The sequence below is a fragment of the Clostridium sp. MSTE9 genome (assembly GCF_000277625.1).
In the GTDB taxonomy this organism is placed as follows: domain Bacteria; phylum Bacillota; class Clostridia; order Oscillospirales; family Acutalibacteraceae; genus Faecalispora; species Faecalispora jeddahensis.
Genome location: NZ_AKFU01000035.1, coordinates 285,705 through 400,250 on the forward strand (window position 1 = coordinate 285,705; position 114,546 = coordinate 400,250).

A 114,546-nucleotide genomic window follows, 5' to 3' on the forward strand; every position below is an offset into this window, starting at 1 on the left:
GCCAAGCCCGCCCGCGTTCGAAACCGCTGCTGCAAATTCGCCGGTGGCGATGTTGGCCATACCGCCCTGTATAAACGGAAATTCAATTCCGAGCCAGTTGTTCAGTCTCATGTTGATTCCTCCTTTTACCATTCCAGAACTGCGCCGCCCCAGGTGAGGCCCGCTCCGAATCCGACACAAAGCGTGTGTGTTCCGGGCGAAAGCATGCCCTGCTCCGCCATTTCGTCCAGAGCGATCGGGATGCTTGCGGCAGAAGTGTTGCCGTAATTCTGTACGTTCATGTAGAATTTTTCTTCGGGAAGATGTGTTTTGCGGATCACACTGGAAATGATGCGCTGATTTGCCTGATGGCATACAAAATAATCGATTTGATCTGCGGAAAGCTGCGCTTTCTGCAGGGTTTCTTCAATGCAGCGGGGCACCGTTTCCACCGCAAAGCGGAATACGTCGCTCCCGTTCATGAAAATGCGGTGGCGTTCCGTTCCCGATTCGTTGGTGCAGCCCAGCAGCGTATCGTCGCCGCGGCAGCCCAGCACGCTGGTAAAGGCGTAATCGTCCGAAAGTTCGATGACTGCCGCGCCCGCGCCGTCACCGAACAAAACACAGGTGCTCCGGTCATCAAAATCCAGCACTTTAGAAATAACTTCGCTGCCGATCAGCAGCGCGCGGGAATAACCGCTTTGCAGCAAAAGCCCCCGAACGACAGTCAGGCCGTACAGAAAGCCTGTGCAGCCGACGCTGATATCGAAGGAGGGGCAGTCCTCCGGCAGGGAAAGACGGTGCTGCACCTGTGTGGCAACGGCAGGGGACATGTGGTCGGGCGTAAAGGTGGCTACCACGCAGGCGCCGATTTCCTCCGGCTTCGCTCCCGCGCGTTCCATCGCCTTTTGCGCGGCGGCGGTCGCCAGGTCCGCATTGCTTTCTCCCTGCACAAAATGTCTTTGACGGATTCCAGTGCGGGTAGAAATCCACTCGTCATTGGTATCTGTCAGCTTGCTGATGTCATCATTTGTGACGATTTTCTCCGGAACGCAGCGCCCGGTTCCTAAAATATGAATTCCGGTCATATGGCCTCCTTTGACGTGCCGATTTTTCTGAATTTATCGTATCGCTGATTGGCCAGCCGTTCTCCGCTGAGGGGCAGCAGCTCCTTCAGGTTTCGCAGCAAAGCCTCATCCAGCGCGGTGTAAACCGCATCGGGGGTCCGGTGAGCGCCGCCGCGCGGCTCCGGCACAATTTCATCCGCTACGCCGAAACGGAGCAAATCCTGAGCTGTCAGCTTCATCATGCCGCTGGCTTCGGCGCTGCGGGAGGAATCCTTCCACAAAATAGAGGCGAAGCCCTCGGGTGACAGGACGGAATACACAGCGTTTTCCAGCATCAGCAGGCGGTTTGCAACGCCGAGCGCCAGAGCGCCGCCGCTGCCGCCTTCCCCGGTAACCACGGCAATCACAGGCACCGAAAGCTGGCTCATCGCGGCCAGATTGCGCGCAATCGCTTCGCTTTGGCCGTTCGTTTCCGCTTCCAGACCCGGGAACGCGCCGGGCGTATCAATAAAGGTGATGATGGGGCGCCCGAATTTTTCCGCCTGTTTCATCAGGCGCAGGGCTTTGCGGTATCCCTCGGGGCCGGGCATTCCAAAATTATAGTACAGGTTTTCATCCAGGTTTTTTCCTTTGCAGTGACCGATCACCGTTACGGGAATCCCGTGGTAAAACGCTACGCCGCCCAGAATGCTCTTGTCGTCTTTATTCAGGCGGTCGCCCCGCAGTTCAAAGAAATCCTGAAACAGCGCCGCGGTGTAATCGCGTACGCCGGGGCGCTTCGGCCGGCGGGCCAGATAGACCTTATCGGCCGGGGTAAGCTCGGGGTAGGCTTCGAGCAGCTTTCTGCGTTCTCCCTCCAGCTGCCAGATGCGCAGCTGGGGAACTTTGGATTTTTCCCGCAGGGCGGCAAGCTCTTGATCCAGCTGGTCCAGCTGAAGCTCTGTCTCTTTGATCATGCGGGCATCCCTCCTTTTTGATGAATCAGCAGCAGAAAGCCCAGGGTGGACTTCATTTCGCCGCGCGGCACAATGCGGTCCACAAAACCGTGTTCCTCCTGAAATTCCGCGCGCTGAAAGCCCTCGGGCAGCTTCTGGCGGATGGTCTGCTCAATGACGCGGGGGCCGGCAAAACCGATCAGCGCGCCGGGCTCCGCGAGTGTGATATCGCCAAGACCCGCAAAGCTGGCGCTGACTCCTCCGGTTGTCGGGTGCGTCAGGTAAGAGATATACAGGCCGCCCTCCTTTGCAAAACGGGCCAGCGCCGCGCTGGTTTTTGCCATCTGCATCAAAGAGAGGATTCCCTCCTGCATTCTTGCGCCGCCGCTGGCACTGAAAATAATCAGGGGAAGCTGTTTTTCCAGGGCGTATTCCACGGCACTGGTGACGATTTCGCCTACCTGAACGCCCATGCTGCCCATAAAAAAGCGGCTGTCCAGCACCGCCACAACGGCGGGCTGGTTGTAAATCTTCAGAGAAGCGAACAAAGCAGCCTCAGGCAGCCCTGTTTTCTGCCGGCTTTCTTCCAGCTTTTCCGGGTACCCGGGGAAATCCAGCGGGTTTTCCGGGCAGGCAGGCAGATCGAGAATCCGCAGGCTTCCCGGGTCCGCCAGCATATTCAGGCGCTCCTTCGCAGAAATCGGAAGATGATGCCCGCACTGGGGGCAGACCATCTGCCGATCGGACAAGTGTGCCCGTAAGATTTCTTTTTTGCAGCCCGGGCAGGTGGTGTAGCCCAGAATTTCTTTTTCGCTCGATTCTTTGCGGGCCTTTTGGGTAGGCAGGCGAAGCATCGAGAATAAGGTCATTTTAGGATGTGGGGAATGTTGATTCATGGCCTGTTCCTTTCTTTCGGTAAAAACAAAATCAACCCTGTTCGTTTTATTCTTTGTTGTTTTCCATAAATGTAACAATATCTCTTACGGTATGAAAGGCGATCAGCTCTTCGTCGGATATTGTGACGGTAAAGGCGTCCTCCAATTCCATCCCCAGCTCTGCAAGGTCGAACGAATCCAGGCCAAGATCATCCTTCAGGCTGGCCTGCATAGTCACAACACTTTCGCTGAGGTTGGTTCTGCTCACGATTAAATCTCTGATTTTTTCAAAAATCATGATTGTAACCTCTTCTCCGAAAACTGTGAAATAGTTAAAAATATTTAATTAAAAAAATTTAATGTTATGGTATTCCAATTGCCGTAAAAAGTCAAGAAAAATTTCTGTAAAAGAATGGGACAGCCCCGAAAAAAGCATGCTCTGCTTGACTTTTCGCATGGTATCCGGTAAAATCAGGAACAAGATGATCCGTACCATAAATTGGATTTTAATGCTGGCCTGCAGAAGCATCGGAAAGCGGTTGGATTTGGAAAAGGCGAAAACAGACAGCATATTTTAAATGATTCGCTCGCGGGCCGGAATCCCAGCGGGTGTTTTTTGACTTTTTCCTGTGATAAAAAAGATGCGCACCATTTTGAGGGTGGATTTTGTCTGATGCACAGTGATATGGATACTGAACCGGACAGACGGGAATAGACTGCAATGATCGGAGGTTGCAGATGGAAAGAATACGGATTGGCTGCCGTGACAACGCGCTTGCGGTGATCCATGCGAAACGAATCCTGCAGAAAATAAAAAGAGCGGACTCTTCCTGCCAGTTGGATATGGTGACTGTTGCACAGGCAGAGGAACAGGTGCTGGACCTGACAGAGGAAACGGCCCACAAGGAGACACCGGTTGGGGAACTGGATCGGGCGCTGCTGGACGGAAGAATCGATCTGGCCGTGTGCGATCTGGGAGAGCTTCCCCCGCAGCTTACGCCCGGGCTTTCCATTGCGGCGTATTCTGCGCGTTCAGATGCAAAAGACACTCTGGTTCTGCCCAGCGGGACAGAGCACCCGGATACGGAGAGGCCGATCGGCGCGTCTGGCGCACATCGCCGCATGCAGGCAGGGGTATTGTATCCCCGTTTTGACATCGCCCCAATCCGCGGGGATGTTCAAAGCAGGCTCAAACGCTTGGACCGCGGGGATTATTCTGCACTGATTCTGCCTTGTGATGCGTTGGCCCGTTTGGGAATCCGCAACCGCAGCAGCCGGGTTTTTTCGGAGCAGGAGATCGTTCCGGTGGCAGGGCAGGGGATTCTGGCCGTCATGACCAGAGAGGATGAGGTTCACGACTGCCTTTCAGGCGTAGATGATTTTCTCAGCCGGTGCTGTGCAAAGGCGGAGCGTACGTTCATTGAATTGTTTGAAGATACCTGCAATAACCCGATCGCTGCGTTTGCGCAAATACAGGATAACGAATTGCAGCTGACCGGCTTTTACAGTGACGGTGAGCGAAGCTGCAAGCGGCAACTGACCGGTCCGCTCTCTGAAGCGCGAAAGCTTGGGGAACGCCTGGCGGAGGAAGTCAAGCAATGGTATGAAAATGGGTGACGGACAGGCGGCAATGATTGCTTCTTACATAAGAAAGGTGTTTGCATTGACTGTGAAATTTTAATATCTATCTGGAACCAACCGAAGGGAGAAATCAATCTATGACTCGTTCTGAGCAGTTGTTTGAGGAAGCGGCCCGGTATATCCCCGGCGGGGTAAACAACCCTCTGCGTTCATTTGCAGAAATAGGGCAGACGCCCCGCTTTATCCGCCGTGCGGATGAATCCCGTGTTTACGATGTGGACGGTCATGTTTATATTGATTTTGTGTGTTCCGGGGGCGCCGCGCTGCTGGGGCATAATCCGCCTTTGGTGAGAAAGGCTGTGCTCGAGGCAGTCCAGAACGGCCTGAATTACGAGGCTTGCGCCGAAACCGAGCTGAAGCTGGCAAAGCTGATCGTTCAGCTGGTTCCGTCCGTCCAGATGGTGCGAATGGTCAGCTCCGTCACCGAAGCGATTTTGAGTGCGGTTTGCGTGGCACGCAGCGTAACAGGCAGAAAACGCCTGATCAAATTTTCCGGGTGCCGCCACGGCAGCTTTGACGCGGTGGAGGGGGAAGGGGATTCCTCTGGATTTTCTTTGCCCTGCGGCAGCGATGAGGACGCGCTTGTGGCGCAATATAATGATCTGAGCAGTGTGGAACGTTTATTTGAAAAGAATAAGGGGCAGATTGCCGCAGTGGTCATAGAGCCGCTGGCGGCTCACATGGGAATCGTTGAACCGGAACCGGAATTTTTACAGGACCTGCGAAAGCTTTGCAGCCAAAACAAAACCATTCTGATTTTTGACGAAACAGTCACCGGATTTCGGCTGGCCCTTGGCGGCGCACAGGAATACTATGGGGTAAAGCCGGATATGACTATCTTCGGAGAGATCATCGGGGCAGGGCTGCCGGCGGGCGCCTTTGGCGGGAGCAGAGCGATCATGGAGCAGCTGGCTCCCGTAGGGCCCGTGTACCAGACGGATGCCTGCAACGGGAATCCGGTGGCAATGGCGGCTGGCTTTGCGCAGCTGAGTTCGGTATTGAACCAGCCTCTTTTATATGAAAAACTGGCAAGAGAAGGGGAAAAGCTGCGGGCAGGCCTGCGCCGACTGTTCCCGCAGTGCACAGTCGGCGGCGTTGGCTCTGTCAGCAGCCTGCTCTTTACGCCTGGCCCTGTCAAAAATGACAAGGATGCCCAAAGCAGTGACAAAGGGGAGTTTGTCCGCTATTTTTCCCATATGCTGGAAAACGGTATCTTTATGATGCCGTCTCAGTTTGAACCCATCTTTCTCTCCGGCGCTCACACAGAGCGCGATGTAGAAATGTTTTTGGAGGCTTCGGCCGAGTTTCTGGCATAAGTTGGAAAAATATTTTTAAAAATAATAATTATTCTTAAAAATCTATTGAAATTCAAATCATCTTCCTGTATAATGTGTGTTAGTAAAGGATAACTGCGAAAGCAGTTTCAAAAATTTATGATACGTATAGGAGGTAAATTTGATATGACAAACTTAATTGGACGTGAACTCCCGGATTTTAAACTGCAGGCGTATCATCAGGGTGAGCTCAAGGAGATCTCCCGCGAGGATTTGGAAGGCCAGTGGAGCATCCTGTTTTTCTACCCGGCTGATTTTTCCTTCGTTTGCCCGACAGAGCTCGGCGATCTGGCAGATCATTACAGCGATTTCAAGAAGATTGGCGTAGAGGTGTATTCCGTATCGACCGACAGCCAGTATGTTCATAAGGCCTGGGCGGATGCCTCCGACACCATCAAGAAAATTCAGTATCCCATGCTGGCCGACCGGGCCGGGGCGCTCTCGAAAGAGCTTGGGATTTATGTGGAATCCGGCGGTTTGGCGCTGCGCGGTACTTTTATCGTAAATCCGCAGGGCAAGATTGTCGCCTACGAGGTGAATGATCTGGGAATCGGCCGAAATGCAGAAGAGGTTCTGCGTAAGGTGCAGGCCGCTCAGTTTGTCGACAAACACGGCGACCAGGTTTGCCCCGCTAAGTGGAAGCCCGGCGAAGAGACCCTTTCTCCCAGCCTGAATCTGGTTGGTAAGCTGTAATAACGAAATAACGTCAGTTTGCTTTATCAAGTGAACTGATAAGAAAACGGAGATATCTTCCCCTTCCAAAAGAAGGGGAAGATATCAAGGGTTTTGAATGAGTGGAATAATGATAATGAAAAGGCCGCTGCCGGAATGGCGGCGGCTATTTTTAAAGGGGAGTATTACAACATGAATCCGATTTATGATCTGATTATCATCGGGGCCGGCAGTGCGGGACTGGCTGCCGGTGTTTATGCGGGGCGTGCAAAGCTTAAGACGCTGATTCTGGAAAAAAGCAATCCGGGCGGTCAGGTGGGGAATACCGCAGAGGTCGTGAACTACCCCGGCATCCGCAGGACGAGCGGCCCGGAGCTTGTGGAAGAGATGAAAAATCACGTCCGGGATTTTGGCGTAAAGATTGAAACAGCTGAGATCGAGCGGGTGGAACTGTCTGGAGAGATCAAAAAGCTCTATTCCACCTCCGGAACGTATCAAAGCCGCGCGGTGATCATTGCAACCGGGGCATCGCCCCGTCACGGCGGATTTAAAGGGGAAGAGCTTTACAGCGGGCACGGAGTTGCGTACTGTGCCACCTGCGACGGCGAATTTTTCAGTGGGCTCGATATCTTCGTGATCGGGGGAGGCTATGCCGCGGCAGAGGAGGCTATTTACCTGACCCGCTTTGCCAAATCGGTTACGATTGTCATCCGCGGCAAAGACTTCAGCTGTGCAAGAACAGTAGCGGAGAAGGCAATTGCGCATCCGAAGATCACTGTAAAGTATAACACCTTGCTTGAAAAGGTAGAAGGAGACAGTTTGCCTCGCCGGGCATACTTTCAGGATAAGCTGACCGGAGAAACGAGCGTGTATGACGCCGGGGAAAATGGAACATTCGGCGTGTTCGTTTTTGTGGGGTACGACCCCGCGACCGAGCTGTTCCGCGAACAGGTGGATATGGATGAGGATGGATATATTCTGACCGACGATGCCATGCACACCAATGTACCGGGCGTTTTTGCCGCCGGCGACCTGCGTCCGAAGCTGCTGCGCCAGATCGTTACCGCGGTGGCTGACGGTGCGGTGGCGGCCACCTCGGCTGAAAAGTATATCACCAGCGAAAAGGAACGTCTGGGCCTTCCGATGTTTGAGGAAGATGCTGCAACAGCTGAACCTGAGCCGGAACAAAAGGAGGACAAAGCAGAGAATCCTGCTTTTGTTTCAGACGGAACCTATTTGGGCGGTGAGCTGAAGGAACAGCTGGCACAGGTATTCCAGCGCCTGAAAAAAGAAATGACGATCGTTACGGTAGTCGATCCTTCAAATCAGAAGTCTTTGGAGCTGGAGGGCTTCCTTCGCGAAATAGAGCCGCTGAGCGATCTGATCCATCTGCGTGTGCTGCAGAAGGGTGAAGACCCTGAGCTGGAGCAGTCGCTTGGAATTGAGCGTTATCCCCTCGCTGCTTTTCTGGACGAGAACGGCCGTTTCAGCGGAGTGAAGTTCAGCGGGGTTCCCGGCGGCCACGAAATTAATTCGTTTGTACTGGGCATTCTCCATCTGGCTGCGGAGGATAAGCTGACTGAGGAGCAGCTGGAGAAAATCCGTCAGCTTCCGCCTAACACCACGCTGAAGATAGGGGTAACGCTTGCGTGCCCGTATTGCCCCGACGTCGTTGCGGCGGCGCATTCCATTGCGATCGTCAGCGGAGGAAACGTCACGGCGGAAATGATGGATGTGGCTTTGTTCCCGGATATTCGGGAGAAGTATCACATCATGAGTGTCCCCGCTCTCATCGTCAACAGCAATGAGCAGGCCACCTTTGGGGCGCAGTCATTCGATCAGGTTCTCCAGAAAGCGATGGAGGGCTGATTTCACTTTCACATTTTGCAGGGCTTTCGGCCAATCAGGCTGGGGGCTCTGTTTTTTTATTCTTTCGTCCCAGAGACTCCTTTCCGTCAACCTGAATTTTTCAAATTGTAAACTAAATAATCATAAATATGGTTGACAATATAAAATGAGCCTGCTACAATAAGGCAAACATGTTTTTTCAGCGGGCCTGCCAGATCGTCAGACAACTGAATCAGCGCAACATCAAACCCTGCGGGATCATTTTCCTTACCGAAGACGGGTGGGGAAAGGAATGTTGTTTTCCAAGTTGTATGGCTATCAAGAACAGTGAATGGCAATTGATTAGGAGGATGTCACGAAATGAGTATCGTGCAGATTTGGAAAGAAAAAATTCTGTCCGGCGGGGAGATTGACCGCCCCGGAGCAGAAGAATTGCTGAAAGCACCGCTTGAGGAATTGTGTGAAGCGGCGAATGAAATCCGCGAAAAGCTGAACGGCAATACACTGGATACCTGTTCGATTCTAAACGGAAAAAGCGGTTTGTGTACCGAAAACTGTAAGTATTGCGCACAGGCCCGCGGACATAAAACCGGGGTAGAGGAATATCCGCTGCTCACAGTAGACCGCATTGTAGAAGAGGGCCTGCAAACCGCTGAGGCAGGAGTGGACCGTTTTTCGGTCGTTACCTCCGGGGTACGGGTATCCGACGCAGAGGTCGACGTTTTGTGCCGTGCCTACGCCAAAATTCATGAGCAGTCCGATATTCAGCTGTGCGCTTCTCATGGCCTCATTAATTACGAGCAGTTTCTGCGCCTGAAAGAGGCCGGCATTACCCGCATTCATAATAACCTCGAAACCTCCCGCAGGTTTTTTCCGCGGGTCTGCACCACTCATACGTACGATGATAAGATCGAAACCATCCGGGCGGCCCAAAAAGCAGGGCTTGAGATTTGCAGCGGCGGCATTATCGGAATGGGCGAGGAAATGAGCGATCGTCTGGATATGGCTTTTGAGCTGCGCGATCTGGGTGTTGAATCGATCCCTGTCAATGTGCTGATGGCAATTCCGGGTACTCCCCTGCAGGATCAGCCCTTGCTGCCCGAGCCTGAAATTCTGCGTACGATTGCGCTGTTCCGGTTGATCAACCCCACAGCCAACATCCGTCTGGCCGGCGGACGCAATTCCATGACAGACTGCGGCCGACTGGCTTTGCACACCGGTGCAAATGCTTCGATTACAGGCAACATGCTGACTACTTCCGGCAATACGGTGGAAGAGGATTTCGAAATGTTCACCAAGGCCGGCTTTCAGCTGCGCCGTCAGGTTCGGGTCTGATTCATATTGTTTTTGCGAACAAGATTACCCATCATAACATAAAAGAGCACCGGGGATGGCTTCGACCATTCCCGGTGCTCTTTTTCGCTTGCATATGTAGTAAGGATCATTTGCTTTCTTCCGTATTCGGCAGTGATTCCGCAATTTCCTCTGCTGCGGTCTGCTTATTTTTTCGGTTCAGGAGCAGCTCCATCCCGAAGCTGAAAATGGGGAGCAGGGACAGATAAAACGCGAACCAAATGCTCATGGTCGGCGCTCCAACAGTTGTCAGGGGCATGCCGCCCGCAATGCTCCAGGGAATCAGCGGCGCGATCACGATCACGGTATCTTCCAGTACGATCGCCAGTTTTTTTCTGTCGGGCAGAATGGAATCGCACATCTGAAAAGTCAGCATCGTGGCCAGCGTCTGATTGCAGCTGATCGCACTCATCACCACAGAGGTAAACAGCACAGAGCCGAATGGGGTGATTTTTGAGGCAGAGGCTTCCACGAGCCTGCGAACCTCCGTCAGGAGCTCCGTCTGCTTGAAGATGCCAAAATAAGAGGTGGAAATCAGGATGATCCCGGCCACCTTTGCCATGGAAAGAATCCCCCCGCCGTTCAGCAGAGCCGCAAGCTCGGCATTCGGTGACTCATAGCCCAGCAGCAGTCTGGGGAGCAGCTGAGTCAGAGGGATTTTCTGTACGGTAAGGCAGATCACGCCCGCAACGAGAATGCTCAGCAGCATGGTTCGCTTTACCGGCACACGGAACAGCGACAGGATGATGATCAGCAGCGCAGGCAGCACCACAACAAAAGAGAGGTTAAAATGCTCGCGAAACATGTCTAAAGACGCCACGCTGCCGGTTTGGGAAGAAGCCCCCCGCGCCACCAGATACAACAGACACGAAAGAGCAAAAGGGATGGCCGCCGTTTTCAGCATACGCCGGATGTTATCGTAAATATTGGTATCGGTCAGCTCGCTGACCAGCAGCGCGCTGGAGGACATCGGCGAACAGCGGTCACCGAAATAAGAGCCTGCCAGTATTGCTCCGCCCGAAAGAACCGGATCGATTCCAAGCGAGCGTGAGATCATCATACACACAACGCCCATGGTGGCCGCCGTTCCGAACGAGGTTCCCATCAGGAAGGACATCATGCAGCACAAAAGGAATGTGTACAGCACAAAGAAGCTGGGATTCAGCACCTGAACGGCATGATAAATCAAAAATGGAATGGTTCCCGACGACCGCCACACAGAGGTCAGGATGCCAATCAACAAAAAGATGATCAGAATGTTTTTTGCACCACGAATACCGTCCAGCATCATGGTGACCATCTGACGAGGCGTATGTTTCTTCAAAAGACCATAGACGACAAAACAGACCAGACCAAATGCCAGCGCGTACAGGATTTGAAATCCACCTAAAATACAAGCAACGAGTCCCAATAAAAACAAAGATAGCGTGATTCGTTCTGCCAAATCCAATTCCCCCACCAATTTAAATTGTATTTCATTATAGCACAAACTCAGACGTGATTTATGAAAACCCCCTGGAGAATAAAAATGAACTGGCCGGTGCTTCAATGTTCTCTCAGCCGCCAAAAGCTTCGCTTTTGTATGCGGCGTGAGGTTATTATAGCGAAATCGTCGGGAGTTTCCAACCTTTTTCCATAATAAAATATGGAGGAAAGAATGGAAGGGAACACTCCTGCTTGATTTTTCATAAGTAAAATAGTATCATCAAAACGATTTAGTTTCTATTTTCTTATCGATGAGAATGCCCTTTCAATGAAAATGAAGGAGAACAAACCGTATGACTTTGCGGCATTATAAAATTTTTCTGGCAGTCTGTGACTGTATGAATATGACGGCTGCCGCGGAAAATCTGTTTCTCTCCCAGTCAGCCGTAAGCCAGGCAATTGCAGAGATGGAGAAGCACTACGGTGTGCGCCTGTTCGAGCGGATGTCCCGCAAGCTTTACCTGACTACCGCCGGGAAAAAGCTGATGCGCTACGCGAACCAGATCGTCCGGATGGACCTTGAGGCAGAAGACAATATGAAAGCCCTGCAAAAGGACGGTTCGATCCGGGTAGGGGCCAGCGTAACCATCGGAGCCTATGTGCTGCCGAAGCTGGTGTCGCGCTTTCAGCAAAACCGGCCGGGAACAGAAGTGTTCGTTGTGGAGGACAACACGGCGAATATTGAGGCGATGCTGCTGGGAGGCCAGCTTGATCTGGCGCTTGTGGAGGGAGATACGGTATCCTCCGATCTTGTGACACTTCCTTTTCTCAGCGATGAGCTGGTGCTGATCTGCGGTACGCAGCATCGTTTTACCGGGCGCAGGCAGATCGCCCCTGAGGAACTGGAGCAGGAAACCTTTATCATCCGCGAAAAGGGCAGCGGAACCCGTAAAACCTTTGAAGATGAAATGGCGGCGAAATCACTCACCTGGCGGGAAGGCTGGATCTGCAATAACGCAGATACCATTAAACTGGCCGTGCAGGAGGGGCTGGGGGTTTCTGTAATTTCACACCTCGCGGTAAAAGAGGAATGCGAAGCAGGGAAGCTCTGCATGGTCGATGTCAGCCACATGCAGTTCCGCAGATGGTTCAAGGCAGTCTATCATAAAGGAAAATATCTGACGGACGCCATGACAGAGATGATCGACCTCTGTCGGGATGAGGAAAATGGATCGTGAAAAAACACACGAAAGGGATAGACATTCTGAATTTGCTGCGTTAAACTGATTGAGGCATACTTTTTCAAGCAGATAAAAAGCTGATGCAAAGGGGTTTCCACCAGCGAAAATCAGGCGGCCTGAGTAAGCTGCAATAAAAGTGCGGCCAGGATAAAACTCACAGATTTGCAATGAGGGAAGAACATGCAAAGGTCTAAACAGGTTTCAGAATCAATTGAGCTTGGTATCCTTTTGATACTTGCGGGCGGCTTTATGGACGCCTATTCTTTTGTGTGCCGCGGGGGCGTTTTTGCTAGTATCCTACAGAAAGCGGGAGACAATAATAGGGATATTCTACTATTTTTTATTCAATAGTGCAATGCTCACTAAAATAACGAGAGCAAACAGCGCCCACTCAACTCCAACTTCCTACACCTAATATTTCATAGGGGGTCGCAATTTGTCTTTTGTAGCGTCTAAAATAAAATCCCTGCGAAAAAACCAATTTTTTAAAAATGTGGCAGTCCTGAGCAGCGGCACGGCCGCGGCACAGTTGATTCCGATTGCCGCCATGTACATTTTGGGCCGGCTCTATGGGCCGGAGCTGCAAGGAGTTTACGGCATCTATGTTTCGATAACGGGCATCACGCAGCAAATCGCCTGTTTTCGCTACGATTACGCCATTGTGGTGGTAGACAGTGACGAGGAGGCGGGCGGTGCTTTTGTACTCAGTGCGTCGCTGTCTGCTTTGTTTTCGGCGGTGATTGGCCTTGCGATGTGGCCCTTTATCTCCAATGTTGGTGCCGCGCTAAAGCTCACGGGCGGTGCGGAGTATACACTCTGGATGGTGCCACTCACGACGTTTATCTGTGGACTTACTAACGCACTCAACTATTTCAATGTGCGGTTTGAGAAATACAAGGTGATTTCCATCTCCAACATTATCCGCGTTTCGGTGATGGTCGTCGCTCAGATAGGGCTTGCCTTCCTTGGCTTCGGCTACTGGGGGTTGATTATCGGGCAGTTCTTGTCGTTTTTGTTTGGTAATTTACGCATGCTGATGACATTAAAAGGCCGCATTCATCGCTCGATGTTCCACCTCTCCTTTTTAAAACAAGTAGCGCGTAAAAATATGGTGTACCCCAAATACATGCTGCCGAGCGCCATCGCCAACAGCTTTGCCATGAATATGATGGGGGTGTTTACTCAGATGAATTACGGTGCAGTGATGAATGGGTATTACAGCCTAATCAACCGGATATTGGGACAGCCGCTTCAACTGATTTCCAATGCGGTTTCTCAGGTGTTTTTGCAAGGCGCGTCCGCAGATAAACACAACGGCAAAAAGCTCAGTAAAACATTTTCGACTGTGACAAAATGGCTGATTATCATTTCTGTGTTCCCATTTGGTATTTTGCTGTTGTGGGGCGAACCCATCATTTCCAGATTTTTAGGAGAGCAATGGCGGCCTATGGCGGAATATCTCAGATATTTGATTCCATTATTTATGGTGCGCTTTGTGGTAATGCCGCTCACGAACACTGCCATTGCGCTTGGGCGCCAAAAGGCAACGATGGTATGGCAGTTCTTTTTGCTCGCCGTGGTTTTGATTCCGTCGCTATTGACGATGGTTATCCCGATGACTTATGCGCAGTATCTACTTGCGGCCAGTCTGCCGATGGCAGCGGCGTATCTGATCTTCTACCGCTTCTGCCAAAAGATTGTTAAGAGCATCGCGTGACATTTTCTGGGTTCCCCAGCGTTGAAAATCATTTTAAAAGCTGGTATAAATTCTGTCATGCCCTTAGCGTCTCTAGGGTGTGTCTGAAAACTCACGTTTCCTATACTATTTGCACAAAGTGAATATGGAAGCACAATAAACAAAGGCAAGAAAGGATGTTGCCAGCTTATCATACCGAGTTGCAACTCTGCAAAAATGTTTGATTTTATTAAAAAAGCATATTACTAAATGACGTTCCTTTTTTAATGCTTACGATCGGAATTGCTCTGGTTGCGCTGATTCAGTATCCGCTGTGCAATTTCCGGAAAATTCATTGGCGGCAGATTGGGATTTTATTTGAGGCTTTGATTTTGCTGTTGGTGGCTTTTATTCCGCAAAGCAACAATCTGCTGGCAAATAATCTGATTTCTTTTGCCTGCGGCGTTCAGGCGGAAAGCTTTCGGAAGATCGACGGCACTCCGGTAGCCACGATCATGTGTACTGGGAATCTTCGTTCGGCGGCACAGTTGATCTGCGATTCTGTTTATACAAAAGAAAGATCGATGATGAAAAGGGGCCTTATGTTCTATTTCATGATCGCGATTTTTACGCTTGGGGCAGTGCTTGGCAATCTCTGCGTTGGTCTGTGGCGTGAGTCTGCGATTCTGGCAGGCGCGGCGCTGCTGGCTGCTGCGTTTGTTTTGCTGTTGGTCCGCCATGATGCAGAATAGCGGCCCGGCATGCCATGGGCCTGAAAAGATGTGAATGTTCAGAACTGCGGGACAAAAGTATCCGGCAGAAAACATAAAATAGGGGTTGGGAGAGGTCACATATGAAAAAGGGATATTTGTACATTCTGATTACGACTATTTTTTTCAGTACGATGGAGATCATGCTGAAAATCACGGCAGGCGGGTTCCATCCGCTGCAAATTACCGTGCTGCGTTTTTCCATCGGCGCGCTGGTGCTGCTGCCGTTTGCACTCCGGCATCTAAAGAAGAAAAATTGCCGACTGAGCTCTAAGGATTTGCTGTATTTAGCCCTTACCGGCTTTTGCTGTGTCGTCATCAGCATGGTTGTATACCAGATGGCTGTTCTTTATTCGGATGCGTCGATCGTTGCGATTTTGTTCAGCTGCAACCCTGTGTTTGTCATGATACTGGCCGCGCTGGTTCTGAAAGAAAAGGTTTATAAATATTCGATCGTTTCTATCCTCGTCAGCCTTACCGGCATGATGGTGACAATCGATCCTTTCCATGCCAAAGGCTCCGCAACGGGGACCATTCTTTCGGTTCTGGCGGCGATTACCTTTGCGCTGTACAGTGTGATGGGCAAAAAGCACAGCGCCCGTTACGGCAGCGTCGTCACGACCTGCTTCAGTTTTATTTTTGGTGCGGCAGAGCTGTTTGTCCTTGTTCTGCTGACAAAAACAGCGTGGTTTGGCGGCTTCTTAACCGATATTGGGTTAGGCGTGTTTGCCAATACTCCCATTTTTGCTGGTATCACTGCTGATCTGCTGCCCAGCCTTTTGTATATCGGCGTCGGTGTTACCGGCCTGGGCTTTGCATTTTACTTTATGGCGATGGAAGCAACCTCGGCAATCACTACCTCGCTCGTGTTTTTTATCAAACCGGCTCTCGCACCGGTTCTGGCTTTCCTGATTCTTCAGGAACCGCTCACCTCTACAAAGATTGCCGGTATCGTACTGATCTTGATCGGTTCGATGATCACTTTCATTCCCGGCTGGAAGCGCCAGAAGGCCGCCGCTGTACTGGAGGTTGTACCGAGAGAAGCCGCAGCGCAGGAAATCGCTTCTGAGGAGACCGCCGAAAAAGTGCTCCCGGAATAATCTGAATTACGCAAATCCTCTGTCGCAAGCGGCAGGGGATTTTTATGTTTTTCAGGGATATGCAGGGTTTGTCGAATGATTTCACTGGCTTTTTCTTTGGAATCACATTGAAGAAGCGTGTGTAAAATGCTATAATAACTTCACAGCGCAAGCCAAAGCAAATTTTTAAATTTATGATATCTCGTTGGAATCATGTTGTTTTTTCGTTTGGCTGCTTTGTTTTTTCACTTTGCGGTTTCCCACAGGTTTCAGAAAAGGGAAATTCGCACTATCCTGTGAATGAGAAGCCGCTCCTTACGGCACACTAGTACGTAGGAGGTGGCTGAACAAATGGGTAAACACCGCAATCAGCAGATCGATAATCCATCCCCGCGCGAGAACGATAATGAAAGAGAAGAGATCGAGCCCGCACAGGTTGGCAGTGAAAAACAAACAGATCAAATTACAGAGAATGGTTCTATTTTGGCAGGGGACCCCGATCACATGATTCACTGCCTGACGATTATCGGTCAGGTGGAGGGTCATTATATTTTGCCGTCGCAGAACAAGACAACAAAATATGAGCATGTGATCCCGCAGCTGGTCGCCATTGAAGAGGAGCCGAAGGTTCACGGGCTCCTGATTATTCTGAACACGGTAGGCGGCGACGTAGAGGCCGGTCTGGCCATTGCGGAGCTGATGGCCGGGATGAAAAAGCCGACGGTTTCGCTGGTTTTGGGCGGAGGACACTCTATTGGAGTTCCTCTGGCGGTTGCCGCAAAGCATTCTTTTATCGCACAGTCCGCGTCTATGACGATTCACCCGGTTCGCATGAGCGGCCTGGTGCTGGGCGTTCCTCAAACGCTGGAGTATTTTCAGCGGATGCAGGAAAGGATCACGCGGTTTGTCACGCAGAATTCCAAAATGTCGCCGGAGCGCTTTTACGAGCTTTCGATGAACACGCAGGAGCTTGTGATGGATGTTGGAACAGTGCTTACCGGTTCCGATGCCGTAGAGGAAGGTTTGATCGATTCAGTGGGTACGCTTTCAGACGCGCTGGACTGCCTGCGCAATATGATCGATGAAAACCGCGCAAAAGAAAAAAAGATAAAACCACGTTCTACCAGAAAAAGTCCGAAATCGGCAAAGGACACAAAATAATGGGTCCCTGCCGTAAATACGGGCGGCTCCGCTCTGCGGCTGCCGCCGAATTACATATGACGGAGGTTCACGTTGAGTATTCTGCAAGCAATTATTCAGGGAATCGTTCAAGGTGCCACGGAGTTTTTGCCGGTTTCCAGCAGCGGGCATCTTTCGCTGGCACAGCATTTTATGGGGGTAAAGGTCGACAGCCTTTTGTTTGATGTGATGCTTCACATCGGTACATTGCTGGCCGTTTTGATTGTCTACCGCGAGCTGATTCTTCGTCTGATCGTGGCGTTGATCCGCTTGGTGCGGGACGTTTTCACCGGAAAATTCCGCTGGTCTCACATGAGCGCCGACCGCCGGCTGCTTATCATGCTGATGATCGGTCTTTTGCCTCTGTTTTTGCTGTTTGTGCCTGTGCCGGGCACAGGGTACCAGGTAAAGGATTTTGCCGACCTGTGGGCAACGGATTCGGATATTGTGGTGGAGGGCTGCGCGCTGGTCGCGACTTCCATTTTGCTGACGCTGGGCATTCTTGCAACGAAGCGCCAGCGGGGCAGGGGAAGAGCCGGGGCGATATCGGGAAGAAGAAGCTTTGGTGTGCCGGATGCGCTTGCGGTTGGTTTTGCACAATGCGTGGCGGCGGTGTTCCCGGGGCTTTCCCGTTCCGGTTCCACACTTTCTGCCGGATTGATGCGCGGCATCAGCCGCCAAACAGCACTGGATTATTCCTTTGTCATTGGAATTCCTGCGATTGTGGCTGCGGCGGCACTGGAACTGAAGGATGCCTTACATGAGCCGGTTACTGTCGGAATCGCTCCGATTCTTGCGGGAGTTATCACTGCCGCGATCGTTGGCTTTTTGGCGATCAAGCTGCTTCGCTGGATGGTGGCCTCCGACAAGCTGATGATTTTTGTATGGTACACATTGATTTTGGGAATTGTGACCATCGCGATCGGTGTATTTGAGCACCAGACCGGGTGGATTGTTACCTTTCCTTCCTGATTTTGAATGAACATAAAACGAAATAGAATGACATGTTACAATCAGATGTTTTCCTTCTCCGTTTACGGTGAGGCAGAGAATAAGACGTTGTATAGTTATATTACTTTAAAAAGCTGATTTCTTCCCCGCCTTTGGCGGAAAAGAAATCACTGTATTTGCATTAGGCCATTTTGAAGTGAAGAGCTATAACGCGAATGAATTTTATAACAAGGTGAGAATGCTGTGGCAAAACAAAAAACAGTTCAAAAAGAACCCTCTCAGACGAAAAAGAAAGCCAAACGCCCGCCTGCGGCCAATCGACGCCAAAGTACCTCTGCGGCGAAACGCCCTGAATCCAAGCCCAGAACGGAACGGGAGCTGGAGGCTCTGCGCCACCGCAATCAGATGACAGCGGTGGTGATGTTTGCCGTGGCGGCGCTGATGGCGTTTCTGGTACTTGTAAAAGGCGATCATGTATGGAATTGGGCACATAATGTGCTGCTTGGGCTGTTCGGCAACTGCGCGATTCTGTGGCCGATCCTGCTTCTGTACATAGCGATTATTACGGCAGTTGAGCGCATCAGCGATAATATGCGCTTTAAGGTGTGGATGATTTCCGGCATTATTATTATGGTCTGCGCGACCGTGTATATTTTTGGGCCGGAAACAGCCGCGATTCAGCGGGAAACCTATTTTACCCATCTGAAGGAATTGTATGTGCAGGGCGTTGGTCAGCGCGGGGCCGGACTGGTCAGCGGTATGATCGGCGTGCTGTTTGTTTCGGTTCTGGGCTCTGTTGGCTCGAAAATCGTCATCATTCTGCTGTTGTTTGTGATGATTATGCTGCTGACGGGTACCAGCCTGATACAGCTGTTCAGGACTGTTACAAAGCCGATGGATATGGTAGCGGAAAATATCGATGCCGTTCGCGAGCGCCGCGCGCAGGAAAAAGAAAGATCACGCGATCCGAATATCGATATTGCTCTGGATGCGGACGAGCTGCCCGCACACCCGGTAAAATCGGACCGCACACCGGCAGACCCTCAGGAAAAGAGCGAAAAACTGGAGCAGCTGGAGAAAATCTTTAATTTTACCGGCGGTGCTCCTCAGGAAAAAGCGGAAGAGAAGCCTCAGGCGGTACAGGCCTCGGTTCCGGCTTCCACTCCCGTTCCCAGCGTTATCCCCACACCAGTTCAGGTGGTACCTGCTGTTCCCACTTCTTCAGCAGTGCAGGATCCTTCGGGTTCCGCGGCAGCCGCGGCTGCTGCTTTCGTTCAGAAAACCGCCATGCTGCAAAGCGCGGCGCGAGAGACAGCGGTCCGGGCGGCAGAGCCTGTTCAGCAGCCGGAAGGATATCATTTTCCGCCGCTTTCCATGCTCGAATATTCCACCGGAGTCAATCAGGAGGATATTACCGCGGAGCTGCAGAGCAACGGAAATATGCTCGTCGGCACACTGAAAAGCTTTGGGGTGCAGACCAAAATAGTCGACATCAGCCGCGGCCCTGCCGTAACACGGTATGAGCTGCAGCCGGCACCCGGTGTGAAGATCAGCAAGATCACCAACCTCAGCGACGACATCGCTATGAACCTTGCGGCGGCGGGCGTGCGCATTGAAGCGCCGATTCCCGGCAAGGCAGCTGTGGGTATTGAGGTGCCCAATAAAAATATCAATGTGGTTCGCATGCGCGATCTGGTGGAATCGAATCCCTTTGTGTCGGCGAAAAGCAAGCTGACAGTCGCCTTAGGGCGCGATATTGCCGGTGCGGTAGCGGTTACCGATCTGGCAAAGATGCCACATCTGCTGATCGCCGGTTCCACGGGTTCCGGTAAATCGGTGTGCATCAACTCGCTGATTGTCAGCCTTCTGTATAAGTCCACCCCGGATGAGGTGCGTTTTCTGATGGTCGACCCCAAGGTGGTGGAGCTTGGAATTTATAACGGAATTCCGCATCTGCTGGTGCCTGTGGTGACCGATCCCCGCAAGGCGGCCGGTGCGCTGGGCTGGGCCGTAACGGAAATGCTCAAACGCTATAAAATCTTTGCGGAAAATAATGTACGCGACCTTGCTTCTTATAATAAGCTCGCAAAGAGCAAGAATAATCAGGACGAGGACGGCAATCCCATGCCGCATCTGCCGCAGATCGTCATTATTATCGACGAACTGGCGGATTTGATGATGGCCGCGCCGAACGAGGTGGAGGATTCCATCTGCCGTCTGGCGCAGATGGCCCGCGCGGCGGGAATGCATTTGGTCATCGCGACGCAGCGTCCTTCCGTAGACGTTATTACGGGTATCATCAAGGCCAACATCCCAAGCCGAATCGCCTTTGCGGTTTCGTCTCAGATCGATTCCCGCACTATTTTGGATATGGGCGGCGCCGAAAAGCTGCTGGGGCGCGGCGATATGCTCTTTTCGCCCGTCGGATCACAGAAGCCGATCCGCATTCAGGGCTGCTTCGTTAGCGACAGTGAAATCGAATCTGTCGTTACCTATGTGAAAAAGGTGCAGGATTCCGGCTATGATCAGTCGGTCATTGAAGAGATCGAGCGCAACGCAGTGGCAGAGAAGGGCGCTTCTGACGGAGACGGCCCGGATTCAGAAATGACGGACCCCATGATGAACGAAGCGATTAAATGCGTCATCGAGGCGGGACAGGCCTCTACCTCTTTGCTCCAGCGGCGGCTGCGCCTTGGCTATGCCCGCGCAGGGCGTTTGATCGATGAAATGGAGCAACTGGGAGTGGTAGGCCCTCACGAGGGCTCGAAACCGCGTCAGGTGCTTCTGACCCGCCAGCAATACCTTGAAATGACCATGCAGCAGGCGGACCGCGGCGAGCAGGCCTAAGAGACTGCTGGTACTGGTTTTCAGTGTCCTTCGGACAGAAACAGGAAACAGGCTGCGGCTGCATAAAAACTCTGGGATAATCCCTGTACCTTCTGTACGCTTACCCTTAGAGGATTCCTGCGGCACAACTTTAATTTTGTTGTTCCTCAAAATATCCTTTATTTTTCATTTGTATACCAGCCCTAAACCCGCTCAAAGGAGAAATCCTGGGATGAAGCCACAAACGACCCAAGCGGAATTCCGAAAAAAGCGAGCATTTTTGACCGCCCTTGCGGCAGTTCTGCTTTGCCTTGGTATTTTACCCGTTTTGTTTCCAGGAGGGTATTCTGCCTGGTGGCGACAGGCGTTTTCCGCCGTCGGATTGTCCGACTTCTCGAGCGTAGCAGATGGTTATCCCATGTCGATGCATGTGCTTGAGGTTGGGAAAGCCGATTCCATTCTGGTGGAATGCCAGGGGAAATATCTTCTGGTAGATGGCGGAACGCCGGATCAGGCTGAGAACGTGAGCCGCTACCTGGCCAGGCGTGGGGTGACGACCCTCGATTATGTCATTAACACGCATCCGGACAGCGACCATGTCGGCGGGCTTGGCGGGGTGATCGAAGAATTTTCAGTAGACCGCTACTTTATGCCGCAGCTGCCGGAAAAGCTGATTCCGTCTGATTTTGCCTACACCAATACGATGGAAGCTCTGAAGAAAAAGCAGATACCGGTAGAGTATCTGCGCGGCGGCGACGCCCTGAATCTGGGGGAGCTTTCCGTCCAGGTGCTGGCGCCGCTGTCGGTGCTGGACATAACAAATAACAATTCCATTGTACTGATGCTTACATTCGGGCGGACCCGGTTTTTGCTGATGGGCGACGCGGAAACCGAGGAGGAGTCGGCGCTTTTGTCTTCCAAACAGAGTCTTCGCGCGGATGTGCTGAAAGTAGGGCACCACGGCAGTAAAACCTCCAGCACGGCTGCTTTTTTGGCTGCGGTGCGCCCCCAATATGCTGCGGTTTCTGTGGCGGATAGTCATTATGAGCTGCCGAGCCGCGAGGTGATGGATCGTCTGAACCGTTTTTCCGCCACGATTGGGCGTACCGATGTCAGTGGTACGCTGCTATACTGCAGTGACGGAATAAGCGTTACCTATCAAACAGAAAGGTGATTCTATGAAAAATCTGATTGTCGACCGTTTCGAGGGTGTATATGCCATCTGCGAGGACGGAGAGAAAAAATTCTTTGCCATTGAGCTGTCGGAGCTCCCGAAGGATGTACACGAGGGGGACGTGCTGGAAATCGGTGATGACGGAACCCTTTCAGTCAATGCGGAAAAAACTGCGGAACGCCGCAGTCTGATCCGCCGAAAACAGAACTCTCTGTGGGAATCGTGATTTTTTGCAATAAGCAATCCAAAAATGATTCGGAAAATGAAATGCTGCGCAATAAAAAGGGATGGTTTTGGCTCTGGCTGGAACCATCTTTTTTACCGCTGAAAGTGTATATTTTCATTTTTTCTGTTCAAGCTGTTTTGGGAAAGAAAAATCCATTTTAATGAAAAACCAAAGGAATTTTCAGTTTGAAAATTTAATAAAATTTTATCTGAAACCAATTGACAAACCGAATCATTAGGATTAATATAATTATAACATCTAGTTTTTAAAACTACATTACACAGGACGGAGGTGCCTCAAATTGGCAGAACAATCAGAACGGGCGCTGCACTTAAACGGGTATGCGCTCAAAGAAAAAACAAGAGAAGAGAAAAACGAGTGGCGTAAAACCAGGCGCTGCGAATTGGGATTGCCGTCGTACAGTGTAGGAGAAGAGGTTGCGAATGCGGTTACACACGGCATCGGGGTCGTTTTGGCGCTGGTAGCCTTATTTCTTCTGCAGGCGGCGGCTCCAAAAGAGATTTTTCCGCAGGCGGTTGTCAGCATTTATGCAGTAACTCTCTTTTTGCTGTATTTTGTTTCTACCATGTACCATGCCTTTGGCGTGTGCAAGGCCAAGCGCGTGTTTCAGGTGCTGGATCATTGCACCATCTTTCTGCTGATTGCCGGTTCCTATACGCCGATCACATTGATCGCGTTAGCGGGGAAAACGGGCTTTGTCCTTTTTTCTATTGTATGGGCCGCCGCTATTGCCGGCATCCTTTTGAATATAGTGGATATGGAGCGTTTCCGCAAGCTATCGATGATCTGCTACATTGCGATGGGCTGGATTGTCGTGTTTGCATTCGGGCCTTTGATTCAGGCGCTTCAGCTGCGCGATTTGATTTTATTGATTGCAGGCGGCGTTGCTTATACTGTGGGCGCTTTGATTTATCAGAAAGGGAAGAAGACCCCTTACCTGCACTGCGTGTGGCACCTGTTTGTGCTGGCCGGCAGCATCCTGCATTTCTTTATGATTTATCATGTGGTGGAACTGTTGTAAAGAAAGATTTCAAATAATAAAGGGGCCTCCAGAGACGGATTGTTCAGTCTCCGAAGGCCCTTTTGAATCAGGTATTATTTTGCCGAGCGCAAAACCCGATCATTGAAAAGCTCCTGTTCCGAAGAATCTGGAACAGGAGCTTTCTCTTTTGGGAAAATATGTGTTTCTGGTTGTGCTGACAGAAAATCACATAGACAGCTTTTTATTCATCAATTCCACATTGGTGCAGTAAGTGAGCGCGTTTTCCTTGGAAATGATCCCTTCCCGATAAAGGCGCAGCAGGTCGCTGTCCATTGAGAGCATTCCGATTTCCGCGTTTGCAGAAATGGTATTGTCGATCTGATGGGTTTTCGCCTCACGGATCATGTGGCGGATCGCGCTGTTAACAAGCAGGATTTCAAATGCGGGAACAAGGGTACCGTCGATTGAGGGAATCAGCTGCTGGGAAACGACGGCCTGCAGCACCATCGAAAGCTGAACGCGGATTTGATACTGCTGATTCTGTGGAAACACATCGACAATGCGGTCAATCGCATTGGAAGCACCCAGAGTGTGAAGCGTAGAGAAGATCAGCTGGCCGGTTTCAGCCGCCGTTACAGCTGTGGAAATTGTTTCGTAGTCGCGCATTTCACCGATTAAAATCACATCGGGTGCCTGCCGCAGCGCAGCACGAAGCGCCGGAATATATCCCCGGGTATCATTGTCGATTTCGCGCTGGCTGACAATGCTTTTTTTATGTGCATGCAAAAACTCGATCGGGTCTTCAATCGTAATAATATGGCTGTTCCGCGTTTGATTGATCTGTTCGATCAGGCACGCGAGAGTGGTGGTTTTGCCGCTGCCGGCCGGGCCGGTAATCAGAACCAGCCCCCGCTCTTTATTGGCAAGATCCATCACGGCTTGGGGGATGTGGAGTGCGTGAGGCTCGGGGAGTTCAAATCCCAGAATGCGAAGAACGGCCGCACAGGAATTCCGCTGCAGATATGCGTTGCAGCGAAACCGCCCCAGCTTGGGAATGGAAAAGGAGAAATCGTCGTCGCCCTTCTGCAAAAAGGACTGAAAATCACGCTGGCTCGCAATTTCAAATATGCGCGAGATCATCTGCTTTGCGTTGTCCGGCATCAGCTTTTCCTCGTTCATCGGCTGAATCACGTCGTTGATTTTATAGGAAGCCGGGCAGCCAGAGATAATGAAAATATCGGATGCACCTTTTGATACGGCTGTTTGAAGCATTTCCATCATTTCCATGGGGTGAGATTCCTTTCATTTCAGTTAAGGCTGAGAGCCCTGCCAGAGCTCCAGCGGCTGATCGGCTCCGTTCCATTCATTGGAGGCAGCCAGCCGGTAGCTAAGAACCCGGTAGCGCTCCGGCCCGGTTATGGGCTGTATCTCCACCTGGATTTCCTGAACAGAACCCGCAGGTACTGAAAAAGCAATTTTACTGCCGGAAGAATCCGCTGTAAGAGATAAGGAAACATCGTCGATCACCGTACCGTTCAGGTGCCGGGCCAGCTCCGTTTCGTTCACCACGGGATTTTCCTGAAGAAGGCGATAGAGCCTTGCGTCAATACCGCTCAGCACCTGCTGTGCCTTGGAGTCGGCGGCATAATAGGCCTGAACGCTTTGCACGTGCTTTTGTGTGAGATCCCAGTCCGATTTCGCGGCGGAAAAGGACAGGATGCCAAAGGCGGTCAGGCACAAAATGACAAACACCATAAAGAGGGAAGAAAGGCCTACGCCCGGGAACGGCAGTCTTCTGCTCTGCTTCATCTACGCACCCTCCTGTTCTGAGCCGGAAGAGGGGAAATAGCGCTGAGAGGTCAGAGAGAAAAGCTCTTTTTTATCATCGTTTTTCTCGGAATAAACTGAAATCCGCAATGTCATAATGGTACCGGCTTCCACCGGGGTAGACTGAAGCTGCTTTTCCGCGTAGTAAATGCCGCCTGAAGAAACCGGGGCCCAGTTCTCGTCATATTGGGTGAGAAAAATCTCCCCCTGCTCTGTCGTTTTCTTTTCTCCAAAAGCCTGCTCTGCGTCAGCGGGGCTTTTCACAGAGTGCAGTGTTTCTGCAGCCGTTTGCGCGGCTGCCATAGCAAACTGGGTATCTGTGTTCTTTTTTGCGGCGGTGTTCGTTGCAACATAAATCTGCAATACGGCGACGGAAGAAACTGCGAGAAAAAAGATCACAAATAGAATTTCTATAAAAAAAGGATGAATCCGCACGGCGTATTTCATCAGGCTTCACCTCATTCTGTTAAGAGGCTCTTGGGCAGACAGAAACTGAAAATTGCCTGCCGTTCAGAGCAGTTGCGGAGACAACAAATAAATTGCCGCTTTTGGTTACGGCAAACTGTTTGATTTCCGTTATTTTCTCTCCATATTCCGGCTCAAAAGGGTCCTGATCGCCGGCAAAAAGCTCCATTAAATATCCGTCGCGGAAATACAGATAGGTGTTTCCGTTCCGCTCGGCTTCCTCAGAACGAATCAACAGCACCTGTTGACCGTCAAGCGATTCAATCGAAATATTCTCCGCGTTGTCTGCGGAACGAATCTGGTTGGCCGTATAAGAAAGTGCGGCACGAATCTGGTGATTGACAGTGATCGAGTGCAGACTGTTCCGGTAGGAATCGGCTCCCAATATCACCAGAAAAAGCGAAGCGGCGGTAAAAACACAGGCAATCAGCAGAGCGAAGAGGGTTTGCGTAGACTGGTGTGCTTTTGGGTTCACGGCTTGGCCTCCTCGGAATGTCCCCGCTCCACAAGGCGAATTTCGGGCTTAATGTTCGAAGCGAAAATCTGATAGTCGACGTAGTATTTTTTGTCGTCAATATGGATTCCGTAGTTTTCTTCCAGGTATGCAAAGCTGGGAGGGTAGGTTCCCTCAATCGCATAGCAGTTGATGACAGCCCGGTCGATTTTTTGAAGCAGCAGATTACTGGCATTCTGGTGATTGACCCGCTCCAGATGGGTAAAACCGATCGAAAGGACGGCAAGAAGCACTGCAAACAGGGCCACAGATAAAAAACGGCGCATGTTCATGAAAATCCCTCTCTAAATCATGCTGGTCATAATCCCAATCAGCGGAAGCATCACGGAAAGCAGGAGCGCACCGATCACCACAGAAACCAGACCGACCAAAACCGGTTCAATCAGGGCGATTTTCTGGTTCATCAGCTCCAACGCTTCCTCGGTATCGATGTCTGCAATTTTCGACAGAACTTTTTCTATGCTGCCAGCGCTTTCTCCCACGCGGATCATACTGTAGCGCGGCCCGGAGAAGAGCTCGGTCTGCCGCAGGGCGGCTGAAAGGGAGGCTCCATCCTCCACGGCATGAGCCGCTTTCTTCGCGTTTTCAAGGTTGCGCGGGTTCTGCAGAAGTTCCGGCATCAGGTTTAAAGATTCCGAAACGTCGTAACCGCTGCTGAGCAGGATGGACAGCGCAGAAGCAAACTGAGCGGAATCGATCCGGTTGATGATCCTGGCGAGGAAAGGGATTCGGTAGCAGACAGAAAGAAAAGCGGCGTGGCCGCGCTGGGTTCCGGCGAACAGGAGCGCAAGAAGGATGGAAAGCCCAACCAGCAGCATAATGATCACAGTGACCCGGCCGGCGGCGATCCCCATATTGACCGCACGAAACGAAACGGTGGGGTAATCCTCGCCCAGTCCATCGAATACCTGCTGGAATACCGGCAGAATCTTGGCGGAAAGCACACCAAGGATTGCCGCGACCATAAAAATCAGTACCAGGGGATAGGTGACGGCCCCCTTGATCTGGCGCCAGATCTGATCCTCCCGTTCATAGTAAACGGCCAGGACGGCCATCACGTCGTCCAGTCTGCCGGTCTTTTTCCCGATCTCTACCATAGAAACCATATAGGAAGGGAAGAAACCGGATTCGCGCATGGCATGACTGAATGAGCCGCTCTGGGTAACTGCGTCGCACACGCTTTGAAGCATCTTTTTCTGCCTGGGATTTTCAGTGTTTTCACAAATTACGGCAATTCCTTCTTCCAAAGGAATTGCCGATTCTAACATCCAGGAAATTTGTGAGCAGATCAACGAAAGCTCACCTGCTGTAAAAACGGTACGTTCTTTTTGTTGCATGTTGTTTCCTCCGGCTTTCGTCGGTTAATAGATACGGGCCGCCGTGTATCCGGCTCCGATGGTATTGGACGCACCCAGTGTGGAATCCATCAGATTCCAGCCTGTTTTGGATACCTCGATCTTGATGGTGATCCATCCGGTTCCCTGTAAATAAACCTCATTCCAGGCATGTGTGACGGCAAGTGTATCAACAGATCCAACCACCACTTTAGAGGGAATCCCCTGAGAACGGAGCATCGCCGCCATGAGGGAAGAGTAATCAAAGCAGATTCCCTTCTGAGCAGTCAGAACCGCGTCCACATTCGGTACATAGTTGGAGGTTACCTTGGCAGCCTTATCGTAATCATATTTAATGTTTTGAATCATATAGTTGTAAATGGCTTTGAGTTTTTCCACGTCGGTGCCGGAAGCTGCACATAGTTCAGCAGCCTTTTGTGCCGCCAGAGAGGAAGCACTGTAATTGACATACTGATTTGCATGCAGAAACGGGGCCGTTTCGCTCGAGAGCGTCACCGCCAGAGGAACATTATATAATTCTTTATAGTAATTCCCGGATACGTTTTCCAGAACGCGGACGGAATATTGTCCGCTTCCCATTTGCAGGGAGTATGTTTCCGGAACGCCTTTGCTGTTCAAATCGTAATTGTAGGCCGCACTGTCCTTTCTGATCTGAACCTTCAGCCGCTTTTCGACACCCGCATACTTGATCTGAATATAGCCGTTGGAAGCGGTGCTGGCATCAATGATAACGCCATTACGGGAGTATACGGTTGATGCGGCCGTTTGGAACGGAACAGATTCATAGGCCATCTGCTTTACAACACCGTTATTCGATGCAGAGATGCGATTTTCCGTATTTGCGGCGGCGGGACGGTTCAAAAGAGCCGCTGCGGATAAAACACTGTTGCGGGCCGTAACCTCAGCAGAAGTGACCGGCGCGCATGCGCCGAGCAGCGAGGTACTGGCAAGCAGCAAACAAAGCGCAGTTATTTTTTTAGGGCACGGTAGTCTTAACTTTTTCATGGAGGAGCCTCCGAAAAAACGAATTGCGCAAATTTAGAACAGATGGATAAATCTATATAATATGGATTTATCGTCCTATTTTGCTGAGAAAAGTGTCTAGTTCAAAGAAATATTTGGATATTTCAGGAAAAGTTATTGTTTATTTTTAGTATATCATGGGTCATAAAAAAATACAAGAAAATAATCGAAAAGCTTACTTTCTATTTGAGTAGGCTTTTATTACGCTCAAAAATGTGAAGCAACAGATTGTTATGATGTTTCATTCTTTTTTAAGGTTGCAAGTAAATTGACTTCATTATAAAAAGAAAAGGGGCCTATGCTCATGTTTTTCACTGTCAGTCTTCGAAATAAAAAAAATCTGGCCGCTCTGATGATGGTTATGATTCTGCTGGTCACCGGTGTGACAGGGGCCACCGTGGGTGCGCTGGGCATCAACCGGAAATTTGAAGGGGTGCCGCTCACGATTGTAATGTACCACGGGATAGTAAAGGACAGCCGGCACCAGGGAACCTATATGATCTCCCCACAGCTGCTGGAAAGCGACATGAAATATTTAAAAGAGAAGGGCTATACCGCGGTAGTGGTTCAGGATCTCATCGATTATGTCGACAATGATAAGCCTTTGCCGGAAAAGCCCGTGATGCTCACCTTTGACGACGGATACTATAACAACTATTTGTATGCCTACCCCTTGTCCTTAAAATATAATATGAAGATCGTGATCTCGCCGATCGGGTATTTTACGCAAAAGTACAGTGAGTCCGGTGAAGAAAACGAACTGTATTCTCACATTACCTGGACGGAAATCAACGAAATGATGCAATCCGGCATGGTAGAGATTCAGAATCACAGCTACCATCTGCACGGAACCGCCGATACGGGGCGCCTTGGCGCGCAGAAGAACAAACGGGAAAGTATAGAGGCATATACGTCGCTTTTAACCAATGATTTGAGCGAAATGCAGGAGCTTGTCCGCTCCCACACAGGGTGGACGCCCACTGCGTTTACCTATCCGTTTGGAATCATCAGCAAAGAATCCTTCCCGGTCGTGCACACAATGGGCTTTCGGGCCTCTTTAAGCTGTGAGGAACGAATCAACGATATTACCCGCGATCCGGAAAGTCTGTATCTGCTGGGGCGTTTTTTGCGCGCTCCCGGCAAAACGAGCGAAAGTTTTTTTGCTGGACGGCTAAAATAAGCCTTCTTATGATTACCGGTTCTTTCTTTTGTGCATATCATGGAACAAAAGGAGGAAGCTGTCTATGCCCAATATTTATCTTAGTCCGTCCCTGCAGCCGTATAATGAGTACGTAAACGGCGGAAGTGAGCAATATCATATGAATATTCTCGCGGACAATATGGAGCCGTACCTGCGCGCCAATGGAATCCGCTTTACGCGAAATACGGTCGGCATGACTCTCGGCCAGGCAATCCGCGAGTCCAACGCAGGGTATTACGACCTGCATCTGGCACTGCATTCCAATGCTGCGCCCCCGCAACTTTCCGGCCAATTGCGCGGCACTGATGTCTATTACTATCCATACAGCACTGCCGGAAGCCGTGCGGCGGAGATTATTGCCAGAAATTACAAAGAGATTTACCCACTGCCCGATAGGGTGCGCACGATGCCGACCACAACGCTGGCGGAGATCACAAAGACAAACGCCCCGGCGGTTCTGATTGAAACGGCGTACCACGACAACCCCGAAGATGCAGAATGGCTGGTGACCCATATGCCGGAGATCGCGGCCAATCTGGTAAAATCCCTGACAGAGATTTTCGGGATTCCGTTTATCGACAACCCTCAGCCGGCGCGTACCGCAAAGGTTGTAACGCAGGGAGGGAATCTGAACATTCGCAACAGACCCAGTCTGGATGCCGCCGTGATCGGTCAGGCTCCCAATGGCGCCACAATTACCGTTCTGGGAGAATGGCAGGGATGGTATGTTGTCAATTACAACGGCATCATCGGCTATTCCAGCAGCCAGTTTATACGGTAACAGAGGAAAACGCTGCCTGAAAAAATCAGCGGGCTGCTTTGAGCAAGAAAAACCAAAGCTGCGCCTGCCATAAAACCATACCCAAGGTTTTGACACGCGAAAGGAAGCGTACATCTCAGAAAATCGAAAAAGCCATTATGACTAGAAACAGGGAGGCAGCCGATTTGCTGCCTCCCTGTTTTATTGTGGTTCGATTTTTTATCGTTCTTCAATTGTTCATTAGAATTGCCGTGTTACGCTTGAGCATAGTAGGCGGCAAGTATCTCAATCTGCTCTTTGGGAATTCCGAATGCGGCAAAAACCGCCGCCAGTTCGGGATCTTTTTTCAGTGTTTCGGCCAGGAACTTGATCCCGCCTATGGACAGCTCGTTCATCACCTCACCGGATTCATCTTTGGAAAGGTCGGCCACCAGACCCGGCTCGGGCTGTGAGGGAATGGACGGATTACCGATCGTACCGCTGGTTTTTTGAACTACCAGCGCCGACAGAACATTGGGGATGTCCAGTTGGATGTGGTCGTTGAGCTCGGCCCCATTCAGAGTGGTCTCCACTCTTAAACTTGCCTGATCCAGCTGATTGAACGCTGCCGGAAGCTCGGATTCCTCTACATATTTCCCGATTTCATGATTGGGATCGTACAAGGAAACCGTATAAGTGCCGACCAAGGTCTCGGAATCCAGGAACGGAACCATCTTGCATCCGGAATAATCTACATTTATGCCGATGTTTTTCGGCTCTTCTTCGCCTCGGATATCCAGGTGTATTTTACCGGTTCCTTCAGCGGTTTTTGTATTGGTGAAAAGGAAACCGGTCTTCTGGTCGATCAGGAATTCAACCGCGTACTTCTCGTCAGTGATCATATAGTTCAACTGTGCTTTTCCAGTGTTGTCCTGGCTTTCATAAGAATGGGCCAGCAAGTCTCCGTTCTGAGAGAGATAGGAAACCGCGGAAAAAGTGACGCCGTCCTCTTCCAGATTCAGGCTGGTGAAAAGCTCGTCGATGAGTTTGCCGTAGTTTTCTTTTGTAAGCTTCTCCGAAGATGCCTGCGCATCGGTTCCGGCCAATCCTGCAAACAGGCTGTAATTGTCTGACACAAAGGTGTAAAGGTAGTCGTCATTCTTGGCGGCCTCTGCAATTGCTTTTACCATGGCCGCGGTCTGGGGTGCAGTCAACGAGGCCGTCAGTCTCTGTCCCTGAACCGTTACACCGTCAACCGTAATGCTCTGGTCGTTTTCCGCTTTCATTGCAGCTGCGGAAAGGGAATTCGCATAAATAGAGGCAAGGTTATCCAGGCTGTCCTGCAGTTTTACCGGGTCGTATTTTATTTGCGAAATGCTGTAAGGGGTCACCTGAGAAGCCGGATAGCTCTCAGCCACCAAATATTTGTTCAGAATTTCCGGGATATGTATATACGTTTTCCCGTCCTTATAGACAAGTGAATCAACAGTCAGCTTCAGCGCGGACGGATCTGTTATTGTAAGGCTGGTCTGTGTGCCTTTTTCATTAATAAGCGTTTTTGCGCTCATGTTCAGGCTGTTCAGGTATTCCATTGTTTTCTGAACCGCCGCAGACTGTTCCGCCGGAAGGTTAAGATCTTTTAAAAGCTGATCTTGTAATTTGACATTGAACTGCACGGCAGAATTCAGTGTTTTCGGCTTATCATAGCCCTGGGCCAGACCGACGCCTTTATCCAGGATAGATACGAGCTGTTTCGCGCTTTCTTGTGCCGTTGCCAACTCGATGTTTTGTGCGTATTTGGTTTTGCCCTGAGTCAACTGCATGAAGTCGCGGTTGAAAAAGAGCTTACCCACCGTAACCACTCCAGCCAGCAGAACAAAAACTGATACCAGTGCTATGATGGCGATTTTAATTTTTCCGGGCTTTCCCGGTCCGGCTCCATTCACCGGGATCGATCCATTTTCTTCACCCGAGCATTGTTCGCATAAAGATTCCCCGTTGCTCGTGGTATTTCCGCATTTTGTGCAAGTCATTAGAACACTCCTTCAATATTTCTTTTTGGATTGCTGTAACGGGATATATATCCATTATAAGCCATTGTCCTGTACCAAGGAACCGGTAGATATTGGTTGTTTTGGGCATATGTGGGAAAACACGAGTTAAAGGGATTCCCGGATTTCCGGAAAAGAAATCCCCAAATAAAAAACAAGCCGGCAGTCTCAATGGCTGCCAGCTTGTTTTTTATTGTGCTTACGAACACAAATCCTGAATCCTTGTGCTAAAGTGAGCTTCACCAAGACCATAAAACCTCGCTGCACAGGCAACGCCTGAAAGTGCTTTGCATGTCGATATTTTCATTTGGTTCAGGCAATAAGTATCAATCCAGGTTGCTGCGTGTTACTTTTTGCAGCAGGAAAGACTCAGAGAATCTTTTTCCTTTTGCGGGGTTTTTCCGCGTGTACAGCAGGGACGGCCTCCAGATGGTAAAAACCCTTGACCATACGATAGATGATCGTGATAACACACGCCGAAAAGATCATCATTACCGCGATAACCAACAGCATCGGCGCAGTGAGATGAACCAGAGAGAAGAAGTCATGGAACAGCAGCATGGCGGTTAAAAATCCGAGAGACATACAGTAGAACAGCACCTTTCGCAGGGTGTTGAACGGCAGGCAAATGCTCAGCAGGTTCATCAAGCCGGTAGCGCCGATCAGAATCACGCTGACGGTGGACACCTCATCATCCGACAAATGAAAGAAGGTGCCGACCGGCATCAAAATGATGATCGTGAGCGCCATGGCGAGCATGCCCGGCAGAGATTTTGTAAGGATGTTGACGATGAATTTTCCTCGGATTCTGTCTTTATTTGGCTCCATTGCCAGAATAAAGGATGGAACGCCGATTGCAAACAGGTTGATCAGAGAAAACTGAATGGGCTGTAGGGGATAGTCATACGGCGCGAAGATAAAGTATACGGCGATAATCGCGGAGAAAAACGCTTTTACCAGAAACAGGCAGGCTGAACGCTGAAGGTTATTGATCGAACGCCGCCCTTCGTGCACTACCTTGGGAAGGGAGGCAAAATTCGAGTCCAGCAGCACCAGCTGAGAAACGGTTCTGGCGGCGTCGCTTCCCGAAGCCATCGCAATGCTGCAGTCGGCCTCCTTCAGGGCCAGAACATCGTTGACGCCGTCACCGGTCATTGCGACCGTGTGATGTTTCGCCTTCAGTATTTTGACGAGATCGAGCTTCTGCTGCGGGGTTACGCGGCCGAAAACCGTGTAGCGTTCGGCGGCTTCCGCCAGGTCTTCCGGTGTTTTCAGAGTTGTTGCATCCACGTAGTTGTCTGCATTTTCCATACCGGCCTTTTGGGCAATGTTTGAAACCGTAATTGGATTGTCACCCGAAATCACCTTGAGATCAACGCCCTGCTCGGCAAAATACATCAATGTCTGAGGGGCCTCCGGCCTGATTCTGTCGCTGAACAAAAGCAGGGCCATCGGCTCCAGCTCGCCCGAAAGCTCCTTGTCCTGAAAGCGCCCGGCGGATTTTACGAGCAGCAGAACCCGCTGTCCGCTTTGTGCATAAGAATCGGCGTCGCGCCGGATGTCGGAGGACTTGTCCGGCAGAAGAATCTCCGGCGCGCCGAGGATAAAGCTGCCCTGATTTTCAAAAAAAGCGCCGCTCCATTTTTTGGCGGAGGAAAACGGGATGATCTCCTCACAGTTCCAGCCGGGAGGGGAAGAGAAGCTTTTGCGCACCGCGTCCATGGTGGGATTGTTGTCCGGCAGTGCGGTGGTCAGGGCGCACAGAGCGGTTTCCGCCTGTTCCTGCTCCGTGCCATTACAAAGAACCAGGTCGTCAAACTGTAAGGTGCCTTCGGTAATCGTGCCGGTCTTGTCCAGGCACAGGACATCGACGCGGGCCAGCGTTTCGATACAATACAGCTCCTGAACGAGCGTTTTGTGCGAAGCAAGGCGAATGACGCTGACAGCCAGCACGACGCTCGTCAGAAGAACCAGCCCTTCGGGGATCATGCCGACCAGAGCGCCTACTGTACTGACGATCGATTTGGAAAATGCAGTCTGCAGAACATAGTGCTGCTTATAAAACAGAGTCAGCCCGATCGGTACGATGATGGCTCCAATTACCTGAATAATGCGGTTAATCCAGGTCATGATTTCAGAATTTGGCTTTTTCAGGTATTTGGCATCCTGAGAAATCTGCTCCGCGTAATTGTCCTTTCCAACATGTTCTACCTGAGCGTGGCAGGCTCCGCTGACGATAAAGCTGCCCGAAAGCATCGTGTCGCCCGGCTTTTTAGGAACAGGATCCGATTCGCCGGTCAGCAGGGATTCGTTTACTTCGCACTCGCCGCTGCATATGATACAATCGGTGCAGATTTGGTTGCCCGCTTCCAAAAACAGAATATCGTCCAAAACAACGTCGTGGACTTCAATGGTGAGCTGTTCGCCGTTTCGGATCACCTTGGCTTTCGGCTCGGCAATCAAAGCCAGGCGATCTATGGTTCGTTTGGCACGAATTTCCTGAAAAATTCCAATCAGAAGGTTGCTGAGGATAACACCCATAAACAGCAGGTTCTTATAGGAACCTACCAGTAAAATCAAAGAGGCCAGAACGGCGTTTAATATGTTAAAGGGTGTAACAATATTCTGTAAAACAATTTCTTTCACCGACTTTGTCTTTATGTCTGATTCCCCGTTAAAAAGACCTTGTTGCCGCCGTTGGTCAATTTGTTCCTGCGTCAGTCCGGTTGAATAGTCGGGATGAAACCGTTCAAAATAAGTTTGTGACGGTTCAGTCATTTGTTTTCATCCACCTTATGTTTTTTAACAGTATACCCTAAACAGAAAAAAGGATTGGCTTCAATCTCTGAAAATTCAAAATCACGTCATAATTTTTGTAGAGTTATCCAAAAAACGCAGATATGGCATTTCTCCATTTAACAATTATGCGTCTTGTTGCAAATCTTATTTGTGGTATAATGGATGATTAGTGAAGGTGAACAGAAAATGAGTTGTAATTTCACAATTCTGTGCAGGTGAATTTCTGCTGCAGAAAGAAAGGAGATTGATACCATTTTTAAGCAAGACGCGTTCGATTTTATCTCTTTAAAATCGGGCAAGGACCTGAACGGCATGTTGGTGCTGTTTCTGACGATATCTATTTTTCTACCGTTTTATGTCAGTATGGCGGCCGTTTCATTGATTGCATTTATGACGGTTATCAATTACGAAAGACGAGCAGAGGCTTTTGGAGATCCGTATTCTATAGGAATTGTATTATTTTTTCTGTTTACCGGTTTTGTCGGGCAAGTATACAATAACCATATTGGAAGCGCTTATTCATTGTTTGCCGCGGCTCTTTTGGTCTGCGGGTTCTATATCCGCAGCTTTATGACGAAGCAGCTTTTTGATCAGGCGATGGATACCGCCTGCCTGAGCAGTGTGGCGTGTGCAGTGGTGGCAGTATTTCAAAAGATTTCCACTTACGCGACGGAGCCTTCGTTCCGCCCGATCTCAACGTTCACTAACGCAAATTTCTATGCGACCATGATCGAATTTGTTGTTCTGATCGCTCTTTATCGGATGATTACCAATGCACAGAATCGTCGGTTTTATCTGATCGTGATCGCCAGCAATCTTGTGGGGCTTTATCTTTCGGCCAGCATGTCGGCCATCTTTTCTCTCGGACTTGCGGTGCTTGTATTCCTTTTCCTGAAAGGGAAGCGCAAAGTCGCAACGATCATCGGCGTCAGCGGGATATTCCTGGTGGCAGCCGGTCTGATGATGCCGGAGCTGTTCCCCCGCATTGAGTTTATTGATCAATCATGGGATCAGCGGGTCAACATCTGGATGACTTCCGTCAAGGGAATCGAGCATCATCCGTTCTTTGGCCAGGGCGCGGCAGCCTACCGTTTGGCCTGTGAAGAATATTTTGGATACAAAACATATCACGCTCACAACCTGTATCTGGATACATTATTGAATTTTGGTCTGGTCGGCGCAGCGGTGATTACTGGATATTTGTATTGTCAGGCTAAAATTGTACTGACTCGTTTCCGCAGCAGAATCTGCGGGAACATGAATATTCTTCTGGCCGCTTGTTCCTGCGCTATTTTGGTACACGGCTTTACAGATGTTACGATCTTCTGGGGTCAGACCGCAATGCTGTTCCTTCTGATTTTTTCTTCCACCGGTATCAACGCTGTTTACGCGGGCGGAATCCTTCGTGTGCGTCAGCGTCTGGCAACAGCCACCGGCTATTTGGAACGCTCCAATCGGGGTGCGGCGGTATTTAAAAACTAATCTGGTTTTTCTGAAAGGCCTTCGCTTTGTGCGGAGGCCTTTTTCTATGCTGCTTTCAGAATACGAAAATCCTCTCGAAAAATGGTCTAAAGCAAAATTCGGGGCATATCATTGAAAACGGGAGGGATGATAATGAGCTCATCGGAAGAGTGCAGATTTTTGATGTGCAGTCTGGATAAGACTTTCAGCAGCGCCGGAACCGAAGTATTGACGGTAAAGATTGAGTACCCGAAATTTGAGCTTCCCGAATGCGGAAGAATGGAAACGATCATCAATCGCTGCATCTGGGGGCAGGTGGAATGCTTTTTTCATGACGCGGCGACAATCCTGTTTCGCCAGGCGGCCTGCGCACTGCATAATGCAAACGACTCGGAAGATAAGGTGCCCTTCCACCCGTATGATGCCGTTCTGCAGTATCAGGTGACTGCCTGCAATTCCTGCTATGTCAGCCTGTATCGCGATGCCTATGAGTATACGGGCGGAGCACACGGCAATACCATCCGCCGTTCCGATACCTGGTCGCTGAAAGCGTGCAGGGCTGTTCAGGCGTGCGATTTCTTTCATCCGAAAACGAACTTTCGGAAAGCGCTTCTGGATGAAATCCTGTTTCAGGCCGATGAAAATATGAGAAAATGTCCCGGTATTTATTTTGATAATTACCGCAAGCTGATCACGCGGTATTTTAATCCCAACCGGTTTTATCTTACGGATAACAGTGTGGCTTTTTATTTCCAGCTGTATGAAATCGCGCCGTATGTTTCCGGAATCGTTACCTTCTCCATTCCGTTTGATCAACTGGAATGCCCCCCGGTTTGCCAGCAATAGAGAAAATTTTGCCCCTGCCTGTAATGACCGGCAGAGGGCATTTCTCTTTGCGGGAAAAACATGGCAAGGGGAAAGGTTTTATGCTATAATAACCTCACGGCAGGCTGAGCCTGCACGCACGTCGCGGGGAAGCAAAACGAAATAAATTTCCTGTTTTCACGCGCAAACGACATTAGCGCGACTGCCGACAGCGCCCTTGCCGACCGATTTTTGCTTAACGCCGCCTTGCAGCGAAAGCAGGTGCCTGCCCCGGCGATGAGGGGCAAGCGCTACGCCAGCAGAATTGCCCTGGGAGAATTCGCAGAAAATTCGTCTTTCCATACCAAATATAAAAGAACAAAAGAAATATTCACCCCGGTAAAAGGGGCAGACCTACGCCAATAGAAGCCTACTGCGGCAGGGCTGCACAGAAAAAGAATCGTATGATCTAACGCATCATTGTGTACAAAATGGGGGAGAAGAAAAATGAATGCTAAAGAAGAGTTTGAAGAAATCTATACTGCAAATATTCACCGCAGCGGCAGCCGGGAGTTTCTGGAATGGCTTTCCACCACCGACTTTTTTACTGCTCCGGCCAGCACAAAATTTCATTGCGCCTGCCTGGGCGGCCTTGCACAGCACAGCGTCAATGTATACCGCGTGATGCGCGAAAAGCATTTTGAAGAGGGAAAAGACAACGAAGAGAGCTTCGCTATCTGCGGACTTCTGCATGATGTGTGCAAGGCGCAATATTATAAAACCTCCACAAAGAACGTAAAGAATGAGGAAACCGGTGCGTGGGAGAAGCGTCCGTTTTACATGGTAGAGGACAGCTTTCCATATGGACATGGAGAAAAGTCCGTCTTTCTGATCGAGCGCTTTCTTCGCTTGAAGCCCGCGGAGGCTGTGGCGATCCGCTGGCATATGGGCGGCTTCGACGATTCCGCGCGCTCCGGGAACTTCGCGATCAGCCTTGCTTATCAAAAATATCCGATCGCGGTCAAGCTGCATTTGGCAGATTTGGAATCGACTTATCTGCGCGAAAAAGGGACCTCCTCCGCACATTGACAAAATGTCCATGATTTTTCAGAGGATACGGGGTATTTTGTAGGACAAGCCTGTTTACATTGGTGGAAAATATGACTATAATATTATCTAATTATAATAAATGGACAAGAATAGAAGTCTTAATGAAAAAGGAGTCGATTAATCCATGGCTTATTATTTTGAAGAGCCTTCCCGCACGTTTAACGAATACCTGCTGATTCCGGGATATTCCTCTGCTGAATGTATTCCATCCAATGTCAGTCTGAAAACACCGGTTGTCAAATTTAAGAAGGACGAAGAGCCTGCACTCTCCATGAACATTCCGATGGTATCGGCGATCATGCAGTCTGTTTCGGATGATAAAATGGCAATCGCTCTGGCAAAAGAGGGCGGCATTTCTTTTATTTACGGCTCTCAGAGCATTGAAGAAGAAGCCGCGATGATACAGCGTGTCAAAAACTATAAGGCCGGTTTTGTGGTAAGCGACTCCAACATTAAGCCGGATCAGACGCTTCAGGACATTCTGGATCTGAAAGAGAAAACCGGCCATTCCACCGTGGCTGTAACCGAGGACGGAACCGCGACCGGCAAGCTGCTGGGGATTGTTACCAGCCGTGACTATCGCATCAGCCGTATGGACCCGGACACGAAGGTTTCTGAATTCATGACTCCTTTCTCCAAGCTAGTATATGCCGAAAAGGGCGTTACCCTGAAAGAAACAAACAATATCATTTGGGATCACAAGCTGAACGCTCTGCCGATCGTGGATGAAAATCAGCATCTGGCCTATCTGGTATTTCGTAAGGACTATGCCTCGCATAAAGAAAACAAGCTTGAGCTTCTGGATGACCACAAGCGTTATGTAGTTGGCGCAGGTATCAATACCCGCGATTTTGCAGAGCGCGTTCCCGCGCTGGTCGAGGCAGGCGCGGACGTTCTGTGCATCGATTCCTCTGAGGGCTTCTCCGAGTGGCAGAAGAAAACCATCAGCTGGATTCGCGAGAACTACGGCGACACGGTAAAGGTTGGCGCCGGCAACGTGGTAGACAGAGAGGGTTTTTTGTATCTGGTGGAAAGCGGAGCCGATTTCGTTAAAGTCGGTATCGGCGGTGGTTCCATCTGCATTACCCGCGAGCAAAAGGGCATCGGCCGCGGCCAGGCTACCGCGTTGATCGACGTGGCCAAGGCCCGCGACGAGTACTTTGAGAGAACCGGCATTTACGTGCCGATCTGCTCCGACGGCGGCCTGGTTTACGATTATCACATGACCTTGGCGCTGGCGATGGGGGCGGATTTTCTGATGATGGGCCGTTATTTTGCCCGGTTTGACGAAAGTCCGACCGGAAAGGTGACCATCGGCGGCAGCTATATGAAAGAGTACTGGGGCGAGGGTTCGAGCCGCGCCAGAAACTGGCAGCGCTACGATCTGGGCGGCGCCAGCAAGCTTTCTTTTGAAGAGGGCGTCGATTCTTATGTTCCCTATGCTGGCGCGCTGAAGGACAACGTGAACCTGACCCTCAATAAGATCCGATCCACCATGTGCAACTGCGGTTCTTTGACCATTTCTGAGCTGCAGAAAAAAGCCAAGATTACTCTGGTTTCCGCAACCTCTATTGTAGAGGGCGGTGCCCATGACGTTGTACTGAAGGATACGGGCAACAATATCGTAAAATAAAATCGGATAAAAAAACACTGTACCGTTTCGGTACAGTGTTTTTCCTTACAGGGTTTGTTCGGGACGATAAAAATCGTCTTTAAATGGAAACGGAAGAAACGGCGTTTCTTCCGAAGTCTGAGAGATCGGTTTCAGCGGGTCATCGCAGATTTCTTCTTCCAGAAAAGGCTGACTCCACGGTACATCTGGCGGCAGAATCATCGTTATCGATCCCCCTGCGTCAGATTGTCGGCATAGCTGCACAGGCTCTCAAAGGAATTGACTCCACCGGGGCGCTGGGCGATAGCCGAACGCACATGTTCCGGCAGGGAATCAAAATAATGCTTGGCAGCCGGGTCATCCTTCATCAAAGCATATAAATCGGGATATTTTTTGTCCATAAAATTCACCTCTTATTTATTTTGCACTGATTTTCATAAAAATTTCAGGCAAAGGGAGGGAATTTTAGAAAAAATTGCATTATTGATATTTTCTGACGCCCTCGATGTGAAGAAAACGGCTGCGGTCGTATACATAAGAGCTCAAAGGGCGCATGAATGCGTCGAAGGTATGGGCCGCGACGTAAATTTCACCCGGCTCGACCGCCACAACAATAGGGGAATGATAGAATCTGCCGGTTTGATCACCCAGCTGAATAATATCCCCGGGCATCATTTCAGAGGCGTCTGTCTCTGTGGCAAAGGGGCCCGGGCCCTTGTTCTGCGTCAAGAACTGATACAGATAAACGACCCCCGTCCAGGAGGGGCTTCTGTCGCTGCTGCTGTTATAATACCATCCGTACGTGGGGGTGTAGTTCATCACACCGCTGCCCGCGTAAAGACATTGCGAGGCAAAATTAGTGCAGTCGCCTCCCAGATTTTCAAAATTATAATAGGCCGGATTTCTCTGAAACGCCCATTTGCGGGCATACTCTACAGCAGCGGTCCGGTTATAGGCTACGATGCGAAGCATGGAAATTTCCTCCATTACTTTTAGATAGGATACGAATCATAAATCATCAAATGGTCTTTCAGGATTTCATTCCAAATTTGAAATCAGAAAGCTGATGATAATGCTCTCACCCGCCCGAAGCCCTGCTTTGGCTCCGTGAGGCTATTATATCCTATGCACCGAAGCGAATTATGTACGTTTTCACCGCTGTGCCGAAACACGGCGGTGAAAACGCCTGCCTTGGCAGAGCATTAATTACTGCTTTACGCGGAAAGACTGGCAGTCTGTGCACTGGTCCATGGTAGGATTCTTTTCATGGGTACCAACCTGAATCTTTTCCAGAGAACAGAAATCCTGTGTTCCGCAGTGATACTGACACTGGTCTACGCTGCATCCGATCGACGGATTGGGACGGTCATTGGAATTCATCATCTGAGCTCGCCTCCTTTCACTCAAAGGCTGTCCTTAGTATGAGAAAAAGAGAACGAATTATGAAGTGTAAATTTTGAGATTGCTTCCATCGAGTGAGAATGGTACTATAGCCATACGACTTTTTTAAAAACGAGGCATTTGGGTCCTCGCCAAAGGCAAGATGGACTTGCCGGTTTGTTGTGCCTATTCTGTATATGGAACTATATATCTCATATTTTTAGTAAAATGAGGTATTCTAAGGGAAACAATGGAAAATAAGGAGCAATATCATGAAGCACCCTAAAATGAAAAATACAGCGGCGCTCTTGCTGCTTTGCCTTTTAATTCTGGCGTCTTCGATTTTATTTTTATTTATTGCGCAAAACGAACCGATGATCCACTGGATGAGAACCTTTATGCCCAGTGTTTCGGAAGCGCCGTCATCTTCTGAGGTGATCGAATCTTCTGCTCTGGAATCAACGCCGACAGAGTCTTCGGTGTCTGCTGCGGAGCTGGCAAAGGTATGGGAAAAAGACAGTGATTTACTTCTTGTCAATTGGGAGTACGGTCTTCCGGATCAATATAAGCCCAATTTGGTCAAGGCGTATGACATGGTAATGGACGAGCGTCTTGTGGAACCGTACAAACAGATGGCCGCAGCAGCCTTAAAAGACGACGTAACACTTTGGATTTCTTCCGCATACCGTGCGCCGGAGCTGCAAAAAGAGCTGCTGGAACGCGAAATCAAGGAAAACGAGCAAAAGGGAATGAGTCCGGAAGAAGCCAAGGAAAAGGCCGCTATCGCCGTGGCCCAACCGGGGCACAGCGAGCATAATACCGGTCTTGCGATCGACGTTAACGGGGTGCGCCCGGAATTTGAGAAAGAAAAGGGCTATGAATGGATGAAGCAGCATGCTGCGGAATATGGCTTTATTCTTCGCTACCCCAGAGAGAAAGAAGACATCACGAAAATCATGTTTGAACCCTGGCATTACCGTTATGTCGGCAAAGAGAATGCGCAAAAAATGAATGAACTGGGCATGTGCCTGGAGGAATACGTGAATTACCTGGCACAAAACGAAGAAAATAATTGAATAAATTCCAAATTTTGATATAATAACAGAAAGAGGCTGTTTTCTTCTGAAAGACGAAGGTATCGATTTCCCCCGCCGAAGGCGGGGGAAATCGATCAACGTCATTTTTTGAAAAGACACGTTTCAAGCAAGAAACGACTCAATCCTGAAGGGGTGTTGATATGCAAGAGAAAAAAATTAGAACCAGATTTGCTCCCAGTCCCACCGGATTTATGCATGTGGGCAATTTGCGCACAGCGCTGTACGAATACCTGATTGCGAAGAATCAGGGTGGGGATTTCGTCCTGAGAATTGAAGATACCGATCAGGAACGTCAGGTGGAGGGCGCTGTCGAGGTGATTTACGACACCCTGAAAACGGTTGGCCTGCAGCACGACGAAGGCCCCGATATCGGCGGGCCTTATGGGCCGTATGTGCAGAGCGAGCGCATGGATACCTATAAAAAGTATGCCGAGCAGCTTGTCCAGGAGGGAAAAGCATATTACTGTTTCTGTACGAAGGAACGCCTGGCTTCCCTGCATGAGGAAAATACGTTTGGCGGATACGACCGTCACTGCCGGCACCTCCCTCAGGAGGAAATCGATCGTCTGCTCGCGGCGGGCACACCTTATGTCATCCGCCAGAAGATGCCGGCCGAGGGATCCACTACGTTCCACGATGCCGTTTACGGCGACATCTCTGTAGAGAATAAGGAGCTTGAGGATCAGGTTCTGCTGAAATCCGACGGTTTCCCCACCTATAATTTTGCCAACGTGATCGACGATCACCTGATGGAGATCACCCACGTGGTGCGCGGCAGCGAATATCTGTCTTCCACGCCGAAGTACAATCTGCTGTATGAGGCCTATGGCTGGCAGATTCCCACGTATGTGCATCTGCCGCTCATCAAGGGCAGAAACGCCGACGGTACCGCGTCAAAGCTCTCGAAGCGACATGGCTCCACCGGCTTTGCCGATCTGGTCAAGGAAGGCTATCTGCCTGAGGCGATCATCAACTATATTGCCCTCTTGGGCTGGTGCCCCAAAGACAATGAGGAAAAAATGGACATGCAGGGGCTGATCGAACGTTTTTCGATCGAAGGCATCAGCAAGTCGCCTGCCATTTTTGACTACGACAAGCTGACCTGGCTCAATGGGGAGTATCTGCGTGCCATGACGCCGGAGCAGTTTACAGAGTATGCGATGCCGTATTATCGCCAGGCATTCGGCGATACCGAGGCAGATTGGTCTGTGCTGACGCTGATTCTGCAGCCCCGCGTGACAAAGCTAAGCGAGATTCCCGAGATGGTCGGCTTTTTGAAAGATCTGCCGGATTATCCCGCTGATTTCTTTGTGAATAAGAAGAGCAAAACGACGCTTGAAAATTCCGCGCCGCTGCTGCGCGAGTCGATTTCTGTCCTCAGGGAACTGCCTGACTGGACGGTACCGAGCCTGCACGAAGCGCTGTTGGCGCTGGCACAGCGGCTCGAGGTGAAAAACGGTACGCTTCTCTGGCCCGTTCGAATTGCGGCGGCTGGCCAGACCGTTACACCGGGCGGCGCGATGGAGATTCTGGCCATTCTTGGCCGGGAAGAGTCCCTGCGCCGGTTAGAGCTGGGTCTGAAAAAATGTGAAGGGTAATGGGGAGAATACGATGAGCGAAGAAAAAAGAGAACCGTTGAATCCGGAGTCTGCCGGCAATTTTATTCATGAATTCGTTACAGAAGATATTGCGCCGGGCGGGCGCTTTGAAGGCAAGCGCGTTCATACCCGTTTTCCTCCCGAGCCGAACGGCTATCTTCATATTGGCCATGCGAAGGCTATCTGCATCGATTTCGGCACTGCGGAAAAGTTCGGCGGCATTTGCAATCTGCGCATGGATGACACGAATCCCAGCAAGGAAGATACGGAATATGTCGACGCTATTCAGGAAGATATCCACTGGCTTGGCTACGATTGGGACGACCGTTTTTATTATGCCTCGGATTATTTCGAAACCATGTATCAGCTTGCAGAAAAATTGATTGAAAAAGGGCTTGCATATGTATGCCAGCTGACGCCCGATCAGATGAGGGAAAACCGCGGCGATCTGAAAAATCCGGCAGTCAGCCCGTATCGTGACCGCCCGGCGGAGGAAAGCATCGATCTGTTCCGCAGAATGCGGGCCGGGGAATTCCCGGACGGCGCCATGACGCTGCGGGCAAAAATCGATCTAGCTTCCGGCAACTTCAACATGCGCGATCCTGTTTTGTACCGCATCAGTCATACCTCTCACCACAGAACCGGCGACGCATGGTGCATTTACCCTATGTACGACTACGCGCATCCCATTGAGGACGCAATGGAGGATATTACGCACTCGCTGTGCTCCCTGGAATTTGAGGATCACCGCCCGCTGTACGACTGGGTGATTCAGAATGTAGATCTGCCCTCGAAGCCCCGCCAGATCGAGTTTGCGCGTCTTGGCATTAACAACACGGTCATGAGCAAGCGACGCCTGCGGCTTCTGGTAGAGCGGGAATTCGTTTCCGGCTGGGATGATCCCCGTATGCCCACTTTGTGCGGCCTGCGCCGCCGCGGCTATACTCCGGCTTCCATCCGTAACTTTATTGAGCGTCTGGGCGTATCCAAAGTGAACAGCACGGTGGAGTATGCCTTTTTGGAGCATTGCCTGCGCGAGGACCTGAATCTGAACGCACAGCGTGTGATGTGCGTGCTCGATCCGATCAAGCTGATCATCACCAATTATCCGGAGGATCAGGTGGAAGAGTTCGAGGTAGAGAATAATCCGAACCGCCCCGAGGACGGATCGCGCAAGGTTGATTTTTCACGCGAAGTCTGGATTGAGCGCGACGACTTTACCGAAACACCGCCGAAAGGCTATTTCCGTTTATTCCCCGGGAACGAGGTTCGTCTGAAAACGACGTATATTGTTCGCTGCACCGGCTGCAAAAAGGATGAAAACGGCAATGTGGTTGGGGTTTATGCGGAATATGATCCGGCCACCCGCGGCGGCAACACGCCGGACGGCAGAAAGGTGAAGGGAACCATTCATTGGGTCAATGCGGCGTCCGCTGTTTCGGCAGAAGTTCGCCTGTACGATAACCTGTTTACCGTTCCCGATCCGGAAGCCGGCGAGTTTTTGGAGCTTTTGAATCCAGATTCGCTGACGGTTCTGAAAGACTGCAAGGTAGAACCCGATGTGGCGAAAGCCTCTGCGCCCGCTTCGTTCCAGTTCATGCGCCAGGGTTATTTCTGCCCGGATCTTGACAGCACACCGGAGCATCCTATCTTTAACCGTTCGGTTTCGCTCAAAGACAGCTTCAATAAGAAATAAAAACAGCTTGCCCCGGCCTGCAGTACGCAAAGCCGGGGCATTTCTAACGCCGCAGTTTCAGCTGGCGGCAAAATCGGCGCGCGCCGGTGTATTACCAGGCGCAGCGCTTTCACTTTTTCTTGGTAAACTCGGGGAAAAAGCTGTCTGGATTCTGTTTGAACTGCTCAACAGGGTCCAGTTCAACGCTGCTCTTATCCGATTTTCCGTAATACCCCATCCAACGGGGCACCGGATTTTGCTCAGGATTTTTGCAGTCGTAAATCTTAGTTCTGATCTCCATGTTTCCACCTCCGCACAGATGCTGGTATGAATATATTATGCAGCTCCGGTAAAATCTGTCAGCCATGTACAAGAGGAATTTACGGAAATTTTTGCTTGAAAGCTTTTCCAATCTTTGCGAAAATGATATAATGTAGCTGTTGGTATCAGGTGCAGTATTGCACTGAGGAATCCATGTGTTTTAGGCGGCAGGCCGTTGTATCTGCTGCCGTGTGATATCCAAAAAGAAAGAATGAGGTGAAACAACATGCAGAAGAGCTTATCGATTGCCAGCTTTGTTTTGGGAATTGCGGCGACAATGGTCAGCATCGCTTTGACCGTACTCCAGATTGTCAGCCTGAAAAAGAGCCGCTGAGTCATTCACCAATCAAAGAAAGCATATCCGGCGCGGCAGGCTGAAGATGGCCCCGGCGCCGGTTTTCTTTACAGAAAAGGGGGATTGTATGAAGCTGCTGCATCTGGCGGATTTGCATATCGGCAAACGGGTCAATGAATTCAGTATGCTGGAGGATCAGCGCGCCATATTAAAGCAGATTTTAAACATTGCGGAGCAGGAGAAGCCCGACGCTGTCCTGATCGCCGGGGACGTTTATGATAAAACCATTCCGCCCGGAGAGGCGGTTTCGGTTCTGGATGACTTTCTGACCGGTCTGGCGTTTTTAAAGCTGCCGGTTTTTATGATCTGCGGGAACCACGATTCCGCGGAGCGCCTGAGCTTTGGCAGCCGGATTCTGCGCCGCCAGGGGATTACGATCGCCGCGGCCTACGATGGCGCCTTAGAACCGGTTCTGATGCACGATGAGTACGGGCCGGTGGAACTGTACCTGCTGCCCTTTATCAAGCCCGCACTGGCAGCTCCGTTTTTCCCCGAAAAAGAGCTGGAAAGCACTGAGGATGCCGTACGTTCGATTTTGGAATCGGTGCCCGATCAGCCGGATTGCCGCAGGGTGCTGGTCGCGCATCAGTTCGTAACCAACCGGGGGGAGCTGCCACAGCAGTCGGATTCTGAAACCGCATATGTCGGCGGGTCGGACGCGGTGGACGCCGCGGTTTTCCACGCCTTTGATTATGTGGCGCTGGGGCATCTGCACGGCCCGCAGAAAATGCTGCGGGATACCATTCGATATGCAGGCTCCCCACTCAAATATTCCTTTTCAGAAAGCCGCCAGAAAAAATCCGTGACGATCGTCGAGCTGCTGGAAAAAGGAAATACCCTGATTCGCCAGATTCCCCTTGTTCCGCTGCGCGATATGCGCGAAATCCGCGGCCCGATCGATCAGCTGACCGACCCGCAGGTTGTGAATTCCGCGAATCCGGAGGATTACATCCACGCAACCTTGACGGACATCGAGGAACTGATGGACCCCATCGGCCGCCTGCGCAGATTTTACCCGAACATCATGCGGCTCGATTTTGAAAACCGCCTCAGCAGGGAAATCAAGCTGAAAAACGCCGCATCGGGGGAGGATCTTTCTCAAAAAACAACGATGGAACTGTTTGAAGATTTCTTCCAGATGCAGAACCAGAAAGAAATGACGCAGGAGCAGGCCCAGGTAATGGAGTCGCTGTTTTGCAGCAGTCAGGAGGAGATGCGATGAAGCCGAAGCATTTAACCGTCAGCGCGTTCGGCCCCTTTGCTGGCAGAGTAGAGATTCCGTTTGAGCAGTTCGGCTCTATGGGGCTGTTTTTGATCACGGGGGATACCGGCGCGGGAAAAACGACGCTGTTTGATGCGATTTCCTTCGCGCTGTTTGGGGAATCGAGCGGTACTGTGCGCCCGGTAGAGAGCCTGCGCAGCGATTTTGCACGCCCGGAGGAAAAAACCTATGTGGAATTGTCTTTTCTGCATCGTAGCCAGGAATATTTTTTGCGAAGGAATCCCAAATACCGCCGCCCCAAAAAGAGCGGCGAGGGGGTTACGGACGAGCCCGCCGATGCGTCGCTGACCTTCCCGGACGGCAAAGTGATCACCGGGAATGTACGGGTAACCGGTGCTGTCACCGAGCTTTTGGGGATCGATTATAAGCAGTTCAAGCAGATCGCCATGATCGCGCAGGGGGAGTTCTTAAAGCTGCTGCTGGCGGATCACCGCGAGCGGGCGGAGATTTTTCGCCGTGTATTTGGCACAGCGCCGCTGGAAGCGGTACAGATGGAACTGAAGAAACGAGAAAAAGCGGCCAGAATCGAGTGGGAGGACTCCTGTAAAGCAATATTGCAGTACACAGGTAATCTACTTTACAGCAAGGAGCAAACCGCCGAATCTCTGGTGCAGGAATGGGCGGTCGAGCAGAATCTGCACCGCATGGATGAAATGACTGCGCTTTGGAATAGGATGCTGCGGGAAGACGAAGCGCTTCTCAAAACCCAGAAGCTTCAGCAGGAAAAGCTGCAGGAAGCAGATGCAAAGCTGATTGCCGAACTCACCCGCGCGGAGCAGATCAACCGGATGTTCCGCGAGCTGGAACAGGCTCTGCTTCGCCGTGAAGAGCTGTTGAAACAGGAACCGCAGATCCGGCAGACAGAACAGCTGGCCCGCAGGGCCGGCGCTGCTGCGGAGCGTGTGCTGCCGTATGAAAAAATTTATTGTTCCGCGAAGGAAAATGTAGAACGTCTGGAAAACGGAATCCGCACTTCCAGCGAGCGTTCGGCTCTTTTGGAAAATCAGCTCAAACAGTTAGAAACAGACTGGAGCAGAGAGCAGGAAACCGAGCCGCAGCGAACAGCGCTTGCAGAGCGCTTAACTGGCCTGCGCTCCGCTTTGCCGGATTATGCGCATTACAAAACGCTGATGCAGCAGCAGAAGGATTTGGAACGGGCTCTTTCGCAGAATATCACTCATTTGGAGCAAGTAACCAAACGAAGGGAAGAGCTTACTCAAAAGCGTGACGAGCGCCAGGCGCTGCTGTCGCAATCCGCGGATGCGCCGGTTTCTCTGGTAAAATGCGAAAAGGAAAAAGAGACTGCCGAAGCGCTGCGCTCCAATTTGCTTTTGCTGCACGATATGGCAAAGCGTTTGGAAGCGATGGAAGCAGAGCAGAAACGTGCGCAGCGGGAATATCTGGCCGCCGATGAGGAATACAGCAGAATTTACCACCTGTGCGAGGAAAAGGAGCGTTTGTATTTTGACCAGCAGGCCGGCGTTCTGGCCGGTCGTCTGCACCCGGGGGAGCCGTGCCCGGTCTGCGGCTCGAAAGAACATCCTCAAAAGGCAGAGATGATCGGAGGCGCTCCGAATGAACAAGAGCTGCAGCGGCTGCGCGGGCAGCGGGAGCAGGCAGAGGCCCACCGGCGGGATACCAGTTCGCAGGCACATGGGAAAGAGGTCGAGGTACAGTCCGCCCGGCAGGAGCTCTACCGGCAGTGGCGGCAGATTCTGCCGGAAGCTGCTCCGCAGGAGGAACTCCCCGCGCTCAAAGCCCAGATCATTACAATCGGTACCGAAAACACTGGGCGAAAAAAGGTTCTGGAACAAAAGTACGGCGAGCTCAAACAGCTTTGCGATAACCGTGAGCTCTGGACGAAAGAACTCGATGAAACACAGCAGCTTTTAAAAGAATGCGAGCCGCTCGTGCAGCGCGAAACGGAGGAACAGTCGCGCCTTGCTTCGCAGGTAAGCGCAAAGCAGGCGGAGGCGGCTCTGGTGCGGGGGAAGCTGCCCTGCGAATCAGAGGAAGAGCTGCGGCGGCAGATCGCCGAGTCCGAGTCCCGTTTGGGGGAGCTGAAAAAACGGCTTCAGGAAAGTGAAGCCGCGCTTACCAAAGGCCGCAACGAGCTGGACAGCGTTCGTGCTGTTCTGAAAGAAAACACAAACCAGCTGGCAGAGCAGAAACAAAGGCTGGAACAAACCGAACAGGATTACCGCAGGGCGCTGGAAGAAAACCAGTTCAGCGAAGAGGAGTACCGGGCCGCGCTGTCGGATCAAAGCCGGGTAGAAGCCTGGCGGAACGAGGTGCAGGCCTTTACGGAAAGCCAGCGTTTTACCGAAGAGACGATCCGCCGCCTGAGGGAAGAAACGGCGGGGAAAAGCCCGGTGCACGTTGAAAAACTGGCCTTGCAGCAGGAGGAACTGAAACGGGAAAAATCCGTATTGGACGAACAGGTCTCTCAAACCTCACAGCGCTATCACGGGAATCAGAGAATTTTGCAGAAGCTGGAAGACGCTTTGCGGCAGAAAGAGAAGCTGGAGCATCGTTATCTGATGCTTTCCTCCCTCTCTAAAACGGCAAACGGGGAGCTGCCCGAACGCCAGAAGCTGGCGTTTGAGCAGTATGTGCAGGCCGCATATTTTCAAAAGGTGATCCAGGAGGCCAATCAGCGCATGAGCCGGATGACGAACGGCCGGTTTGAGCTTCTTCGCAAGGAAATCCCCGAGGATAACCGCAGCCAGTCCGGTCTGGAGCTGGATGTGATGGATTACTATACCGGCAAGCTGCGCTCCGTGCGCTCTCTGTCGGGCGGGGAATCCTTCAAGGCGTCGCTGTCTTTGGCCTTAGGCTTGTCCGACGTGATTCAGAGCTACGCCGGCGGGGTACAGATCGACACCATGTTTATCGATGAGGGCTTCGGCACGCTCGATTCGGAATCCCTGAATCAGGCAATCTCCGCGCTGGCGGCGCTCACAACCGGCGATCGTCTGGTCGGCATCATCTCTCATGTGCCGGAACTGAAAGAAAAAATCGATAAAAAAATTACGATTCGAAAAAGTGTGACCGGCAGCACGGCTGTTCTGACTAGCCGCTGAAGACAATGGATCGGGACCTGCTTTTTAAAACAAAAACAGGAAATTCTTCCCCGCCGAAAGCGGGGAAGAATGCAGAGAACCCTATTAAAATTCAAATAAGACGTCAGGCAGAGGTGAGCAGATGCTCGGCGAAAATCTTGATGCCGATCAGAATCAGAATGATTCCTCCGGCGATTTCGGCGCGGCCCGAAAGCAGGCATCCGAATTTTCTGCCAAGATATACTCCCGCAAAGCAAAGCACAAGAGTGATGATTCCAATCAGCGAAACCGAAAAGATCATCTGCGGCACACTTTGAATTCCCACGGAAGAAGGCAGAATGATCCCCGTGGCCAGCGCGTCTATGCTGGTTGCCACCGCCTGAATCAGCAGGGCGCGTTTTCCCACAGTGTGGCATCTGGCCTCTTTGGCATGTTCCCCAAAACACGATTCCCAGATCATCTGTGTGCCCAAATAGGTCAGCAGCAGCAAAGCGAGCCAGTGCTCAATATGTATCAAGAGATTGGCACCCGCCGTTCCTAAGGCCCAGCCAAGACAGGGCATAAACGCCTGAAAAAGACCAAAGGTCAGGCCGACCTTCAGGGCAAATCCGGGCGTCACCTTTCGTACGGCAGTTCCATTTGCGACGGAGGCTGCCAGCGCATCCATAGAAAGGCCGACAGCAATTCCCACAAGGGAGAAATAGTCCATACGCAGCTTCCCTTCGTGTTGATTTTAAGTTTGCTTCTGAAAAGAATATATTGGGGAACAACCGGAATTATGAGAGCTTTTACTAAAACAACAGAGGGGAAGAGCAGAAATTTCTACTCTTCCCCTCTGTTGTTATTTCGTATTAAAGTCTACCCAGTCCTTGGCTTCCTCTACATTTTCGTCAGATGGCATAGCCGCTTTCGTTTTGCTGTAGCGTTTGTCCGGATAGGTAATGGGAATGGTATAGCTGTCCGTGTCCTCCCGTTCCGGTCCGGGACCGGTCACTTTTGCGGCGGAATTCAGCCGATTGCGCTGACCGGGCTCCTCTTTGTCTCTTCTGTGAAATAGCATACGTAACACCTCCGTATTTATTGTGCGACATCACATCGGAAAAATACGCACTTTCGTTTGCTACTACGGTAAAAACATGATAAAATAAATACAAAGCATGTAGCTTTATTCCAATATTATTTTCTAAAAAAATTATATTACTCCGGCGTTTTGTATATGTAACAAAATATAAAATTTGAACCGGAATGATGGGCAAAGAGGGAAGAGCTTATGATCAGTATTCTGGACTATGGGGCGGGCAATTTAAAAAGCGTTGTCAACGCATTTCGGTTTATCGGCGCAGAGGTGGAAATCACCCACGACGCCGGCCGGCTGATGCGGGCGCAGGCGGCTGTTTTGCCGGGCGTCGGTTCGTTCGGGGACGCCGCGGCTTCTCTGCGGCAATCCGGGCTTTGGCAGCCGGCACTGGATTTCATCGCGGGCGGCCGGCCGTTTTTGGGCATTTGCCTTGGCATGCAGCTGCTCTTTGAAGAGAGCGAGGAATCCCCGGGGGTAAAAGGACTTTCCGTATTTCCCGGGAAAATCTGCCGCATTCCCGACGGCGACGGCCTGAAGATCCCGCATATCGGCTGGAACTCCTTAACTCTTGACCAGACGGACGGTCTGTTCCGTCAGGTGCAGGATCAGTCTTACGTTTATTTTGTCCACTCCTATTATCTACACTCACCCGAACGGAAAGTTGTGTCCTCACACACGCAGTACGGCGTGACGATCGATGCCTCGGTGCAGTCGGGGAATGTGTTCGCCACCCAGTTCCATCCGGAAAAAAGCGGACAGGCCGGTCTGCAGATGCTGAAAAATTTTGCACGGATGGCGGAAACCGGCCGGGAAGGGAAGGGAAGCTGCTGATGTATGCCAAACGAATTATCCCGTGTCTGGATGTCAATAACGGGCGCGTGGTCAAGGGAACTAATTTTGTCAATTTGAGAGATGCGGGCGACCCGGTAGAGGCCGCGATTCTGTACGATAAGCAGGGCGCGGACGAGCTGGTATTTCTGGACATCACCGCGACCGTGCAGGAACGCGGAACGATTGTCGACCTGGTTCAGCGGGTTGCGGAGCGCATTTTCATTCCGTTTACGGTAGGCGGCGGCATTCGTTCGGTGGAGGATTTCACCCAGCTGCTGCGCGCGGGGGCGGATAAGGTTTCAGTCAACTCCGCGGCGGTGCGCAATCCGTCGCTGATCAGCGAGGCGGCCCAAAAATTCGGCAGTCAGTGCGTGGTTTGCGCCATCGATGCAAAACGGACGCCCTCCGGCGGCTGGACGGTTTACCTCAACGGCGGCCGGATCGATACGGGCATAGACGCCGTAGAGTGGGCAAAGCGTGCGGTGTCCCTCGGCGCGGGTGAAATCCTGCTGACGAGCATGGACTGCGACGGAACAAAGGACGGGTATGATCTGGAGCTGACCGCCTCCATTTCTGATCAGGTAGGCGTCCCTGTGATTGCCTCCGGCGGGGCGGGGAGCCTGAAGGATTTTTACGATGCTTTCACCGAGGGAAAGGCCGACGCCGTTCTGGCGGCTTCCCTGTTCCATTTCGGGGAGATTACCATCCCCGAGCTGAAGGAATATCTCAAAGAAAAAGACATTTCCGTCCGATTCTGATCGGCGGGCACTTCAAAGCGGATTCCAGCTCTCTGGAATCCGCTTCTTTTTCCGATTATTTCCCGCTTTATGGATAGATTTGCCGGACACGGCATAAGAATTAGCAAGTTCTGTTCCTCTGGATCAAACCGTGTGTGCCGGGGAATGGTGTCAATTCGGTTAATTTTTGAAAAAACCGGGAGTACCGGTTTTCTATGCTGGAGGTGTAGGAAAGGTGAATTGGAAAAAACAAACGATCTCTGTGCTCTTGTCCGCCTGCGTCCTGATTTCCGCCGCGGCTCCCGCAATGGCGATTTCGGACGAAGAGGTGAAGGCCCCTGCGGCGATTCTGGTGGAAGCAAAAACCGGCAAGGTTCTGTATGAAAAGAATTCCCATGAAAAGCGTCCGGCCGCTTCGATTACCAAGGTCATGACACTCCTGCTGGTCATGGAGGCAATCGATTCCGGCAAAATCGCGCTGACCGATACGGTCTCTGCCAGTGCCCACGCGGCCTCTATGGGCGGATCGGATATTTGGCTGCAGCAAGGGGAAACCATGTCTGTCAACGATCTGATCAAGGCGACCGTGATTATGAGCGCGAACGACGCCGCCGTGGCCCTTGCGGAGCACGTGGCGGGTACCGAGGATGATTTTCTGCGCATGATGAATGACAGAGCCAAAGAGCTGGGGATGAACGACACCACGTTCAAAAACTGCAACGGCCTGGACGAGGACGGCCACCTGACCTCGGCAAACGACGTTGCCCTGATGTCCGCGGAGCTGCTCAAGCACGAAAAGATCACAGAGTACACCCTTACGTGGATCGACCATGTGCGCGACGGCAAGACACAGCTGGTCAACACCAATAAGCTGATCAAAAGCTATAAGGGAATCACGGGCCTAAAAACGGGAACCACAGGCAAAGCGGGCAGCTGCATCAGCGCTTCCGCCACCAGGGGCCAGGTCAGCCTGGTTGCGGTCATTTTGGGAAGCTCAACGACAGACGACCGATTCTCTTCAGCGGCAAAACTTCTGGATTACGGATTTGCCAACTGGTCGATGGCCACTCCCGAAAAGCCGGAGCTGCAGAAGGTTCCTGTAACAAACGGCATGCAGTCCTCGGTAGAACTCGAAACAACCGATAACCCTGCTCTGCTGGTGCCAAAGGGCAAAGAATCCGAGGTAGTCAGCCAGATCGTGGTGGCAGATTCGCTGGAAGCTCCCGTCGAATCCGGGCAGATCATCGGTAAAATCACGTATAAACTGGGGGACGAAACGCTTCTGGAAACCGATATCCGCGCCAAAGCAGCAGTGGAAAAAATGACGTTCTTTTCCGTATTCCGCCTGCTTTGTATGGGAATGGTATGCTTCTGATTGGTAATTTCAACCGAAATTATTCGTAAAATCTTGCGGCCGCCGCCTTGCAAATACTGCTAAGATATTGTAAAATAAACAAAAGGATTCAGAAAATGACAGGAGGTTAGCATTCATGTCTGTAAAGCTTGACGCACAGCATCTGTCCGGTTTTATGAATTCAGGCGAACTGGAAGCGATTGGGCCCCAGATAAAGCTTGCGCACGAGCTGCTTCATTCCAAAAGCGGCCCCGGCAGCGATTTTCTTGGTTGGCTGGATTTGCCCAGCGAGTACGATAAGGAAGAATTTTCACGCATTCAGTCTGCAGCGGCGAAAATCTGTTCGAATACCGATGTTTTTGTTGTCATCGGCATCGGCGGTTCTTACCTTGGCGCTCGAGCTGCGATTGAGTTTTTAAAATCCCCGTACTATAATTCGATGAAAAAAGACACGCCGGATATTTATTTTGCCGGCAACAGCATCAGCTCCAGCGCACTGGCGGAGCTTCTTTCCATCTGTGAGGGGAAAGACGTGTCCATCAACATGATCTCGAAGTCCGGCACGACGACCGAGCCGGCCATCGCGTTTCGTGTGTTCCGTGAGCTATTGGAGAAGAAATATGGCAAAGAGGGTGCCCGCGAAAGGATCTACTGTACTACAGACCGTGCGCGCGGAACCCTGAAAAAACTGGCGGATCAGGAAGGCTACGAAACCTTTGTGGTGCCGGATGACGTCGGCGGACGTTATTCCGTGCTCACCGCAGTGGGGCTTCTTCCGATTGCGGTCAGCGGTGCTGATCTCAACGAACTGATGCAGGGTGCTTTACAGGCAAGAGACGAATATTCGAATCCTGATTTACAACAAAATTCATGTTATCAATACGCAGCCATTCGCAATCTGTTTTACAGAAAGGGCAAAACGGTCGAATTGCTAGCCAGCTATGAGCCCTGCTTTGCCGTGATGTGTGAATGGTGGAAGCAGCTTTATGGCGAAAGCGAAGGAAAGGATCAAAAAGGTCTGTTCCCGGCTTCCGTTATTTTTTCGACCGATTTGCATTCCATGGGCCAGTATGTGCAGGACGGCCGCCGGATTCTGCTTGAAACGGTGGTTTTGTTTGAGCACGCCAAACAGGAAATCACGCTTGGCAACGACCCGGAGAATGTGGATGGATTGAACTTCCTTCAGGGGAATACGATGTCCTATATCAACGAAAAAGCCTTTGAAGGAACTGTTTTGGCTCATGTAGACGGCGGTGTTCCCAACATTGTGCTGCGGGTACCGGATTTTTCAGAGAAATCGCTTGGCGGCCTGATTTATTTCTTCGAAAAGGCCTGTGCGGTTTCCGGTTATCTGCTGGGGGTCAATCCATTTGACCAGCCCGGTGTGGAAAGCTACAAGAAAAACATGTTTGCCCTTTTGGGCAAGCCCGGGTACGAGGCCGAAAAGGCTGCTTTGGAGGCACGTCTGAAACATTGAAAGATTCTTTGCTTTCAGGATTGAAATCCGCATTTTGCGGAAATACTAAAAAATAGCAGGAGGAGTTTTGATATGGTCACTCTCATCATTGGTAAGAAAGGTTCCGGAAAGACAAAAAAGCTGATTGAAATGGCGAATGCCGCTGTCAAAAAATCGGACGGCAACGTGGTGGTAATCGAAAAGGGTCTCAAGCTCACTTACGATATCTCCCACAGGGCCAGACTGGTTGACATCGATGCTTATGGAGTGCAGGGCATGGATGGCCTGTATGGCTTCATCAGCGGCATCTGCGCTGGAAACTATGATGTGACCGACCTCTTTATTGATTCCACGTTGAAAATCATCGGTTCCGATTCCGCGGTTTTGTCCTCTCTTGTTGAGAAGGCGAACGCTCTGTCTGAACTGGCCAATACCAAAATCCTTCTTTCCGTTTCTTTGGACCAGAACGAGCTTCCCGAAGGCATCAAAGCGGAGATCGCCGAGATCTGATTCGTTTTGCTTTCGATCACAGTATTAGAATGTCAGTGTTGTAAAGTAAGCTGCTGGCAGTTTTTACTGCCGGCAGCGCTTTTGTGCAAAAAGACAGCGAGGAGATCATCTGTATGTCGTTTAGAAATCTGCCGGAAGCCAGGCGCGAGGAAAACGGGATTACTTATTTTTTGCGGGACCCCGTAACGGTGAACGGTCAGGAGCACCAGCGGTATGCGATTCAGACGCACTTTGTACAGCGCGGCGAGTCGTATGTGGAGCTGGTAAGAAAGTATGTTCAGCCCTTACATGAGCCCGGGGATATTTTGTCCCTGAGTGAGAAGATCATTTCCATGTGCCAGAATAACGTGGTCGAGAAGAAGGACGTAAAAATCGGCTTTTGGGCACGCTTTTTATCTAAGTTTGCTTCTTCAAACAATCACGGAATCGCCATGGACGAGCCGTACAAGCTTCAGCTGGCGATCAACTTGGCGGGTCTGCCCAGAATCCTTTTGGCGTCGTTCTGCTCCGCAGTGACGAAGCTGTTTGGAATCCACGGCGTGTTTTACAAGATTGCCGGGCATGGAATCGACGGAATCGACGGATTCTACATGGGTTCTTCGTTTGAGCTGTACCATGATCTGGCTTTGCTCAATCCAAAGGAACCGGTCAAGGTCTGCAACGACATCCAGCAGGAGCTCGGCATCGACTGTCTGCTGGTAGACGCCAACGATCTGAGCGTCGTCATCTTCGGAAAATCCGACACTCTGGCCTCGGTGCCGGACCAGGATTTGATCGCGATGATCAAGGACAACCCTGCCGGACAATCGGATGAACTGACCCCGCTGATTTTGATAAAAAAAGCAGATTTATCCTGATTTCTTGTTGACAAAAGAGAAGCAAGTCGATATAATAGCATATTGTAGTGTCGAGGTAAAATGATATGATTCTTGAACTGAAAAAGATCATGCTGAGTGACGGTGAGGTTCTCCCGTTTTCTTATGAAATGTCTTTCTCCTCTATCACTGTGAACGGTTTTTATCCGTTTGTTTCTCCCGTTGCGGTAACAGGAACAGTTCAAAGTCATGCGGGCTCCGCAAAGCTGGACGCCCGGGTATCCTTTGATTTTGAAATCCCCTGTGATCGCTGCACGACCGAGTTCCGCACCCATTACGATCTTTCTTTTTCACACATTGTGGTGTCCTCTTTAACGGACGGGGACAGCGACCTGTACATTGTCGCAGAGGAGTATCGTTTGGATTTGGATACGCTGCTGCGGGAGGATATTTTGTTGGAACTGCCCACCAGATTTTTGTGTTCACCGGATTGCAAGGGCCTGTGCCCGCAATGCGGACAAAACCTGAATCAGGGGATGTGCCAATGTGTTTCCCGGCAGACAGACCCTCGTTTGGCGGTTCTGAAACAACTGATAGATTAATCTAAAGATATAAGGAGGTGCTGATAATGGCGGTACCAAAGAGAAAATTATCCAGCGCAAGACAGAATAAGAGACGTTCCAACGTTTGGAAGCTGAGCGCCCCCGCTCTGGCGAGATGTCCGAAATGCGGTGAGTACAAACTGGCTCACAGAGTTTGCGGCAGCTGCGGTTACTATAACGGCAGAGATGTATTGAAAAAAGAAGCTTGATTTCTTTATCATTTTCGCAGAGAACAGAGAAGGAGAGATCCTTCTCTGTTTTTTCTTGACCGAAAATTCCCGTGTTCGGCAAGTTTCCCGCACATACAAAGGCGGCGGAAAAGCTCCCGAAGCAGGGAAAAAGGCAGCGGAAATCTTTCTGCACAAAACGGGGAAAGTGATTTGTATTTTTATAGTGGAATTACTTGACGAATCACCAATTAAATGCCATAATCAAACATGTTAAAACGCGATGGCATCGAATTGTTTTGGGCAAAATAGAATGTCAGAACTTTATCACAAAGTGATACAAAAGCCCTGGGGCAGAAGCAAAGCGGGCAAAGGGAACTTATCCATATCCGAAATTTTATTTGTGGCTTTGGTGTTCCGCACTGCCTGAGAATGAGATTGATATCGTCCATTCGCTTGAAAACCGTCTGGTTTTCAAGCTGCGGGGGAATCCCCGCAACGCACCATTGGTGTGCTAATTGACTATGAACGGCAACAAACCGCCAGCAATGCTGGCGCCGCATGGTTCTCCGTGTGGTTCAAAACAGTCTCGTTTTGAAGTTTGTTCAGTATTAAAGGCTGCGTCATGCAGCAATAGGAGGAAGAATCATTTGATCAAACCGATTGTGGCGGTTGTCGGCCGGCCGAACGTGGGGAAGTCCACCCTGTTCAATAAGCTGATCGGCCAGCGCCTTTCTATAGTAGAGGACACCCCCGGTGTTACCAGAGACCGTATCTTTGGCGACTGCGAATGGGGAAATCACAAATTCAGTCTGGTGGATACCGGCGGTATTGAGCCGGAATCGAAGGATATTATTCTGTCGCAGATGCGTGCGCAGGCTCAGCTTGCGATCGACTCCGCGGATGTGATTATCATGGTGACGGATTTGCATTCCGGCGTGGTGGCGACGGATGCGGAGGTTGCGGCGATGCTGCAGAAAAGCGGCCGCCCGGTCATTCTGTGCGTGAATAAATGCGACCGGATCGGTGAGCCGCCGCCGGAATTTTATGAATTTTATAATCTGGGGCTTGGGGAGCCTGTTGCCGTTTCTTCTGTTCACGGCCATGGCACAGGTGATCTGCTGGATCGCGTTGTCGAGTTCTTCCCGGACGAAACCGGCGAGGAGGATGAGGGGGAGATCATTCGTGTTGCCGTCATCGGAAAGCCCAACGTGGGAAAATCCTCTCTGATCAACTATGTGGCCGGTGAAAACCGCAGCATCGTTTCGGATGTGGCCGGTACGACCCGCGACGCGATCGACACCAAAATCGAAAATGAATCCGGCACCTTTATTTTGATTGATACAGCCGGAATCCGCCGCCAAAACAAAGTGGAGGATTCCATTGAGCGTTACAGCATCCTTCGCGCCGAAATGGCCATCGAGCGTTCAGACGTCTGCGTGATCATGATCGACGCTACCGTCGGATTTACCGAGCAGGACTCCAAGGTGGCGGGCCGGGCCCATGAGGCGGGCAAGGGCTGCGTCATTGCGGTCAACAAATGGGACGCGGTGGAGAAAGATGGCCACACCATGAACGACTACCGCAAGCAGCTGGAAAAGGACTTTTCCTTTATGTCCTATGCGCCCATCATCTTTATTTCCGCCCACACGGGGCAGAGGGTAGATAAACTCTTTGAAACCATTCATCATGTAGCCAGTATGAATTCCATGCGCATCAGTACCGGCGTACTCAATGATATTCTGGCACAGGCGACGGCGCGTGTTCAGCCGCCTACGGATAAGGGCAAGCGCCTGAAAATCTACTACATGACCCAGGCGTCCGTGAAGCCGCCAACCTTTATTTGTTTTGTCAATTCTGCGGATTTGTTCCATTTTTCCTATCAGCGTTATCTGGAAAACCGAATTCGCGAAACCTTTGGACTGGAGGGCACTCCGATCCGAATGGTCGTTCGGGAGCGCGGGGACAAATAAGGAGGAGGGTTTTCTTTGGAGAATCTACAAAATATCATTCTGGCAATCGTTTTGACTGCTTTGGTGGCATATTTGCTTGGCAGCGTCAATTCTTCCATTCTGATTACCCGAATATTCGGTCAAAAGACTGATATTCGCCAAATGGGCAGCGGAAATGCCGGCGCAACGAACGTGCTGCGTTCTGTCGGCAGACTGCCGGCAGCCCTGACCTTTATCTTTGACTTTTTAAAATGCGTTCTGGCTGTTCTGGCCGGTCGGGCAATTTTCAGCTACTTCTTTCAAATTCCCGCCATCTCGCCTATGGTGATCGAGCAGACGGGCGCTTACATTGCCGGAATCGTGTGTATTTTGGGCCATATTTTCCCCTTATACTTCGGCTTCCGGGGCGGCAAAGGAGTGACTACCTCCATTGCGATGATCATGATTATTGACTGGCGCGTTTCCCTGATCGTTTGGGCCGCTTTTTTCCTTGCAGTGTTCTGTTCCAAAATGGTATCTTTGGGGTCAATATGCGGCGCGGCCATCTACCCGTTTGCGACCTTCTTCCTGACCTTTTTCTACGATTACCGTTCCAGCGCCACGGTGCCGCTGTCCTATGTTGTGGTCGCCACGGTTTCTTCCTTTATCATCGGGTGCATTGTGATCATCAAACACCGAGGGAATATCAAGCGGATTCTGGATGGAACGGAGAAGAAAGTCAGCCTGCGTTCCCGCAAGGCTCCGCCACAGTGATTCCTCTCATTACAATACAGTCAATTTGCTTTAAAACAGTATGCTGAAAGTACAGTGGCTTCTTTAAAGCAGTATAACGATAAAAAACTCTTCCCCGCATTGATGACGGGGAAGAGTTTTTTGGGTTTTATAACCAATGTATGATAACGTTAGAATAGAAAGGAATACAGCGGTTTTGCCGGGAGTAGGGATGAGACTCAGACGTTATTCCTCTCGGGGCGGCAGTTTGCCCTCCTGGCCGCCGTATAGGACGCCGTTTTTCAGCGTTGCTTCATCATGCCAGATTTTTTCTTCCGGCAAAGAGGTTTCGATCAGCTCGATCAGCGTTCCGTTGATCTGTACCATGGCGCAGCGGTAGCCGGCAAAAGGCTCGTACAGGGGCATGACAATTTCTTTTTCTTTCAATGCGGAAGCAATATCGTTGACTTTGAAAGCGATATGAGGCTCCGTCTGAATTCTCATGTCCAGTGGTGAGTTTTCTCCAAAAGCATGCCATTCAATCGGAAGAGAGAATTCGTTTGTCCTATCCAATGAGTACATGTCAAAGAGAGGGCTGTATTTCACATCCTTGTGATTTCGAATGCTTTCCAGTGCCACAGGTTTTCCGATATGATGAAACAGGAGTTCAGTCTGATCTGGCATTGCGTATCCTCCAAATGAACTCTGCGAATCAAATTCTCTACAAAAAAAGAAAAAGGAACCTGCATCAGGCTCCTCTAAACTTTCCGGTTTTACGTCATCAAACTGCGCGGGTCACTTTGTTGGAACGTAAACAACGGGTGCAGGCGTAAATACGCTTCGGACTGCCGTTAACAACTGCCTTTACGCGTTTTACATTGGGCTTCCAAGTTCTGTTCGCACGTCTGTGAGAATGAGAAACTTTTATACCGAAAGCAATATCCTTGCCACAAACCTCACACTTCGCCATGTGTCTGCACCTCCTTTAAAGGGCTTTAAACTACGAAGAATATTCTAGCAAATCTAAAGGCTAAATGCAAGCTTTTTTTCACTCATTTGCGCAGGAATTGCAAAAATCAGCCAAAATCCGGGTGTTCCGCCGTATGACGAGCCCGATCCGCGGGGAACATTCTCTTGTCTTTTATTGGAAAACGTATTATAATGCTAACAAATCACACACTTTTACGTACAGGCAGCGGCTGTCACTTTGTTGCGCAAGGCTCGGCCGTTTTTTCCCATCCTTGGGAGAAAACGATGGGAACGGTCCCTGCGAAAAAACGGAAGTACAGTAATATGGCTGCCGTTCTGCGAAAGGCGGTAAAAATGCTTTATCAGGTAATTCAATCTATTTTCAGAGGCGTTCCCATCAATATGATCAGTGTTCTCATGCAGATTTTAGCTGTTCTGGTCATCATTTTTTGCGTACTGCCTATACACGAATATGCACACGGCTGGATGGCGAAAAAGCTGGGGGATAATACCGCGGCGTATCAGGGCCGCCTGACGATCAATCCGCTGGCCAGCATCGATCCGCTGGGAGCGCTCGCGATTCTGCTGTTTGGCTTTGGCTGGGCCAAGCCCGTTCCGGTGGATACACGCAATTTTAAAAATCCCAAGCGCGATATGGCGATTACCGCTCTGGCGGGGCCGGTTTCCAATATTCTGGCCGCATTGTTGGGCGCGATCCTTCTGAACGTGATTTTCCTATTTCAGGGAAGCATCCCGCAGTCGATTCAGTTTGGGGTCGCGGTGTTTTTCGGGTATTATATCAATATCAATGTCATGCTGGCGGTATTTAATCTCATCCCGCTGCCGCCGCTCGACGGCTCCAGAGTTCTGGCGGCATTTCTCTCGGACCGCGCGATGTATCGGTATTATCAGAACCAGCGGATGATCATGCTGGCACTGTTTGCGCTGCTGTTCCTCGGCTTTCTGAATGAGCCGCTTTACCTGATGCAGTCGTGGGTGAGATCCGGAATTATATGGCTTGCTGATCTTCCGTTTGTCCTGTTCGGTGTATAACAGATGGAAAAGCTGGAGTATCATCTGGATGTGTTTGACGGCCCTCTTGATCTGCTCTTGGCTCTGATCGCCAAAAACAAGGTGGAAATCTGCGACATCTCGATTTCCGATCTGCTCGACCAGTACATGGGGCAGATCGGAAAAATGCAGGAGCAGCAGATGGAGATTTCCAGCGAGTTTTTAGAGATGGCCGCGCGTCTGGTGTATTTAAAGACCGTTTCTCTGCTCCCGAAGAATGAAGAAGCGGAGGAGCTGCGCCGGGAGCTGACCGGGCAGCTGATGGAATACCAGGAATGGAAGCGGACGGCGCAGGCCCTGGGCGGGCTTTTTTCGTGGGATTCGTTTGTCCGGCAGCCGGCGCCCCTGCCGCCGGAACGGGTGTACAGCCGTTCCCATCATCCGGACGAGCTTCTTGCGGCGTATCTCAGCGCGGCGGGGAGGGGGAAACGCTTTTTGCCTCCTCCGGCGACATCGTTTGATGGAATTGTGACCCGCAAGCCGGTTTCGGTCGCTTCGCGGATTATCTTTGTGCTCCGCCGCTTGTGGAAGAAAAGACGGATGCCGTTTCATGACCTTCTGTGGGAAAGCCGGCAGAAATCAGACCTGGTCGCAACCTTTCTGGCGGTGCTGGAGCTGGTGAAAAATCACCGTGTCCGCGTAGACGGAGAGGAAAGCGGAACGACGATAACTCTGTTGACTGGCGGTGCAGACCCATGGAAATAAAAAAATTGCAGGGCGCGATCGAGGCCATCCTGTTTTCGAGCGGAGACGCCGTTCCCTTGGAACGGATTGCAGAGGCCCTGGAGCTGGATCGCGCTACGGCGGTGAGGCTCATGAAGAGCGTGATGGATTCCTTTAATCAGTCGGCCAAAGGAATACGGATCATACAATTAGAAAATCAGTACCAAATGTGCAGCGCCGATGAATATGGTGAAACGGTACGGCGCACACTGGATTTAAGAAGAAACGCCCCTCTTTCACAGGCCGCTATGGAGGTTCTGGCGGTGATTGCCTATCAGCAGCCGGTTACCAAGGCCTTTGTGGAGCAGGTGCGCGGGGTGGACAGCTCCGGGGTCATCTCTAATCTGTGCGAAAAGGGACTTGTGGAGGAACGGGGCAGGCTCGATTTGCCTGGCCGGCCGCTGCTGTACGGCACAACGCCCAATTTTCTGCGCTGCATGAATCTTTCCTCCCTGAACGATCTGCCTCCTCTGCCTCAGAGCAGCCCGGAGGATTCGGAGGAAGAGGAAGATGAAACTGCGGAAAAAACGCTTTAAGCCTTTTGGACAAAGCATAAAATCGAAGGAGGGTACGCGCCAATGACCTGGGTTTGGATTTTACTGGGCTTTCTCGGCTTGTTGGCACTGGCGCTGGCAGCCCGGGTGAAAATCCATTTATCTTTCGAGATGGAGGATGGTTTTTCGGGAGAAGCGCGGTATCTATTCTTCCATTATCGTTTCCCCACAGAGGAAGAGCCTGAAAAAGAGGCTAAGAAAAAGAAAAAAGAAGAGAAAAAGAAAGGCAAGCCAGACAAAAAGCAGTCTGTTCGGGATATAATAAAAGAAAAGGGCTTCACAGGGTTCCTGAGCTTCCTTTCTGAGCTTGCTTCCATCGCCGCGGGCGCGGCAAAGCGGCTGCTTTCGCACTTTATTCTGAAGGAACTGAAAATTCGTGTTGTCCTGGGGGCAGAGGACGCCGCCACAACTGCTGTGCTGTACGGTACGGTCAGTGGAGTGGTTTATCCTGCTGCCGGCACATTGGTAACGGCATTTCGGTGCAAACACTACGATGTGCTGATAACACCCGATTTTAACGGGGAAAAGCTCTCCGCACAAATGCTCATGGACGGCAGCGTCCGTTTGGTGTTTCTGATCGCAGCCGGCCTGTACGCGCTGCTGCGGTATGTCAAAATGGTTCTGCGGCAAAAGCGGGAAGAAGGACGTCAGGCCGCAATGGCCGGAGAAGCTGCGGGAAAATCATAACAGGGAAAACTGACGAAAGAAAGAAAAGAAAGAGCGGTGTAATAAAATGAGTGAACATCCCATTGAAGGCATGATGAATACTACCTTAGAAAAGATCAAGCAGATGGTGGACGTCAATTCGATTATCGGCGATCCCATCACGGCGCCGGACGGCACAATCATCATTCCGATTTCAAAAATTTCTTACGGCTTCGGCTCCGGCGGTTCCGATCTTCCGGCAAAGGCTGCCGCGGATAGGAATATGTTCGGCGGCGGCGCCGCAGCGGGCATCACCATTCAGCCGGTGGCGTTTCTGACCATCAGCGGCGGAAATGTGCGGATGATGCAGGTTGACCCGTACCACGGTTCGGTAGACCGCGTGATCGGGATGGTGCCCGAGGTATTCGACAAGGTCAACGACATGATCGCACAGAAGAAAGCGAAAAAATCCGCGTCCTCTTCTGAATCCGGCAAGCTGGACGATCCTCAAATCTAACTACTAAACCGGCGCCTGCCTGCATACTATTAGCAGGCAGGTGATGAGTTTGTTAAAGAGATTTTTTGCGGTATTGACCGCGTCAGTTCTGATGATCCCGCTGTTCCCGGCGGTATCTGCGCAGGAACAGGCGAAAACCAGCACGCCTGAGATTTCTGCCAAAGCGGCAGTATTGATCGATGCGGACAGCGGCAAGGTTTTGTTTGCCAAGCAGGAATCCCTGCAGCTGCCCATGGCCAGCACAACAAAAATCATGACGGCCTTGCTCGCGTTGGAGCAGGCCGAAGTCAAGGACCCGGTCGTGACCGTTACGGATGAGATGGTTCGGGTGGAAGGCTCCTCTATGGGGCTGATGCCCGGGAACAAGCTTCGTCTGAGCGATCTTGCCGTGGGAATGATGATGGTTTCAGGCAACGATGCCGCCAATACCGCGGCGATTGCCATGGCCGGCAATGTGACAAAATTTGCGGAGCTGATGAATGCCCGTGCGCAGGAAATCGGCATGAAGAATACCCACTTTGTTACGCCCTCGGGCCTGGATTCGGATCAGCACTATTCGACTGCGTACGACATGGCGCTTTTGGGGATCGAGGCGATGAACAACAGCCGGTTTGCAGGGATCGTCTCACAAAAGCAGATGACCGTCAAGTTTATCAACCCGGAGCAGACGATCAACTACGGGAACCATAACCGCCTGCTCAGTCTGTATCCGGACAGCATCGGCATCAAAACCGGCTTTACCAAAAAGGCGGGGCGGTGCCTGGTCAGCGCGGCCCAGCGGGACGGCGTTCGCCTTGTGGCGGTTACACTCAATGCGCCGAATGACTGGGATGATCATATCAAGCTCTATGACTATGGCTTTGCAAAGCTGCATTCGTTTACTCCGGATACCGCTTCCCTGCGTTATACGCTTCCCATTGTTGGCGGCATGACCGATACGGTTTCGGTGATTCCCGGCTCGGCGGACAGCATTTCGCTGACAGACGATGAAATCGCGCGGCTTGTGCAGATGGTGGAGCTTCCGCATTTTGTGTATGCTCCCATCAGAGAAGGGGAAATGGTGGGCTCCGTCAGCTATTGGCTGGACGGGAAGATGATCATCGAGGTTCCGCTTCTGGCAGAGCAGGCAGTAGAATGCCCTCAGCCGGAAAAAACACGGATGGAAAAAATATGGGACAAAATCAAATCGATTTTTCAATAAATCAGAAAATTCAGTTAGGAAGTAATTTATGGCAAAAGACGTAAGACTGCAAAAAATGCTCGCGGACAGCGGAATCGCATCCCGCAGAAAAGCGGAGGAGCTGATCGCCGCCGGTGCCGTGCGCGTAAATGGAATGGTTGCGAAGATCGGCGACAAGGTGGACGTCCGAAAAGACAAGGTGACGGTTCACGGACGAAATGTCGTAAAGCGCAGCAAAAATATATATATCATGCTGCACAAGCCCCGCGGATTCATCACGACCATGAGCGATGAAATGGACCGCAAATGCGTAGCGGAGCTGGTCAGCGAGATTCCGGAACGGGTTTACCCCGTGGGCCGGCTTGACAGAGAATCGGAAGGCCTGCTTTTGATGACGAACGACGGTGCGTTTGCAAACGCGATGACGCACCCCTCAAAGCATGTGCCGAAAACATACCGCGTCACTGTGCGCCCCGGCGTAACGGAGGATCAGCTGACGCAGATCGCCGTTGGAATTGTGATCGACGGCCAGAAAACCGCGCCCGCCAATGTGCATATCATTTCGCAGGAGCCGGGCAGAGTTGTGCTGGAAATCGTTCTGTATGAGGGCCGCAACCGCGAGATCCGAAAGATGTGCGAAACTCTGGGATTGGATGTCGCCCGCCTCAAGCGCACCGCTGTCGGCCCCGTTCGTCTGGGAATGCTCCAGCCGGGGCAGTGGCGGAACCTGACCGGGGAAGAGGTCAAGCGCCTGATGGTCGCGGCAAAAGAGGACAAAGCCGCCGAACCAGAGCCGGAGCGCCCGAAAGCTGCCGCCAGACCCGCGGTGCGGCGCAGCACCAAGTTTTCTTCTAAAAAATGATACCAAAGAGACGGGATGCTTCCTTATTTGAACATTCCGTCTTTTTTCGCATTTTTCCGTATAACAATTGAATTTTTTGTGTCTTTCGGCTTGTTATTCCCTTGGGAATACAGTATAATAATACCAAGTATTGATTGCTGAATTATGGATTCATTTTCGCTTTTTTTCGGAGAAGAAAGAACGGAATTGAGCATAAGTCATGAGTCATCTGTATGATCTGTATCGTGAAAAATCAGTATATTGCAAAGGAATGGAGGAACAAAAACATGAGTGTTGTCGGCAATAAAGAATTGCTACAAAGCGCTCGCGATGCTGCTGGGAGTAAAAAAGTGTATCAGCGCATTTCCCTCTTGGTAGACGAAGGCTCCTTTCAGGAATTGGATGCTTATGCAAAATCTGCTGACCATTCGGCAGAGGTTGTAACCGGCTTTGGATATGTCGGTGGTCTGCCGGTCTATGTTTTTGCACAGGACAGCGAGGTCGACGGAGGGGCAATGTCCAAAACGCAGGCGTATAAGATTCGCAAGCTGTATGATCTGGCGCTGAAGACCGGAACACCGGTTGTGGGAATCTACGATTCTGTGGGCGGACATCTGAAAGAGGGAGCCGAGCTGCTCGCGGCGTATGGAGATATTCTGCTGAAAAGCAATAATCTTTCCGGTGTGGTTCCTCAGGTTTCCGTTGTGCTCGGTCCCTGCGTAGGCACTTCTGCTCTGATTGCGGCGGGCGCTGACTTTGTGATTATGGCGGAAAACGCCACCTTTACCATAGAAACGGCAGATGAGAACGGCTCCGCAAAGGCGGCGTCCAAGCTCGGACTGGCCCACTGGGTAGAGAAGACCGAAGAGGATGCTTTGGACAGAGCACGCAAGGTGCTTTGCCGCCTGCCCTCGAATAACCTGTCTCTTGTACCGGAAGCGGACGCTCTTGGCGTTTGCAGCAATTCCGAGCTGCAGGAGGGCGCAAAGGTAACGGATATTATCAATGCGGTTGTGGATGACGGCAGCTACATGGAGTTCTGCCCCGAGTACGGCACCTCCGCTATTACCGGTCTGGCATTGATCAACGGCGCGTCTGTGGGCGTGATCGGTTATCAGGATATCGTCGGCTCGTACTGCTGCTCGAAGGCCGCCCGGTTTGTCCGCTTCTGCGACGCGTTTTCTCTGCCGATCGTCACTATTGTGGACGCTGACAAGTTTGCGTCTCTGCGTGAGGCCGCAAAGCTCTCCGCTGCGTATTCCGAGGCGACGACCATTAAGATCACCGTGATTTCCGGCCAGGCTGTGGGTGCGTTCTATATTGCCACCGCAGGCCGCGGCGCCAACGCGGATGTGACAATGGCATGGACCAGCGCGGTGGTATCTCCCATTTCTCCCGCTGCGGCCGCTCTGTTCCAGTCCAGCGACCAGCTTGCTGGTTCAGAAAATCCCATCGAACAGCGCAAACAGCTGATTGAAGATTATAAAACGACTCAGGCGTCGCCCTTTGCAGCTGCCGCCGACGGTTATGTGGAAGATATTATTCTTCCGGAAGAAACCCGCCAGAAGCTGGTTTCTCACCTGGAGATGCTGGCCGGCAAGCGTGTTTCCACCCTGCCGAAGAAGCACAGCAATATTCCGATGTAAAAACAATCCGCAAAACGTTTTTCGTATCGATTGAATGAAAAGGGGATATAAAAATGAAAAATTTAATAGTCACCGTAAACGGTGTCGCTTATAACGTACAGGTAGAAGAAACCGGCGCTGCGGCTCCGGCAGCTCCCGCAGCTGCCCCGGCTCCTGTTGCCGCTCCCGCTCCGGTAGCGGCTGCTCCGGCCCCGGCCCCTGTGGCTGCGCCCGCACCTGCTCCGGCTCCCGCTCCTGCTGCTCCTAAGGCGGCAAAACCGGCTGCGGGCGCGAACAGCGTGAACGCTCCCATGCCCGGCACCATTCTGAATGTTCTCGTTTCCGCCGGCGATTCCGTCAAGAAGGGTCAGACTCTTATGATCCTGGAAGCCATGAAGATGGAAAATGAAATCATGGCTGCACAGGACGGCGTGATTGCAGGTGTTCATGTATCGAAGGGTGACGCCGTAAATCCGGGCGACGCTCTTGTATCCTTCCAGTAAGGGAGGCTGAATTATGGCTAAAAAAATTGGAATTACCGAAACCGTTCTGCGTGACGCGCATCAGTCCCTGATCGCGACCAGAATGTCCACTGAGGAAATGATCCCGATTCTGCCGGAGCTGGATAAAGTGGGCTTTCACTCTCTGGAGTGCTGGGGCGGCGCTACGTTTGATGCCTGCCTGCGCTTTCTGAACGAAGACCCCTGGGACAGACTGCGCACCATCCGCCGTCTTTGCCCCAAAACTAAGCTGCAGATGCTGTTCCGCGGCCAGAACATGCTTGGCTACCGCCACTATGCGGACGATGTCCTCGATTATTTCGTACAGCGCAGCGTCGCAAACGGCATCGATGTGATCCGTATTTTTGACGCGCTGAACGATCTGCGCAACCTCGAGCGTGCCATCAAGGCCGCCAAGAAAGAGGGGGCGCACGCACAGGTCGGTATTTCTTACACGACCGGCCCTGTCTTTACCAATGAGTATTATATCGACTATGCCAAACGGATTCAGGAAGCCGGCGCAGACTCCATCTGCATTAAGGATATGGCTGCTCTGCTGACCCCATACCGCACGGAAGAGCTCGTCAAGGCGCTCAAATCCGCTGTGGATTTGCCGATTCAGCTGCACACCCACTACACCTCCGGTCTTGCCTCCATGTGTATGATCAAGGGCGTGGAAGCCGGTGTGGATTGGATCGACACCGCGATGTCGCCGCTGGCTCTGGGCACCTCTCACGCGCCGACGGAATCGATCGTTGCCGCATTCGAGGGCACCGAGTACGACACCGGCCTGGATCTGGTTCTGCTCAATGAAATCCGCGAGTACTTCATGACTCTGCGCGAGAAGTATATTCAAAACGGTCTGCTCGATCCTTCGATGCTGGCCACCAACACCAAGGCGCTTCACTATCAGGTACCCGGCGGCATGCTGTCAAACCTGCTGTCGCAGCTCAAGCAGGCCGGCAAGGCCGATCAGCTGGAAGAAGTACTGCAGGAGGTTCCGCGTGTCCGTCAGGATTCCGGTTATCCGCCTCTGGTAACGCCCACCTCTCAGATCGTCGGAACACAGGCTGTGTTCAACGTGATCACCGGCGAGCGCTATAAGATGTGCACCAAGGAATTTAAGGATATGGTAGCCGGTAAGTACGGCAAGACTCCGGTTGAGATCGATCCCGCATTCCAGAAAAAGATCATCGGCGATGAAACACCGATTACCTGCCGCCCGGCCGATCTGCTTTCTCCCGAGCTGGAAACCCTGCGCAAGGAAGCAGCCCAGTGGACAGAGCAGGAGGAGGATGTTCTCTCTTACGCTCAGTTCCCGAAGGTGGCCGAAGATTTCTTCCGCAAACGCCGCGACGCCAAATATGGCATCAACAGCAAGCTTGCAAACGAAGAGAAGCAGGTTCATCCTGTTTGATGTAATTGACATGGTATCTGTTAACAGTCCCAGGGCCTTTTCAGGCGCTGGGGCTGTTATTCCTTGCTGGCGCTTTTTTCCTCCATAATAAACGGTGACGGTTGCAATTGTATCATAAAGCTGGTAAAATGAAGTGATAATATTTTGAAAGCTGGGCTTTCGCAAACTTACTAACGTTGGGATGATACGCCATGATAAAAAGTATGACGGGGTATGGCCGCGCAGAGGGAACCCTGGATGGGCGATATATCATAGTTGAAATCAAATCGGTCAATCATCGGTACTTTGAGTTTAACTCAAAGATTACACGGGGATACTCTTTTTTGGACGAAAAGCTGAAAGCGCTGCTGCAGCAGGGAATCTCCCGCGGCAAGGTGGACGTTTTCGTTTCTGTTGAAACGCTGGAGGACGCCGATGCGCAGGTTCTGGTAAATCATTCAATGGCTGCGGGCTATTTGAATGCGCTGAAAGAACTGCGCGACAAATATGATTTAAGGGATGACATCACTGTGATGGGCCTGGCCCGGTACAGCGATATCTTTACCGTTCACCGCACGCCGGAGGATGAAGATCAGACCTGGGAGTATGTTTCCCAGGTGACCCGGCAGGCCATGGAGCAGCTGCTCCAGATGAGAGAACGGGAGGGAGCCCGCCTGAAGGAGGACATCTTGGCCCGTGCCGGGGTGATTCTGTCTCTGGTACAGACGGTGGAGGAGCGTTCCCCCGTTACAGTACAGGAATACCAGCAGAAGCTGCTGGCCCGCCTGCAGGATGTTCTGCACGACAGCAATATTGAAGAGCAGCGCATTTTGACAGAAGCCGCTATCTTCGCGGACAAAATTGCCGTGGCGGAAGAAACCGTTCGCCTGCGCAGTCATTTTGACCAGCTAAATCTGATGCTGGAATCCTCGGAGGCCATCGGCAGAAAGCTGGATTTTCTTGTTCAGGAAATGAATCGCGAAACAAATACCATCGGCTCCAAAGCGTCTGATTCCCAGATCGCCTACATGGTGGTAAATATGAAAGCTGAAATTGAAAAGATCAGAGAACAGATTCAGAATATCGAATAGTCATTCTTAGGAGGAAACACGGCATGAGGCTAATAAACATTGGTTTTGGCAATATGGTGTCCGCCAATCGTCTGGTGGCAATTGTCAGTCCCGAATCCGCACCGATCAAGCGCATCATACAGGATGCCAAGGAGCGCGGCACTTTGATTGACGCGACCTATGGCAGACGTACCCGCGCGGTGATCGTCACAGACAGCGACCATGTGATTCTGTCTGCTGTTCAGCCCGAAACAGTCGCCAACCGACTGAACGATCGGGAGGAAGATATTGCGGATGAGGAGCTGGATGAGGATGACTAACGGCTTGCTGCTGGTGTTTTCGGGGCCGTCCGGAGTTGGGAAGGATACGGTGCTGCACGAGCTGCTGCGCCAGAATGATTCCGTGCGGCTGTCGGTTTCCGCTACCACACGCAGCCCCCGGCCCGGTGAGATAGACGGAAAAGATTATTTCTTTGTCACCCGCGAGCACTTTCAGGAGATGATCGAGCGCGGGGAAATGCTGGAATACGCCGAGTATTGCGGCAATTATTACGGTACGCCTGCTGTGCCCGTACGCGAGTGGCAGGAGCAGGGCCTTGACGTGATTCTGGAGATCGAAGTGCAGGGCGGCGCCCAGATCAAGCGAAAGCATCCCGATTGTGTCAGCGTTTTTTTGCTGCCGCCGTCGCTGGAGGTTTTGGAATCGCGCCTGCGCCACCGTGCTTCAGACACCGAAGAGGTGATCCAGAAGCGCATGGAATCCGCCTGCGGCGAAATTTTAGAAGCGAAGCATTACGACTATTTAATTGTAAATGATACGGTAGACCACGCAGTGGAACAGATCTGTTCCATTTTGTGTGCGGAGAAACTCCGCTTTGGTCGTGCCGATGCCGATATTGAAAGGATGCTAAATTATGCTGAGACCATCACATGAAGCTTTTTCCACCCCGAATTTGAGCCAATACTCGATTGTGGTTGCAGTTGCAAAACGCGCGAGAGAAATCGCGGATGAAGCCGAAAAGGCAGGGGATATTCTGATTGAAAAGCCGGTAGATCTGGCGGTACGGGATTTTATCCAGCATAAATATAAGATTATTGTGCCGACTCAGGAGAAAAATCCGGATTCTTTTTTTCACGAATAATCCCGGCAGGTGAAATAATTTCATGGAACAAATGACCGCGGTTGGTGTGGCCGTTGAAAACACGGCATATCATTTTGACAAAGAGTTTACGTATTTTCTGCCGCCGGGGATGCAGGCTGCCCCCGGGTGCCGGGTAATGGTGCCCTTTGGCAGCGGCAACCGGGGGCGGCAGGGAATGATCCTCTCTTTGCAGTCCTGCGAACAGCCCGAACTGCTCAAACCGGTAACGGCGGTGCTGGACCAAACGCCTTTGCTTTCCGCGGAACAGCTCCGGATGGTTCCCTGGCTGAAGGAACGATATTTTTGCAGCCTGTTTGACGCGGTGAAGCTGCTGCTTCCCGCGGGGATTAACTTTAAAATCTCCACACAGTATGTGTTGGCTGCCCCAAAGCAGGAATTCCCTGAGCAGAACTTCTCCGAGACAGAACGGCTGCTGCTCAGCCGTCTTTCTCAGAAGGCTGCGGCAGAGGAAGAACTGCTGCAGATGCTCGATTCCCGGCATGGGCCTTCGGCTTTGGAGAGACTTTGCTCTCTCGGCGTTATCCGGAAGGAAAGCGCGGCCACCCGCCGAATCGGCGACGCCATGCGCAAGATGATCCGCCTCACTGCGGAAGAAATGCCCGATTCCCTTTCCCCAAAGCAGCGGGAAGTGTTCGAGCTTTTGCTTTCGATTGGCCGTGTGTCGGTGAAGGAGTTGTGCTACTTTGCGGGGGTTACGGTATCCGTGCCCGACGCATTGGTGAAAAAAGGTCTGGCCTCCTATTATGAGGAGGAGCAGTATCGAAACCCGTACGAAAAGGCGCAGGAATCCGCCGAAGAGGTGGATGTTTCGCTCTCTCCCGAGCAGCAGGCAGCGTATGAAGGGCTTTTGGGCCGGTATCGTTTCGGCGCGGCGGTCTCTTTGCTGTACGGCGTAACCGGCAGCGGAAAAACACAGGTTTATCTGCGGCTGATTGAGGACGTGATTGCCGACGGCCGCGGTGTGATCGTGATGGTGCCGGAGATTTCGTTGACCCCGCAGACGGTTGCTTTGTTTCATCAAAGATACGGCAAACAGGTTGCGGTGTTTCACAGCGGGCTTTCTCTGGGAGAACGGCTCGATGAATGGAAGCGGGTCAAAAATGGACAGGCAAAAATCGTCGTGGGTACCCGCTCTGCTGTATTTGCTCCCTTTGAGCACCTGGGCCTGATCGTAATGGATGAGGAACAGGAGGCTACGTATAAATCGGAATCCGCACCGCGCTACCACGCGCGCGACGTGGCAAAATTCCGGTGCGCATACCACAAAGCGCTTTTGCTGCTTTGTTCCGCCACCCCGTCAGTCGAAACCACTTACTTTGCCCAGAAGGGCCGGTATTCGATGTACCCGCTTCCCAGCAGATACGGCCCGGCCGAGCTTCCGCAGGTAACGATTGCGGACATGAACCAGGAAATCCTTCTCGGAAATTCCACGGTATTCAGTACAGCGCTCAAAGAGGCACTGACAGATACCCTTGCCAAGCGCGAGCAGGCCATCCTGCTTTTAAATCGGCGCGGGTACCACACTTTTGCTACGTGCAAAGCGTGCAACGCTGTGGTAAGCTGCCCGAATTGCAGTATTTCGTTAACGTACCATGCGGCAAATCATCGCCTGATGTGTCATTACTGCGGCTATTCCGTACCGGCCACCCGCCGCTGCCCGAGCTGCGGGCAGGATGAAGTTCGCTTTTCTGGCGCGGGAACGCAGAGAGCGGAAGAACAGCTGGCACAGCTTTTCCCGCAGGCCCGGGTTCTGCGGCTTGATACCGACAGCACCATGGGACGTTTTTCTTACGAAAAGAAGCTTAGCCGTTTTGAAAATGGGGAATATGATATTATCGTGGGAACTCAAATGGTCGCAAAAGGCCTGGATTTTGCCAATGTGACGCTCGTCGGTGTGCTTTCCGCTGATCAGTCCCTTTACGGAGATGATTTTCGATGCTCCGAACGCTCCTTTGATCTTCTGACCCAGGTAGTTGGCCGATCCGGACGAGGCTCTAATCACGGCCGAGCTATCATTCAGACCTTTACGCCCGAGAGCCGTGTCATCCGTCTTGCGGCGGCACAGGACTATGGCACCTTTTATCGGGAAGAAATCCAGTTCCGGCAGGCAATGCTGTACCCGCCGTTTGCCGATTTTGTTCTGATCGGCTTTGTCGGGCAGCGGGAGGAACAGGTTTGCCAGGCCAGCCTATATTTTATGAATCTGCTGCGCAATCTGGCCGGCCGGGAATATTCCGATCTGCCGCTGCGGGTGCTGGATCCGTCCCCGGCGCTGGTGACAAAGGTCAGCAACAAATACCGTTATCAGCTGCTCATCAAATGCAGGAACGATAAACGGCTGCGCGCGATGCTGTCGCGTCTTTTCATTGAGTTTTCTGCCGAACGGCGCTTTGCGCAGGTTACGGCTTTTGTGGATACAAACCCTGTATCCGCCCTATAACGAATGGAGGAATAGAACATGGCAATTCGTAAAATTGTACAGGACGGCGACCCGATTTTAAAAAAAGTATGCCGTCCCGTTGAAAAATTTGATGATAAACTTGCTACCCTTTTGGATGACATGAGAGAAACGGTGATTACCGCGAACGGAGCCGGCCTTGCCGCCAACCAGGTGGGCATCCTGCGCCGTGCGATCGTTGTGGTGAATGTGGAGGATGATAGCATCATTGAGCTGGTGAATCCCGAAATCATCGAAAGCGACGGCGAACAGGACGGCGCCGAGGGCTGCCTGTCTTTCCCGGGGCAGTATGGCATGGTCAAGCGTCCGATGCACGTGAAGGTTCGCGCGCAGGACAGAAATGGGAAATTCTTCGAGATAGAGGGAACTGATTTTTTGGCGCGGGCCTTCTGCCACGAAACCGATCACCTCAACGGAATTGTATTTAAAGAGCGCGCCAGCCGCATCCTTTCCGAGGATGAAATGGAATAACCACACAGGAGGAAAACCCGATGCGGATCGTTTTTATGGGAACACCGGATTTCGCGGTTCCCTGTTTACAGGCTCTGCTGGACGCCGGACACGAGGTGTGCGGGGTTTTCACTCAGCCGGATAAGCCGAAAGGCCGGGGCTATGCACTGGCCCCGCCGCCAGTGAAGGAGCTTGCTCTGGAGCGCGGAATTCCCGTTTACCAGCCGGCCACTCTGCGCACGCCGGAAGCCGCCGCGCTGGTTGCCTCCCTTTCTCCGGAGGTTATTGTAGTTGTTGCTTATGGAAAGCTGCTGCCGAAAGAGATTCTGCAGCTTCCGCTGCACGGCTGTATCAACGTTCACGCTTCTCTGCTGCCGAAATACCGCGGCGCGGCGCCGATTCAGTGGGCCGTGATCAACGGGGACGAAGTGACCGGCGTCGCTACCATGCAGATGGACGAAGGACTCGATACCGGCGACATCCTGCTGGTAGAGGAGACAAAAATCGGTGAGAACGAGACTTCCGGCGAGTTATTTGACCGCCTGCGGGAGCTGGGCGCACAGGTGCTCGTCGAAACGCTGCGGCAGCTTGAGGCCGGCACTCTGAAACGCAGGCCTCAGGGAAATGAGGGCGCCAGCTACGCGTCGATGCTCAGCCGCGAGCTTTCTGTGATCGACTGGAGCCGTTCCGCCCAGGAAATCCACAACCTTGTGCGCGGGCTTTCCCCGTGGCCGGTTGCCTGCTCTGTTTACCAGGGCAAACGGATCAAGATCTATCAAACGCAGGTGTGCGGGGATGAATCCGGCGAGCCGGGGCAGGTGCTTCCCGGAAAGGATTTTCTCGTCTGCTGCGGACAAAACACAGCATTAAAGCTGATGACAGTTCAATATGAAGGTGGTAAACGCATGGACGGCTCCGATTTTTTGCGGGGACATCCTGCGTTACCGGAAACCCGGATGGGATTCTGACGGAGGGTTACAATGGATTATTTCTTTTATGACCGAACGTATTTTATCTTCATTCTGCCTGCGCTGATCCTCTCTTTGGCGGCTCAGCTTCAGGTGCAGTCCGCCTTTCGCAAATATTCTCAGATTCCAAATCGTCGAAACCTGACGGGAGCAGAGGCAGCCCGCCAGGTTTTGCGCTTTCATGAGATCACCGACGTGCCGATCCAGCCGATCGGCGGCCAGCTGACCGACCATTACGACCCCAGAAACAACAGCATCAGCCTGAGCCAGCCGGTTTATGGCAGCGCCACCATTTCTGCGGTCGGCGTGGCGGCCCATGAGGCAGGACATGCGGTGCAGTATGCGCACGGCTATTTCCCAATCAAACTGCGGGCGCTTCTTGTTCCCGCCGTGAATTTTTCCTCCAAGCTGGCGATTCCGCTGATTTTGATCGGTTTATTTCTGCCGCTTCAATATGAAGGCGTGATTTATGCGGGAATCGCTCTGTACAGTTTGGCCGTGCTTTTTTCACTTTTGACCCTGCCGGTGGAGTTTAACGCCAGCGCCAGGGCGATCAGCGCTCTGGAACGCTCCGGCATGCTCTCAGAAGAGGAGCTACACGGTGCGTCCAAGGTACTTCGGGCCGCCGCAATGACGTATGTGGCCGCGGCCTTTGCCTCAATCCTATCTCTGCTTCGCCTGCTGGCGATCGCGGGGAACCGAAGGAGATAATGAATGACACCAAATGCAAGAACGGCGGCCCTGCAGGCGCTGCTTCATGTGGACGAAAACGAAGGGTACTCCAATATCGTCATCGATAAAACGCTGCGGCGCTTTTCACTCGAGCCGCGCGACGCCGCTTTGGCCACCGCGCTTTTCTACGGGGTATTGGAGCGCCGGATCACGCTCGATTACGTGATCGAAGCCTTTTCCCGCAACCGGGGGCAGATCCTTTCGCCCACGGTGCGTGAGATTTTGCGGATCGGGGTATACCAAATCCTATATATGGAAAAAATACCAACGTCGGCGGCAGTGAATGAAGCGGTGAACTGCGCGAAGGAAAATGGTGCTGTAAAGGTCTCGGGCTTTATCAACGGTTTGCTGCGCTCCGTCCTGCGCGCCGAACAGCCTCTTCGGCTGCCCGATGAAAAACGGCAGCCGCTGAAAGCACTTTCTGTTCGCTATTCCTGTCCGGAATGGTTGATTGATCTGTGGACAAAGACTTATGGGGAGCCGCTGTGCCATGCGATTTTAGACAGCCTTTTTCAAAAAGCGCCGATTTATGCGCGTGTGAACACGGTGAAAATCACTGCAGAAGAGCTGATCCAAAGGCTGGAGCAGGAGGGTGTAAAGGCAACTGCAATTACAGCGGTTCCAGATGCCCTGATCCTCCAGAATACTGGAGCAGTCGCTTCTTTAGAAAGCTTTCAGGAGGGACTCTTCCATATTCAGGACCTTTCTTCACAGCTTTGCTGCGCACTGATCGATCCGCAGCCCGGCGAACGGATCATCGACGTATGCGCCGCCCCGGGCGGAAAGTCGTTTACGATGGCGGAGCGAATGGAAAACCGCGGCGAGCTGCTCGCTTTCGATAAATACAGGGGAAAGGTCGGGCTGATCCGCCAGGGGGCAGAACGTCTGGGGTTCTCTGTGATCCGGGCATCCGTCCGCGACGCGGCGGAGCCGAAGGAGGTTTTGGCCCCCGCAAACCGGGTGCTTTGCGACGCGCCTTGTTCGGGCCTCGGCATCATCCGCAGAAAGCCCGAGATTCGCTACAAGCCCCAGGATTCTCTTGACAGCCTGCCTGATTTGCAGTACCTTATACTTTGTAGATCTTCCGGGCTGGTAGAGCCAGGCGGTCTTTTATTCTATTCTACCTGCACGCTGAATCCCGCGGAAAACGACGCGGTGGCGGCGCGCTTTTTAAAGGATCACCCGGAATTTGAGCCCGAGCCGCTCAGTCTGCCAAAGTCCTTTCGACGGGCTGTGAGGGAACCGGAGCATCAGGTAACGCTGCTGCCGCCGGTACACGGCACAGACGGCTTTTTTATCGCGGCCTTCCGCCGCCGACGGGAGTAGGAATATGGCACGGGAAGAAATCAATTCAATGACGGAAGACGAAATACGGCAGGATTTCGCTGAGCAGGGATGGCCGGCCTTTCGGGCGCGGCAGGTATACCAGTGGCTGCACCGCGGGGTAGAAGACTTTGAGCAGATGACGGATCAGTCTAAGGCAACCCGGCAGCTTTTGGCGCAAAAATATTACATCTCTGTAGTATCTATTGAAAAGAAGCTCGTTTCTCAATATGATAATACTATTAAATATCTCTTTCGCTTTGCGGACGGAGAAATGGTGGAAAGCGTGCTGATGCAATATCACCATGGCTACACCATCTGTATCTCCACGCAGGTCGGCTGTAAAATGGGCTGTACCTTTTGCGCGACCGGCCAGAGCGGTTTTTCCCGCAATCTGACCCCGGCAGAAATGCTGGCGCAGATTCAGGCGGCTCAAAAGGACACCGGACAGCGCATCTCCAATATCGTACTTATGGGAATGGGGGAGCCGCTGGACAATTACGAAAATGTGCTCCGGTTTTTAGAGCTTGTTTCTTCGGAGCACGGCCTGAATATCGGCATGCGGCATATTTCTCTTTCCACCTGCGGCGTGGTAGACAAAATATACGATCTTGCCGACCGGCGTTTGCAGCTGACTCTCTCGGTCTCTCTGCACGCACCGAACGACAGCATCCGTTCGCAGACCATGCCGGTCAACCGAAAATGGAGCGTGGATGAGCTGCTGAAAGCTTGCCGATACTATTCGGAACAGACCCATCGGCGCATTTCTTTTGAATATGCGATGATCAGCGGTGTCAACGACAGCGACGCCTGTGCCAAAGAGCTTGCGGGAAAGCTTCGCGGCACGCTTTCTCATATCAATCTCATCCCCGTCAATCAGGTAACGGGAACAGGATACCACAGTGCGTCTGTGGAACGACAGCGGGCGTTTATCCGTATTCTGGAAAAGAGCGGCCTGACGGCCACGGTACGGCGAACACTCGGCTCAGATATCAATGCTTCCTGCGGACAGCTGAGACGCAGACAGCAAGAGGAGGTGACCGGTCTTTGAAACTATTCAGTAAAACCGACGTTGGCCTTGTAAGGCAATCCAATGAAGACGCCTGTGCCGGGGAACTATATGCGCAGGACCGGGCATGGGCCGTTGTCTGTGACGGAATGGGCGGCGCGGCCGGCGGCAATATCGCCAGCAGCCTCGCGGTACAGAAAATCGCAGACACAATGACCACCGAGGCTCTGAACCAGACGGACGAAGTCCATTTAAAAGAACTGATGGCGCAGGCCGTAGGGGAAGCCAATACGGCAGTCTATCACCTGGCCAAAGAGCAGGAGGAGCTGCGCGGCATGGGCACCACTGTTGTGCTGGCCGTGGTCAGGGAGCAGAAGATTTATATCGTTCACGCCGGCGACAGCCGCGCATATCTCATTTTGTCTGACGGTACCATCCGCCAGATCACAGTCGATCATTCTATTGTGCAGGAGCTGGTTGACAAGGGCGATCTCACCGAGCAGCAGGCTCAGACACATCCTCAGAAAAATATCATCACAAGAGCGCTCGGCGTTCTTCCAGTGGTGGATGTCGACTATATGGAGGAGTCGTTTCCGCAGAGTGCAAGATTGCTTCTTTGCACAGACGGCTTATCTAATTATGTCGGAACCCAGCAGATTTCTCAGCTATCGAAAGAGCTGGACGCAAGAGACTTCTGTGACCAGTTGATCGCGTCTGCGAACCGTGCGGGCGGCGGCGACAATATAACGGTTGTCATAATCGAAAACTGACCATGTGATTGGAGTGATACTTGTTGGATAAGTATACCGGAAAAAGGCTGGACGGCCGTTATGAAATCCATGAATTGATCGGTGTTGGCGGAATGGCGCTGGTGTACCGTGCCTATGATCAGATTGATGACCGCACAGTAGCCATTAAAATCTTAAAAGACGAATTTTTGGGGAACGAGGATTTCATCCGCCGTTTTAAAAATGAATCCAAGGCGATTGCCGTTTTGTCCCATCCCAACATCGTAAAGGTATACGATGTCAGCTTTGGGGATCAGATTCAGTACATTGTAATGGAATATATCGATGGAATCACGCTGCGGGAATATCTGGATCAGCAGAAAGAAATCAAATGGAAAGAAGCGATCCATTTTACCGTGCAGATTCTGCGCGCCCTGCAGCATGCGCATGAGAAGGGCATCATCCACCGCGACATCAAGCCGCAGAACATCATGCTGCTTCAGGATGGAACCATTAAGGTCACCGACTTCGGCATCGCGCGCTTTTCCAGAAATGAAACGCGCACCATGACCGACAAGGCCATCGGCTCGGTTCATTATATTGCGCCGGAGCAGGCCAGGGGAGACCTGACGGATGAAAAGGCGGATATCTACTCCGTCGGCGTCATGTTGTACGAGATGATCACGGGCCAGCTTCCGTTTGAGGCGGACAACGCGGTTTCGGTCGCGATTATGCAGCTTCAGGCAGACCCGCGCCCGCCGAAGGACATCAATCCGGCCATTCCCGACGGCCTTGAAGAGATCACGCTCAAGGCCATGCAGAAAGACCCTTCCCAACGGTATCAATCCGCGGCGGAAATGCTGCGTGATATCGAGCAGTTCCGCCGGAATCCAAGCATCAGCTTCCAATATAAATATTTTATTGATGAAAAACCGACCAAGTACGTAGACGCCATCAATACGGTGCGCGGAACGGAAATGGCGAACTATAATGATAACTATGCCTACGAGGAGGAATACTCCCGCGGCAAAAAGAAGAAGAAATCCACGGCCACGCTGGTGATCAGCGGCGTCTTGACCGCGTTTCTGCTGGCGGCGGTGGTATTCGGCATCATGGCGCTCACCCGCAGCTGCAGCACGCAGGAGGTAGAGGACGTCGATCTGCCGAATTTTGTCGGGCAGAAGCTCTCCGACATTCAGGCGGACGAAAAGTATAAGGAATTCCAGTTTAAGATCGAATATGCCGAGGATTCCAGCAAGGATCCCGGAATCGTTCTGGATCAGAACCCCAAGGGCACGAAAAAGGTGAAGGCCAATGCTGAGATCACACTGACAGTCAACGGCGAGAGCCAGACAGTGACGATTCCCCCGGTAAAAGGGCTGACACAGGCGGAGGCCGAAGAAAAGCTGAAAGCCCTGAACCTGCAGTATGAGATCTATCAGGTAGAGGACGACCAGACCGCCGCGGGCTATGTGAAGGATGTTGTCCCCGCCGAGGGCTCAGAGGTTGCGCAGAGCGGAACCGTCGTCAAGCTGTATGTCAGCAAGGGCCCCTCCTCCACAGAGGTGAGCGTTCCGTCCGTCATCGGCAAAAATCTGGATGCGGCGAAAACCGATATTCTGGCGGTCGGCCTGACGGTGGACGCTGAGATCACCTATGTGGACGACAGCGATAAGGCTGAGGGCGTCGTGATTGAGACCTCTCCGCTTCCGGGCGTAAAGGTTGCCAAGGGCACGCCGGTGAAAATCAGCGTCAGCTCCGGCAAGAAGAGCGAAAAGACGATCGATATTTACGTGCAGCTGCCTTCGCAGGTCACGCACGATATTGCGCTGAAAGCATATCTCGACGGTACACTGTATTCAGAGAAGACAGTGAATCCCTCTTACAACAGCGTGTACCAGATGAGCTTTAAAGGAACCTCCGGCCAGAAAACGCTGATCATTCAGCTGGACGGCCAGAAATACAACACGTTCCTGCTGGACTTTGATACGGGTACTCCGCGCCAGACAGAAAGCTACACGTATCAGGAGCCGGAAGACAGCTCCGCCAGCGGAATTACGAGGGCACCCTGATGAAAATGGAACGTGGACTATTACGAAAAGGAATCGGCGGCTTCTATTATGTAGAAGCCGCCGATACAATCTATGAGGCGAAGGCGCGCGGGATTTTCCGCAAACGGGGGATCACGCCGCTTGCGGGTGATATCGTCGATATCAGTATTGAGGAGGACGGCACCTGTACCATTGAAGAAATCGGGGAGAGAAAGAATTCTCTGGTCCGCCCGCCCGTCGCAAATCTGGACCAGCTGTTTCTGGTCGTATCCGTCCTGCATCCGTCGCCGAATCTGCTGGTGCTGGATAAAATGCTGGCCGGTGCGGAGGAAAAAGGAATTTCTCCGGTGATTGTGTTCTCCAAGACAGACCTGGAGGATTGCAGTGAATATCTGGAGATTTACCAGAAAACCGGTATCCCGGTGCTGACGGTGTCTTCCGTTACCGGGGACGGGGTAGAACGGGTGCGCGAGCTGCTGCAGGGGAAGCTGTCCGCCTTTTCAGGGAATTCGGGCGTGGGGAAATCCTCCCTGTTGAACCGGCTGGATGAACAGCTGAGCCTGCCTACGGCAGAGATCAGCCAGAAGCTGGGGCGCGGGCGCCACACCACCCGCCAGGTGGAGCTGTTAAAGCTTAGGCCGGATACTTATGTTGCGGACACCCCGGGTTTTTCTTCTGTGGATATGATTCAGACCGAGCTGATCCGAAAGGAGAATCTGGCACATGATTTTCGGGAATTTGTGCCGTATCTGGATCAATGCCGGTTCCACTCGTGTTCCCACACAAAAGAAAAGGGCTGTGCTGTTCTGGCCGCCCTGCAGGAGGGAAAAATCGCCCCTTCGCGGCATCAGAGCTATGTGACAATGTACGATGAAATCAAAAACATTAAGGAATGGGAACTCAAATGAAAACTTGCGTGATTATCGGCGCCGTTCCGGTGCAGAACCGGAAGCAGATGGAGGAATTCTGCGCCGATGCTTTTGTGATCTGTGCGGACGGCGGACTGGACGTTGCTGCACAGTATGGGATTGTGCCGGACCTGCTGGTAGGGGATTTTGATTCTGTACAGTCCCAGCCGCCGCAGGGCGTGGAAACCATTCACCTGCCGGTGCACAAGGATGATACGGATACCATGTTCGCGATCCGCGAGGCCATTCGCCGCGGCTATCAGGAATTTGTTCTTCTGGGTGTTCTGGGAGGCGAGCGCTTCGACCATTCTTACGCGGCGCTCTGCGCGCTGCAGTTTATTGCCATGCAGAACTGCCGCGGCGTGCTGGTGGGTGATCACTGTCAGGTGTTCGTGCTCTCCAGCGGGCGGCTGCGGCTGCGCGACATGATGGGGCAGACCATTTCGGTATTCCCGTTCGGCACGCCCAGCTGTATGGTCACCTATCAGGGGCTGGAATATCCCCTCAATCGCCACACCCTGTATTCACAGGACCCGCTCGGTGTGAGCAACCGGATCACGGAGCCGGTTGCCGAAATCATTCTGCATGCGGGTATCGCTTTGATCATCGTGGTTGACGAAGCGTCGGGGGACAAAAGAGAAGCCGGCGAACCTTCTTAAAAAAGATTTCAGGGGAAATCATCATCCCGAAGCATACCAGCGCAAAACAGGCGATTCCTTTTCCCGTCGCAGGCGGGGGAAGGAATCGCCTGTACTTGTATCAGACTATTTTAAAATGCCTGTAAAAGGAACCAAATTTCTAATTGCGTATATACTGTAGTAAGGCGGAAGCAAAAAGGGCCTTACTCTGGATATAGGCGGTGGAATGTATGCGAAAAGGATGCAAACGCACAGGTGGTCTTGCGGCCTACTCCGTTGCCTTTGGCCTGGGTCTGGTTCTTTCCTGTTTTCTTCCGATCGGGCTAACCATGTTCATCATGGCTGTTCTGCTGGTGGCGCTGGGCATTGCGCTGCTGCGCTGCTGAACATAATTAGGAGGTCTGTACGATGAAAGTAGTAGTAGTAAGAAGCTCCGGGTTCTTTGGTTTCATTTTGAGAAAGATGTTTGGAATTCCCAAGTCCCGCGTGGAGCAGTAATTCCCCGGCAAGGCAAAACGATCGTCAGCTTCAGGTTTCGATTCATAAGGGTGACCACCAAAATCACAAAAAAGAGCAGGCAGCAAAGCTGCCTGCTCTTTTTTGTTGCATTCCTTTTCCCGCTCGTTCAGAGAAGGTTTTTCAGGCAGGGGAAACAGCTGTTTCTCCGTTTGCCATGGCAGCCAGAATCTGCGGCTGCAGCAGAGTGATCCGCTTGTTTCCCACGGAGCGTATCATCCCATCCTCCTCAAACTGGTTCAGCTTTCTGCTGAGAGTTTCACGGGCAATCCCCAAGTAATTCGCAATTCCCTCCCGGCTGAGCGGCAGGAACACCGAGGGACCCTGCTCCGTCATTACACCGTATTTTCGGTCGAACTCCAGCAGAAGCAGCGCAATACGGCTGTCGATTTTCTGGGTGCCCGCATTCTGCACCACCTGCTCCAACGCAATGACACGCCGGCCAAGCTCCTCAATGCATTGCTGGGCCAGCAGCGGGCGGGAGAGGATCATATGCTGAAAATGCTCCCGCGAAAAAGAACAGGTTTCTACCTTTTGGAGCGCTACGACATGGTAGCTTGCCCGTTCATCCCCAAACAAATACTGCTCCCCAAAGAAGTCGTTTTTGGAAAACAGATACAGAATCTTTTCCTGCCCGTCAGGGGCGATCCGGCAGGCTTTCGCACTGCCCTTGCGGATGATGGTGATCCCATGGGGCTTTGAATCTTGAGCCAGTATGATTTCTCCCTTTTCATATTTGCGGTAGATCATCCGCCCCGCGATCTCTTCAAAATCCTCATGCTGTAATGCGGAGAAGAGGGGAACCTTATGCACGCACAATTCTTTCAGGCAGTTGATACATTTTAAATTGCAGTCCAAGAATCAATTCCCCTTTCAACGCTAATTAGCTTAAACTAACGTAATTATATCCGACCAAAAATAAAATGTCAAAAAAACAATATAAGAACATTGTAAGTTCTATTAACGTGATGTAAATCACAGTTTAATGTACACCTTTTTAGTATAATATGTGTGCAAAGAAAGCTTACCGGTCTATTGGTATTGTGGAGAAGGGAGCCTGTGATTATGAATTTTGCAGAAGGTAAATGGACCAAAGAAATTGACGTACGAGATTTTATTCTCGCAAACTACACCCCCTACGACGGTGATGAAAGCTTTTTGGCATCGCCGACAGAAAATACACAAAAGCTGTGGGAGCAGCTTTCCGACAAAATGAAGATCGAGCGTGACCGCGGCGGTGTGTATGACATTGATGAGCATACCATCTCGACGATTACGTCTCACCAGCCCGGCTATATCAATCAGGAGCTGGAGGTCATCGTGGGCGTACAGACAGACGAGCCGTTAAAGCGCGCGATTATGCCCTTCGGCGGGATTCGTCTGGTGCATACCGAGCTGGAAACGTATCACCGGGAGCTGCCAAAAGAGATCGACGAGGTATTCAAGTACCGGAAAACCCACAACGATGGGGTATTCGACGTTTACACCGACGAAATCAAGAGGGCACGCCACTGCGGAATTATTACCGGCCTGCCGGACGCATATGGCCGCGGCCGCATTATCGGCGATTACCGCCGTGTGGCCCTGTACGGTACCGCGTTCCTCATTGAGGAGAAGAAAAAGGCAAAGAGCGAATCTATTGCGGCCGCGATGGACAGCGACCTGATGCAGCTGCGCGAAGAACTCAGCGAGCAGATCCGCGCGCTCAGCGAGCTGACGGAAATGGCGGCCTCTTACGGATTTGATATTTCAAAGCCCGCCTCCAATACCAGAGAAGCGATTCAGTGGCTGTATTTTGGCTACCTGGCGGCGGTAAAGGAGCAGAACGGCGCAGCGATGAGCCTGGGGCGTGTTTCTACCTTCCTGGATGTTTACGCCGAGCAGGATATCAAAAACGGACTGTTTACCGAGGAACAGATTCAGGAGATGGTCGATCATTTCGTGATGAAGCTGCGTATCGTCCGTTTCCTGCGCACGCCCGATTACGATGAGCTGTTCAGCGGCGACCCCACATGGGTAACCGAATCCCTGGGCGGAATGGCTCTGGACGGGCGGCACATGGTGACCAAAATGACGTATCGCTTTCTGCATACGCTCACAAATCTCGGCCCGGCGCCCGAGCCGAACCTGACCGTTCTGTGGAGTGAGCGCCTGCCGGAAGCATTTAAGGACTATTGCGCGAAGGTTTCGATCGAAACCTCTTCCATTCAGTATGAAAACGACGACATTATGCGCCCGAAATACGGCGATGATTACGGAATCGCCTGCTGCGTTTCCGCCATGCGCATCGGCAAGCAGATGCAGTTCTTCGGCGCCCGCGCAAATCTGGCCAAGGCTCTGCTGTATGCCATCAACGGCGGCAAGGATGAACGCTACGGCATGCAGGTTGGCCCGGAGCTGGCTCCCGTTACCTCAGAATATCTGGAGTATGAAGAGGTGCGCCGCAAGTTTGACGCCATGTGCGACTGGCTCGCGAATCTGTATATCAACACCCTGAACATCATTCACTACATGCACGATAAGTACAGCTATGAGCGGATTGAAATGGCTCTGCACGACGAAGAGATTCTGCGCACCATGGCAGGGGGCATCGCCGGCCTGAGCGTGGTAGCAGATAGCCTTTCCGCCATAAAGAACGCCAAAGTAAAGCCGATCCGCAACGAAGCCGGGCTGGCCGTGGATTTTGAAATCGAGGGCGACTACCCCAAATACGGAAACAACGATCCGGTGGTAGACGAAATTGCCGCTGACGTCGTCAGCAGCTTTATGAGAAAGCTGCGCCGCCAGAAGACCTACCGCAATTCGCTGCAGACCTTGTCTGTACTGACCATTACCTCAAACGTGGTTTACGGCAAAAAAACCGGTTCCACGCCCGACGGCCGCAAGGCAGGGGAGCCCTTCGCGCCAGGAGCCAACCCCATGCACGGCCGCGACACCAGCGGTTCCGTCGCCAGCATGAAGAGCGTGGCCAGACTGCCCTATGACGATTCTGAGGATGGCATTTCCTATACCTTCAGCATCGTTCCCGATGCGTTGGGCAAGACGAAGGAGCAGAAGACAAAGAACCTTGTCACCCTGCTGGATGGTTACTTCCTTGAGACCGGACATCATATCAATGTAAACGTATTCAACCGCGAAACCTTGCTGGATGCGATGGAGCATCCGGAAAAATACCCGCAGCTGACCATCCGCGTCAGCGGTTATGCGGTGAACTTTATCAAACTGACACGCGAGCAGCAGAAGGAAGTTTTGAGCCGCACCTTCCACGAGAAATTCTAAAATCCTGCAACAAGGGTAAAAGGCGGCGTTTGCCGCCTTTTATTCTGTAAAGCTTTTTCAAAGCGTCAGAAATTTTTTCTCCATTTTAGGTGAGAAAAAACAATTATTTCATTTTAGCCTTTTTCAGTGGTATGATGATAATACAAACAGCAGGGAGAAATGACAATGGGAATCACGGGATACATTCATTCGGTAGAAAGCTTTGGCACATTGGACGGGCCGGGCGTTCGCTATGTTTTGTTTTTACAGGGCTGCGGTCTGCGCTGTCTGTACTGTCATAATCCGGATACCTGGAATCCCTCCTGCGGCAAAGCGGTCGATTCAGAACAGGTCGCGGCGGATATTTTCAGCTATCGGAATTTTATTCGTACCGGTGGTGTCACCATTTCTGGCGGCGAACCCTTTCTTCAGCCGGAATTTGTCGTTGATCTGCTGCAGCGATGTCGGAAGAACGGAATTCACACGGCAGTAGACACCGCGGGAAGCGTTCCGCTTTCCATTTCAAAGCCTATCATCGACATGGCAGATATGCTGCTGCTGGATATCAAAAGCCTGGATGAAGAACTGTGCAAGCGGCTGACCGGACAAGGCCCGGAAAACACCCTGGCCACACTCGATTACTGTGAGCAAACAAAAAAGCGGGTATGGCTCCGCCATGTATTGGTGCCGGGGCTGACTCTCGACAAAGCCCTGCTGGAAGAAATGGCGGACTATCTGCGTTCCTTTTCCTGTATCGAACTGACGGAACTGCTCCCCTTTCATAAAATGGGGGAATTCAAATGGAAGGAACTGAATTTGCAGTATGAACTAGGGGAAACCCCTACACCTTCCAGAGAAGAACTGCAGATGGTAAAGAGAATTTTTGAAAAAAACAGTCTGCGTTATTTATTAAAGGAATAAGGAGGATACGCGGGCCTAAGGGCCGTTTATCATGCTGATAAAAGATTGACAAGGCAGGAAGATTCTGCTATCATTTTAGTTAGTTTAATCTAACTTATGTGAGGGTATGATTCATTGAAACAGTATGTATGGCTGAATCCCGTATCGGTGGCGATGTACGGCGGAGACGATTTGATTGCTCAATTAAAAGAAAAGGGGATGGAACCGGTGGAATGCCGGCTGAATCACATGGATTCTGTCCGTGAAAAGTACCGGCAGGCCGTGAGAAAAACAAACGGCTGTGTCGCAGATATGCGATGTCCACTTGCTGTGGACTATGTCAAAGAGCGGTATGCGCCCGATGTTTTGGAGTACCCGCCCATTGAACCGATTTTGCTGCATTGTGCGAGGGAACTGCATCAGCGGCTGCTGGGGCAGGGGGAGTTGCTGGTCACCACACCATGCCGCGCATTAAAAGAATTGGGGACAAGTCTGCATCTGCCGGGGGTGGAATTTCTGACCTTTCTGGAACTGGCCGAACGGCACGACATCTCCCTACATAAAAAGAAATTGGATGAAAGCCCGATTCCACCGGGCTTTTTTGTGGGATTGGGCGACCGGGTCAAAATACTGGACAGCCGGGAGAAGATCGACGATTATTTTTCCGTGCCAGTCCCAAAAACACCCCCTGCGCTTCTGGAGCTGCTTTATTGCGAAGGCGGCTGCCACCATGGCGACGGAGTATGGGAGGGGACAGAATGAAACAGACGCTGAAAGCCCTTCTGCCGATTGCTGTTCTGCTGGCTCTGTGGCAGGCGGCGGCCTCGGCCAAAATCTGGAGCGAATATGTGCTGCCCAGCCCCGAGAGGGTGCTGCGTGCCTTTACCACAATGGCGCAGAGCGGCGTTCTGTTCGAGAACATCTGGGTCAGCTTCTGCCGCGTGCTGACAGGTTTTTCCATCGCCTTTGCGCTGGCGTTTCTTCTGGGGCTTCTGGCCGGGCTTCGCCCGAATTCCTCCGTGTACTATAACCATATCGTGGAGTTTTTGCGGAATGTTCCGCCGCTGAGCCTGATTGCTCTTTTGATTCTGTGGTTCGGCATCGGGGAAACCTCCAAGATCATCATTATCGTGTTGGCCTCGTTTTTCCCGATGTTCCTGAACATCAAAAAGGGACTGGCCTCCTGCGACCCCAAGCTGATCGAGGTGGGGCGCTCCCTGAATTTTACGCAGGGACAGATCTTCCGGCGAATCCTGCTGCCAAACGCTCTGCCGGACATTCTGGTCGGCATGCGCGTGGGGATGGGGTACAGCTGGCGCGCCATTATCGGCGCGGAAATGATCGCGGCAGCCAGCGGGCTTGGATACATGATTCTCGACGCACAGCAGATGTCCCGCTCGGACAAGGTGATCGTGGGCATTTTTGTCATCGGGATCGTGGGGTATCTTTGCGACCGGCTGTTCTCACTGGCCATCAAAAAAGCGCTGCATGGGGGTGTTGACAATAGCTGGAGCTAAGGTAGAAAAGCTGTACAAGAGCTTTCAGGTAGCCGGGAAAGAGCTGCCGGTGCTGCAGAATCTGACGGCGGAATTCCTCGAGCAGAGCATCACGGTGATTCTGGGCAGAAGCGGCTGCGGAAAAACAACCCTGCTGCGGATTCTGGCAGGCTTTGAGCCGCACAACAGCGGGGAGGTGCTTACCCCGGCGAAGGAAAAAATCGGGATGGTGTTTCAGGAGCCAAGGCTGATGCCGTGGCTGACCGTTTGGAAGAACATCACCTTTGGCGTTCCGAAAGAACGGCTGGCCCCTGCCGCCGTTGACCACCTTCTCAAAATGACGGGGCTTACCGGCTTTGAAAAAGCGTATCCGTCACAGCTTTCCGGCGGAATGCAGCAAAGGGCCGCGCTGGCCCGGGCGCTGGCTTACGACCCGGAACTGATTTTAATGGATGAACCGTTCGCCGCGCTGGATCACTTTACCCGCGAGGCAATGCAGAACGAGCTGATCGAAATTTTTTCCCAGCAGAAAAAGAGCATCATCTTTGTCACACACAGTGTGGATGAAGCTCTTTTGATCGGGCAGAAGATTCTGGTGCTGAACCCGGGCGGTGCGGCACAGGAATTTCTTTTGTCCCAATACACGTATCCGAGAGATCTGCTTTCCGATGAAATGATTGAACGGAAAAAAGAAATTCTCGGAGCAATTCAATCGAAAAAGGAGCATATGTAATGAAACGAATCCTCTCAGTCCTTTTGTCCGCGGCAATTGCGGCGGCCTCTCTCGCCGGATGCGCATCCGGCGGCCAGTCCAGCCAGGCCGAAACCTCACAGCCTGTTTCTTCGGCGGCGCCGGAGTTTACCGTAGACAAAATCGGCGTCACTTATGTCAAATCCCCGCTGAACGTTCCTTCGATCGTCGAGAAGGAGCAGGGCATCTTTACAAAGGCATTTGAAGAATACGGCCTGCCCGTGGAATACTCCAATCTGACCACCGGCCCGGAGCAGACTCAGGCGCTGGCCTCCGGCGATATTCAGTTCCTGTATGCGGTGGGCGCCACCTCTGTGATTCTGTCCGCCTCCAACGGCGCGGATATCAAAATCATCAGTACTTACAGCCGTTCCCCCGAAGCCTTCCGCATGTTTGCGGGCAAAGACAGCAAGATTCAGTCCGCCGCAGACCTGAAGGGCAAGAAGATTGCCGGCCCCAAGGGCACGATTCTGCATGAGCTGATGGTCGCCTATCTCGCTACCGCAGGCCTGACCGAAAAGGATGTGGAGTTTGTTTCCATGGGCATTCCGGACGCACAGGCGGCTCTGGTTGGCGGTACGATAGACTGCGCACTTTTGGCCGGCCCGACCGCCTATAATATGGAAAAAGACGGCTATAAAATCGTCACCACCGGAAAAGGCCTTGTAGACGCCACCATCGTCGTGGCCACCAGCCAGTCCTTCTATGACAAGAATCCTCTGCTCGTCAAACGCTTTTTAGAGGCACAGGATCAGATCGCATCCTACATGAAGGAAAATTCCGAAGAGATTCTGGAAATGACCGCAAAGGAAACCGAGCTGAGCATCGATGCCGTGAAAGAAATGTACCCCATGTATGATTTCAGCACAGAGATCACCGACGCGGACATCACATCCATGAAAAAGACGGAGCAGTTTATGAAAGAGAACGCGATGATCGAAAACGACGTGGATTTCGATCAGCTCATCCTGAAAGTAGAATAATGTTTTATTAAGAGGCCCCTCAGGCCATAATAAGGCCCGTCTTTCATGACAATCCATTGATAAGATGATATTGATTTCCCCCGCCATAGGCGGGGGAAATCGTTGTTTCAGGGTAAATTTTGAAAGCTGCATGATTATCTTAATTGGAGTTTTCCGCTCGGTTTTGATTTCGCATATCCGGAACAGGATGCATGTATCAGGTATCGGCGTTCCTCCGCCGCAGGCGGGGGAATATTCCCTTTTACGGTGAATTTTTTAAATTGTATCGCTGTTCTATTTGAGGCTTTTCTTTTTCTGTTTTGATTTAGCATATCCGGGACAGGATGCGAATAGAAATTAGGTAGAAACAGGAAAAGGAGAGAAACTCTATGGAGTATACACTCAACCGGCAGTCCATCTGCGCAAGTGAGATCATATTTGACGGTTGCCAGGAACAGCCGATCGACCTGGATTTCAGCCTTCCTGATTATTGCCCGGATATTCAACGCATCCTGAAGTGCCAGGTTTGCCCCCGCATCACCAGCAGGAGCATCATCGGGGATCACCTGGAAATCGAAGGCTCTGCGGCGATTAAGGTGATTTATCTGGATTCCGGCGGCGGCTGTATCCGGTGCTGCGAAAATGTCAAACCATTTTCCGCGTCGATTCCGTTGAAGAAGCAGGCCGACAATGCAGTGATATTTACTAGCTCGCGTGTGGAATACATCAACTGCCGGGCAACAAGTCCGCGCCGTTTGGATATTCACGGGGCGTTTTCCATCTGCGCCAAGGTAGCAGAAAAGGTAAATAATGAGTTTGTAAGCAATATTGAGGGCGAAGACATTCAGCAAAAGCAGCAGCAAATCCCGGCCAGCCAGGTGACGTCGATCGCACAGCAGCAGTTTTCTGTTTCTGAAGTGCTGGAAATCAGCGACAGCAAGCCGCCGGCCAATAACATCATTCGCTCCGGCGCAACGGCAACCATCTCGGATTACAAGGTGGTCTCCGGCAAGCTGATCGTCAAGGGCGAAGTGAGTGTTAAGCTTTTGTATGCTCCCGAATCGGACGATATGCTTCCCGAGGCGATGGAATATGTGATTCCCTACAGCCAGATGGTGGACGGCGACGGGCTGGAAGAGGGCAACCTCTGCGATGTCAGCGTCAACGTGCTGAGCAATGATCTGCAAATCAAGAGCGACTCCTCCGGAGAAAACACGCTGTTTGAGGCCGAAGTCCGCCTGGCGGCCAACCTGATGGCATACGAGGACACTGAAATCGCCATTGTAACGGACGCCTATTCCACCCAATATGAGCTGGAAACCCAGGCGCAGTCGAAGCCGGTCTTCCGGCTGATCGAGATGATCAACGACTCCGTCACGCAAAAGAACAGCTTCGATATCGGCGAAGGCGGCATCACGAAGGTGATCGACGTCTGGAACGAAATCAGCAGTGTTTCCGCAGAGGAAGAAGAAAACCAAATTCGTTTTACCGGCAAGCTGAATCTGTGCATTCTCGCACTCAACGCACAGGAGAAGCCTTTCTACTTTGAACGGGTCGTCGACTTCACCGGCAGCCACGAGTGGCGCAAAAAAGAGGGTGGAGCCTTCTGCGCACCCCGGGTAGAGATCAGCAATATCAGCTTCCGAATTACCGGCGGCACGGGAATTGAAGTAAAAACCGAGCTCAAGCTGACCGCCGCCGTGTTCCAATCCAGCAGCCACAGAATGATTGCGGGCGCAAACGCGGACGAAACCAAAACGCGTAAAAAAGATAACTCTGCCGCACTGACCATCTATTTTGCAGACGCGGGAGAGAACCTTTGGGACATTGCCCGGCGCTACTGCACCTCCGTTTCCGCAATTCAAAAGGAAAACGAGCTGGAGGAAGATTTTGCTGAGAATAGGGGGATGCTTTTAATTCCAATGTAAGCGATCCCAAAAATAAAATTCTCTGCCTGAGGGGGAGGTAAAATGGAAGAGCGCAATATTTATCAAGATATTTCGGAACGCACCAACGGTGATATTTATATTGGTGTGGTCGGCCCGGTTCGCACGGGCAAATCTACCTTTATCAAAAAGTTCATGGATACCATCGTCATCCCCAACATGGATGAAAACAGCCGGCGCGACCGCGCGATCGATGAAATGCCTCAATCCGCCGCGGGCCGCACTATTATGACAACGGAACCCAAATTCATTCCAGAACAGGCGGTTACCGTAAATATTGACGACAGCGCGACGTTCCGCGTGCGCATGATCGACTGCGTGGGGTATATCGTTCCCAGCGCCCTGGGGTACATTGAAAACGATCTGCCGCGCATGATCCGCACCCCGTGGTACGACGAGCCGATCCCCTTCAATATGGCGGCGGAAATCGGCACGCAAAAGGTCATCACCGAGCATTCCACCATCGGGCTGCTCATTACGACGGACGGCAGCATCAGCGAAATCCCGCGGGAAGAGTATGAAGAGGCGGAAGAGCGCGTTGTTTCAGAGCTCAAGGAAATCAAAAAGCCCTTTATCATTCTTCTCAACTGCACGAATCCCACCGCGCCGCAATCTCAGGCGCTGGCGGAAAACATGCAGAAGCGCTACAAGGTTCCCGTGCAGCCGGTGAACTGCCTCGAGCTGAACGAAAAGGAAATCCGCGATGTGCTGGCAAAGATCCTGTTCGAGTTCCCGGTCAAGGAAATCAAAGTCGAAATGCCGCACTGGCTCTCCACACTCGAAAAGAAGCACTGGCTGCGCTCCGCGATCTTCCAGATCATTCAGCAGTCCGCTTCGAAAATCTCGCGCATCCGCGAGGTTGGGGGCCTGGTGGACGATGTATCGAAATGCGAGCATGTCGGTTCCGCGCAAACCCTTTCTGTGGATTTAGGTACCGGCTGTGCCAGAATCGGAATTCAGCTCAAAACCGACCTGTTCTACCGCATTCTCGGTGAGCAGACGGGGCTGGAGCTGCATAACGAGGGCGAACTGCTCTCCTCTGTTCTGGAGCTGGCAAAGATCAAAATGGAGTATGACAAGATCCGCGACGCCTATCAGGATGTTCTGGATACCGGCTACGGAATCATGATGCCGACGATCGATGAGATGAGCCTGGAAGAGCCAGAGATCATCAAGCAGGGCGGCAAGTATGGCGTCCGCCTCAGAGCGGCCGCGCCGTCAGTCCATTTGATCCGCACCAAAATCACAACGGAGCTGACGCCCATTGTAGGCTCGGAGCAGCAGTCGGAAGAGCTTGTCATGTCCATGATGAAGGAATTCGAGGAGAGCCCCGTAAAGATCTGGGAGTCGAATATCTTCGGCAAGTCTCTGCACGAGCTGGTCAACGAGGGAATGCATAACAAGCTGTACCGCATGCCGGCCGATGCGCGCGATAAGATGAAGGAAACGATCGAGCGGATCATTAACGACGGCTGCAACGGTCTCATTTGTATCATCCTGTAACATAACGCGATCTCTTTGCTCCGCAGGGAGTAAGTTGATTTATTTCACCCCAAACAGAAAAAACCGCGCTTTGCACTGGCTATCATTGGGCCAAAGCAAAGCGCGGTTTTTCTTTACTATCCATGCTTTCGCGAAAACAGAAATCCTTCTCCTGCCGCAGGCAGAAGAAGGATTTCAAGTCTTTTCCGATCTTTCACCACAAACAAAGTGTTGAACCGCCCGAAAAGGGGAGATAACTCTGTCAATTCCAGCGTTATCCCTGGAAGGTGTGGTAAAACACCGTTTTGGAAAGCTCAAAGCGGTCATTATGCAGTCTGCTGGGCTTTGCGTCCTCACGAGGATACCCCATCATCAGGATGGCCATGGGAACCAGCGCCTCGGGAATATGGAACTCGCGGCGCACCGCCTGCGGATCAAAGTGCATCACCCAGGTGGAACCGATCCCCAGCTCACTGGCCTGAAGGATCATGTGCGTGCCGACGATTCCCATATCCACCTCGCCGCTGTCGGCATTATCATAATCTTTGCGCTTCCAGCTGACTTCTTTTTCATAGCATACCACAAGCGCCAGAGTCTGATGAAAACGGAACGGGCAGCATTTTGTTAGAAGCTCCATTTCCTCGGGGGTATTCAGCACCAGAATTCTCTGCGGCTGACTGTTGTGGGCGGTGGGGGCAATCCGGCCCGCTTCTAAAATCAAATCCAGCTTATCCTGTTCCACAGGCTTGTCACTGAATTTTCTCATCGAATACCTGTCTTTCGCCAATTCTAAAAAGCTCATATTGCAACCTCCTGAATAAAGTGTTTGTCGTTTTCAGTTTAGCCGTTCCGGCTCCGCTGAAAACAGTGCGAAAAATAAATGTCAGGGAGCAATCACGCCCCCGGGCTGTAAAAGCATAGATGCCAGCCAAAAAGGAATCAGCCGGCCGGGCTATCCGCGTCAGCGATCAGACGCCGGGCAAACGATCTGGAACGCTCTGTTTTATCTTCCGATAGAAAGACGGATTGATACCCCAGATCTCGTTCGGCAAGCATTCCCAGATAATTTAACTGCGAGTGCTTGCAATAGCGTTTGATGCCCTCCTCAAATAGATCGGCGCCCTTTTCCGGCCTGTAACCGCAGGTCGTAATGATCGCCAGCTGTTTGCCCTTCCAAAGAGAAGGGCCTTTTTCATCGCCATAATATTTATTCATTCCATACACCATGCGGTCCAGCAGCGCTTTCATCGGCGGCGTACAGAACCAGGAATAAATGGGCGTGGCCAAAACAATGACGTCGCTGTCCAATATCTGATAGAAGATTTCCTGTGCATCGTCGGAATAATGACACCCAAAAACAGTCCAGTCCCTTTGACATCGACGACAGGCGATACAAGGTTCAATCCGCTTGTCATAAAGCCAAATCAGCTCGTACGGAATGTTTCGGAGCTGAAGCTCCTTTATAAAAGGCTGCAGCAATTTCGATGTATTTCCGTTTTTGCGCGGGCTTCCCATCAGAATACAGTACTTCATTTGATCTCTCCGTCCGGTGATGTGCACTCGTTTTTGTTTGAAATGGATATTCCTTACGGTACTAAATTGAGTATAACGGATCCATCAGATGTTTTAATTTCCATACAGAACCAAAAAATACCGTTCTTTGTCTTCATTATATCGCTCTTTTTTTCGGGATGCAAGAATTCCCTTGCCTTTTTTGGTGCTTCTGCCATATGACTTTTCTTGCATTTAAAGAACAAGAAGGATATAATAGAGTAGCTGAAAAGTTATCTTGTGCAATCGTTGTCATACGCATGCAGCTTATATTGCACGAGTCAATACTCTATAAAAGGAAGTGGCAGAATGTTCCCAATTTTAAAAAAGCGAAGACTGAATGATACCATGACATTGATGGAGGTAGGAGCGCCGTTTATCGCAAAAAAAGCGAAGGCCGGGCAATTCATCATCCTGCGTGTCAATGAATTCGGTGAAAGAATTCCGCTGACAATTGCCGACTACGACCGTGAAGAGGGTACGATTACAATCATTTTCCAAAAGGTCGGAAAAACGACTCTGCTGCTCGATCAGTTGGAGGAAGGGGACAAGATTCTGGATTTCATCGGACCCCTTGGCACAGCCTCCCATTTAGATGGATACAAGAAAGCCGCGGTGATCGGCGGTGGCGCAGGCTGCGCGATTGCGTACCCGCAGGCGAAGGCGCTGCATGAAATGGGCGCCCATGTCGATATGATCGCCGGCTTCCGCAGTCAGGATATTATCATTCTTGAAGATGAAATGCGCGCGGCGAGCAATAATCTGTTCCTGATGACCGACGACGGCTCCAACGGCAACAAGGGCTTTGTTACCGACGCATTAAAGGCTCAGATCGATGCCGGCGCAGATTATGATCTGGTTGTTGCGATCGGCCCGCTGCCCATGATGCGCGCGGTCAGCAATCTGACAAGGCCGTACGGCATTAAGACGATCATCAGCATGAACCCGATTATGATCGACGGCACCGGTATGTGCGGCGGCTGTCGTGTAACAGTGGGCGGCGAAACCAAATTCGCCTGTGTAGACGGCCCTGATTTTGACGGCCATCTGGTGGATTTTGACGAAGCAATCCTTCGCACCAGAACTTACAGAGAAGATGAAGCGAGAGCGACTCGCGAATATAACTGTCATCTGATGGAGGGCGCAAAGAATGGCTAACATGAATCCGAAAAAAACACCGATGCCGGAACAGGATCCGCTGGTGCGCAATCATAACTTTGAAGAGGTTACTCTGGGCTACACCGATGAAATGGCTATGGAAGAAGCGCAGCGCTGCCTGCAGTGTAAACATAAGCCTTGCATCAGCGGATGTCCGGTCAATATCAGAATTCCCGAATTCATCCGCTGCATTACAGAGGGGGATTTGGAGCAGGCTTACCATATCATTACCTCTACAAGCTCTCTGCCGGCGGTATGCGGCCGTGTATGCCCGCAGGAAACACAGTGTGAAGCCAAATGCGTGCGCGGCATTAAGCACGAGCCGGTCGGAATTGGCCGCCTGGAGCGTTATGTTGCAGACTGGTACATGAATAACCGCGAAAGAAAGCCTGTGAAAACAGAGCAAAACGGACATAAGGTCGCCATTATCGGCGCGGGCCCCGCAGGCCTTACCTGCGCCGGTGATTTGAACGCAATGGGCTATTCCGTCACCGTTTTCGAAGCCCTGCATACCGCGGGCGGCGTGCTGATGTACGGCATCCCGCAGTTCCGTCTGCCGAAAGAAATCGTGCAGAAGGAAATCGATCTGCTCAAATCCAACGGAGTAACCATCGAAACCGATATGGTGATCGGCAAGGTTCTTTCTGTGGACGAGTTGTTCGAAATGGGCTTTGAGGCAGTCTTTATCGGCTCCGGCGCCGGACTGCCGAGCTTTATGAACATCCCGGGCGAGGGTCTTGTCGGCGTGTACTCCGCCAACGAGTTCTTGACCCGCATCAATCTGATGAAGGCGTACAAAGAGGGTTACGATACCCCAATCATCCGGCCGAAGAACGTTGCCGTCTGCGGCGGCGGAAACGTCGCGATGGATGCAGCCCGCAGCGCAAAGCGCCTGGGCGCCGAAAATGTATATATCGTATACCGCCGTGCGGAGGAGCAGATGCCTGCCCGCCGTGAGGAAATCCACCACGCCAAAGAGGAAGAGATCGATTTCCGCCTGCTGACGAATCCGGTTGCCATTCATGGTGACGAAAACGGCAGAGTGACCGAAATCGAGTGCATCCGTATGGAGCTCGGCGAGCCCGACGCGAGCGGCCGCCGCAAGCCGGTGGAGGTAGAAGGCTCGAACTTCCGTCTTTCGGTAGACTGCGTTGTCATGGCCATCGGCAATTCGCCGAACCCGCTGCTCCAGAGAACAACGGAGGGCCTTGAGACAAACCGCCATGGCTGCCTGATTGTCAACGAAGAAACGCTGCAGACCACCCGTGAGGGTGTATTTGCCGGCGGAGACGCGGTGACCGGTGCGGCAACCGTTATTCTGGCGATGGGTGAGGGCAAACATGCCGCAAATTCTATCGACGAATACATCAAGAGCAAAAAGTAATTTTATTCTGAATGACAGGGAACCCGTTGTTTATAAAACAGCGGGTTCCTTTTTTATTTTCAGAGTAAGATACAAAAGAATTCTTTTGTATCTTACTCTGAAAATCTTTCTGTTTGAGAGAGGAAAGGTTCGGCGTTCTCTTTTGGTACTTGCTGTCATATAAATAGAGTTGACGGGAGGGATATCAAAATGAATCGTAAGTATAACAGAACAGACGGCATGGAAGACGATGACATCATCTTGAACCGGGCAAATGATATTTACAGTGAATCAGACAATACAAACAGCCGCTACGACAAAATGGACAGAATCGATGAGGACGGCTACGAGTATAATTACGATTACCATTACATAAAGCCCCAGGGATATGAAGAGGACGAAGAGGATTTCCAGCCGCGGCAAAAGAAAAAGACGAAAAAGATGCTGATCTTTGTACAAATGCTGCTTTGCATCACCGTTCTGGTAACCGCCATGCTTTTGAAAATCACAGGCGGGAATGCCTACCAGAGCATTCGCGAATGGTACCTGAGCCACGCCGGGGATTCCATCATCGCGCAGGAATCCTTCAATCATTTTACCCGTACCTGGGTACAGTTTTTCTCTTCCTCTCCGGCAGAACAGGGGAAGCAGGCATCTTCTGTACCAGAATCTTCAGTGCCGGAATCCTCTGCACCGGCTTCTTCTGCTCCTTCTTCCGCGCCGTCCTCCTCACTGCCGGATATTTCTTCTACAGTCTCTGGAATTGCCTATACCACCAGTGTTTCTTCCAAAACGCCGGTGTTTGTTTCTGTGTTTCTAGATACCCCGGTAAAAAACGGCGTAATCACCTCCGGCTTTGGCCCGAGGGACGGCGGCATTCACCTGGGCATTGACATCGCCGCCGACGCCGGCAGTAATATTGTGCCCGCAATGCCCGGCAAGGTGGAGTTCAGCGGAGAGAATTCCTCCTATGGAAAATACATTCTGATCGACCACGGCTCCAATATTGAAACGAGATACGCGCACTGTGAAAAACTGCTGGTAAAGAAGGGGGATATCGTTACCTATTCCCAGCCCATCGCCCTGGTTGGCAGTACCGGGGATTCGACCGGCCCGCACGTACATTTTGAACTGATTCTGTCCGGTGTCTGCTATGATCCGCAGCCGCTGCTGAAAAACAGGACAGTCTGATGCGCTTCACGGTTGGTGGCTGCCAAGTCACAGTGCAGTTCTGGTTTATGGCGCTGGTAACGCTGTCCCTGTTTTTAGACAGAAGCGGAATGGCCGGAATCGGGCTGGTCGCGGTGATTCTGCATGAAAGCGGGCATCTGCTGATGATGTCGCTCGTGGGCACTCCGCCGGAGCGACTCTCTATGAGCCTGTTTGGTCTTGAGATCTGCCAGAAAAGCGGCAGCTGCCGCACTTATCATCAGGATGCCTGGATCGCCGCGGCGGGTCCTTTGGCAAGCCTGTTCTTTTTTGTGCTCTGCTGGATAGGGTATGAGTTGACCAGTTCGCTGTATCTGGCGAATCTGGCCGCGGCGAACCTGATGCTCGCCCTTTTAAACGGACTGCCGGTCGGCCCGCTGGACGGCGGCCAGACTCTGTATGCTCTGCTCTGCAAAAAATACCCAGCAGAAACCTGCGAAAAAATTGTTGAGGTTGTTTCTTTTTTTGTGATCCTTCCTGTTGCACTGGCCGGCTTTCTGGTTTTACTGCAGTCGCGCTATAATTTTTCTTTGCTGATTGTCAGCGGATACCTGATGTTAATGCTTCTATTGAAAAAGGGAAGATATTTTTAACGGACTGCTGAAGCACCGCATCATTTGATTTGATTCACAAAATATTTAGAATATTGTTGCTTTTATCTAAGCAGGCATTGTGTTATAATAACCTCACGGCACAAGCGAAAGCAGAGCTTTCGATGCCTGAGAGAACATTGAATCATCCAATCCAGTAGGGAAAAGCAGTTGAGCTTTTTGAATCAATTTACTTTGCTGGGGATGATATAATAACCTCACGGCATAGGCGAAAGCAGAGCTTTCGATGCCTGAGAGAACATTGAATCATCCGGTCCGGCAGGGAAAAGCAGCTGAGCATTTTGAATCAACTGCTTTGGAGGAGATGATAGAATAAAACAAAGCTTTCGACGCCTGAGAAGACATCGAAAGGTCACAAATCATCAGTTAGATATTTTTTGTGTCTGGATTTAGTATTTTTATAAACTCATATTGGAAATTTATGATATAATAATGATTAAAGTTATATTCTTTTTTTGACGTCCTGTTTACACTTAAAAACGATATAAATCGGGAATGATAAGGAAAAACGGCGGTTTGCGGCCGGATCGGGCAGCTTGCCCGCGCCCCGCTGATCACCGGATAGGGAGATGAGAGAAATGATAAAAACAGAGGAGTATCCTGTCACTGAGGGTATAAACTTTCGCAGTATTCAGGATACCAGATTTAAAACTCTGCGTATTGCAGTCAATTTCATGTTGCCTTTGGAGAAAGAAACGGCGGCAGCAAATGCGCTGCTTCCTTTTTTATTGAGTCGTGCAAGCCGGGAATACCCCGATTTTACACGCTTGAATGAGCGCCTCTCAGAGCTGTATGGCGCGGCGATTCACGCCGATGTGCGAAAGCTGGGGGAAGCTCAGGTGCTTTCCATCGCGGCGGCCGGTCTTGCAGACCGCTACGCGCTCGAGGGAGAAAGCATTTCAGCAGAGCTTTCGCATCTGCTGTGCAGTATTTTATTTGATCCGCCGCTTGTGGACGGGCTGTTCCCGGAGGACGGCTTTGAACAGGAAAAAAGACAGACGATCGAAATGATCGATTCTGATTTCAACGATAAACGCACTTTCGCGCGTCTGCGCTGCGAACAGCTGATGTGTGACCGCGAGGCCTTTGGAATCAATCGCTATGGCAGCCGTGAGGATGTGACGGCGCTGCGGAGAGAAGAGATGACCAAGGTATGGGAACGCGTGCTGCGCACTGCCCGCATTGAGATCATGGCGCTCGGCGACTGCGACCCAGTGCCGATTTACGACAGCTTTTTGAACGCGTTCAAAAAGCTCGACCGCGACCCGGTGCCGGAACTGCACACGGAAATCATCAAGGAAGTGACAAAGCCGCGTGAATTTTCCGACACGATGGAGGTTGCCCAGTCCAAGCTGGTTCTGGGGCTCCGCGCCGGAGCTGCCGTTCCGCAGGACGCGGTGGCGTCCACAAAGCTGATGTCCGCAGTACTCGGCGGTACACCCAGCTCCAAGCTGTTTTTGAATGTTCGCGAAAAGCTGAGCCTTTGCTACTACTGTGCCTCCCGCTATGACTGGAATAAGGGTATTATCCTGATTGAAAGCGGCGTGGAAACAGAAAATATCGATCGTGCCCAGACAGAAATTCTCGGTCAGCTGGATGAAATCCGTGCCGGGAAGGTGACGGAAGAAGAGCTTCTCGCAGCAAGGCTGAGTGTCGGCAACAGCTACCGCACCGTCGGGGATTACCTGGGCGGCCTTGAAAACTGGTATGTTTCCCAGGCATTCTGCGAAAAGATCCAGTCGCCGGAAGAAGCGGCGGAAGAAATCAACTCCGTTACCATGGAGCAGGTGGTTCAGGCCGCAAATCGCGTCGTTCTGGATACGGTCTACCGCATGGTCGGAAAGGAGGAGGCAGAGGAATGAGAATGGAAAAAATCACGAACGAACGCGTACAGGACAGCTACTACAGCGTCAAACACCCCAGCGGCCTGCGTATTTTCGTTTACCCGAAAGAGGGAAGCAACTCAACCTATGCCATTTTCGGCACCCGTTACGGCTCGGTGGATACCAGCTTCCGGCGCTCCGATGAACAGGAAGTCAGCACGGTTCCGGAGGGCATTGCGCATTTTCTGGAGCACAAGCTGTTTGAGAGCGAAGACGGAGACGCTTTTGCGCGTTATGCAAAAACCGGAGCCTCCGCCAATGCGTACACCTCGTTCGACATGACCTGCTATTTATTTTCCTGCACCGAGAACGTGTATGAATCCCTCGAAATCCTGCTGGATTTTGTTCAGTCTCCGTATTTTACCGAGCAGACCGTGCAGAAGGAGCAGGGAATCATCGGCCAGGAAATCCGGATGTACGACGACGACCCGCAGTGGAGGGTCATGTTTAATCTGCTCAAAGCCCTGTATCACCACCATCCGGTGAAGATCGATATTGCCGGTACGGTAGAGAGCATTGCAGAAATCACGCCGGAGTATTTGTACCGCTGCTACCACACTTTTTATAATCTGAATAATATGGCTCTGTGCGTCGCAGGGAATATCGATCCCGAGCGCGTTTTAGAGCTGTGCGATAAAATGCTCAAGCCCTCCGAACCGACCCAGGTAGAGCGCATTTTTGAGGAAGAGCCTGCCGGCGTGGTGCAGGATCGTGTGGAGCAGAAGCTTTCCGTTACGATTCCTCTGTTCCAGCTTGGCTTTAAGGAGCCCGCCCGCCGCCGTAACGTTCAGGAGCTGGCGCAGACGGATGTTCTGCTGGAGCTGCTGGCCTCCGACGCATCTCCGCTGTACCGCCGTCTGCTGGATCAGAACCTGATCAACACCGCCTCCTTCGGCAGCGAATACTTTGAGGGACCAGGCTATGCCGCCGTGATTTTCTCCGGGGAATCGAAAGACCCGGATACCGTCGCAAAGGAAATCCGCGATGAAATCGAACGCCTGCGCAAGGAAGGAATTCCGGCCGAGGCCTTTGAAAGGGCCAGAAAAGCCGTGTACGGCCGCAATGTGGCCGCGCTCAACAGCGCCGAAGCCATTGCGAACGCCATGATTTCTCTGACGTTTGCAGAGCGCGAGCTGTTCTCTTATATCGACGCGCTGGCTACCGTTCAGCTTCCGGACGTTCAGAAACGATTGGAAGAACAGCTCCTCACGGAAAATTCTGCTCTGTCAGTGGTTTTCCCTATCAAATAATTGGAGGCAAGCTTTCATGTACCAAGTTCATACCGTCGAGTTCCCAAAAATGGGGCTCGACTTCAACATAAACCCAACCGCCTTTTCGATCGGCGGATTTACAATTCAGTGGTATGGCGTCATTATTGCAATGGGATTTCTGCTGGCCTTTTTGTATCTGATGTTCAGCTGCAGAAAGTTCAACGTTGACCAGGACAGGCTGATTGACGCTGTGATCGTCGGCATGATCGGCGGAATCATCGGCGCAAGACTGTACTACGTTATTTTTTATCCCGGCGACCAATACGTGAAGGATCCTCTCAGCATTTTGTATATTTGGAACGGCGGTCTTGCCATTTACGGCGGGATCATCGGCGGTCTGCTCTGCGGCGCGCTGATGGCAAAGCTGCGCGGCCTGAAAATCGCCGCTGTTCTCGATCTGGCGGCCCTCGGCTTTTTGATTGGACAAACTGTAGGCCGTTGGGGCAACTATGTGAATCAGGAGGCTTTCGGCACTGCGACCGATCTGCCCTGGGGCATGATCAGCGACCGTACGCGCCTGATCGTCGACGGCCCGGTTCACCCTTGCTTTCTGTATGAATCTCTGTGGTGCCTCGTGGGCTTTGGCCTTCTGCACCTGTTTGCGACCAAGCTGCGCAGATACGACGGGCAGGTTTTCCTGCTGTACCTGATGTGGTACGGTCTTGGCCGTTTCTGGATTGAAGGGCTGCGTACCGACAGCCTGATCGCTCCGGTTCTGAACCTGCGGGTTTCTCAGCTTCTGGCTGCTGCCACCGTTCTGATTGCGCTGGCGTTTCTGGCGATCTTCCGCAACAAAACCAGCCTGACCGGCATCGGATCGCCCAAGGTAATGGCTCTCAATGGAATTACCCTTGCTGCGGTGGAAGGTGCAGCTGATGATGGGAAAAGCACTATCTTCGGCGATATTACTCCCAAGCCCGAATTAGAGGGATCAGAGGAAACCGAGGAAGCCCTGGAGGAAGAAAAAACAGAAGAAGTTCTTTCTGAAGATATCCAATCGCAGGCATCCGCAGAGGATGCAGCGGCTCCGGAAGAAGCGGATTCGGCAGAAGAGACCGGTTCAAACGAAACCACACTGCAAGAAGCCGGTGAAGCAACAGAGATCATAACGGAAGAGGCTCCCGCACAGGAGTCCGCCGATACACACGAAGAATAAACCGAGCCTCAAATTTGTGGGGAAGCGGAAATAAGGGGAAAATACGGGAGGCAACCTATGGCTCAATTGATTGATGGAAAGGCGATTTCTGCCGCAGTACGCAAACGCATCGCGGAAGAAATCCAGTCACTGCAGGAAGAACAGGGAATCACCCCCGGCTTGGCCGTTATTTTGGTAGGGGAGGATTCCGCGTCTGAAGTGTATGTAAAAAACAAAGGCAAGGCCTGCGAAGAGGTCGGCATTGACTTTGAATTATATCGGCTTTCGGCCTCTGCCACACAGCAGGAGCTGGAAGAAACAATTCGTTCTCTGAACGACCGGGAGGACATCGACGGCATCCTGCTGCAGCTTCCGCTGCCAAGCCATCTGGATGCAAACCAGTTTGTCGGCCTGATTCGGCCGGATAAAGATGTTGACGCGTTCCACCCGGAAAACATTGGACATATCATGCGCGGAGATTTCGTTTTTCTGCCCTGCACTCCTGCGGGGATTATGGAGCTGCTGCGTGCATCCGGAATCGATCCGGCGGGGCAGCGTTGTGTCGTAATAGGCCGCAGCGATATCGTCGGCAAGCCGACGGCAATGCAGATGCTGCACGCGGACGCCACCGTTACCATTTGCCACAGCAAAACACAAAATCTGGCGGAGGTCTGCCGCGAGGCGGACATTCTGGTAAGTGCCGTAGGGCAGGCCGGTCTGATTACCGGCGATATGGTTCGCCCCGGTGCTGTCGTCATCGATGTTGGGATGAACCGCAACGAAGAGGGCAAACTGTGCGGTGACGTGGACTTCGCTTCGGTGGAGCCGGTTGCGTCTTACATCACGCCAGTACCCGGCGGCGTCGGCCCGATGACGGTTGCCATGCTGCTGCAAAATACACTGGAGGCAGCCAAACGGCACAGCGGAATTACCGGATGACGCCTTCATTACAATGAACAGAGGTTTCTTGGATGGGAAAAATATTAGATTGCATAGAATCCCCAAGGGATCTGCGATCCTTGACAATGGATGAACTGAACGTACTGTGCAGAGAAATCCGACAGGAGATTATCCGCACTGTGGCGAAGAACGGCGGGCATCTGGCATCCAATCTGGGAGTTGTGGAGCTCACCGTTGCTCTGCACTATGTCTTTGATGTTCCGTTTGACAATATCGTGTGGGACGTGGGGCATCAGTCCTACACCCACAAAATCCTGACCGGGCGCAAAAAGCAGCTGTGTACCATCCGTACCCAGGGCGGGCTTTCAGGCTACCCAAACCCCAAAGAAAGCGACTGCGACCCGTTTCATTCGGGGCACAGCAGTACCTCCATTTCAGTTGCTCTGGGGCTGGCCAATGCAAAAAATCTTCACAATGACCCCGGCCACGTGGTTGCAGTGATTGGCGACGGCGCCCTGACCGGCGGTCTGGCCTATGAGGGCCTGAACAACGCGGGGCGTTTCCCGAAAAATTTTATCGTCATTCTCAACGACAACAAAATGTCGATTTCAAAAAATGTCGGTTCCATTGCCCGGTATCTGGCACACATCCGTACGCAGCCGGGCTACCTGAAGGCAAAGGGAACCGTAGAGGAAATCCTCGATCACCTGCCGGTGCTCGGCGACCCGATCAGCAATGTTCTGCAAAAATCCAAAACCCTGCTCAAGCAGGCGCTTTATAAGGGCACCTTGTTTGAGGATATGGGCTTTGCCTATTATGGCCCGTATGACGGCCACGACGTGGAACAGATGATTTCTGTACTGCAAAGCGCAAAAGAGATCAACCGGCCCGTTTTGCTGCACGTCATTACCGCAAAGGGAAAGGGCTACACCTTTGCAGAGAAAAATCCGGACGCGTTTCACGGGGTCTCCTGCTTTGACATCAAAACGGGGGAATCGCAGGCTTCCGGCGAGAATTTTTCCAAGGTATTCGGAAAAAGTCTTTCCGCCATGGCCAAAAAGGATGAACGCATCTGCGCGATTACGGCCGCCATGGAGAGCGGAACCGGTCTTGTCGGCTTCCACAAAGCGTTTCCCGATCGTTTCTTTGACGTGGGGATCGCGGAGGAACACGCTGTTACCTTTGCCGGCGGGCTTGCGGCCGGCGGAATGCTGCCGGTGTTTGCCGTGTACTCCAGCTTTTTGCAGCGCAGCATCGATCAGGTGATTCACGACGCTGCTTTGCAGAATTTGAAAGTGACATTCGCGATCGACCGCGCCGGGGTCGTGGGTGAGGATGGTGAAACCCATCAGGGACTGTTCGACGTTTCCCTGCTCAGCGCCATCCCGAACATGACGATTTTTTCCCCGGCCTATCATGAGGAACTGGAGCTTTTGCTCCATCAGGCAGTTTACGAGTGTCCCGGAGTCACAGCAGTGCGCTATCCCCGCGGGGGCCAATTGTATCAGCCGAAGGATTTCACGATTACGGGAAACTCCTTCGACGAATACGGTGACACCGAAGCGCCTGTGGTGCTGGTCACCTACGGCAGAATCTTTTCTATGGCCTGTCTTGCGGCAAAAAAGCTGCAGAAGGAAGGGATTTCGGTTCGGATCATCAAGCTCAATCGTATCCACCCAGTGGACCCGCAGGCGATTAATGCCTGCATGAATGCCCGTCACACCTTCTTTTTTGAGGAAGGCGTCCGGCAGGGCGGGGTAGGCGAGCATTTTCTGTACCTGATGTACCAGCAAAATTATGCGGGGAAAACAACCCTGCAGGCGGTGGAAAACCGCTTTGTCAAGCATGCTACCATGCGCCAGTCTTTGGCTGAGCTGGGGCTGGACAGCGAAGGCATGAAAAATAGGATTCAAACGGAGTATCTAAAGTGACGGAGAAAAAAAGACTCGACACCCTTGTGTTTGAAAAAGGTTTTGCAGAAAGCCGTGAAAAGGCCAAAACCCTGATCATGCTGGGGAACGTTTATGTAGATAACCAGAAATCAGACAAACCGGGAACCATGCTCCCTGCCGACGCGGCCATAGAGGTGCGCGGGCAGGGGCTGCGGTATGTCAGCCGCGGCGGTCTCAAGCTGGAGAAAGCGATCGAACTGTACGCACTTGACCTTTCGGGCCTTACCTGTATGGACATTGGCGCTTCTACCGGCGGCTTTACCGACTGCATGTTGCAGAACGGCGCCGAAAAGGTGTATTCGGTAGATGTCGGCTACGGTCAGCTCGCGTGGAAGCTGCGCACGGACGCCCGGGTGGTGAACCTGGAGCGAACGAACGTGCGTTACTTAACCCCGGAGCAGGTGCCGGATCCCATCGATTTTTTCAGTGTGGACGTGTCCTTTATTTCTCTGACTCTGGTGCTGCCGGTAGCAAGAACCTTTCTTTCCGACAACGCGAGGGCGCTTTGCCTGATTAAGCCACAGTTTGAAGCCGGGCGCGAAAATGTCGGAAAAAAGGGTGTGGTTCGCGATCAGGCAGTCCACGAGCAGGTGATTGTCAAAATTCGAGATTTCGTCCTTGCGCATGGATTTTCCGTACTGGGACTTACCTTCTCGCCGGTCAAGGGGCCGGAGGGAAATATTGAGTATTTGATCTATTTGCAGAAATCGGAACATCCGGAGGATGCCAGCGGACAATCCGTGCCGGATTTGGTGGAGCAATCCCACATCGAGCTAAACGGTGGTGATACACATTGATTGCAGCAGTCATTCCTAATCTGACAAAAACAAATGCGGAACAGGTGACGCAGGAGCTTGTCAAAGAGCTGCGCCGTCTGGGAATCCATGTCTGCATGGACGCAGCTCTGTACAGCAGCTTTCCGTACCGCGATATTGAATTTTTTGAGGATTTTCTTGGCATGATAGCTGCATGCGATATCGTCATTGCCGTAGGCGGCGATGGTACGATCATTCACGCGGCCAAGCACGCCGCTCTGGCCGACAAGCCGATTCTGGGTGTCAATGCCGGCAGAATCGGGTTTGTCGCCGGTCTGGAGCCGAACCAGCTGCATCGTCTGCATCAGCTGTTGGACGGCACCTATAAGGTCGAGCGCCGCCTGATGCTCGAGGCTTCTTTAAAAAGCGAGCAGTATCAAAATGTGTATTACGCGCTGAACGAAGGGGTGATATCCCGCGGTTCCCAAAGCAGGATTCTCGATTTTCAGGTTTCTTATAACGATAACAATCTTTGTCACTACCGTGCGGACGGCCTGATCGTTGCAACGCCGACCGGCTCTACGGCGTATTCTCTTTCCGCAGGCGGCCCGGTGATCGAACCGGCGATGCGCTGCCTGCTGCTGACCCCGATTTGCCCGCATTCTCTGATGACACGCTCGGTCGTGTTCGGTGAGGACACCACTTTGCACATCAACGCGGTGCCGAATGGGCAAAGTGAAATCTTTCTGACTCTCGACGGAGAAACGACGATTCCCGTAACAGGGGACGAATGCGTACGCTTTCAAAAGTCTGCCCGGTCGGTCAGCCTGATCGACCTGAAATATCAAACCTTTTACGAAGTAGTGAATGAAAAACTTTCAGAACGGAGAGCGTGACATGAAAACAAGACGTCATACGAAAATTCTGGAACTGATCAGCGAATATCAAATCGATACGCAGGAGGAACTCCTGCGCCGGCTGAAAGAGGCTGGCTTCGATGTAACGCAGGCCACGGTATCCAGAGATATCAAAGAGCTTCGCCTTGTTAAGATTCTGTCTGCAGACGGAAAGTACCGTTATGCAAACAGTCAGGAGCCGTCCAGGGATATTTCCGGAAAATTCTATTCGCTGTTTGAGGATTCCGCCGTGGATGTGGACAACGCCATGAACCTTGTGGTCATCAAGTGTCTGACGGGAATGGCCAACGCCGTCTGCGCCGCAATGGACAGCCTTCGCTGGGAAAAGGTGGTGGGCACCGTGGCCGGCGACGACACCGTGCTCATCGTGTGCAAAACGCCGGAGACAGCGCTCGAGCTGACAGAGGACCTTAAAAAACTGATTGTTGGCAGGTGATAGCAGATGCTCTCGCAGCTGTATATCGAAAATGTGGCTGTTATTGAAAAATGCGGGCTGGACTTTGACGCCGGCTTTAATGTGCTGACCGGAGAAACCGGCGCCGGTAAATCCATCCTGATCGACTCGATCGGCGCGATTCTGGGCGAGAGAACCTCACGTGAGCTGATCCGCACCGGGGCTTCCTCCGCTTTTGTCAGCGCTGTATTTTCCTCGCCGAACGGCCATGTCCTGCAAAAGCTCACAGAGCTCGGCTATTCCGCCGATGAGGAAGGCAATGTCCTGATTCAAAGGGAAATCAGCCAGACGGGAAAAAACACCTGCCGCATCAACAGCCGGCCGGCCACGGTATCCGTATTAAAAGAGATCGCCCCGTTCCTTGTCAATACCCATGGGCAGCATGAGAGCTACCAGCTGCTTTCACCGGATCTGCATATTCGGTACATAGACCGTGTGGGCGAGCTTCTGCCTTTGCTTGGCGAATACCAACACGCTTACCGGAATATGTGCCGGATCCGCGACGAGCTGCAGGCGTTCGATCTGGACGAATCGCAGAAGGAGCGCCGGATGGATCTGCTCAAATACCAGATTCAGGAGCTGGAAGAAGCCGCGCTGCGCCCCGGCGAGCAGGAGCAGCTGACGGAAAAACGCACACTGTACCGCAACAGCGAACGTTTGGCACAGCAGTTCCAGTTGGCACGGACTTTGCTCGATGGAGAAGAAGAGGGCGGCGTTCTGTCCGCCATGGCGCAGATCAGCTCCGCTTTGCTCGATGCAAAGCGCTATCTTCCGTCGGCCGAGTCATTGTCCGACCGTTTTCAAAATCTGGAATACGAGTTGCAGGACTGCAGCGCGGAACTAAGCCGCACCGCGGAGCTTTTGGACTATGATCCCGCGGAGCTGGAACAGATTGAAGACCGGCTCGATTTTCTGTACCGGCTCAGCCTGAAATACGGCGAGACAGAAGAGGACATGCTGGGCTATCTTGAAAACTGCCGCGCCGAGCTGCAGAACATTGAGCTTTCCGATGAACGTCTGGCCAAGCTGAACGAGCAGTACGAAAGCGCCAAGGAAGAAGCGATCCGCCTTGCGAAGCTTCTTTCCGCACAGCGTAAAAAGGCATCGTCCAGATTTATCGAGAGCGTAAAAAAGGAACTGCAGTTTTTGAATATGCCGGGAGTTTCGTTTGAGGTGGAGCAGGAGCGCTGCCCGCTCAACGCGACCGGCTGCGACAAGATTCAGTTTCTGCTTTCCACCAATCCGGGGGAACCGCCGAAGCCGGTGGCAAAAATCGCGTCCGGCGGTGAGCTTTCTCGCATTATGCTGGCGATTAAATCGGTGCTTGCGGGGAAAGATGAAGTGGACACCCTGATTTTTGATGAGGTGGACACCGGCATCAGCGGCAGCGCCGCGCAAAAGGTGGGCCTCAAGCTGCGTCAGGCCGCCGAGGGACATCAGGTGATTTGTGTGACTCACCTGGCGCAGATCGCCGCCCTGGCCCAGAACCATCTGCTGATTCAGAAGAAACAGCAGCAGGACCGCACCTTCACAGAGATCACCCCGCTCGATGCTGAGGGCCGCGCCAACGAGCTGGCGCGCATTATGGGCGGATTCCCCGTTACGGAGCTGATGCTGGAAAACGCCCGCGAAATGCTTCGGCTCGCGGAGCAGGCGCCGGGAAAGGCCGGGGCTTGACAAGGCAAAAAACATTCGTTATAATGCAAATCAATGGCGAAGATGGAAAAAAGTACAGGAAAGCGGCCGGTACAGAGAACCTGCGGTTGGTGCAAGCAGGGGCGGAAGCTTCCCGGAAATACATTCCTGAGCCGTCGGGCTGAGAAAGCGGCAGATTGCCGGATTTAGGCTCGTCCGGGGTACGCCCGTTAGCGCGTTTGGGTAATTTTTTACCCGTGAGGCCGCCGCCGTGAGGCTGCGGTAAACTGAGGTGGTACCGCGGAATTTCCGCCCTCTGCAGGAGAAAAACGCAGGGGGCTTTTTATTTTCCCCTTGCAGACTGAATTGGAGGAAATGGAAAATGGGAGTATTTGACGAACTGGAAGCAAGGGGCATGATCGCCCAGATCACAAATGAAGAAAAGGTAAGACAGCTGCTGAATGAGGACAAGATCGCTTTTTACATTGGCTTTGACCCGACAGCGGACAGCCTGCACGTAGGGCATTTCGTTCAGATCATGGTCATGGCGCATATGCAGAGAGCAGGCCACACACCGATCGCGCTGTTCGGCGGCGGCACCGGCATGATCGGCGACCCCTCCGGGAAGAGCGACATGCGCAGAATGCTGACGAAAGAGGATATTGACCACAATATCGCATGCTTTCAAAAGCAGATGTCCCGCCTGATCGATTTTTCTGAGGGAAAGGCGATTATGGCAAACAACGGCGACTGGCTGCTGAACCTGAACTATATTGAATTTATGCGCAAGGTCGGCGTGCATTTTTCCGTGAACCGCATGCTGGCGGCGGAATGCTATAAGCAGCGCCTGGAGCGCGGGCTTTCCTTCTTCGAGCTGAACTACATGATCATGCAGAGCTACGACTTTTTCGAGCTCAACGAGCGCTACAACTGCATTCTGCAAATGGGCGGAGACGACCAGTGGAGCAATATCATCGGCGGGGTCGAGCTGATCCGCCGCATGAAGAGCAAAGAAGCCTACGGCATGACCTTTACGCTGCTCACCACCAGCGAGGGCAAGAAGATGGGCAAAACGGAAAAAGGCGCCGTATGGCTCGATCCCGAAAAAACCTCTCCGTTCGATTTCTACCAGTACTGGCGCAATGTGGATGACGCGGACGTGGTTCGCTGCATGAAGTTGCTGACCTTCCTGCCGCTCTCTAAAATCGCAGAGTACGAGGCGATGACCGGCAGCGAGCTGAATCAGGCAAAAGAGGTTCTGGCCTTTGAGGTGACAAAGCTGATCCATGGGGAAGAGGAAGCCGCAAAAGCGCAGGAAGCCGCGCGGGCCCTGTTCGGCGGCGGCAGAAATTCCGATAACATGCCCAGCACGGAGCTTTCCGCTTCTGATTTAGCGGACGGTTCGATGGGCATTCTGGAAGTAATGATCAAAGCAGGTTTGATTCCGTCCAAGGGCGAGGGCCGCAGACTGATTCAGCAGGGCGGCGTTTCGGTGGATGACCAGAAGATCACCGCAGTTGAGCATGTGCTGACAGCGGCTGATTTTGAAAAGGGCTTTGTCATCATTAAAAAGGGCAAAAAGGTATTCCACAAGGTGATCCTCCAAAAATAAAGGCATACCGCTTTTCAGATTGGATTGATTTTATTTTGCTGTTTCTTCCCCTGTCTTTGGCGGGGGAAGAAACAAGGTGTATTGAATGAGATATTTTTCAGAACTGAGAGGGGG

Annotated in this window: 110 protein-coding genes, 2 pseudogenes and 1 other annotated feature (1 of these 113 cut by a window edge); of the genes and pseudogenes, 84 read left to right on the plus strand and 28 right to left on the minus strand. The window is 51.9% G+C overall.

The window, feature by feature from the left end; genetic code table 11:
• The 5 genes in view from HMPREF1141_RS10205 to HMPREF1141_RS10225 are tightly spaced (at most 46 nt apart) and all read right to left on the minus strand, a layout consistent with a single transcriptional unit that may run on beyond the window.
• Positions 1-111 carry the beginning of a nitronate monooxygenase gene (locus HMPREF1141_RS10205; protein ID WP_009064237.1) on the minus strand. The gene continues 822 nt to the left of window position 1, outside the view, so only the first 111 of its 933 coding nucleotides appear in the window; it begins with the start codon at positions 109-111; its stop codon lies beyond the left edge, outside the window.
• A gap of 14 nt (positions 112-125) precedes the next feature.
• Positions 126-1,067 carry a beta-ketoacyl-ACP synthase III gene (locus tag HMPREF1141_RS10210; RefSeq protein ID WP_009064355.1) on the minus strand — a complete coding sequence of 314 codons (942 nt, stop codon included), beginning with the start codon at positions 1,065-1,067 and terminating at the stop codon, positions 126-128.
• Positions 1,064-2,002, minus strand: a complete 939-nt coding sequence (locus tag HMPREF1141_RS10215) for an acetyl-CoA carboxylase carboxyltransferase subunit alpha (protein ID WP_009064371.1) — start codon at positions 2,000-2,002, stop codon at positions 1,064-1,066. Before HMPREF1141_RS10215 ends, HMPREF1141_RS10210 begins: the two co-directional genes overlap by 4 nt.
• Positions 1,999-2,877: an acetyl-CoA carboxylase, carboxyltransferase subunit beta gene (accD, locus tag HMPREF1141_RS10220; protein WP_242824587.1), complete on the minus strand. Its 879-nt coding sequence runs from the start codon at positions 2,875-2,877 to the stop codon at positions 1,999-2,001. Before accD ends, HMPREF1141_RS10215 begins: the two co-directional genes overlap by 4 nt.
• Before the next feature lie 46 nt (positions 2,878-2,923).
• Entirely contained in the window at positions 2,924-3,154 is a 231-nt protein-coding gene (locus tag HMPREF1141_RS10225) for an acyl carrier protein (RefSeq protein ID WP_009063810.1), read from the minus strand.
• Positions 3,155-3,594: 440 nt separating this feature from the next.
• Here HMPREF1141_RS10225 and hemC point away from each other — a divergent pair, with 440 nt between their 5' ends.
• From hemC to bioB, 5 genes are all read left to right on the plus strand, one after another.
• On the plus strand, positions 3,595-4,473 hold the full coding sequence (gene hemC / locus HMPREF1141_RS10235) for a hydroxymethylbilane synthase (protein ID WP_009064001.1): 879 nt from the start codon (positions 3,595-3,597) through the stop codon (positions 4,471-4,473).
• Between the two features lie 101 nt (positions 4,474-4,574).
• A complete protein-coding gene (locus tag HMPREF1141_RS10240) occupies positions 4,575-5,813 on the plus strand; it encodes a glutamate-1-semialdehyde 2,1-aminomutase (protein ID WP_009064201.1) in 1,239 nt (412 codons plus the stop codon).
• 144 nt (positions 5,814-5,957) lie between these two features.
• Positions 5,958-6,524: an alkyl hydroperoxide reductase subunit C gene (gene ahpC, locus HMPREF1141_RS10245; protein ID WP_009063554.1), complete on the plus strand. Its 567-nt coding sequence runs from the start codon at positions 5,958-5,960 to the stop codon at positions 6,522-6,524.
• Positions 6,525-6,617: 93 nt separating this feature from the next.
• Positions 6,618-8,372 (plus strand): FAD-dependent oxidoreductase, encoded by a 1,755-nt coding sequence (locus HMPREF1141_RS10250; RefSeq protein ID WP_009063573.1) that lies wholly within the window; start codon positions 6,618-6,620, stop codon positions 8,370-8,372.
• Positions 8,373-8,711: 339 nt separating this feature from the next.
• Positions 8,712-9,686 (plus strand): biotin synthase BioB, encoded by a 975-nt coding sequence (gene bioB / locus HMPREF1141_RS10255; RefSeq protein ID WP_009063698.1) that lies wholly within the window; start codon positions 8,712-8,714, stop codon positions 9,684-9,686.
• Between the two features lie 106 nt (positions 9,687-9,792).
• Here bioB and HMPREF1141_RS10260 read toward each other — a convergent pair whose 3' ends face one another.
• Positions 9,793-11,148: a Na+/H+ antiporter NhaC family protein gene (locus HMPREF1141_RS10260; protein ID WP_035316899.1), complete on the minus strand. Its 1,356-nt coding sequence runs from the start codon at positions 11,146-11,148 to the stop codon at positions 9,793-9,795.
• 334 nt (positions 11,149-11,482) lie between these two features.
• Between HMPREF1141_RS10260 and HMPREF1141_RS10265 the strand changes: the two genes are divergently transcribed.
• From HMPREF1141_RS10265 to HMPREF1141_RS10270, 3 genes and pseudogenes are all read left to right on the plus strand, one after another.
• Positions 11,483-12,367, plus strand: coding sequence for a LysR family transcriptional regulator (locus tag HMPREF1141_RS10265; protein WP_009063585.1), 885 nt, complete (start codon positions 11,483-11,485; stop codon positions 12,365-12,367).
• Between the two features lie 183 nt (positions 12,368-12,550).
• Positions 12,551-12,664 (plus strand): annotated as a pseudogene (locus tag HMPREF1141_RS17710) (DUF1275 family protein); the annotation flags it as partial.
• Positions 12,665-12,806: 142 nt separating this feature from the next.
• Positions 12,807-14,087, plus strand: coding sequence for an oligosaccharide flippase family protein (locus tag HMPREF1141_RS10270; RefSeq protein WP_009063845.1), 1,281 nt, complete (start codon positions 12,807-12,809; stop codon positions 14,085-14,087).
• A gap of 105 nt (positions 14,088-14,192) precedes the next feature.
• Here the strand turns inward: HMPREF1141_RS10270 and HMPREF1141_RS17715 are convergent.
• A pseudogene (locus HMPREF1141_RS17715) lies at positions 14,193-14,336 on the minus strand (IS4/IS5 family transposase); the annotation flags it as partial.
• 5 nt (positions 14,337-14,341) lie between these two features.
• Between HMPREF1141_RS17715 and HMPREF1141_RS10275 the strand changes: the two are divergent.
• The 8 genes from HMPREF1141_RS10275 to HMPREF1141_RS10310 all read left to right on the plus strand — a co-directional run bounded on the left by HMPREF1141_RS10275 (position 14,342) and on the right by HMPREF1141_RS10310 (position 23,292).
• Positions 14,342-14,797 (plus strand): YoaK family protein, encoded by a 456-nt coding sequence (locus tag HMPREF1141_RS10275; RefSeq protein ID WP_242824596.1) that lies wholly within the window; start codon positions 14,342-14,344, stop codon positions 14,795-14,797.
• Positions 14,798-14,898: 101 nt separating this feature from the next.
• A complete protein-coding gene (locus HMPREF1141_RS10280) occupies positions 14,899-15,915 on the plus strand; it encodes a DMT family transporter (protein ID WP_009063496.1) in 1,017 nt (338 codons plus the stop codon).
• A gap of 330 nt (positions 15,916-16,245) precedes the next feature.
• Entirely contained in the window at positions 16,246-17,055 is an 810-nt protein-coding gene (locus HMPREF1141_RS10285; RefSeq protein ID WP_009063556.1) for an ATP-dependent Clp protease proteolytic subunit, read from the plus strand.
• 72 nt (positions 17,056-17,127) lie between these two features.
• Positions 17,128-18,045, plus strand: a complete 918-nt coding sequence (locus HMPREF1141_RS10290) for an undecaprenyl-diphosphate phosphatase (protein ID WP_009063734.1) — start codon at positions 17,128-17,130, stop codon at positions 18,043-18,045.
• 222 nt (positions 18,046-18,267) lie between these two features.
• Entirely contained in the window at positions 18,268-20,871 is a 2,604-nt protein-coding gene (locus tag HMPREF1141_RS10295) for a DNA translocase FtsK (protein ID WP_009063979.1), read from the plus strand.
• Positions 20,872-21,082: 211 nt separating this feature from the next.
• Positions 21,083-22,024 carry an MBL fold metallo-hydrolase gene (locus tag HMPREF1141_RS10300; RefSeq protein WP_009063999.1) on the plus strand — a complete coding sequence of 314 codons (942 nt, stop codon included), beginning with the start codon at positions 21,083-21,085 and terminating at the stop codon, positions 22,022-22,024.
• A 4-nt stretch (positions 22,025-22,028) separates the two neighbouring features.
• Positions 22,029-22,250, plus strand: coding sequence for a DUF3006 domain-containing protein (locus HMPREF1141_RS10305; RefSeq protein ID WP_009063404.1), 222 nt, complete (start codon positions 22,029-22,031; stop codon positions 22,248-22,250).
• A 301-nt stretch (positions 22,251-22,551) separates the two neighbouring features.
• The gene (locus HMPREF1141_RS10310; protein ID WP_009063987.1) at positions 22,552-23,292 is read left to right on the plus strand and encodes a hemolysin III family protein; all 741 of its coding nucleotides are present in this window, start codon (positions 22,552-22,554) and stop codon (positions 23,290-23,292) included.
• A gap of 186 nt (positions 23,293-23,478) precedes the next feature.
• Here the strand turns inward: HMPREF1141_RS10310 and HMPREF1141_RS10315 are convergent, their stop codons facing one another.
• From HMPREF1141_RS10315 to HMPREF1141_RS10345, 7 genes are read right to left on the minus strand one after another with little or no spacing between them, the layout of a single operon-like run.
• Positions 23,479-24,540, minus strand: coding sequence for a PilT/PilU family type 4a pilus ATPase (locus HMPREF1141_RS10315; protein ID WP_009063965.1), 1,062 nt, complete (start codon positions 24,538-24,540; stop codon positions 23,479-23,481).
• A gap of 24 nt (positions 24,541-24,564) precedes the next feature.
• Complete coding sequence (locus HMPREF1141_RS10320) at positions 24,565-25,062, minus strand: hypothetical protein (protein ID WP_009064026.1); 498 nt, start codon at positions 25,060-25,062, stop codon at positions 24,565-24,567.
• Entirely contained in the window at positions 25,063-25,527 is a 465-nt protein-coding gene (locus tag HMPREF1141_RS10325) for a hypothetical protein (protein WP_009063775.1), read from the minus strand.
• 19 nt (positions 25,528-25,546) lie between these two features.
• Positions 25,547-26,020 carry a DUF4860 domain-containing protein gene (locus HMPREF1141_RS10330; protein ID WP_009063957.1) on the minus strand — a complete coding sequence of 158 codons (474 nt, stop codon included), beginning with the start codon at positions 26,018-26,020 and terminating at the stop codon, positions 25,547-25,549.
• Positions 26,017-26,331: a hypothetical protein gene (locus HMPREF1141_RS10335; protein ID WP_009063667.1), complete on the minus strand. Its 315-nt coding sequence runs from the start codon at positions 26,329-26,331 to the stop codon at positions 26,017-26,019. Before HMPREF1141_RS10335 ends, HMPREF1141_RS10330 begins: the two co-directional genes overlap by 4 nt.
• Before the next feature lie 12 nt (positions 26,332-26,343).
• On the minus strand, positions 26,344-27,396 hold the full coding sequence (locus tag HMPREF1141_RS10340) for a type II secretion system F family protein (RefSeq protein WP_009063817.1): 1,053 nt from the start codon (positions 27,394-27,396) through the stop codon (positions 26,344-26,346).
• A 24-nt stretch (positions 27,397-27,420) separates the two neighbouring features.
• On the minus strand, positions 27,421-28,419 hold the full coding sequence (locus tag HMPREF1141_RS10345; protein ID WP_009063571.1) for a transglutaminase-like domain-containing protein: 999 nt from the start codon (positions 28,417-28,419) through the stop codon (positions 27,421-27,423).
• Positions 28,420-28,741: 322 nt separating this feature from the next.
• Between HMPREF1141_RS10345 and HMPREF1141_RS10350 the strand changes: the two genes are divergently transcribed.
• Together HMPREF1141_RS10350 and HMPREF1141_RS10355 are read left to right on the plus strand one after the other, a co-directional pair.
• Positions 28,742-29,617 (plus strand): polysaccharide deacetylase family protein, encoded by an 876-nt coding sequence (locus HMPREF1141_RS10350; protein ID WP_009064353.1) that lies wholly within the window; start codon positions 28,742-28,744, stop codon positions 29,615-29,617.
• A gap of 64 nt (positions 29,618-29,681) precedes the next feature.
• Complete coding sequence (locus HMPREF1141_RS10355) at positions 29,682-30,419, plus strand: N-acetylmuramoyl-L-alanine amidase (RefSeq protein WP_009063800.1); 738 nt, start codon at positions 29,682-29,684, stop codon at positions 30,417-30,419.
• Between the two features lie 233 nt (positions 30,420-30,652).
• On the opposite strand, the gene HMPREF1141_RS10360 is transcribed toward HMPREF1141_RS10355, so the two are convergent.
• Positions 30,653-32,410, minus strand: a complete 1,758-nt coding sequence (locus HMPREF1141_RS10360; RefSeq protein WP_009063695.1) for a hypothetical protein — start codon at positions 32,408-32,410, stop codon at positions 30,653-30,655.
• Between the two features lie 387 nt (positions 32,411-32,797).
• Positions 32,798-35,206, minus strand: a complete 2,409-nt coding sequence (locus HMPREF1141_RS10365; RefSeq protein WP_035316900.1) for a cation-translocating P-type ATPase — start codon at positions 35,204-35,206, stop codon at positions 32,798-32,800.
• Between the two features lie 333 nt (positions 35,207-35,539).
• Between HMPREF1141_RS10365 and HMPREF1141_RS10370 the strand changes: the two genes are divergently transcribed.
• The 4 genes from HMPREF1141_RS10370 to HMPREF1141_RS10385 all read left to right on the plus strand — a co-directional run bounded on the left by HMPREF1141_RS10370 (position 35,540) and on the right by HMPREF1141_RS10385 (position 40,235).
• Complete coding sequence (locus tag HMPREF1141_RS10370; RefSeq protein ID WP_009063552.1) at positions 35,540-36,709, plus strand: O-antigen ligase family protein; 1,170 nt, start codon at positions 35,540-35,542, stop codon at positions 36,707-36,709.
• A 132-nt stretch (positions 36,710-36,841) separates the two neighbouring features.
• Positions 36,842-37,534 (plus strand): DUF3298 and DUF4163 domain-containing protein, encoded by a 693-nt coding sequence (locus HMPREF1141_RS10375; protein WP_009063764.1) that lies wholly within the window; start codon positions 36,842-36,844, stop codon positions 37,532-37,534.
• Between the two features lie 465 nt (positions 37,535-37,999).
• Complete coding sequence (locus HMPREF1141_RS10380; protein WP_009064287.1) at positions 38,000-38,581, plus strand: HD domain-containing protein; 582 nt, start codon at positions 38,000-38,002, stop codon at positions 38,579-38,581.
• A gap of 145 nt (positions 38,582-38,726) precedes the next feature.
• Entirely contained in the window at positions 38,727-40,235 is a 1,509-nt protein-coding gene (locus tag HMPREF1141_RS10385; RefSeq protein ID WP_009063861.1) for an IMP dehydrogenase, read from the plus strand.
• 45 nt (positions 40,236-40,280) lie between these two features.
• Here the strand turns inward: HMPREF1141_RS10385 and HMPREF1141_RS17550 are convergent, their stop codons facing one another.
• The 4 genes from HMPREF1141_RS17550 to HMPREF1141_RS17130 all read right to left on the minus strand — a co-directional run bounded on the left by HMPREF1141_RS17550 (position 40,281) and on the right by HMPREF1141_RS17130 (position 41,597).
• Positions 40,281-40,436, minus strand: a complete 156-nt coding sequence (locus tag HMPREF1141_RS17550) for a hypothetical protein (RefSeq protein WP_009063815.1) — start codon at positions 40,434-40,436, stop codon at positions 40,281-40,283.
• A 2-nt stretch (positions 40,437-40,438) separates the two neighbouring features.
• Entirely contained in the window at positions 40,439-40,615 is a 177-nt protein-coding gene (locus HMPREF1141_RS17555; protein ID WP_009064125.1) for a hypothetical protein, read from the minus strand.
• A gap of 79 nt (positions 40,616-40,694) precedes the next feature.
• Positions 40,695-41,186 carry an amidase domain-containing protein gene (locus HMPREF1141_RS10390; protein WP_009063413.1) on the minus strand — a complete coding sequence of 164 codons (492 nt, stop codon included), beginning with the start codon at positions 41,184-41,186 and terminating at the stop codon, positions 40,695-40,697.
• Between the two features lie 234 nt (positions 41,187-41,420).
• Positions 41,421-41,597, minus strand: a complete 177-nt coding sequence (locus HMPREF1141_RS17130; protein WP_009063651.1) for a DUF1540 domain-containing protein — start codon at positions 41,595-41,597, stop codon at positions 41,421-41,423.
• 269 nt (positions 41,598-41,866) lie between these two features.
• Between HMPREF1141_RS17130 and HMPREF1141_RS10395 the strand changes: the two genes are divergently transcribed.
• The 3 genes from HMPREF1141_RS10395 (at position 41,867) to HMPREF1141_RS10405 (ending at position 45,985) form a co-directional block, all read left to right on the plus strand.
• Entirely contained in the window at positions 41,867-42,670 is an 804-nt protein-coding gene (locus tag HMPREF1141_RS10395) for a M15 family metallopeptidase (RefSeq protein ID WP_009064061.1), read from the plus strand.
• 161 nt (positions 42,671-42,831) lie between these two features.
• On the plus strand, positions 42,832-44,289 hold the full coding sequence (gene gltX, locus HMPREF1141_RS10400) for a glutamate--tRNA ligase (RefSeq protein WP_035316901.1): 1,458 nt from the start codon (positions 42,832-42,834) through the stop codon (positions 44,287-44,289).
• A gap of 13 nt (positions 44,290-44,302) precedes the next feature.
• Complete coding sequence (locus tag HMPREF1141_RS10405) at positions 44,303-45,985, plus strand: glutamine--tRNA ligase/YqeY domain fusion protein (RefSeq protein ID WP_009063454.1); 1,683 nt, start codon at positions 44,303-44,305, stop codon at positions 45,983-45,985.
• A gap of 109 nt (positions 45,986-46,094) precedes the next feature.
• Here HMPREF1141_RS10405 and HMPREF1141_RS17560 read toward each other — a convergent pair whose 3' ends face one another.
• Positions 46,095-46,265 (minus strand): hypothetical protein, encoded by a 171-nt coding sequence (locus HMPREF1141_RS17560; RefSeq protein ID WP_009064028.1) that lies wholly within the window; start codon positions 46,263-46,265, stop codon positions 46,095-46,097.
• A 442-nt stretch (positions 46,266-46,707) separates the two neighbouring features.
• Between HMPREF1141_RS17560 and HMPREF1141_RS10410 the strand changes: the two genes are divergently transcribed.
• The gene (locus HMPREF1141_RS10410) at positions 46,708-47,862 is read left to right on the plus strand and encodes an exonuclease SbcCD subunit D (RefSeq protein WP_035316973.1); all 1,155 of its coding nucleotides are present in this window, start codon (positions 46,708-46,710) and stop codon (positions 47,860-47,862) included.
• Positions 47,859-51,005, plus strand: coding sequence for an SMC family ATPase (locus HMPREF1141_RS10415; protein ID WP_009064045.1), 3,147 nt, complete (start codon positions 47,859-47,861; stop codon positions 51,003-51,005). The genes HMPREF1141_RS10410 and HMPREF1141_RS10415 overlap by 4 nt, the downstream gene beginning before the upstream one ends.
• 103 nt (positions 51,006-51,108) lie before the next feature.
• Here the strand turns inward: HMPREF1141_RS10415 and HMPREF1141_RS10420 are convergent, their stop codons facing one another.
• Positions 51,109-51,693 (minus strand): manganese efflux pump, encoded by a 585-nt coding sequence (locus tag HMPREF1141_RS10420; protein ID WP_009063784.1) that lies wholly within the window; start codon positions 51,691-51,693, stop codon positions 51,109-51,111.
• Between the two features lie 132 nt (positions 51,694-51,825).
• A complete protein-coding gene (locus tag HMPREF1141_RS10425) occupies positions 51,826-52,044 on the minus strand; it encodes a DUF3787 domain-containing protein (RefSeq protein WP_009063519.1) in 219 nt (72 codons plus the stop codon).
• Positions 52,045-52,254: 210 nt separating this feature from the next.
• On the opposite strand from HMPREF1141_RS10425, the gene hisH reads away from it, so the two are divergent.
• From hisH to plsY, 10 genes are all read left to right on the plus strand, one after another.
• Positions 52,255-52,893: an imidazole glycerol phosphate synthase subunit HisH gene (gene hisH, locus HMPREF1141_RS10430; RefSeq protein WP_009064232.1), complete on the plus strand. Its 639-nt coding sequence runs from the start codon at positions 52,255-52,257 to the stop codon at positions 52,891-52,893.
• Positions 52,893-53,651, plus strand: coding sequence for an imidazole glycerol phosphate synthase subunit HisF (gene hisF, locus HMPREF1141_RS10435; RefSeq protein ID WP_009063947.1), 759 nt, complete (start codon positions 52,893-52,895; stop codon positions 53,649-53,651). The genes hisH and hisF overlap by 1 nt, the downstream gene beginning before the upstream one ends.
• Before the next feature lie 214 nt (positions 53,652-53,865).
• Entirely contained in the window at positions 53,866-55,005 is a 1,140-nt protein-coding gene (locus HMPREF1141_RS10440; protein WP_009063699.1) for a D-alanyl-D-alanine carboxypeptidase family protein, read from the plus strand.
• Positions 55,006-55,120: 115 nt separating this feature from the next.
• The gene (locus tag HMPREF1141_RS10445; protein ID WP_009063966.1) at positions 55,121-56,461 is read left to right on the plus strand and encodes a glucose-6-phosphate isomerase; all 1,341 of its coding nucleotides are present in this window, start codon (positions 55,121-55,123) and stop codon (positions 56,459-56,461) included.
• 72 nt (positions 56,462-56,533) lie between these two features.
• Complete coding sequence (locus tag HMPREF1141_RS10450; RefSeq protein WP_009063576.1) at positions 56,534-56,950, plus strand: hypothetical protein; 417 nt, start codon at positions 56,534-56,536, stop codon at positions 56,948-56,950.
• Between the two features lie 113 nt (positions 56,951-57,063).
• Complete coding sequence (locus HMPREF1141_RS10455) at positions 57,064-57,807, plus strand: coenzyme F420-0:L-glutamate ligase (protein WP_009064363.1); 744 nt, start codon at positions 57,064-57,066, stop codon at positions 57,805-57,807.
• Between the two features lie 65 nt (positions 57,808-57,872).
• On the plus strand, positions 57,873-58,367 hold the full coding sequence (locus HMPREF1141_RS10460; RefSeq protein WP_009064359.1) for a DUF177 domain-containing protein: 495 nt from the start codon (positions 57,873-57,875) through the stop codon (positions 58,365-58,367).
• Between the two features lie 26 nt (positions 58,368-58,393).
• Positions 58,394-58,576 carry a 50S ribosomal protein L32 gene (gene rpmF, locus HMPREF1141_RS10465; RefSeq protein ID WP_035316903.1) on the plus strand — a complete coding sequence of 61 codons (183 nt, stop codon included), beginning with the start codon at positions 58,394-58,396 and terminating at the stop codon, positions 58,574-58,576.
• 608 nt (positions 58,577-59,184) lie between these two features.
• The gene (gene der / locus HMPREF1141_RS10470; RefSeq protein ID WP_009063945.1) at positions 59,185-60,507 is read left to right on the plus strand and encodes a ribosome biogenesis GTPase Der; all 1,323 of its coding nucleotides are present in this window, start codon (positions 59,185-59,187) and stop codon (positions 60,505-60,507) included.
• Between the two features lie 15 nt (positions 60,508-60,522).
• On the plus strand, positions 60,523-61,239 hold the full coding sequence (plsY, locus tag HMPREF1141_RS10475) for a glycerol-3-phosphate 1-O-acyltransferase PlsY (RefSeq protein ID WP_009063798.1): 717 nt from the start codon (positions 60,523-60,525) through the stop codon (positions 61,237-61,239).
• Positions 61,240-61,443: 204 nt separating this feature from the next.
• Here plsY and HMPREF1141_RS10480 read toward each other — a convergent pair whose 3' ends face one another.
• Positions 61,444-61,881: a hypothetical protein gene (locus HMPREF1141_RS10480; RefSeq protein ID WP_051044297.1), complete on the minus strand. Its 438-nt coding sequence runs from the start codon at positions 61,879-61,881 to the stop codon at positions 61,444-61,446.
• 97 nt (positions 61,882-61,978) lie between these two features.
• Positions 61,979-62,167 (minus strand): 50S ribosomal protein L28, encoded by a 189-nt coding sequence (gene rpmB, locus HMPREF1141_RS17135; RefSeq protein ID WP_074432602.1) that lies wholly within the window; start codon positions 62,165-62,167, stop codon positions 61,979-61,981.
• 353 nt (positions 62,168-62,520) lie between these two features.
• Here rpmB and HMPREF1141_RS10485 point away from each other — a divergent pair, with 353 nt between their 5' ends.
• From HMPREF1141_RS10485 to HMPREF1141_RS17565, 25 genes are all read left to right on the plus strand, one after another.
• Positions 62,521-63,219 carry a site-2 protease family protein gene (locus tag HMPREF1141_RS10485; RefSeq protein ID WP_242824588.1) on the plus strand — a complete coding sequence of 233 codons (699 nt, stop codon included), beginning with the start codon at positions 62,521-62,523 and terminating at the stop codon, positions 63,217-63,219.
• 3 nt (positions 63,220-63,222) lie between these two features.
• The gene (locus HMPREF1141_RS10490; RefSeq protein ID WP_009063838.1) at positions 63,223-63,942 is read left to right on the plus strand and encodes a segregation/condensation protein A; all 720 of its coding nucleotides are present in this window, start codon (positions 63,223-63,225) and stop codon (positions 63,940-63,942) included.
• Positions 63,933-64,496, plus strand: a complete 564-nt coding sequence (gene scpB / locus HMPREF1141_RS10495) for an SMC-Scp complex subunit ScpB (RefSeq protein WP_009064014.1) — start codon at positions 63,933-63,935, stop codon at positions 64,494-64,496. Before HMPREF1141_RS10490 ends, scpB begins: the two co-directional genes overlap by 10 nt.
• A 42-nt stretch (positions 64,497-64,538) precedes the next feature.
• Positions 64,539-65,201: a DUF2953 domain-containing protein gene (locus HMPREF1141_RS10500; protein ID WP_009063936.1), complete on the plus strand. Its 663-nt coding sequence runs from the start codon at positions 64,539-64,541 to the stop codon at positions 65,199-65,201.
• Between the two features lie 46 nt (positions 65,202-65,247).
• Complete coding sequence (ytfJ, locus tag HMPREF1141_RS10505; RefSeq protein ID WP_009063578.1) at positions 65,248-65,676, plus strand: GerW family sporulation protein; 429 nt, start codon at positions 65,248-65,250, stop codon at positions 65,674-65,676.
• A gap of 43 nt (positions 65,677-65,719) precedes the next feature.
• Complete coding sequence (locus tag HMPREF1141_RS10510) at positions 65,720-66,877, plus strand: D-alanyl-D-alanine carboxypeptidase family protein (protein ID WP_009063640.1); 1,158 nt, start codon at positions 65,720-65,722, stop codon at positions 66,875-66,877.
• 28 nt (positions 66,878-66,905) lie between these two features.
• A complete protein-coding gene (locus HMPREF1141_RS10515; protein ID WP_009064221.1) occupies positions 66,906-67,718 on the plus strand; it encodes a pseudouridine synthase in 813 nt (270 codons plus the stop codon).
• Positions 67,719-67,984: 266 nt separating this feature from the next.
• Positions 67,985-69,343, plus strand: a complete 1,359-nt coding sequence (locus tag HMPREF1141_RS10520) for a carboxyl transferase domain-containing protein (RefSeq protein WP_278245199.1) — start codon at positions 67,985-67,987, stop codon at positions 69,341-69,343.
• Between the two features lie 53 nt (positions 69,344-69,396).
• Positions 69,397-69,825, plus strand: a complete 429-nt coding sequence (locus HMPREF1141_RS10525; RefSeq protein WP_009063645.1) for a biotin/lipoyl-containing protein — start codon at positions 69,397-69,399, stop codon at positions 69,823-69,825.
• 13 nt (positions 69,826-69,838) lie between these two features.
• Entirely contained in the window at positions 69,839-71,239 is a 1,401-nt protein-coding gene (locus HMPREF1141_RS10530) for an oxaloacetate decarboxylase subunit alpha (RefSeq protein ID WP_009063894.1), read from the plus strand.
• A 191-nt stretch (positions 71,240-71,430) separates the two neighbouring features.
• Positions 71,431-72,309, plus strand: a complete 879-nt coding sequence (locus HMPREF1141_RS10535; RefSeq protein ID WP_009064217.1) for a YicC/YloC family endoribonuclease — start codon at positions 71,431-71,433, stop codon at positions 72,307-72,309.
• Between the two features lie 23 nt (positions 72,310-72,332).
• Positions 72,333-72,608 (plus strand): DUF370 domain-containing protein, encoded by a 276-nt coding sequence (locus HMPREF1141_RS10540; RefSeq protein ID WP_009063440.1) that lies wholly within the window; start codon positions 72,333-72,335, stop codon positions 72,606-72,608.
• Positions 72,595-73,221 (plus strand): guanylate kinase, encoded by a 627-nt coding sequence (gmk, locus tag HMPREF1141_RS10545; RefSeq protein ID WP_035316905.1) that lies wholly within the window; start codon positions 72,595-72,597, stop codon positions 73,219-73,221. The genes HMPREF1141_RS10540 and gmk overlap by 14 nt, the downstream gene beginning before the upstream one ends.
• Positions 73,202-73,429 (plus strand): DNA-directed RNA polymerase subunit omega, encoded by a 228-nt coding sequence (locus tag HMPREF1141_RS10550; protein WP_009063908.1) that lies wholly within the window; start codon positions 73,202-73,204, stop codon positions 73,427-73,429. The genes gmk and HMPREF1141_RS10550 overlap by 20 nt, the downstream gene beginning before the upstream one ends.
• Before the next feature lie 22 nt (positions 73,430-73,451).
• Complete coding sequence (priA, locus tag HMPREF1141_RS10555; RefSeq protein ID WP_009063886.1) at positions 73,452-75,890, plus strand: primosomal protein N'; 2,439 nt, start codon at positions 73,452-73,454, stop codon at positions 75,888-75,890.
• Between the two features lie 18 nt (positions 75,891-75,908).
• On the plus strand, positions 75,909-76,379 hold the full coding sequence (gene def, locus HMPREF1141_RS10560) for a peptide deformylase (protein WP_009063604.1): 471 nt from the start codon (positions 75,909-75,911) through the stop codon (positions 76,377-76,379).
• Positions 76,380-76,399: 20 nt separating this feature from the next.
• A complete protein-coding gene (gene fmt / locus HMPREF1141_RS10565; protein WP_009064247.1) occupies positions 76,400-77,326 on the plus strand; it encodes a methionyl-tRNA formyltransferase in 927 nt (308 codons plus the stop codon).
• A 12-nt stretch (positions 77,327-77,338) separates the two neighbouring features.
• The gene (locus tag HMPREF1141_RS10570; RefSeq protein ID WP_009063538.1) at positions 77,339-78,037 is read left to right on the plus strand and encodes a zinc metallopeptidase; all 699 of its coding nucleotides are present in this window, start codon (positions 77,339-77,341) and stop codon (positions 78,035-78,037) included.
• Between the two features lie 3 nt (positions 78,038-78,040).
• Positions 78,041-79,384: a 16S rRNA (cytosine(967)-C(5))-methyltransferase RsmB gene (gene rsmB, locus HMPREF1141_RS10575; protein WP_009063561.1), complete on the plus strand. Its 1,344-nt coding sequence runs from the start codon at positions 78,041-78,043 to the stop codon at positions 79,382-79,384.
• Between the two features lie 4 nt (positions 79,385-79,388).
• Entirely contained in the window at positions 79,389-80,432 is a 1,044-nt protein-coding gene (gene rlmN / locus HMPREF1141_RS10580; RefSeq protein WP_009063759.1) for a 23S rRNA (adenine(2503)-C(2))-methyltransferase RlmN, read from the plus strand.
• Positions 80,429-81,160, plus strand: a complete 732-nt coding sequence (locus tag HMPREF1141_RS10585; protein WP_009063624.1) for a Stp1/IreP family PP2C-type Ser/Thr phosphatase — start codon at positions 80,429-80,431, stop codon at positions 81,158-81,160. Before rlmN ends, HMPREF1141_RS10585 begins: the two co-directional genes overlap by 4 nt.
• A 23-nt stretch (positions 81,161-81,183) precedes the next feature.
• Positions 81,184-83,190, plus strand: coding sequence for a Stk1 family PASTA domain-containing Ser/Thr kinase (gene pknB, locus HMPREF1141_RS10590; RefSeq protein WP_009063875.1), 2,007 nt, complete (start codon positions 81,184-81,186; stop codon positions 83,188-83,190).
• A complete protein-coding gene (gene rsgA, locus HMPREF1141_RS10595) occupies positions 83,190-84,077 on the plus strand; it encodes a ribosome small subunit-dependent GTPase A (RefSeq protein ID WP_009063951.1) in 888 nt (295 codons plus the stop codon). The genes pknB and rsgA overlap by 1 nt, the downstream gene beginning before the upstream one ends.
• Positions 84,074-84,736, plus strand: a complete 663-nt coding sequence (locus tag HMPREF1141_RS10600; protein WP_009063649.1) for a thiamine diphosphokinase — start codon at positions 84,074-84,076, stop codon at positions 84,734-84,736. Before rsgA ends, HMPREF1141_RS10600 begins: the two co-directional genes overlap by 4 nt.
• A gap of 209 nt (positions 84,737-84,945) precedes the next feature.
• Entirely contained in the window at positions 84,946-85,101 is a 156-nt protein-coding gene (locus HMPREF1141_RS17565; protein WP_009063740.1) for a hypothetical protein, read from the plus strand.
• Positions 85,102-85,354: 253 nt separating this feature from the next.
• Here the strand turns inward: HMPREF1141_RS17565 and HMPREF1141_RS10610 are convergent, their stop codons facing one another.
• The gene (locus tag HMPREF1141_RS10610; RefSeq protein WP_009063509.1) at positions 85,355-86,089 is read right to left on the minus strand and encodes a Crp/Fnr family transcriptional regulator; all 735 of its coding nucleotides are present in this window, start codon (positions 86,087-86,089) and stop codon (positions 85,355-85,357) included.
• A 207-nt stretch (positions 86,090-86,296) separates the two neighbouring features.
• On the opposite strand from HMPREF1141_RS10610, the gene pflB reads away from it, so the two are divergent.
• From pflB to spoIVA, 8 genes are all read left to right on the plus strand, one after another.
• A complete protein-coding gene (pflB, locus tag HMPREF1141_RS10615) occupies positions 86,297-88,510 on the plus strand; it encodes a formate C-acetyltransferase (protein WP_035316906.1) in 2,214 nt (737 codons plus the stop codon).
• Positions 88,511-88,675: 165 nt separating this feature from the next.
• Positions 88,676-89,410, plus strand: coding sequence for a pyruvate formate-lyase-activating protein (pflA, locus tag HMPREF1141_RS10620; protein ID WP_035316909.1), 735 nt, complete (start codon positions 88,676-88,678; stop codon positions 89,408-89,410).
• A 114-nt stretch (positions 89,411-89,524) separates the two neighbouring features.
• The gene (locus HMPREF1141_RS10625; RefSeq protein WP_009064303.1) at positions 89,525-90,151 is read left to right on the plus strand and encodes a hypothetical protein; all 627 of its coding nucleotides are present in this window, start codon (positions 89,525-89,527) and stop codon (positions 90,149-90,151) included.
• On the plus strand, positions 90,148-90,906 hold the full coding sequence (locus tag HMPREF1141_RS10630; RefSeq protein ID WP_009064081.1) for an ABC transporter permease: 759 nt from the start codon (positions 90,148-90,150) through the stop codon (positions 90,904-90,906). The genes HMPREF1141_RS10625 and HMPREF1141_RS10630 overlap by 4 nt, the downstream gene beginning before the upstream one ends.
• Positions 90,878-91,618: an ATP-binding cassette domain-containing protein gene (locus HMPREF1141_RS10635; RefSeq protein ID WP_009063425.1), complete on the plus strand. Its 741-nt coding sequence runs from the start codon at positions 90,878-90,880 to the stop codon at positions 91,616-91,618. The genes HMPREF1141_RS10630 and HMPREF1141_RS10635 overlap by 29 nt, the downstream gene beginning before the upstream one ends.
• Positions 91,618-92,619 (plus strand): NrtA/SsuA/CpmA family ABC transporter substrate-binding protein, encoded by a 1,002-nt coding sequence (locus HMPREF1141_RS10640; RefSeq protein WP_009064164.1) that lies wholly within the window; start codon positions 91,618-91,620, stop codon positions 92,617-92,619. The genes HMPREF1141_RS10635 and HMPREF1141_RS10640 overlap by 1 nt, the downstream gene beginning before the upstream one ends.
• Before the next feature lie 368 nt (positions 92,620-92,987).
• Entirely contained in the window at positions 92,988-94,526 is a 1,539-nt protein-coding gene (locus HMPREF1141_RS10645) for an SPOCS domain-containing protein (RefSeq protein ID WP_009063512.1), read from the plus strand.
• A gap of 42 nt (positions 94,527-94,568) precedes the next feature.
• Entirely contained in the window at positions 94,569-96,047 is a 1,479-nt protein-coding gene (gene spoIVA, locus HMPREF1141_RS10650) for a stage IV sporulation protein A (RefSeq protein ID WP_009063476.1), read from the plus strand.
• 253 nt (positions 96,048-96,300) lie between these two features.
• On the opposite strand, the gene HMPREF1141_RS10655 is transcribed toward spoIVA, so the two are convergent.
• Together HMPREF1141_RS10655 and HMPREF1141_RS10660 are read right to left on the minus strand one after the other, a co-directional pair.
• Positions 96,301-96,828 (minus strand): nitroreductase family protein, encoded by a 528-nt coding sequence (locus HMPREF1141_RS10655; RefSeq protein WP_009064077.1) that lies wholly within the window; start codon positions 96,826-96,828, stop codon positions 96,301-96,303.
• A 137-nt stretch (positions 96,829-96,965) separates the two neighbouring features.
• Positions 96,966-97,559 carry a flavodoxin family protein gene (locus HMPREF1141_RS10660; protein ID WP_009064259.1) on the minus strand — a complete coding sequence of 198 codons (594 nt, stop codon included), beginning with the start codon at positions 97,557-97,559 and terminating at the stop codon, positions 96,966-96,968.
• Positions 97,560-97,886: 327 nt separating this feature from the next.
• Between HMPREF1141_RS10660 and HMPREF1141_RS10665 the strand changes: the two genes are divergently transcribed.
• From HMPREF1141_RS10665 to tyrS, 14 genes are all read left to right on the plus strand, one after another.
• Positions 97,887-98,735 carry a sulfide/dihydroorotate dehydrogenase-like FAD/NAD-binding protein gene (locus tag HMPREF1141_RS10665; protein ID WP_009063550.1) on the plus strand — a complete coding sequence of 283 codons (849 nt, stop codon included), beginning with the start codon at positions 97,887-97,889 and terminating at the stop codon, positions 98,733-98,735.
• On the plus strand, positions 98,728-100,119 hold the full coding sequence (gene gltA / locus HMPREF1141_RS10670) for an NADPH-dependent glutamate synthase (protein ID WP_009063790.1): 1,392 nt from the start codon (positions 98,728-98,730) through the stop codon (positions 100,117-100,119). Before HMPREF1141_RS10665 ends, gltA begins: the two co-directional genes overlap by 8 nt.
• Before the next feature lie 189 nt (positions 100,120-100,308).
• Positions 100,309-101,289: a M23 family metallopeptidase gene (locus HMPREF1141_RS10675; RefSeq protein ID WP_009064132.1), complete on the plus strand. Its 981-nt coding sequence runs from the start codon at positions 100,309-100,311 to the stop codon at positions 101,287-101,289.
• Positions 101,289-101,900: a peptidase M50 gene (locus tag HMPREF1141_RS10680; protein WP_035316910.1), complete on the plus strand. Its 612-nt coding sequence runs from the start codon at positions 101,289-101,291 to the stop codon at positions 101,898-101,900. Before HMPREF1141_RS10675 ends, HMPREF1141_RS10680 begins: the two co-directional genes overlap by 1 nt.
• 692 nt (positions 101,901-102,592) lie before the next feature.
• Entirely contained in the window at positions 102,593-103,780 is a 1,188-nt protein-coding gene (locus tag HMPREF1141_RS10685; protein WP_009063514.1) for an insulinase family protein, read from the plus strand.
• Positions 103,777-105,051, plus strand: a complete 1,275-nt coding sequence (locus tag HMPREF1141_RS10690) for a pitrilysin family protein (RefSeq protein WP_009064115.1) — start codon at positions 103,777-103,779, stop codon at positions 105,049-105,051. The genes HMPREF1141_RS10685 and HMPREF1141_RS10690 overlap by 4 nt, the downstream gene beginning before the upstream one ends.
• 16 nt (positions 105,052-105,067) lie before the next feature.
• Positions 105,068-106,228 carry a prolipoprotein diacylglyceryl transferase gene (gene lgt, locus HMPREF1141_RS10695; RefSeq protein ID WP_009063932.1) on the plus strand — a complete coding sequence of 387 codons (1,161 nt, stop codon included), beginning with the start codon at positions 105,068-105,070 and terminating at the stop codon, positions 106,226-106,228.
• A gap of 57 nt (positions 106,229-106,285) precedes the next feature.
• Positions 106,286-107,146: a bifunctional methylenetetrahydrofolate dehydrogenase/methenyltetrahydrofolate cyclohydrolase FolD gene (gene folD, locus HMPREF1141_RS10700; protein ID WP_009063827.1), complete on the plus strand. Its 861-nt coding sequence runs from the start codon at positions 106,286-106,288 to the stop codon at positions 107,144-107,146.
• 32 nt (positions 107,147-107,178) lie between these two features.
• Positions 107,179-109,038 (plus strand): 1-deoxy-D-xylulose-5-phosphate synthase, encoded by a 1,860-nt coding sequence (gene dxs, locus HMPREF1141_RS10705; RefSeq protein ID WP_035316913.1) that lies wholly within the window; start codon positions 107,179-107,181, stop codon positions 109,036-109,038.
• Positions 109,035-109,856, plus strand: coding sequence for a TlyA family RNA methyltransferase (locus tag HMPREF1141_RS10710; protein ID WP_009063906.1), 822 nt, complete (start codon positions 109,035-109,037; stop codon positions 109,854-109,856). Before dxs ends, HMPREF1141_RS10710 begins: the two co-directional genes overlap by 4 nt.
• Positions 109,853-110,710 carry an NAD(+)/NADH kinase gene (locus HMPREF1141_RS10715; protein ID WP_009064143.1) on the plus strand — a complete coding sequence of 286 codons (858 nt, stop codon included), beginning with the start codon at positions 109,853-109,855 and terminating at the stop codon, positions 110,708-110,710. Before HMPREF1141_RS10710 ends, HMPREF1141_RS10715 begins: the two co-directional genes overlap by 4 nt.
• A 1-nt stretch (position 110,711) precedes the next feature.
• Positions 110,712-111,167 (plus strand): arginine repressor, encoded by a 456-nt coding sequence (locus HMPREF1141_RS10720; RefSeq protein WP_009063564.1) that lies wholly within the window; start codon positions 110,712-110,714, stop codon positions 111,165-111,167.
• 6 nt (positions 111,168-111,173) lie between these two features.
• Positions 111,174-112,862 carry a DNA repair protein RecN gene (recN, locus tag HMPREF1141_RS10725; RefSeq protein ID WP_009063750.1) on the plus strand — a complete coding sequence of 563 codons (1,689 nt, stop codon included), beginning with the start codon at positions 111,174-111,176 and terminating at the stop codon, positions 112,860-112,862.
• A 30-nt stretch (positions 112,863-112,892) separates the two neighbouring features.
• Positions 112,893-113,140: a binding site (T-box leader), on the plus strand.
• A gap of 62 nt (positions 113,141-113,202) precedes the next feature.
• A complete protein-coding gene (tyrS, locus tag HMPREF1141_RS10730; protein WP_009063873.1) occupies positions 113,203-114,432 on the plus strand; it encodes a tyrosine--tRNA ligase in 1,230 nt (409 codons plus the stop codon).
• Positions 114,433-114,546: the final 114 nt, after the last annotated feature.

Excerpts from the sequence above, each read along its gene's own strand:
- HMPREF1141_RS17555 (WP_009064125.1), bottom strand. The coding sequence starts at position 40,615 with ATGGACAAAAAATATCCCGATTTATATGCTTTGATGAAGGATGACCCG.
- priA (WP_009063886.1), top strand. The coding sequence starts at position 73,452 with ATGGAACAAATGACCGCGGTTGGTGTGGCCGTTGAAAACACGGCATAT.
- HMPREF1141_RS10265 (WP_009063585.1), top strand. The coding sequence starts at position 11,483 with ATGACTTTGCGGCATTATAAAATTTTTCTGGCAGTCTGTGACTGTATG.
- HMPREF1141_RS10720 (WP_009063564.1), top strand. The coding sequence starts at position 110,712 with ATGAAAACAAGACGTCATACGAAAATTCTGGAACTGATCAGCGAATAT.
- dxs (WP_035316913.1), top strand. The coding sequence starts at position 107,179 with ATGGGAAAAATATTAGATTGCATAGAATCCCCAAGGGATCTGCGATCC.
- HMPREF1141_RS10460 (WP_009064359.1), top strand. The coding sequence starts at position 57,873 with ATGATTCTTGAACTGAAAAAGATCATGCTGAGTGACGGTGAGGTTCTC.
- HMPREF1141_RS10515 (WP_009064221.1), top strand. The coding sequence starts at position 66,906 with ATGGCAAAAGACGTAAGACTGCAAAAAATGCTCGCGGACAGCGGAATC.
- HMPREF1141_RS10210 (WP_009064355.1), bottom strand. The coding sequence starts at position 1,067 with ATGACCGGAATTCATATTTTAGGAACCGGGCGCTGCGTTCCGGAGAAA.
- HMPREF1141_RS10635 (WP_009063425.1), top strand. The coding sequence starts at position 90,878 with ATGGGGGTGTTGACAATAGCTGGAGCTAAGGTAGAAAAGCTGTACAAG.
- HMPREF1141_RS10665 (WP_009063550.1), top strand. The coding sequence starts at position 97,887 with ATGTTCCCAATTTTAAAAAAGCGAAGACTGAATGATACCATGACATTG.
- rlmN (WP_009063759.1), top strand. The coding sequence starts at position 79,389 with ATGGCACGGGAAGAAATCAATTCAATGACGGAAGACGAAATACGGCAG.
- folD (WP_009063827.1), top strand. The coding sequence starts at position 106,286 with ATGGCTCAATTGATTGATGGAAAGGCGATTTCTGCCGCAGTACGCAAA.
- HMPREF1141_RS10340 (WP_009063817.1), bottom strand. The coding sequence starts at position 27,396 with ATGCAACAAAAAGAACGTACCGTTTTTACAGCAGGTGAGCTTTCGTTG.
- HMPREF1141_RS10355 (WP_009063800.1), top strand. The coding sequence starts at position 29,682 with ATGCCCAATATTTATCTTAGTCCGTCCCTGCAGCCGTATAATGAGTAC.
- HMPREF1141_RS10375 (WP_009063764.1), top strand. The coding sequence starts at position 36,842 with ATGAGCTCATCGGAAGAGTGCAGATTTTTGATGTGCAGTCTGGATAAG.
- HMPREF1141_RS10490 (WP_009063838.1), top strand. The coding sequence starts at position 63,223 with ATGGAAAAGCTGGAGTATCATCTGGATGTGTTTGACGGCCCTCTTGAT.
- gltA (WP_009063790.1), top strand. The coding sequence starts at position 98,728 with ATGGCTAACATGAATCCGAAAAAAACACCGATGCCGGAACAGGATCCG.
- HMPREF1141_RS10320 (WP_009064026.1), bottom strand. The coding sequence starts at position 25,062 with ATGAAGCAGAGCAGAAGACTGCCGTTCCCGGGCGTAGGCCTTTCTTCC.
- HMPREF1141_RS10525 (WP_009063645.1), top strand. The coding sequence starts at position 69,397 with ATGAAAAATTTAATAGTCACCGTAAACGGTGTCGCTTATAACGTACAG.
- hisH (WP_009064232.1), top strand. The coding sequence starts at position 52,255 with ATGATCAGTATTCTGGACTATGGGGCGGGCAATTTAAAAAGCGTTGTC.
- HMPREF1141_RS10640 (WP_009064164.1), top strand. The coding sequence starts at position 91,618 with ATGAAACGAATCCTCTCAGTCCTTTTGTCCGCGGCAATTGCGGCGGCC.
- HMPREF1141_RS10415 (WP_009064045.1), top strand. The coding sequence starts at position 47,859 with ATGAAGCCGAAGCATTTAACCGTCAGCGCGTTCGGCCCCTTTGCTGGC.
- HMPREF1141_RS10630 (WP_009064081.1), top strand. The coding sequence starts at position 90,148 with ATGAAACAGACGCTGAAAGCCCTTCTGCCGATTGCTGTTCTGCTGGCT.
- lgt (WP_009063932.1), top strand. The coding sequence starts at position 105,068 with ATGTACCAAGTTCATACCGTCGAGTTCCCAAAAATGGGGCTCGACTTC.
- HMPREF1141_RS10455 (WP_009064363.1), top strand. The coding sequence starts at position 57,064 with ATGTCGTTTAGAAATCTGCCGGAAGCCAGGCGCGAGGAAAACGGGATT.
- HMPREF1141_RS10335 (WP_009063667.1), bottom strand. The coding sequence starts at position 26,331 with ATGAACATGCGCCGTTTTTTATCTGTGGCCCTGTTTGCAGTGCTTCTT.
- HMPREF1141_RS10280 (WP_009063496.1), top strand. The coding sequence starts at position 14,899 with ATGAAAAAGGGATATTTGTACATTCTGATTACGACTATTTTTTTCAGT.
- hemC (WP_009064001.1), top strand. The coding sequence starts at position 3,595 with ATGGAAAGAATACGGATTGGCTGCCGTGACAACGCGCTTGCGGTGATC.
- HMPREF1141_RS10570 (WP_009063538.1), top strand. The coding sequence starts at position 77,339 with ATGGATTATTTCTTTTATGACCGAACGTATTTTATCTTCATTCTGCCT.
- HMPREF1141_RS10535 (WP_009064217.1), top strand. The coding sequence starts at position 71,431 with ATGATAAAAAGTATGACGGGGTATGGCCGCGCAGAGGGAACCCTGGAT.
- tyrS (WP_009063873.1), top strand. The coding sequence starts at position 113,203 with ATGGGAGTATTTGACGAACTGGAAGCAAGGGGCATGATCGCCCAGATC.
- hisF (WP_009063947.1), top strand. The coding sequence starts at position 52,893 with ATGTATGCCAAACGAATTATCCCGTGTCTGGATGTCAATAACGGGCGC.
- HMPREF1141_RS10690 (WP_009064115.1), top strand. The coding sequence starts at position 103,777 with ATGAGAATGGAAAAAATCACGAACGAACGCGTACAGGACAGCTACTAC.
- HMPREF1141_RS10655 (WP_009064077.1), bottom strand. The coding sequence starts at position 96,828 with ATGAGCTTTTTAGAATTGGCGAAAGACAGGTATTCGATGAGAAAATTC.
- ahpC (WP_009063554.1), top strand. The coding sequence starts at position 5,958 with ATGACAAACTTAATTGGACGTGAACTCCCGGATTTTAAACTGCAGGCG.
- HMPREF1141_RS10645 (WP_009063512.1), top strand. The coding sequence starts at position 92,988 with ATGGAGTATACACTCAACCGGCAGTCCATCTGCGCAAGTGAGATCATA.
- HMPREF1141_RS10420 (WP_009063784.1), bottom strand. The coding sequence starts at position 51,693 with ATGGACTATTTCTCCCTTGTGGGAATTGCTGTCGGCCTTTCTATGGAT.
- HMPREF1141_RS10370 (WP_009063552.1), top strand. The coding sequence starts at position 35,540 with ATGTTGGTGCTGTTTCTGACGATATCTATTTTTCTACCGTTTTATGTC.
- HMPREF1141_RS10500 (WP_009063936.1), top strand. The coding sequence starts at position 64,539 with ATGACCTGGGTTTGGATTTTACTGGGCTTTCTCGGCTTGTTGGCACTG.
- rsmB (WP_009063561.1), top strand. The coding sequence starts at position 78,041 with ATGACACCAAATGCAAGAACGGCGGCCCTGCAGGCGCTGCTTCATGTG.
- HMPREF1141_RS10600 (WP_009063649.1), top strand. The coding sequence starts at position 84,074 with ATGAAAACTTGCGTGATTATCGGCGCCGTTCCGGTGCAGAACCGGAAG.
- scpB (WP_009064014.1), top strand. The coding sequence starts at position 63,933 with ATGGAAATAAAAAAATTGCAGGGCGCGATCGAGGCCATCCTGTTTTCG.
- HMPREF1141_RS17550 (WP_009063815.1), bottom strand. The coding sequence starts at position 40,436 with ATGATTCTGCCGCCAGATGTACCGTGGAGTCAGCCTTTTCTGGAAGAA.
- ytfJ (WP_009063578.1), top strand. The coding sequence starts at position 65,248 with ATGAGTGAACATCCCATTGAAGGCATGATGAATACTACCTTAGAAAAG.
- HMPREF1141_RS10390 (WP_009063413.1), bottom strand. The coding sequence starts at position 41,186 with ATGCTTCGCATCGTAGCCTATAACCGGACCGCTGCTGTAGAGTATGCC.
- HMPREF1141_RS10480 (WP_051044297.1), bottom strand. The coding sequence starts at position 61,881 with ATGCCAGATCAGACTGAACTCCTGTTTCATCATATCGGAAAACCTGTG.
- HMPREF1141_RS10445 (WP_009063966.1), top strand. The coding sequence starts at position 55,121 with ATGTCTGTAAAGCTTGACGCACAGCATCTGTCCGGTTTTATGAATTCA.
- HMPREF1141_RS10325 (WP_009063775.1), bottom strand. The coding sequence starts at position 25,527 with ATGAAATACGCCGTGCGGATTCATCCTTTTTTTATAGAAATTCTATTT.
- HMPREF1141_RS10410 (WP_035316973.1), top strand. The coding sequence starts at position 46,708 with ATGAAGCTGCTGCATCTGGCGGATTTGCATATCGGCAAACGGGTCAAT.
- HMPREF1141_RS10225 (WP_009063810.1), bottom strand. The coding sequence starts at position 3,154 with ATGATTTTTGAAAAAATCAGAGATTTAATCGTGAGCAGAACCAACCTC.
- gltX (WP_035316901.1), top strand. The coding sequence starts at position 42,832 with ATGCAAGAGAAAAAAATTAGAACCAGATTTGCTCCCAGTCCCACCGGA.
- HMPREF1141_RS10315 (WP_009063965.1), bottom strand. The coding sequence starts at position 24,540 with ATGGAAATGATGGAAATGCTTCAAACAGCCGTATCAAAAGGTGCATCC.
- HMPREF1141_RS10660 (WP_009064259.1), bottom strand. The coding sequence starts at position 97,559 with ATGAAGTACTGTATTCTGATGGGAAGCCCGCGCAAAAACGGAAATACA.
- HMPREF1141_RS10345 (WP_009063571.1), bottom strand. The coding sequence starts at position 28,419 with ATGAAAAAGTTAAGACTACCGTGCCCTAAAAAAATAACTGCGCTTTGT.
- HMPREF1141_RS10305 (WP_009063404.1), top strand. The coding sequence starts at position 22,029 with ATGAAAAATCTGATTGTCGACCGTTTCGAGGGTGTATATGCCATCTGC.
- HMPREF1141_RS10510 (WP_009063640.1), top strand. The coding sequence starts at position 65,720 with ATGAGTTTGTTAAAGAGATTTTTTGCGGTATTGACCGCGTCAGTTCTG.
- recN (WP_009063750.1), top strand. The coding sequence starts at position 111,174 with ATGCTCTCGCAGCTGTATATCGAAAATGTGGCTGTTATTGAAAAATGC.
- HMPREF1141_RS10350 (WP_009064353.1), top strand. The coding sequence starts at position 28,742 with ATGTTTTTCACTGTCAGTCTTCGAAATAAAAAAAATCTGGCCGCTCTG.
- rpmF (WP_035316903.1), top strand. The coding sequence starts at position 58,394 with ATGGCGGTACCAAAGAGAAAATTATCCAGCGCAAGACAGAATAAGAGA.
- bioB (WP_009063698.1), top strand. The coding sequence starts at position 8,712 with ATGAGTATCGTGCAGATTTGGAAAGAAAAAATTCTGTCCGGCGGGGAG.
- HMPREF1141_RS17565 (WP_009063740.1), top strand. The coding sequence starts at position 84,946 with ATGCGAAAAGGATGCAAACGCACAGGTGGTCTTGCGGCCTACTCCGTT.
- fmt (WP_009064247.1), top strand. The coding sequence starts at position 76,400 with ATGCGGATCGTTTTTATGGGAACACCGGATTTCGCGGTTCCCTGTTTA.
- pflB (WP_035316906.1), top strand. The coding sequence starts at position 86,297 with ATGAATTTTGCAGAAGGTAAATGGACCAAAGAAATTGACGTACGAGAT.
- def (WP_009063604.1), top strand. The coding sequence starts at position 75,909 with ATGGCAATTCGTAAAATTGTACAGGACGGCGACCCGATTTTAAAAAAA.
- HMPREF1141_RS10385 (WP_009063861.1), top strand. The coding sequence starts at position 38,727 with ATGGCTTATTATTTTGAAGAGCCTTCCCGCACGTTTAACGAATACCTG.
- spoIVA (WP_009063476.1), top strand. The coding sequence starts at position 94,569 with ATGGAAGAGCGCAATATTTATCAAGATATTTCGGAACGCACCAACGGT.
- HMPREF1141_RS10300 (WP_009063999.1), top strand. The coding sequence starts at position 21,083 with ATGAAGCCACAAACGACCCAAGCGGAATTCCGAAAAAAGCGAGCATTT.
- HMPREF1141_RS10450 (WP_009063576.1), top strand. The coding sequence starts at position 56,534 with ATGGTCACTCTCATCATTGGTAAGAAAGGTTCCGGAAAGACAAAAAAG.
- HMPREF1141_RS10530 (WP_009063894.1), top strand. The coding sequence starts at position 69,839 with ATGGCTAAAAAAATTGGAATTACCGAAACCGTTCTGCGTGACGCGCAT.
- HMPREF1141_RS10240 (WP_009064201.1), top strand. The coding sequence starts at position 4,575 with ATGACTCGTTCTGAGCAGTTGTTTGAGGAAGCGGCCCGGTATATCCCC.
- HMPREF1141_RS10485 (WP_242824588.1), top strand. The coding sequence starts at position 62,521 with ATGCTTTATCAGGTAATTCAATCTATTTTCAGAGGCGTTCCCATCAAT.
- HMPREF1141_RS10550 (WP_009063908.1), top strand. The coding sequence starts at position 73,202 with ATGCTGAGACCATCACATGAAGCTTTTTCCACCCCGAATTTGAGCCAA.
- HMPREF1141_RS10675 (WP_009064132.1), top strand. The coding sequence starts at position 100,309 with ATGAATCGTAAGTATAACAGAACAGACGGCATGGAAGACGATGACATC.
- HMPREF1141_RS10405 (WP_009063454.1), top strand. The coding sequence starts at position 44,303 with ATGAGCGAAGAAAAAAGAGAACCGTTGAATCCGGAGTCTGCCGGCAAT.
- HMPREF1141_RS10380 (WP_009064287.1), top strand. The coding sequence starts at position 38,000 with ATGAATGCTAAAGAAGAGTTTGAAGAAATCTATACTGCAAATATTCAC.
- rpmB (WP_074432602.1), bottom strand. The coding sequence starts at position 62,167 with ATGGCGAAGTGTGAGGTTTGTGGCAAGGATATTGCTTTCGGTATAAAA.
- HMPREF1141_RS10285 (WP_009063556.1), top strand. The coding sequence starts at position 16,246 with ATGGGTAAACACCGCAATCAGCAGATCGATAATCCATCCCCGCGCGAG.
- HMPREF1141_RS17130 (WP_009063651.1), bottom strand. The coding sequence starts at position 41,597 with ATGATGAATTCCAATGACCGTCCCAATCCGTCGATCGGATGCAGCGTA.
- pflA (WP_035316909.1), top strand. The coding sequence starts at position 88,676 with ATGGGAATCACGGGATACATTCATTCGGTAGAAAGCTTTGGCACATTG.
- rsgA (WP_009063951.1), top strand. The coding sequence starts at position 83,190 with ATGAAAATGGAACGTGGACTATTACGAAAAGGAATCGGCGGCTTCTAT.
- accD (WP_242824587.1), bottom strand. The coding sequence starts at position 2,877 with ATGAATCAACATTCCCCACATCCTAAAATGACCTTATTCTCGATGCTT.
- HMPREF1141_RS10685 (WP_009063514.1), top strand. The coding sequence starts at position 102,593 with ATGTTGCCTTTGGAGAAAGAAACGGCGGCAGCAAATGCGCTGCTTCCT.
- HMPREF1141_RS10360 (WP_009063695.1), bottom strand. The coding sequence starts at position 32,410 with ATGACTTGCACAAAATGCGGAAATACCACGAGCAACGGGGAATCTTTA.
- HMPREF1141_RS10520 (WP_278245199.1), top strand. The coding sequence starts at position 67,985 with ATGAGTGTTGTCGGCAATAAAGAATTGCTACAAAGCGCTCGCGATGCT.
- HMPREF1141_RS10540 (WP_009063440.1), top strand. The coding sequence starts at position 72,333 with ATGAGGCTAATAAACATTGGTTTTGGCAATATGGTGTCCGCCAATCGT.
- gmk (WP_035316905.1), top strand. The coding sequence starts at position 72,595 with ATGAGGATGACTAACGGCTTGCTGCTGGTGTTTTCGGGGCCGTCCGGA.
- HMPREF1141_RS10395 (WP_009064061.1), top strand. The coding sequence starts at position 41,867 with ATGAAGCACCCTAAAATGAAAAATACAGCGGCGCTCTTGCTGCTTTGC.
- HMPREF1141_RS17560 (WP_009064028.1), bottom strand. The coding sequence starts at position 46,265 with ATGGAGATCAGAACTAAGATTTACGACTGCAAAAATCCTGAGCAAAAT.
- HMPREF1141_RS10425 (WP_009063519.1), bottom strand. The coding sequence starts at position 52,044 with ATGCTATTTCACAGAAGAGACAAAGAGGAGCCCGGTCAGCGCAATCGG.
- HMPREF1141_RS10215 (WP_009064371.1), bottom strand. The coding sequence starts at position 2,002 with ATGATCAAAGAGACAGAGCTTCAGCTGGACCAGCTGGATCAAGAGCTT.
- HMPREF1141_RS10680 (WP_035316910.1), top strand. The coding sequence starts at position 101,289 with ATGCGCTTCACGGTTGGTGGCTGCCAAGTCACAGTGCAGTTCTGGTTT.
- HMPREF1141_RS10365 (WP_035316900.1), bottom strand. The coding sequence starts at position 35,206 with ATGACTGAACCGTCACAAACTTATTTTGAACGGTTTCATCCCGACTAT.